Raw genomic sequence first — 115,343 nt, forward strand, 5'->3', positions numbered from 1 at the left:
GCATAAAAGTTCTTCCCCATGGCTTCCAGACCGGACTGGTTGACAAAAGTGGCCAGCTCCAACTGCCCGGCATCCACCGGTTCGGGATTGCCCGGTTCTTTGTAGGACACTGTGCCGTCCGAACCGATAAAGACTTCGGTGGAGTTCAGCGGAATATTGATATTGGGTTCCACCAGATAACCGGAGGAAGTGACCAGATCGCCATTCTGGTTCATCTCAAACGAACCGTCGCGGGTGTAGCGAATATTGCCGTCCTGATCCAATGCCTGAAAAAAACCACGCCCTTCGATCATCACATCCAGCTGATTGTCGGTGACCATGGCATTGCCCTGAGTGTGCAGCTTCTGCACCCCCACGGCTTTCACCCCGGTACCAAGCTGCAAGCCAGACGGCAGCGTATTGTCATCATTCTGCGTGGCGGACGCCCCCGGCTGACGCACATTCTGATACATCAAATCATCAAATTCGGCGCGCCCGGCTTTGTAACCAAAGGTATTGGCGTTCGACAGGTTGTTGGAAATGGTCGCCAGGCGAAAATCCTGGGCCTCCAAACCGGTCTTGGCAACGTAAAGGGCTCTGTTCATGTCAGTCTCCTGGTCTCAATACGCGATTAGGACAGCTTCACAATGCTGTCGGAGCGTTCACTGTGCGTTTTGGCGGTGCTCATCATTTTGACCTGCATCTCATATTTGCGAGAAAGTTCGATCATATTGGTCAAGGCTTCCACTGTGTTGACATTGCTGCCTTCCAACGCACCACTGACCATCCGAACCGGCGCCTGATCCAGCCCGTCTTCACCCATAAAGCGAACATAACCGTCTTCGCCTTTCTGAAGCTGCTGAGTATCGGGCTGCACCAGACGCACCTGATCCAGCAACACCGGCAGATTGTTGGGCGCATCCGCTGGAATAAACGAAATGGTCCCATCATCACCAATGTTCAATGATTTGTGCGGTGGAATGTTGATCGGTGCGCCGCCCTCGTTCAGGATCGGGTTGCCGTTCACATCCACCAAATCGCCGGCGGGAGTGATCTGCATGGAAGCCGAACGGGTCAGGGCCTCGGTGCCGTCCGGCGCCTGAATGGCCATAAACCCGTCTGACTTGGTCATCACATCCAAATCCCGCCCAGTGACTTTGACCGGCCCGGGCGTAAAATCCGTGGCCGGACGCTCATCCAGAGAGTAAGTACGGGTATGCCAGCCCGGTCCATCCATATGCTGCGCACGGAACTGGTTAAAATCTTTCTTAAACCCGTCCGTGTTGGCATTGGCCAGGTTGTTGGAGTTATTGGCCTGAGAAAGCATGGCTTCTTTGGCCCCACTCATCGACACGTATAACATCCGATCCATACCAACTCTCCTTAGTGCACTGTCTTCTCTGAAGGCTTAACCAAAAACGATGCAGTACACCAGCAAATTCGAAAAAAAGAGACTGACAAACATTTAATTTTGCCAGTCACATATATGACACTTTGTATTGATATCGTGTGTCAGATTCCCTTGTGTGTTAGCGGTTATTGCTTTTTGGGCAGGTGTCAAAACTTTGTTGTTTCTTTCCCCCGCTCAACAGTTACTTAGCACCTCCCGTGCCAAAAACGGCAAAAATTAACATTAAAGCCTGAAAAAATTGGCCGATAACCTTATTAGCGGGGATGCAAACAAAAAAAGCCGGTTTGAAAACAAACCGGCTTGATTGAATCGCATGACATGGCTTATCTGATCATCAGGCTTAGAGCTGCAAGATGGTTTGCATCAGAGTCTGTGAAGTCTGTACCACCTGTGCACTGGCCTGATAGGTGCGCTGGGTCTGGATCATATTGACCAGTTCCCCGGCGGTGTCCACATTGGAGTACTCCAAAGCGCCGGCATTGACAGTGCCCATGCCATTGTCCTGAGGTCGACCGATTTCCACCTCACCGGAGGCAAAGGTCTCGGCATAAGTCTGTCCACCCAGTTTCTCCAAAGCGTTTTTGTCATTGAAATCCGCCAGGCCTAACTGTGCCACCGGCACCGAACGGCCATTGGAGTAACGGGCTTCAATCACCCCATCCAATCCCGTGGTCACCCCAACCAAATCGCCAATGGCATACCCGTTTTGTGAGACACCGCGCAGGTTGTAATTGCCCGCAAACTGCGTCATTTCCTGAAAATCCAAATCAATATCAAAAGTGCCTGGAGTGGCGGCAATTTCTCCCCCCAAAGGGTCTGTCGCTCCAGTCAAGGGATCGTCGATCACAAAATGGAGTTTGGGTGCTTGGGTGGTTTTGGTAAAATCAAGTTCTGTGGCAGCTGTCCCTGTCTCATCTGAGTTTGCAGCACCGGTAATAGTACCCCCACCCACTTGGTTGGCATCATAGTTACCTGCACCATCATCTGGCTGATAGGTACCAAGCAGACTACCATTGGTATCAAAGCGCATCTCATAAACCTGCCCGGCAGCAGAAGCACCAGCACCATCGTAGTCTACCAAGTCACCGTTTTCATCAGCCATATGGCCACTGGTTTGCCACTCTCCAGTCTCTTCGTTATAGTCTTCAACGGTATATTGCACTAACCAAGAAGAATACTTAACCGCATCCGCAGCCGCGGCACCGGTATTACCGTCGGCGTCTGTGGTTGAAATTTGATTACCTGCATCATCTTCTTTAGGCACCACGTCTCTTTTGAAATAATTGGCTGTCAAACGGTGTTCGCCACCCAAGCTATCATGAATAATTTTATTGGTTGAAAAGTCGGGAAACCCTGCAAAATCACCATTATCTTCTGGGTTAAATAGACGGTTTAAATTTTCCGTCGACCCGACTGAATCGTCATCTGCAGCGTTACCGCTGTTGGTTCCCTGAGGGTCTAAATTGTTGCCTTCCTCACCATCCAGGTTAATATTAAAGCCCATTTCGTCTGTAGCTTTAGGGGTCTTATTGAGAGCATCCAAATTAATGGAACTCAAAGTGGTGTCAAATTGAGGATTGGCCTCGGTAGACATTTCTTCGTTCAACAAATAACCTTGAAGGCGGTTACCCTCTTGTGCAGTAATAAACCCCTCTTTGTCCAACTTAAAAGAGCCATTTCGGCTATAGACATTGTCGTACTTCCCGGTTTTATCTTCCAGAATAAAGAAACCATCGCCATCGATGGCCATGTCCAGCTCGCGACCGGTGTCATTGATGGTGCCATTGGTGAAGTTCTGAGTGATGTCGGAAACGCGCACCCCGTTGCCTGGCGAGCTTTGCGCGCCATAAAACATGTCGGCAAACTCGGCACGCGACCCCTTGAAGCCAACGGTTTGCGAGTTAGCAAGGTTGTTTGAAATCACACCAAGACTGGTGGAAGCGGCATTAATGCCACTGACGGCGTTCAGGTCGTAAGGAAAGCCCATGACTTATCTCCTTGTGTTATGAATCTGTTTTGTTGTTGAGTCCCATCCAAATGGGTTTGTGTGTGCTGGTCTGGAAACAAGCGTGATCAGGCACTGATTTCTCTGATTTTTTCCATCTTGACGCGCTCGCCGGTGGCCAGGGTCGCGGTCACCGCCCCATCATCGCCAATGGCAATCGAATTAACCTGTGATGGCACCACGGTGTCGATGCTTTGCAACTCGTCTTTGTCATCCATGCCGTAGACAGTCAGCTTGTATTCACCACTGGCCACCGGATTACCGGCTTCATCATTGCCATCCCAGATCGGGTTGGCCTCGCCCGCATTGAGGTCGTCCATAAAAATCTCACGCACCGGCCCGGACTCATCGGAAATCACCACCGTGACGTCCTTGAGCGGCTGATCCAGCTCCATACGGATCTGCGAAGGCTCGCCCTGAGTGTGCGTCATCTGATCGGCATTGACCTGCACGTTTTTACCGATCAGCGAGGCCGACTGCATCACCTGCATGCTTTGCAAGCCTGCGGTCATCGCCTGCATGGAACTGTTCATTTTGTTGGTGCTCTCAAGCTGACTCATCTGAGTCAGATCGGTTACGAAATTGGTCGGATCCATGGGTTTGTTGGGGTCCTGGTTTTGCAGCTGCGTGGTCAGCAAGCGCAGAAAATCCGCCTGGCCCAATTCATCCTTGGGTGCGGCCTTGTTGGTATTGCCCGCCTGCTGCATGGCCTGCATATAATCGGTATTGTCAGAGCTGATCGGGAGAGTTGCCATAGTGTGCTACCTTATTGTCCTTTGCCCATCTGAATCGTTCTTAAAATCAATTGCTTGGAGGTGTTGAGCACCTCCACATTGGTTTCATAACTGCGCTGAGCGCTCATCATATTGGCCATTTCTTCGACCACATTGACATTGGGGCGATAAATGTAGCCCTCGTCATTGGCCATCGGATGGTTGGGGTTGTATTCCATTTTCAGAGGCGCTTCGTTTTCAATAATGTCTTTGACGCGCACACCGCCCTTGGGCTCGCCTGTTTCGTCGTTCAAAATGGTTTCAAACACCGGCTGCTTGCCCCGGTAGGTTTCTTCGGCATTGGAACTGACGCTGTCAACGTTGGCCATATTGGAAGCCACGGTGTTCAAGCGCACTGTCTGGGCGTGCATGCCGGTGGCGGAAATATCAAGCGTTGGAAACATGGACATGGTCTATCTCCTTACTGGCTGCTTAGAGCACCTTTGATGCCCTTAATCTTGCTGTTGATAAACTCCAGTGAGGCTTGGTACTGCATGGAATTTTCCATGAACTGCGCTTTTTCAATGTGCGCTTCCACCGTATTGCCATCCAGCGCCGGTTGCGTGGGCTGGCGGTATTTGACAAAACTGTCGGTCGTCATCTCGGCAAAGCCTGTAATGTGACCGCTGTGGGTGCGCTGCATGTCGGGTTTGCCACTGGGCTTCATGCTCAGTTCATCCGAGGCCTGTTTCATTTGCGCGCGCCAGTCAATGTCACGCGCCTTGAAGTTCGGCGTATCCTGGTTGGCCAGATTGTTGGCCAACAGCTTCTGCCGTGCGGTTCGGACATTTAACGCTTCTTCGTGAACACCAAAGATTGAGTCCATGATCGGGTCCTTTCTTTTTCTGATCTCAAAAGCCCATATACCGGGTTCTGTGAGGTTTATTATTATTGTGAGAATGAATAAGCAACGAGTGTGCCAAAACAGGAAAAAAAAAGCTCAAGCTTTGCAAAAGCGACCGCTATCGGCAGGAGAGGGTTTTTCTTTAGCGCTTTTTAATAAAAAAGCGGCAAAAAATGCATTGCCGCACAAAACACAGGCAAATTTTGCCCTTACTGCTCTACTGGGAAGGCAATACCGTGTCACCCTGAGCGAAGCCGAAGGGTCTTTGGAGACGGAGCAGAGCAGGACGAAAAAGATCCCTCCGCTCCGGTCGGGATGACAAGGGGGGGATGGCCGGGATGACATGAGGGGAATGGTCTGGATGACAAGAAGGGAATGGGCGGGGTGCTTAGTAAAACGGTCAGGATGACCAGACCGTGGTCAACGTGACCAAATTGTCACCCTGAGCGAAGCCGAAGGGTCTTTGGAGACGGAGCAGGGTCGAAAAGATCCCTCCGCTCCGGTCGGGATGACAAGGGGATGGTCTGGATGACAAGAGGGGAATGGTCGAGATGACCGCCTTTGTATGAATATTCACCAGGCCTGGTCAAAAACACCACGCACTGGCTGTCAAAATTCTGTCAGAACTACCAGCTTTTGACCAGATCGCCGATTTCGATGCGCTCGTCTTCACTCACCACCTTGGCAATGGCAAAGCGTGACTGAATGCGCTCGATTTCCAGAAATCCGGCAGGCCGGGTGTCTGTGCCCAGTGCCATTCCCTGGTGACGGACGGGGCGACCGAAAAGACGGTACACCGCCAGTTGATCCCCTGGCTTGGCACCGGACTCTGACGACAGCAACAACACATAATCGTCATCACGAATGTCGATGATGCGTGTGGTCAAGGGTTTGCATTTGACTTCGTGGTACAGGTCGCTCACCTGCTCATGCAGCAGCCGGTGAAACACCATGCCGGTGTCGGTGTTAAAAAATGCACTGGTCCCGAAAGGTTTGTCGCGGCCGACAGTCACATCGCCTTCAATGTTGAAACCATGCCGCTTTTGCCAGACCTGCTTGCGCGCGACCAGATCCACCAAAAACGTTTCCACTTCGATAAAGCGGGCATTGGGGCGGACTTCCAGATTGTAAAACCGTTTGATGTCGTTCCAGACATCGGGATCGTTATTGCTGCGCGAGAGCGAACGTACCACCGTCAGCATCAGATACTGGGCACCCGTGCGTTCACGAATCGGCTCCAGAAGTTCCCGGTCCAGATTGGGACGAACCGTACTGCGCGCGTCAATCACGGAGCCCGTATCCATTTGCAACAGATTCTGATGCCCGGCTTCGCGCAGGCGCCGCATGATTTCCTGCTGGTAACCGGGCAACAGTCGGCGAATATCACGTGCCGCGTATTCATCGGTGGTCACAACGGGGGCCACCGCCAGCTTGGCCTGAAGGTGGTTGCCGGGGGTTTTGTTGCAGGCCTGGGGGTCTTCGGTCAGACAGACCTCCATTTTGACCTGATACAGTTTGAGCTTCTCCACTTCCTTGGGATCGCGAATTTCTTTGCCGTTTTCATCAAACAGATCGTCAAATTTGGGCGGTTCCACCCCTTCTTCCACAATCACATAATCCTGCACTTTGGACTGCGAACTGAAGCGGGTACGGTCATACTGCAATTGATAATTCTCAACACGCTGATCGGACGACACCTTCACATTCGACATCATCGTCGCCTGTCGAAGGGCATCGCGAATCGCCATCTGGCGGGCAAACGCTTCGGGCTTGTCGTCGAGCGTCGCCACGCCTGTGACCACCACGCATTTGGCCTGAACCGTCAGCGAAAGCCCCAGAAGCAAGGCCAAAACAGCCGTCTGACCGACGCGCGCCCACAGACTCATCAGGAAGCCGCCTCTTCCTGGCGTTGCGATTTCACGGTTTCGATCCGGTCAATGATGGTTTGAGCCAACTCTTCCGGGTGCCATTTGGACATGAACTTATTGGCCCCCACTTTTTCGGTGAGCGTTTCATTGAAACCGCCACTGAGCGAGGAACTCAGAATCACATACAGATCGGCCAACCTGGGGTCCTTGCGAATGTTGGTGGTCAGGGTATAGCCATCCATTTCCGGCATTTCAATGTCGGAAATCACCATCAGCACCCGCTCGGATACCGGTGGCGAAATGTCTTTGTCGGCGTCATCGGCCCATTTTTTCAGAAAGTCCAGCGCCATACGGCCATTGGTGACGATTTTGCTGCTGATGCCCAGTTTTTCCAGAGTGGTTTTGACCTGATTTCGCGCCACCACCGAATCGTCTGCGGCCAGCACGAAGAAATTCTGTCCTTCGGTCTTCGTTTGGTTTTCATGCAGAAATTCCTCTGACATTTCCTCCTGATGCCCGGACACTTCGGCCAGCACTTTTTCCACGTCCACAATTTCCACAATCTGTTCCTGGGCGCGGGTAATGCCGGTGAGATAGTTCACGTTCTGAAGGGAATCCGGCGGCGGCAGAATGTCTTCCCAACGCAAATGCACAATGCGGTCCACGTCTTCGACCAGAAATCCCTGCACCGATGAGTTAAACTCGGTCACAATGGTCAGGGAGTCGGCGTGCTTGTCTTCCGGCACCGGGGGCAGATCCAAAGACTTGGCCAAATCGATCATAGGCATGGTCTGGCCCCGGATGTCCGCGACTCCGACCACGCGATGATCGGACTTGGGCACGGGAGAAATGTGAGGCGTACGAATCACCTCTCTCACTTTAAACACATTGATGCCGAACAGCTGATTGCCGTGAATCTTGAACAACAACAGTTCCATGCGGTTCATGCCCGCCAGTGAGGTTCGTTGATCAACGCCTTTCAAAAAACTTGACATGGAAGCCACCTTTTTCAGTCCAGGGTCCGTCGCCGACGGAGTTGGAATCGTTCCGATAGTTCGATAATATAACGCAATTGAGTCGAGACAAAAACGCTTGTCTCCATTTGCTTGCACAAAAGGACACGCATGCTGCGTCTAGGTTCTCGGTCTTTCCCCGTCAATGCTGTCATACCGTTTATGCTGACAGTCGTTATCAGCCTCGTAATCAGCTTTGGGATGTCGATTGCCATCACCCCAAGCAAGGCCTTTGCCAATTCGGACAATCACGAGTCGATTCAGGACTTTTCGCGTATCTACCAAACCATCCGTCAGGACATCGAAAACAAGCTGGACGGGCATTTGCATCAGGCCAAAATCGAAATCAACGAAGTTTCCAGCCGCCTGCAGCTGAAACGCTGTCAGAGTGAGATCACCATCCGCGACCGCCGACCGGAAAAAAAATCCGGGCGGAAAACCTACGAAGTACGATGCGAAGAGCCTCAGTGGCAATTTTACGTCACCGCTCAAATCACAGGCAAATTGCCGGTGGTCAAAACCACCCGCTCCATTCTCGAGCAGGCGGTCATTGGCAAAGAGGACGTCAAGATCGACTACATTCCCTACAACCGGGTACGCCGCAATACCATTGTGGATCTCGAGACCGTGATCGGCATGCGCACCAAACGCGCCATCGGCCCCGACTCAACCTTGACCGCCCGCCAGTTGCAACCGCCCTACCTGGTATTTGAAGACCAACCCGTCAACATCGTGACCGAAATCGGCAACATCCATGTCGAGTCTGCCGGCATGGCTTTGAAAGACGGCACCTTGCACCAACAAGTGCCTGTGCGCAACCTGTCATCCGATACTGTGATAAAAGGCATAGTTATTGCTCCAAACACAGTCAAGGTGCCGTAACCGGCAAAAAAACGAGGAAAAAACTTAAAGTTTGGCGGGAACGGCCGATAAGAATTGTAGAGTTAGCCCCAAAGGCTTAAAATATTGAGAAATTCAGGAGTCGGTCATGGATATTAAAAGTCTCAACCAGAATGTGTTAAGCAACAATCGTCTGGACAACCAGTCGAATGCCGCACGTCAAAGCACAAACAGTGCACAAAATGAATCTTCCACCACAGCCTCCGATAAAGTCACACTGACCGGTGTGTCCACGCAGGTCAAAGAGTTGGAAGGCAAAGTGCAGTCCACCGAAGTCGACAACAGTGAGCGCATCGCCCAACTGAAAGCCGCGATCCAGGAAGGCCGCTATCAGGTTGACGCAGACCAGGTTGCCAGCAAACTGATGGACACCGAATACATGCTCAGCCCACGCTGAGCAGGCCATGACTGTCAATCGATGACCTCTTAACGGTTATAAACGGTAAATTACTATGCAACAGCAGGCCCACCAATTCAGCGCCCAGGACAAGCAGACTCTGACCGACTCTTTGACTGCTCTGACCGCGCAACTTGGGGGCTTTTATGCGTTGTTGCAACAGGAAGCCGATCAACTGAAATCGGATGACCCGGAAGCGCTGGAAAAACTGTCCGCAAAAAAGGCGGACACCTTAACCGCGCTGGAACAGGCCCACCAGACCCTCACCAACCTGCTGACGCCCGATCAGGACAGCAGCCTTCAGACCCTGATCGAGTCGCCAGTTTTCAAGCAACTGCCCACAGCTTTACAGAACCAGTTGAGCAAAGCCGACCGACTGGCACAGAAATGCTACCGGCTCAACCTGAGCAATGGCATGACGATTCAGGCCCTCAACAATCTCAACAGCGGATTGATCTCGGCTCTGGTCGGTCAACCCGGCACGTCCCAAACCTATGACCCGAAAGGCCAGAAGTCTGCCCATTCTCAGGGCAACCACTCTCTGGGCAAAGCCTGATTTGACCAGGCCTGGTCAAAAAACCGTCAAAAGTCCGATCACAACCCGCCATTTGGCTTGGTGATTGCTGTGAATTCCGTCATAATGTCCCCATCGGAAAAATCAGAGAGACTCGCATGAACTCACAAAACAGCCGATCCTTTTATCGAATTGATGTCATGCTGCCCTGCAGCTACCGCATCATTTCGGCCGAATCCGCCGAACAAAACCCCATCCCCGCTCACCCCGATGCCAATTACATAGAGCGGTATTTCCTGGAAGACTTCGGAGAGCTGGAACAGCAAATTCAGGATGTCATCGGTGAAATCGGCCAGAAAAGTGCGCTGGTGGCGACGGCATTGAGCGCGCTCAACAACAAAATCAATTTCATGCTGCAAACCATCGACCAGAAACAGCTGGTGGCGGCCATTCCTCAACGCATGGTCAATCTGAGTGCCGGAGGCATGGCCTTCCAGGTTCAGGATGAGGTGCAGAAAACCGATATGGTGGATCTGCTTTTGCAACCCCTGGCCGATGAAGCGCCGATTCTGGTTCGGGCCAAGATTGTCAAAATCATTCCTGAGAGCAAAAACCCCAGCAGCAAAACCATTGCTCTGGAATACATACACATGACGGAAGAAGACCGGCGCAAACTGGTCTATTTCATCCAGAGCAAGGAAATCGAGTACGCACACAATGATGGCAATACCGGCACCCGCTGACATTGTCGTACCCGAAATACCGGCAGGATTGTCTGAAACAGAAAAAGTGCTTTCACAGCGCTTTTTTTTGTTTCAGGAGCGTTCCATCCGCTCATAAAAGCGGGTTACTTATTTTGAATGGTTTGCAGGTGGCTTGTGAATCAAGGATAGGTATAGCGCAAAGGCGCATTACCGGTGTGCAGACGTTTCGATGCGTCTGGCTCTTCCTCCAGCTTGGCCTGCATTTCTTTTTTCAGTGCCCGCATTTCGTTCAAGCCCTGCTGCATCTGCTGCTGGTACTGCTGGTTTTGTTTCTGCTGACGTTCCAACAACTGGGCATGCTTTTGAACCTTGCTTTCGAGAATCCGAACACGTGTACTGATGCTGGCCGCCTCAGCAATGCTCTGAAAGCCAAACATCGCCGACACGATGGCCACCACCAACGTTTTCTTTTTCATGATCTCTCCTCAAGCTTCATCGTCTGATTCGGAGCGATTTCAGCGCTTGCGACTCAATGCATTGCAGTTGATCTGGTCACACAGTTCTTCTGTGGTCATGCTCAGCTTTTCTTCGTTGCTGCTGTAAACAAACGCTTTTTCAAAGAAGCTGCGATCAATGTAGACTTCCAACACGGTTTCGTAGTTCTGATCGGCCATCGGGGTCACACTGACCACTCGCGCGCCGCGCACCATGGAATTGACTCGGGCGCGAAAATTGTCATTGCGGGCGGTCAAGGTCGCGATGGTGGTGTTGGAATCGATCTTGATCCCATTGAGCTGCTCGGCCAGTGAACGGTAGGCATCCAGCTTGGCGGAACGAATCGCCATCAGACGGCGCTGACCATCGGTAAACCCTTCGTAGGTGCTCTCAGCACCATAGCCCACACCGCTCACCTTGATCAACTCCGGCTCCACCGCGCTTCTTGGCACCTGATACATTTTTTGTTCCGACTCGTCAGACTTGGTCTGCTCGGCCTCAATGGCCTGCATACGCTGGTCTACGGCAGCGTTGATCTGCTGTTGAATTTCACGATCCGAAGGCTGCGCAGAAGCTGGCTGTACCGGCTGCTGGCTGCAACCGATCAACGACAGACTGGCCGCCAGTGTGGTTGCGATCAAAATAGGCTGTTTCATGACGTCTCTCCTGTAAATACTCTGTTTTAAAAACTCACCGGTTCAAACATGTCGTTCACATCTTTTTCAGAACTCAGGCGCTTGCCGGAATTCTGAAAGGATTGCCCGGCCGACGTTGTGTCGCAAGCGCTGGGGGTTTTCTGGCAGCGCATCTGTTCAACGCGATACGTCTCACCTGCGTCGGAAGACTGGCCCAGTTGACTCGTCTGATAATAATCCGGTCGATAATAGGTGGTTTTCTGGTTGTGCTCATGCAATTTATAGGCCCCGACAATGACGGCCGCAGGTAACAGCACATTCGGCTCAGGCGGTGTCAGTGAACACCCCTGCAAACCCAATGCGACCATCAATCCCGTCACAATGCTCAAAAATGAATGCCTCATCAGCGTTTCTCCTGGCTGTCGCCTTAGTTCATGCCGTCAAAATACGGGCTGGTTGGCGCATGATATTCATAGCTTTCCGGCGGCAGATTGGGGTCATTCAGCCCTTTTGGCTTCTGTTTGCTCTTTTTATCGGCCGCTTGTTCCGATTCTTTGGCTTTCACCGCTTTGATTTTTTCCTGAATCTGGTTTTTCTCAATGGTTTTCACCGATTGCATCAATTGTTTGTACTCGCTTTGCAACGATTTGACCCGTCGATTGACTTCGGCAATCCGACGCTGACTGACCACAACCTGAGAGTTGATGCGGTCCACCGACTGGGTCAATTTGGGGGTCAGCTGATCGGTCAATTGATCCAACTGATCCTGATTGAAAGCCACGGATTGTGAACGACCGCCCGCCTTGTCAGAAGAAGCTTGTTTGTCTGATTCCGCTTTGTCTGCTTCCGCACCCAGATCCATGTCCGTATCGCTGCCTTGCGCTGTGATCGGCTGGCCATCAAGGACGTCACGCGTCAATTGTTCTATCTGAAAACTGACCGCGTCGATTTTTTTCTCAAGCCCTTCGATCGTTTCTTTATTGGTATTGCCGGCAATCAGGGTCTCGCCTGCCGCCGTGTGAATGTCTTCGATCTTGCTCTGTGCCTCTTCGCTCAATCCCTGTCCGGAAGACAAAGCGCCCCAGGTGGCAATGCCAATGCCCACCAGCACCAGTACCAGAATGATCGATCCGAAAATTATGATCAGTTTTTTGAGTTCTTCCATCTGGGTCACCGTCAATGTTGAATTGGTCTGCTGTTGCTGCTGTTGTTGTCGGGCCGCCCGGCGATCAAGGAGTTGTTGGGCGGCATCGTCCGAGGCATCGGGATCGGGAATGTCATTGATCACGTCCTCTTCCGGCTCGGGCGGCGGACTTTCCGGTTCTTCTTCGGGCGCGGGTTCTGGTTCTGGTTCTGGCTCAGCGGGGGGTTCCGGTGCCTCTTCCGGGGTTTCCGGCTCAGGCTCGGGTTCCGGTTCGGGCTCAGGCGGCAGATCATCCAACTCCTGTGGTGCAGACTCGGCGTCTTCTTCCGATGCATCCGGACCACTGTTCTCTTCGGCGGTTACCGCATCGAGCTCGGCTTCGTCGAGCAGGGCGTCAATGCTGTCGAGATCATTGGGATCAATGCTGTTGTCTTCTTGCGCCACTCGCCTATCCTTGGGTTCATCAACGTTAGTATGTTCTCAACCCGAACGTCTCATGAATTTGCACCGACCTTGCTTGCCCCTTGATTCCACAAGCAATATTTTCTCAGTCGGTCGTAATCGTTTGATACGACACTTCTTCGAAAATTTCCTTGTGAAAACAAGTTCCAGCGCAATCTCAACACAAATTCATAAGACATTCGGGTTAAGGCGGCAATCAGGGACGAAAGGCTTCGAAAACACCTTTGTCCAGCCAGTACGCTTGGGATTCAAAAGCGTACTGGCCATTCAGATCCCGCTTCAAAGCACCCAATGGCGTCGCAATCAACGCCTGGTTGTGGTGGATGCCCTGCTTAAGTACCGTTACCACGGTTTCACCCAAAGCATAAAAAGTGCCAACTTCGTGTTGATCCACTGCATCAGGCGGCTTTGGCTGCACAGAACGGGCAAAGAAAGGCGGAAGAATGGCCGAAGTGGCCTGCCAGTCGGGAAGGGTTTGTCGAAATTCTGACACGGTCGGCAAGGGCGATGGCAACCAGAAATGGGTCAGGTCGGGACGCCCGAAATAATTCAGAAGCGGAGACACCTGAATCGCATGGTCCGAGTCGCTCACTGTGATCACGGTATCGATGTCTGCACGCGAGCGCGGCTCAAACGCCAGAGAACGGTCAAGGGTACGGGAAAGCCAGCCGGCCCGGCTCTGGGAAAGACGCACATTCAGCGCTTTGACCAGGCTGCGTTGGCTTGAGCGTTCAAACACCTGCTGGGTCAATCGGACACCAAGGACCCTTTCCGGGGTTTCGAGTTGATGTTTTAACCAGGCCTGGTCAAAATGCGTTTTTAACGCCGCGTTAACCGGTTTTTTCTGCCACAGAATCAAGGGATGTTGCGCACCGGTCTCCAGAGTTAATTGCTGCAGTGACCGATGCTTATCTAGGCTCAGAGACAACACTCGGACATGTTCCGGCGGCGAGGACGGCAAACGGTGATCAGTGGAAGGCGTGTTGAGCACCAGCATCGGAATGCGCTGGTTCCACTGCAGGGCCTGATCCACCAGAGAGGCGCGCAAAGGGCCGATGATCAGGGTAGGGTCGCGCATGGATACCCAATCGGTCAGCTGTGCAGGCTGGTCGAACACAGCGGTATCGACCACTTCCAGCTCTCCATTCACGCCCTGCTTTGACCGCGCTGCTACAATGCCGTCATAGACCGCCTGCCCGGCCTGGGCAAAATCGCCACTCATCGGCAACAGCAGCAAAGTCCGGGTGGGGTCATAGACAAAAGTCTGGTCGGAACGAGACGAAACAGGCTCATTCGATTGACGCAATTGTTCCAACCGATGGCGCAACTGCCGGTAACGCTGGGTCATGGACACCGGCAACTGGGTGGCTTTGGCATGATCGCGAAAAGTGGTCAGAGCCTGCGCCATCCGTTCAACCGACTTTTCCTCCCAGGCCAGCTGGGCCTTGAGCAGTGCTATTTCCGCGTCAATGGTCTGCAAGTCATCCGCAGGGGGCTCGACACTTTCTGACACAGCCGTCCCCCACGACAACGCCCAGAGACACAGCATGACCAACCCCTTCAAACAGGCTGGCATAAGCCGGGCTCCCCTAGACGGGCGCAAGCGATTTGGAGACAATTTCATAGACGTCACTGGAAAGCCTTTCCTGTGCCAGAAGGTCTGTCAGAACGCCCTGCATGGCAGTGTTTCTCGGCGGAGCCAAACGCCGCCATTGCGTCAGTGGTGCGGTCAGTCTGGCCGCTATTTGCGGGTTGATACGGTCAAGCTTTTGAATCTGTTCCCCAAGCAGTCGATAGCCACGACCGTCGCTGGCATGAAAGCCAAAAAAGTTCTGCCGGGCGAACACCCCCAGCACACTGCGCACACGGTTGGGCGTCTGATAATGAAAGTCGGGGTGGGCCAGCAAAGCACGCACATTGTCAATGGCATCGCCATGACGGCTGCGTGCCTGCAAGGCAAACCATTTATCCAACACCAGCGGTTCGTGTCGCCAGCGCTCATAAAACGCCTGCATGGGCTGAGCGCGTTGCGGATAGTGGTTCAGTGCCTGCAAAGCCGCCAGCGTGTCGGTCATATTGCCTGCCTGATCGAACAGTTGACTGGCCACATCCGGTCCATCAGGCAGACACGACAGATAATGCAGGCAGACCTGCTTGAGTTTGCGCCGGGCAATGGCCTGGGCGTCATAGGCATAAGGCACGGATTCATCCAACTGGTCAAACAAGGCCCGCCAATCGGATTCAAATCGCTCGGCCAGCCGTTGCTCGACTTTTTGGTAAGCTTGCCAGATCGCATCCACCGGCACCGGGTCATACTGTTCGCACACGTAATCCAGATCCGGCAAGGTCAAAGCCAGCGCCTTGAGCCCCTTGTCCAGCGAAACTTGCGCCAACACCTCCGCTACCCCCTGTTCGTAAGCCGGTTGCAGGATCACAGGCGTGTCATCGGCCTGCACGGCGTCTACCGCTGCCATCAGCGTCTTAAGCGCCAGGGTCTGAATCGACTCCCAGCGCACAAACGGATCGTCGTCAAAACGGGCCAACCGGCTCAACGCCTCATCGGATTGCTCGGTACTCAGGATCACCGGCGCCGAAAAATCGCGCAGCATCGACACCACTGGCTTCTGAGTCAGACCTTCAAACACCAGCGTCTGCTGATGCCGGTCCAGCAAAAACACCGGGCCTTTTTCGGTTTCCAACAGTGCCTCTCGGCATTCGGCCAGCGGTTGCATCGGAGCAGGCTGCCCGTCCGGGTACCAGAGTTTCAACCCGACCGGAATCGGCAAGGGCGGTTGCGAATCGCTTTTGGGATTGGACTGGGTCCAAAACAGGGTCAACTGCTGAGTCTCGGGGTGATAGCGCGTTTCTACCTGTACACGTGGCGTGCCAGCCTGAACGTACCACTGATGCATCGCTGAAAGATCCACATCATTGGCGTCCGCCATGGCCTGACGGAAATCCTGTACCGTCACCGCCTGACCATCAAAACGCTCGAAATACAGGCGCATGCCCTTTTGAAAGCCTTCCTCCCCCAGAAGCGTGTGGTAAAGGCGTACCACCTCGGCCCCTTTTTCATACACGGTCAGGGTGTAAAAGTTGTTCATTTCGATATAGGACTGAGGCTGGATCGGGTGGGCCATGGGCCCGGCGTCTTCGACAAACTGGTGACTGCGCAGACGTTTGACGTCTTCAATGCGTTTGGTCGCCGGAGAGAGCATGTCGGCAGTAAACAACTGATCCCTGAAAACGGTCAGCCCTTCTTTCAGCGTCAGCTGAAACCAGTCGCGGCAAGTCACCCGGTTGCCGGTCCAGTTGTGAAAGTATTCGTGCGCAATCACCGATTCAATGCCTTCAAAATCGGTATCGGTGGCGGTGTCGGGGCGGGCCAGCACAAACTTGGAATTGAAAATGTTCAACCCCTTGTTTTCCATTGCCCCCATATTGAAATCGTCCACCGCCACGATCATATAAGTATCGAGATCATACTCCAGCCCAAAACGGCGCTCGTCCCAGGCCATGGCTTTTTTCAATGAGGCCATGGCATGATCGCACTGGTCTTTGTTTTGTGGCTCCACAAACAAATCCAACGTAATGGTGCGTCCGCTTCGGGTAACAAAAGTGTCGCGAATTCTTTCCAGATACCCCGCCACCAGCGCAAACAGATAACTGGGTTTGGGAAAGGGATCATGCCAAACGGCAAAATGGTGGGTTGCATTGACCTCGCCCTGCTCGACCAGATCGCCATTGGCCAGCAAAAAACGGTTCCCTTCCTTGGGCGCAACAATCCGAGTGGTGTATACCGCCAGCAAGTCCGGTCGATCCGGGAAATAGGTGATACGGCGAAAGCCCTCTGCTTCACACTGGGTGCAATAATTGCCGCCACTGCGATAAAGCCCTTCCAGTTCGGTATTGGCCTGCGGAGCGATTTCGGTGACCACCGTTAACTCAAATACCGGTTTGGGTGCAGTGAACCTCAACCCGGTCTCAGACAGTGCGTAATCGGCCGCTGACAGCGCCACCCCATCCAGAGACAGACTCACCAACGTCAGGTCTTGACCATCCAATGAAATGCTCTGCCCCGCCTGTGCGGATTCAAAGCGCATCACACTGGTCACAATGGTGGCCTCCGGGTCCAGTTCGAAGGTCAGATCAACGGTGGTGATGGCAAAGGGCAAAGGCTGGTAATCGCTCAGAAAGTGCTCAATCGGTTTGGTCATGAAATCATCCTGGTGAGATTTTGGTGGCGGTACAATCAAAAAAGCCTTTTGCCCGGACAGGCAAAAGGCTTGAAGCAAAAACGGTTTAAAACGTTAATGGCTTAATAAGCAAACTCAGCCCGACGATTTTTGGCCCAGGCGTCTTCTGTGGAACGCGGGTCAACTGGGTTTTCTTCACCATAGCTGATGATATTGATGCGGGTTGAGCTGACGCCTTCCGCCATCAAGGCATTCTTGACCGCATTGGCACGACGCTCACCCAGTGCCAGGTTGTATTCACGTGAACCACGCTCATCACAATAACCTTTTACCGTCACGGTTGCGTCTTTGTAATTGGCCAGAAAATCGGCCTGCTGCTTGATCACAGCAAAGTATTCGTTTTTGATTTCTGACTTATCGAAATCAAAGTGCACACGCAAGCCTTCCAATTCGGCTTCTGCATCGGCTTGTGTTTCCTGGGTGGTCGGAGTCGGATCAGCCACCCCAGCCGATTCGTCTTGAACCGAATCCGAAGACGCCGTACCTGTTTCGGTTGCACTGGTGTCAGAAGCTTCATCCGTTTTGGGTGTGCTGCTGCAAGCTGTCAGAAAAGCGCCCATAAAGGCGACCATGAATAATTTTTTGAGTGTCGAAACGGTCATTGTATGTCCTCACTTGATCGATTAAGAAATTAGGGGTTTACACGCCATCAGTCACGAGACAGGACGTTGCCCAGCTTCTGATGAAATAGATAAGACAATTTTATAGTAAAAATCGGGGGAATAAAAGTTTTCGCCCAGCTAATTCACTTGCAGACAATGAGGCAACCATAAAGCTGTCCCGGAAAACAACTGAAATCACATGAAACCGGCCTTGTTTCGCGATCAATTCGACCCGGCCTCATGCGGTTTCGGCTTCAACAAAATCACAAAGCTGCTCCATCTCGTGAATGCGTACTTCGCGTTTTTTCCAGCTCATCCAGCCATAGCGATGAAATTTGCCCAGAATGCGGGAGACGGTCTCAGGGGTTAAGTTGAGATAATTGGCCAGATCGCGATGCAAAATGTTCAGCCGAAACTGCAAATGCTCATATCCCCGTGCCCGATACTTACTCGACATGCTCAGGAAAAATTGGGCAACACGTTGTTCGGCCGTTTTCTGGGTCAACATGCCAGCATGAACCCGACCGGAAAGAATTTCCTGGCTCATCAATCGGATCATCTGATCCATCAGGCCCGGCACCTTTTTCTGCAGATCGCCCAGTTGAGCGTAGGGCAAAGCACAGACGGTGGTGGTGTCCAGGGCCACCGCGTTAAACACGTGTTCGCCGCTGGCGATGGCTTCCAACCCGATAATGTCCCCAGGAAGATAAAAGCCCTGAATCATTTCCTGGCAACGTTCATTGAAGGCATAGACCTTGACCATGCCCGCACGGACCGCATAAAGATGATGGAAGTTGTCGCCCTGTGAAAAAACACTGTCGCCTTTCATAAACGACGGCAAATGGGCGACCACCGGATCAAGCTGGCTGAAGTCGGACTCATACAGACTCGAGGCAAAGCACACCCCCTGCAAAGCGCACTGAGCACAGCTTGCGGAATGATTCGGCATTTGACGAGTCACATGAAGTCTCCATAGGTCATTCCTCCATGATACCAAAATCCAGCGAACGGCTGGCGAAGCCTGGTCGCTCATCCCCCTTGAAAAATTAATCTGCCAATAAGTTTTTTTGAGATACCGCCGTCAACCGGGTCGTTTCATTTTTGAAAATTGGGGTTCTTGCTCAGAATGATTAAAATTTAAGCAATGTATCAAAGCACAACGATATTAAAGGATTTAGCCACGTTTAAAACGGTTCATTCACAGACTTATCCACAGGTTCTGTGGATGACTATTTTATGACATCGAAGGCACAAGCCACCAAACAAAAATCATGTTTAACTAACATTATCAATTACTTAAATAGACTCCCTATAAAACAAGTGAGCAAAAAAATCTAATCGCCCATAATATCCTGTCAAGTGTTTTTTCAACTTATTCACCCCGGCTTTCTCCCTCTGCACTAGCCTTGACAAACGCCAGCTTATGCTAAGATAGGCGCAATTTTTCTGTTTGCATACAAACCTTGAAACAGATATCAAGGTCTCGTACAAGAGGATTCCACCTATGGCAAAAATACTCGGCATTGGTAACTGTGTGCTCGACATTGTTCTGGACACTGAGCACTACCCACAGGAAGATGCGGAAATCCGTGCAAGCACACGGACCTTCAAAGTGGGCGGCAACGTCGCCAACAGTCTTTATGTGCTCGACCAGCTTGGCCATAAAGCCAGCCTGGTGACGTCCGTCGGTGGTGACAACGAAGCCAGACAGCTGAAACAGGGACTGGAAGCGCGACGAATCGATGCGACCCACACCCAACGTTTTCTGCAGGGGGCCACGCCAACCTCATACATTCTGCGAAACCGGGAAACCGGCAGCCGCACGATCACCCATTACCGAGACCTGCCCGAAGTCAGTTTTGATTTTTTTGCCAAAGTTGAAATTGAAAACTGGGACTGGTTGCATTTTGAGGGCCGCAACATGCCCCATCTGCCGGGGATGCTGAACATTGCACGCACATTTTTGACGCATCAACCCATTTCCCTGGAAGTGGAAAAACCGCGTGACGGCATTGAGGCGGTGTTTGAACAGGCGAATCTGGTCATTTTTTCCCACCATTATGCGCAGGCAAAAGGCTACGAAGACGGGGCCGCCCTGTTAACGGCCCTGGCCCCTTCCCTGACACAACAGCATCTGGTTTGCACCTGGGGCAGCCAAGGGGCCTGGTATAAAGCGGCTGGCGAAACCCAAGTCGTTCACCAGCCTGCCAATCCGATTGATCAAATGGTGGACACGCTCGCGGCAGGCGACACGTTCAATGCCGGGCTCATCGATGCCATGATCGGTCAGGCATCTCTGGCCGAAGCCGTCAAAAAGGCTTCGGATCTGGCAGCCCACAAATGCCAGAAAGCCGGTCTGGACGACCTGCTGGCCCCGATTGAATCCCCCAAGCCGCTGGCCAACCGCCACGCAATCAGCCAGGCCAAGGTGACCATTGTTCCGGCCTCCAAACTGGCCCATTCCGTGATTCTGATTGCCGATGGCGATGGGATCAAAGCGTATGAAAACAACTGCCCGCATCAGGATGTGCCCCTGAACGAAGCCTATAAAGTGGACGTCAATCCGTTTGAAAAAACGATGAAGTGTTCGGTGCACGACGCCTTTTTCAAAATTGAAAACGGCGAATGCGTGGACGGCCCCTGCTTGAACGAATCGCTCAAACCTGTGGCCATTCGAGTAGAAGAAAACGGAGACATTTACCTGGCTTGATCGGGGGATCAGGACCGACGCTGGCGAACCGCCTCATACAGGGTCACGCCCGCAGCAACCGAAACATTGAGACTGTCGACCAGGCCCGCCATCGGAATGGCGACCAGAAAGTCGCACTGCTGGCGCACGCCCTGTCGCAATCCTTTGCCTTCGGCCCCGAGCACCAGCCCGGTCGGACCGGTCAAGTCTTGATCGTACAAGGTCTGCTCGGTTTCTCCCGCCAGACCGGTCACCCACAGTCCGATTTTACGGGCCTCACCAATCGCACGCGCCAGGTTGGGCACCACAACCAGATCCACGGTTTCGGCAGCACCACTGGCTACCTTTCGAACGGTGGCATTCAACCCGACCGACTGGTGCTTGGGAATCACCACCGACATCACCCCTGTGGCATCCGCCGTCCTTAAAATGGCCCCCAGATTATGCGGGTCCTGAACCTCATCCAAAAACACCACCAGCGGTGCCTGACCCTGTTCGATGCACTCAGCCAGCTGCTTCATCCACTGTGCAGGCGTGGTGGGCGTTTTCGCGACCACTTCGGCCACAATGCCCTGATGCACCGCATCGCCAGGCAAACGCGACACCTGCTGCTTGAAGCCATTGGCATCACAACGAACCCCTAACGCCTGCGCCTGATCCAACAGCTTTTTGAGGCGGGCATTGGGACGAGGTTGGGCTGACAGGGTAATAATCGACTGAGGCGACTGTTTCAACAGCGTCTCAACCGCATGCAGGCCGTAAAGCAACTGGGAAGCCATTAGGGTCATCCGTTCATAAACAAAACCCTTTGTCAGAAACAAAGGGTTGGATCAAAAATAACCAGGCCTGGTAAAAACCAGGCCTGGAATCGTGGGCTTACAAACAATCGATCAGGCAATCATTCCTTGGGTGCCGGACGTTTTTTGCGACCGCCACGTCCTCCCCGACGTCCGCGTCCACCGCGTTTTTTACGGGGCTTGGCCGGTTTGTTGTCGGTCTCGTCTTCGGACGCAGGTGCCGACTCGGACGGCTCCGGCTCGCTGGCGGTTTCTTCAGCCGCCGGCTTGGCACTTTTGGAAGCGTCTTCCAGTGATGCCAGGAAACGCAAGTCCACTTTGCGATCGTCCAGATTGACCTGAGCGACCTGGACCTTGACCCGGTCACCGATGCGGTAAACCTTGCCGGTACGCTCGCCTTTGAGGCAGTGACGCGAGGCATCGTAATGGAAATAGTCTTCGCCCAGTTCGGTAATGTGAACCAGCCCCTCGACATACAAAGGCAACAGCTCGACAAACAGACCAAAATTGGTGGCCGAGGCGACCACGCCTTCGTATTCTTCGCCCAGTCGGTGCGACAGGAACTCGCACTTAAGGAAGGTTTCGGCTTCACGCGTGGCTTCGTCCGCCCGTCTTTCGGTCATGGAACAGTGCTCGCCCATGCGAGCCATGTCTTCCATGCTGTAACGGAATTCGGACACCGGCTGTTTGGTTTGCACAAAACGGATGGCGCGATGAATCAACAGATCCGGGTAACGTCGGATCGGCGAGGTAAAGTGAGCATAATGCTCGTAATTCAGACCGAAGTGGCCTTTGTTATCAGGCTGATAAACCGCCTGATTCATGCTGCGAAGCATGACCATGCTCACCAGATGCTCGTGCGGCTTGCCTTCAACGGCTTCGGCCACTTTGGCATAATCTTCGGCTGTCGGTTCGTTGCCTCCTTCCAGCGTCAACCCGAAATCGGCCAGGAAAGTGCGCAGATTGTCCAGTCGCTCTTCGGAAGGCGGCTCATGCACCCGGAACAGGATGGGCATTTTGTGCCATTTCAGGTAGCGAGCCGTGGCCACGTTGGCCATCAGCATGCACTCTTCGATCAGTTTGTGTGCGTCGGTGCGCTGCACCGGCACAATCTCTTTGATCTTGCGCTGCTCGTCAAACACCATCTTGGTTTCGGTGGTGTCAAAATCCAGCGCGCCACGGGCTTCACGCGCCTGGCGCATGATCTCGAACAAGCTGTGCAAATCTTCTACCTGCGGCACCACTTCGGCAAACGTCTTGCGCGCTTCAGACTGGGGATCGGTCACAATCTGATGGACCCCATCGTAGGTCAGACGGGCTTTGGAGTTCATGACGGCATCATAAAACTGGGTGCGTTCCAGCTTGCCTTCATCGGAAATGGCCATGTCGCAGACCATACACAAACGGTCCACGGCCGGGTTCAGAGAACAAAGCCCGTTGGACAGTTTTTCCGGCAACATCGGCACCACTTTTTGCGGAAAGTAAACCGAGTTGCCGCGTTCATACGCTTCCTGATCCAAAGGCGTGCCCGGCTTGACGTAATGCGAAACGTCGGCGATGGCCACCACCAGTCGCCAACCGTTTTTGCGTCGCTTGGCAAAGACCGCATCGTCCAAATCCTTGGAATCGGCCCCATCAATGGTCACCAACGGCAGGTTGCGCAAATCTTTGCGGCCTTCAAAGTCCGCCGATTGCACTTCGTCCGGGATTTCCTTCAACTGGTCCAGCACTTCTTGCGACCATTCATCGGGAATATTGTGCGCATGAATGGCGGCATCGATTTCCATGCCCGGTGCCAGGTAATCGCCCACTACCTCAACGATTTTGCCAATGGCGCTGGCCCGCTTGGTCGGCTGATGAATCAGTTCGACTTTGACAATCTGTCCTTCTTTGGCGCCCATCAAGCCATCGTTGGGCACAAACACGTCCTGGGCAATTTTATTGTTGTTGGGCTGAACCCAGGCCAAAGACTCTTCAAAATGCAAGCGACCGAGCAGCACCTGGTTGGTGTGTTCAATCACCTCAACCACCATGCCTTCGCGTCGCCCTCTGCGGTCGGTTCCCACCACGGACGCGATGACCTGATCGCCGTGAAGGACCTTGTGCATCTCACGCTCACCCAGAAACAAATCCGAGCCGCCATCATCCGGATGCACAAACCCGAATCCGTTGGGATGCCCCAGCACCCGCCCCTTGACCAGATCCATTTTTTCGAGCAGGCCAAAGGCACCGCGCCGGTTGCGCAGTAGCTGACCGTCCCGCACCATGGCTTTCAACCGGCGCGACAAAGCTTCCATACGTTCCTCGTCCGCTTCGTCGATCTCGATTTCTGCCGCGATCTGTTTGAGACGCAAAGGTTTCTGTACCGCCTCCAACCGTTCAATGATGTAATCACGACTGGGAATCGGATTGTCGTATTTTTGCGCTTCCTGCGCCAGATTTGGGTCTTGCTGGTGTGTCGTCGCTTCAGTCACTCGAAATAAACGCTCTTGGTTGAAAATTGGAAAATCAAGAATCGATGCTCTTGACAGGGCGGGGTCGGTGTCGTCAATTGGATGATTTTGTCATTGGGTCCAATCACGACACCGCCTCAAATTAAGTGGGAATACAATACAGTATGTAAACAGAGGTGTCAAAATTGTCGGCTCAGCAGCCTGCCGGACTTAAGCCAATCGGCTGCAAAAATCCTGAGCTTGGCCATTTTTTGTCCAATTTTTCGTTAAATAGTGAGGCTATTCGCCTCAAAATTGAACAAAAACTGTCTCAAGTCAGACTTTTTTCGCTTCGATCATTTAAGTCCGACAGGCTGCCACGACAAAACCGCATCGACACCTTAATCAGCCAAATCGGCTCCCCATTCAGGCCGGAATCAGCGCGGCCACTTCTTCGGGCGAATACAGGTTTTTGGCCAGTTCGCTGATCGCGGATTCAATCGCTTCTTCCAATACCGGGTGATAATACGGCATCTTCAACAGATTCAACACCGTCATTTCCTGTGCCACCGCCCAGGTCAGCAAATGGGTAAAATGTTCGGCATGGGGCATGACCAGCTCGCCACCGATCAGTTTTTTGCTCTGTTTGTCGGCATACAGGGAAATCACCCCCTTGTCTTCGCCCATCACGATGGCCCGGCCATTGCTGCGTTCCAGATAAAAGTCCACCACCTCGGTCTGCGCCAGGTCCAGATCGCGATACGACTGGCCGAAAAAGCCCACCTGGGGATCGGTAAAGGCAATCCCCAGCGGGGTCAGACGCTGGTAGGCCTGAATCTGAGGGTAAGCGCGGGCGTTGGTCACGGCGATTTTGCCTTCGTGTCCGGCCTCGTGCAGAATCGGACGATAGGCATTGACGTCTCCGGCGATAAAGACCGGCAAATCCGAAACCTGCATGGTTTGATGATCAAACGGCGGCATTCCGCGCTCGTCCAGTTCCACACCCAAGTTTTCAATTCCGATCTGATCGATGTTCGGCCGACGTCCCAGTGATGCCAGCACCGCGTCCACTTCAAAACTGCCGGACGACACCGTGACCTTCACACCTTTGTCGGTGCTTTCCAGCTCCGCAGGCTCCCCCAGATACACCGGAAATTCCTTGGTCATGTTCTTGACCAATTCCTTGGACGCCGTGGGAGAAGACAGGCCAGCCATGGTATTGGTCATTTCAAACCCATAGACTTCCACCCCCAGACGCGACAAAGCCTGCCCCAATTCCAATCCGATGATGCCCAGACCGACCACCGCGACCCGTTTAGGCAGACGTTCCAACTCGAAAATGTCATCGCTGGTCAACAACTTGTCCCCCAGTGCCTGCCAGGATTCGGGCACCACTGGGCGGGAGCCGGTGGCAATGATAATGCGTTCGCCCTGAATGGTTTCGCCATCGACCTCAACCGTATCCGGACCGGTAAAACGGGCGTACCCTTTGATCAATTGGTCGGGCTTCAGGGTGTCGGTGGAACCCGACTGCACGCCTTTGGTAAAGCGGTCACGAAAGGTGCGCACCCGGCGCATCACCGCTTCGTCGTCCACACTGAGCTGATCGGCACCATGAATACCAAACTCATAAAAGTGTTTGCGGGCATGAAAATGCTCGGCACAATGAATCAGGGCTTTGGAAGGCATACAGCCAACCCTGGCACAGGTGGTGCCGAAATAACCGCCATTGATCAGCACAAAATCGTCGGTTTCGCGCCGAATCTGGCCCATGGCCGTCAAGCCGGACGAACCGGCTCCCAGAATAATGTATTTAACCTTTCTCATGCTGTTCAATCCTTTGAGTGTGCGTTTCCCAGCCAAGCGCAGACGATGGCAGAGACATGTCGTTGAATGCATTCATTATCACGATTTCGCCCCACCGCATCAAGCCGATTTATCGGTATGCCCCTGGCACGCCCTGTGTGGCTGATTATTCTGCCAGATGAGTGTGACAGAGGCGTGACGTCAGACCCGGTCACGCAATCCGACTTGAAACATGGCCCAATCCGCTTAAAATTGAGGACTCTGACATTGTGACGAGACATGAATGCGCCCATTCCGCCGCTTCGCCCCACAACCGCTCGGTCATGGAACGCCGTACCATGGCTTGAAACCGACTTTTTTACCAGGCCTGGTGTTTTTTGTGGTGACGCTGTTCACGGCCTTGGGCTGGTCAGCGCCATCGGCATCCGTGACCGAACAACCCGATCTGTCGGTATCAGAGCGCATTCTCAGCCCTTTCAACGGAGACCTGCCCGATTTGCGCGAACGCCGGATCATCCGGGTTCTGGTCAGCCACACCCGCACCAACTTTTTTCTGACCGAGCGCGGTTTTCGCGGCCTGGAATACGATCTGCTCAAAGCCTATGAAGCGTTTTTGAACCGCGGGCCACGGCGTCAGCGCTACCAGACACACCTGAGCTTTGTGCCTTTGCCGTTCGGCGAGATTCTGCCCAGCCTGCAGAAAGGGCTGGGCGACATTGCCGCCTCGGGACTGACAGTCACCCCGGAGCGTCAGAACCTGGTGGATTTTGCCGACCCTTACATCACCGAAATTCAGGAAGTGCTGGTCAGCCACAAAGATGCCCTGCCGATCGACACCCTGCGCGACTTTTCCGGCAAACAGGTGATTGTGGTGGGCAACAGCAGCTACATCATTCACCTGGAGCAGGTCAATCAGACACTGGGCAGCATGGGTCTGGCCCCGATCGAAATCATTCGCGCCAACCCGCTGCTCGAAGCCGAGGATTTGCTGGAAATGGTCAATGAAGGCCTGCACGACTACACCGTCACCGACAGCCACATTGCCAACATCTGGCAACAGGTATTGCCCGATGTGCGCGTTCAACGCGATCTTGTGCTCTATCACAATGCCAACATTGCCTGGGCGATCCAAAAGAACAAACCCAAGCTCAAGGCGTCGCTCAACCGCTTTGTCCAGCTCCATGCCAAACCCGGCCGTTTTCTGCGCAACAGCGTGTATCAAAAGTACTTTGAAAACGCTTACTGGCTGCGCCAACCACTGACCCACGACCTGTTGCAGAAAGTCGACTGCCTGAAAACCTATTTTCAATATTACGGGGATTTTTACGGGTTTGACTGGCGTTTGCTGGCCGCCCTGGCCTATCAGGAATCCCGGTTCGACCAGAGCAAACGCAGCCACGCCGGAGCCGTGGGCATTATGCAGATCAAGCCCAGCACCGCCCGCGACCGCCATGTGCAGTTGCCGGATGTCTATGATCTGGAAACCAACGTGCACGCTGGCGTACGTTATCTGGCGTTTTTGCGTGATCGTTATTTTTCCAGTCGCCAATACAGTGACGACGACCGCATGCATTTTACCCTGGCCGCCTACAACGCCGGTCCCAGACGCGTTCTGGAATTGCAGAGACAGGCCCAGTCCATCGGCCTGTCACCCAACCAGTGGTTTTATCATGTGGAAACCATTGCCCGCAACGTCATCGGCCATGAAACCGTCAACTACGTCACCCAGATTCTGAAAATGCGTCTGTTTCTGGCGCACTCGGAAACGCTGGAAGCGGAAAAACGGGCTTTGAAATTCCAGCAGCAACCGCCGATCGAAGACCTCCAGCCGCCGAAAGACCTGGTCACGCAGACGGGCGATACACCTTAACCGAAGCTTTTCCGGCATCCTGAAGCAACTGACCGTGCAACTGGCTCATAACGCCCTTGTCGCAATACAACAAATACATGTCGGCCGGGGGCAGGGTGTCAAACCGATGCTGCAACTCGTAAAAGGGCAAGGCCACATCGGCCTCAGGCAACGGCGCTTGCGCCACTTTCTGAGGCGCGCGGATGTCCACCACCAATGCGCCCCTGGGTTTGTCATGCACCACCGGCAATGCGGTGTGCGCGTTCACATCGTCCACCACCTGATCCACATAAATCCGACGTCGGTTGGCCACGGCGTCTTCCAACAGACGATCGTCAAACGCGCTCGCCTCTTTTTCAACCCGCTTGAGAGACGCATTGACCACCGGGTTCTGAGAGATCACACCGCAGTATTCGGGAATGGATTCGGCAAAATGGCGGGTACCAATGCGGTCAGCCAGTCTGATGATGTCGGCCTTATCCATCATCGCCAGCGGCCGCAGAATCAAAGAATCCACCGACTGGTCCAGCACATTCAGATTCTTCAGCGTCTGGCTGGAAACCTGGCCGATGGCTTCGCCGCTGACCAGTACCTCAACATCCAGCTCGGCCGCCACTTTCCGGGCGGCCTGCAACATCAGTCGCTTGAGCATGATGCCCAGATAGCTGGGATGCACCGACTGAAACAGGCCTTCGACCACCCCCTCAAACGGCACCGACACAAACGCCACCCGGTGCGACGCGCCAAAGGTTTCCCACAGATACAGCGCCACCTGCTTGACCCCGATTTCATGGGCCGGACCGCCAAGATTGAAAAACACAAAATGGGTTTTCAGTCCGCGCTTCATACTCAGGAAACTGGCCACAGTGGAATCAAACCCACCGGACATCAGACTGAGCACTTCGCCCTGGGAACCGATCGGGAAACCACCCAGTCCCGGCATCCGCCGCGTCACCACGTTCAAAGTCTGGTCGTGGATTTCCAGAATCACGGTTTCATCCGGGTGCTTCAGGCGCACACCAGCCGGTGCGCCCTGCTCAATCAAATGCGCCCCCAAAAAGCGCTCGATCTGGTTTGAGGTAAACGAATGCGTTCCGGTGCGTTTGACCCGAACCGCAAAGCTTTTTCCCTCAATCCGGTCCAGAACATGAGGGGTCACGCGTTGGGCGATCTCGGCCATGGTCTCACCGGGTTCAACGGCGGTCAAGGTGTACTGTACGGCCTGAGAAAACTGATCCACACCGGGCGTGCTTGCCAGCACCTGCTCCACAGTATTGACCACTTCCGCCTCACAAAAAACTTCAAACTTATCTGGATACCGCTGCAGGGTGACCGCACATTGCCGACGTTGAAACAGGGTCAGAAAATTCTGATACAGTTGATTGACCATGCGCCTTTTTACGCTGGGGCCTTTCACCATGATTTCCGGGAAAAACCGGACGATGTATTTCATCTCACTCTCCAGGTCGCGATCCATCGGGTTATTGTCGCACAAAGTGCCCCTATCCGCACTTAGACGCGATGCACACAGCATGGGGGCACGGAAGAACAAAAATTGAATTTTTGCGGGGTGACTGTTATCCTTAGCGCAATTTTTTCGTACTAAGAGAGAGAATATCCTATGAACCGATTGGATCAAATATTGGCACGGGACAAAGTGCCGGCCGAACTGGAACTGGTAATCGACCACGTGATTCGTGCCTGCAAAGACATTTCCTACCAACTGAAACAAGGCGAAATCGCCGGCATCCTGGGTGCGACCGAAGATGAGAACATTCAGGGCGAAACCCAGAAAAAACTGGACGTCATTTCCAATGACCTGCTCAAGGACATTCTGATCAACAACCCTTACGTGCGCGGTGTGGGTTCGGAAGAAGAAGATTACACCATCGCCGGGGCCGACGACGGCAAATACCTGGTGACGTTTGATCCGCTGGACGGCTCGTCCAACATTGATGTCAACCTGTCGGTCGGCACCATCTTCTCCATTCTGGAAGCCCCCAGCGATGGCCGCAAAGGCGACGACCAGACGACCTTCATGCAGAACGGACGCCAACAGGTAGCCGCCGGTTATGTGTTGTATGGCCCGTCCACCCTGCTGGTGATCACCACGGGCAAAGGTGTGAACTTCTTTACCCTGGACACCACCGTCGGCGAATTTGTTCTGACCAAGTCCAATGTCCGGATTCCGGAAGACACATCTGAATTTGCCATCAACATGTCCAACCAGCGTTTCTGGGAAGCGGAAATGAAGCAGTACATCGATGACTGCCTCAAAGGCGAAGAAGGCCCGCTCGGCAAGCGCTACAACATGCGTTGGGTGGCCTCCATGGTCGCCGAAGTGCACCGAATTCTGGTGCGTGGTGGGATCTTCATGTACCCGTTTGACCACCGCGATCCGTCCAAGGCCGGAAAACTGCGTCTGATGTACGAAGGCAACCCCATGTCCATGCTGGTGGAACAAGCTGGCGGCGCCTCGTCAACCGGTCGCAAAGACATTATGGACGTCGAGCCTCAGGACATTCACGACCGGGTACCGGTGGTACTTGGCTCCAAAAACGAAGTGGCGAAAGTGGTGGCTTACCACAACTCATAACCACGCGTTCTCTGTACGCTTGCTTACCCGCCGGATCAGTGCGCTGACCGCGCGGGTTTTTTGTTTGTCACCAACATTTATCTGAACAAGGAAGAAAACGATGGGTTATTCCGCTGTGCCAGCTGGCAAGGACGTCCCCAACGACGTCAATGTGATCATTGAAATTCCGGCCTTTGCGCCACCGATCAAATACGAAGTGGACAAAGACACCGACCTGGTCTGGGTCGACCGTCTGCAGGGTGCGACCATGCAGTATCCGGCCAACTATGGCTACATCAACGACACCCTGTCCGACGACGGTGATCCGGTGGACGTACTGGTGGTCACCCCGCACCCGCTGATGATCGGCTCGGTCATCCGCTGTCGTCCGATCGGGATTTTTCACATGACCGACGACGGCGGCGAAGACGCCAAAGTGATTGCGGTGCCGGTCGACAAACTGACGCCCATCTACCAGAATGTGCAAAAAGTGGAAGACATTCCATTGCTGAAAGAACAGGTGGAACTGTTTTTCAGTCATTACAAGGACATTGAACCCGGAAAATGGGTCAAGGTGGAAGGCTGGGGCGACATCGAAGCCGCCCGCCGCGAAATCGAAAACGGGGTCAAGCAGTACCAGAACCGAAAATAACGGTTTGATAGAGTCCTTCGCACGAAACAAAAAAGCGCCAAATGGCGCTTTTTTTATGTCTGGCCGACCCGATTTTCACCAGGCCTGGTAAAAACGTTGTTCAGAACAAATCGATCTCGCCTTCGTCCATGGACTGCGACGACACCCGACGCATCCGTTTGGACTCGATTTCCTGACGCTCATCGTGAATGGTCTGACGGAACTCTTCCAGACGGGCTTTGTGTTCCTCCACCGTCTGCACCGGATTGTTTTTGTTTTCTTCAATAAACTGACTGATCTGGTGTGAGAAACCGCTCAAGTTTTCCAGGTGGTTGAGAATCTGCTCAACCAGCTGACGCACGATGTCTTCAAACTGCAAGGAACGCATGGCATTGGAGACACTGACTTCGATTTCGGAAATCACGCCCGACACATCGCCCAGCTTGCCGGAGATGCCGGCATTCATGGCTTCCAGATCCTGCGTCAGATCCGTCACCTTGTCCTGAGAGGTGTGGGCTTCTTCCAGATCCTTTTCCGCGGTGTCACTGACCAGACGACGCACATGATCCACCGTCTGTTTGGCTTTTTCGGCTTTGTTGCGAATCTGGGCGTTGAGCTGATTGGAATTCAGCGACAGTTTGCGCACTTCGTCGGCCACCACCGCAAACCCGCGTCCGGCTTCGCCGGCCCGTGCGGCCTCAATCGCGGCGTTCAATGCCAACAGGTTGGTCTGGTCGGCAATGCCCTTCACATCTTCCAGCAGCACGAAAATGGATTCGATCTGATCGACCATGTCGTCGATTTTTTCCACTGTATCACTGCTGCGCTCACTGGATTTTTTGAGCAGGCCGATCAGGTAACCCAGCACCTCTTTGATTTCTTCCGAAAACTTTTCAATGCTCATGCCTTCGCCGGTGCCGCCCAGGTTGTCCAGAATCGCCACCACCATCTGATACTCTTTGGTGGTCTGCTCGTGCAGCCCGCTGAAGCTGTTGTTGAGCGTGCCAATGGCCTCGGCCACCAGGTCTTTGACCTGAAGCAGTTCGCCGCGCACCACTTCCACTTCTTCGTCCACCACCGAGTCGATGTCGTTCATGATCACTTGCAGGGAATCGTCGATCACGCCGGCGTCAAAGTTGGCCGCTTCTCTGGCCTGAGATGCCACTTCCCGTGCCGGCACCGCTTTGGAAGACGACGCTTTTTCAGGCGACCCGCCTCGGGAAATGGTCGCGGCCACGCGTGCTTCGTGCGCAATGGTGAGTGTCCACACCACAGACACCAGCAATACCGAGATCAACCCAATAAAGGGGATCTGGACAAAGGTAAGGGCCACGGCTACCAGGGTCAGTAACCAGGGGAGCCAGTATTGTTTCAGGATTTTGAACATGGAAAAACCATCCTTGATTCAGAGCATTCGACTTAGCCGGTACAAAGCAGGCATCATGCCATAACCGCACCGGTCTGTTGTTGTAACGGAGGCTTATCCGGCTTTTTTGACCAGCTCGAGAATTTTTTCCGGGATTTTTTCCAGCGGCAGCACAAAATCCGCTGCACCCAAGTGCACAGCTTCGCCCGGCATCCCCCAGACCACAGAAGTTTTTTCGTCCTGTGCGATGGTGGCCACGCCAATCTCATTGAGCTCTTTCAGCCCCATGGCACCGTCCGCGCCCATGCCGGTCAAGAGCACGCCCACGGCGTTTTTGCCCACATTCTGCACAACCGTGCGGAACATCACATCCACCGAGGGTTTGTGCCGATTGACCGGCGGGCCGTCATTCAATCGACACAGATAACGGGCACCACTGCGCTCGACCAGCAGGTGCAGCCCACCCGGCGCAATGTACACATGCCCCGGCAGAATGGTCTGGCCGTCCGTGGCCTGCATCACCCGCATTTCGGAAATGGTGTCCATTCGCTCGGCAAACGGCTGGCTGAACGCCGCCGGAATGTGCTGGGTGATCACAATGGCAGGCGTATTGGCCGGCAAGCGCATCAACAATTCCTTGATCGCTTCGGTGCCTCCGGTGGAAGCGCCCAGCGCAATGACCTTGTCGGTGGTGGCAAAATGTCGGTTGTGTGTCTTTTTAACGATGGCGTCCGTGTCGTATTTTTGGGGTGCCTGCAGTCGCGACTGCGGCAGCACCTTTGGTTTTTCCGCCTTGTTGGCGGCATAGCGGGCGTAATGGCGTTCCAGTTGAAGCTTGGTCACATGCGAGGCGGTTTTGACTTTGCGCCGGATTTCTTCGGCATAATCTTCAAACGTATGGGCCAGATCGATCTTGGGCTTGCTGACAAAATCCACCGCGCCCAGTTCCAGAGCTTCAAAGGTAATGTCTGCTCCTTTTTCCGTCAAGGTCGAGACCATCACCACCGGCATCGGGTGCAGACGCATCAGGTTTTTCAGAAACGTCACCCCATCCATTCGCGGCATTTCCACATCCAGTGTCATCACATCCGGATGCAACTGTTTCACTTTGTCTCTGGCATCATAAGGGTCCGATGCGGTGCCGACGACCTCAAGGGCCGGGTCGGCATTGAGCATTTCGCCCAGCATTTGGCGCACCAGCGCAGAATCATCCACCACCAGGACTTTGATTTTCGACATACAACCTTGGCTCCTTAAATCGTGCGGCAATCCCTAACGGATCTTCCGATAAATGGTCTGGCCCAGCAGTTTGAAACGGTCCGAGACCTTGTAAAGCGATTCGGAATGGCCGACAAACAAATGCCCGTGCGGAGGCAACAGATCGGCGTAACGTTCAAACAGGCGCGCCTGAGTGGTTTTATCAAAATAAATCACCACATTGCGGCAGAAAATCACGTCGATCTGTTCCCGAATCGGCCAGTCGTGCATCAGGTTGATCTGACCGAAATCAATGATTTTCTGCAGTTCTGGCTTGACCTTGACCATCCCTTCGTGGCTGCCACGCCCCTTTAGAAACCAGCGTTTCACACGCTCCTGCGACACCCCTTTGAGTCGGTCCATTTTATACACCCCGCGCTGACCGGTTTCCACCACGCTGGTATCCAGATCCGTGGCCAGCACCCGCGCATCCCAACCCGACGGCACCGCTTCCTTGAGCACAATCGCCAGAGAATAGGGCTCTTCCCCAGTGGAACACCCGGCTGACCAGATGCGAATTTTTTTGCTGCTCTGATTGTCTTCCAGCAACTGGGGAATCACTTCCTCTGCCAGATACTCAAAATGATGGTTTTCGCGAAAAAAGAACGTCAGATTGGTGGTAATGGCATTGATCAGCTGAACAAATTCCACTTCCCCCTGGGCTTCGACAAAATCCAGGTATTGCTTGAACGACTGCTGCTCCAGAAAGCGAATGCGCTTGGCCAGACGGTTATAGACCAGGTTACGCTTGGACTCGTTCAGGTCAATCCCGGCAAAGTCATACACCAACTGTTTTACCCGCATAAAATCTTTATCGGTAAACTCAAATTCTCTCTGGGTCACAGATTACCTCATCCCTTCATGGCGCACCATCGCAATTGGCATAATTATAGTTGCTCTGCTTTTGTCTTGCAGTTTAATATGGTCTAGCAGCCTGTCGGACTTAAGCCAATCGGCTGCAAAAATCCTGAGCCTGACCATTTTTTGCTCAATTTTTCGTTAAATAGCGAAGCTATTCGCCTCAAAATTGAACAAAAACTGTCTCAAATCAGACTTTTTTCGCTTCGATCATTTAAGTCCGACAGGCTGCCAGTCTTTACAAGAAATTCTTCGCGGTCACACTGACGAGGTCCTATGGCTCAAATGCCCACTTCTTTGCCGCCCAATGCCGGTTCGCCGGGTTCGTCCGGCCCGGCGCAGCTCACCGTTCAGCCAGGCAAAGCCCTGCAGGATCTGGCGGGCCTGAAGCTGCAGGTGGGCAAAATCTACCCGGCGCAGATCGAGCGGGTCGAGGGTCAGAAAGTGCAGTTTACCCTCGCGGGCAAAGCCATGACCGCCCAGAGCAACCTGCCACTGCAGGCTGGCACCACCGTGAATGTCAAAGTCGCCCAGACCCAGCCGACCGTGGTCCTGCAAGTGCAGATTCCCAAAGACAATGCCCAACAGCTTGCCGCCCAGAGCGCTTACCGGCAACTTTTGCCGAATCAGACCCCGGTTAACCAGGGGTTGCAGCAACTGATGCAGCTGTCCCAATCCCCCGCCTTGCCAGCCGTGATCCAAACCACCCTGTCGCAATTGCTGGAACAACTGTTCCGACCGAATGCCAACCTGACGGCGCAACAACTCAAACACCAGCTGCAAAACACCGGCCTGTTTCTGGAAAACCGGCTGAGCCAGAGCCGACAGCCCCCCACGGCCGACTTCAAGGCCCGACTGCTGCAACTGGGTCAGCTGTTGCTGGGTCTGAAAGACAAAAACGCCGACATTGAACAACTCAGCAAAACCGTCAACCAAACCCTGAACCGCCTGACCCTGCAACAGTTGAATGCCGCCCAGAATCCGCATTTGATCAACATCGAACTGCCCCTGCACCCAGATTCACGATTGAATCCGATCGAAATCGACATTCGCCGTCAGGGGGCCGCCCATGATCCACTCTGGGAAGTGATGGTCGCTCTGACCCTGCCGGACGGTCAGTTCAAGGCCCGGCTGATCTACCACCGCGAACAACTCAACGCCGGTCTCTGGGCCGATCAGGACGCATTAAAGCAGACCCTGACCGAGCAACTGCCGGCACTGAAAACCCAGTTTCAGGAAGCCGGATTGCCATTGAACCAACTGTTCATCGCCCATCAGGAGCCCTCTCCCGATCAGGGCGCCCAGAAAGTGGCACTGATCGACATTCATATTTGATCTTGCATTGTCGTGTTCCCACACAAAAAGCGCCATAGCGAATAAAAAACGTCCCGCATGCTATAAATAACGCTTTTGACTTGTTAGAATCTGGGGCTTATTATCATTTATTGTCAAAAAATGAAACGGGCCTTCCTGACCCTAAACAAATTCTCAGGGTTCGGAAGTGTGTTTTTAACCAGGCCTGGTGATTTTGGCCTTCGTAAAAGCCAAGCGAAAAGCCGCAGAAAAATAACCCCAAAAAGGGGTCGTGTTTTCGCTGGCGGCTCATGTATAATGATACGAAAGTTTTAAATTGAGAGAGAACCCATGTCAAAAATTCTTGCCGTTGATGATTCCAAGTCCATGCGCCAGATGGTCAGCATGTCTCTGAAATCTGCCGGACACGATGTCACCGAAGCCGAAGATGGCAAGGTCGCACTCGACATTGCCCAGAAAGAAAGTTTTGATCTGGTCGTCACCGACATCAACATGCCCAATATGAACGGCATTGAACTGATCCAGGCCTTGCGCGGCAAACCCAATTACAAATTCACCCCGATTCTGTGTCTGACCACCGAATCGTCCGGTGATATGAAGACCAAAGGCAAGGAAGCCGGTGCCACAGGCTGGATCGTCAAGCCTTTCAGCCCGGAAAAGCTGCTGTCCGTGATCAACCGCGTACTCTGATACGGTCCCATTAAAGGAGCCACCTCATGTCTGACACCACTCTGACACTGCCGGAAAACCTGACCATTCATCAGATCGAGGCGCACTTTGGCGGTTTCAAACTGGCCCTTGATTCGGATGCCGATGTGTTCAAACTGGATGCGGGTGAGGTGGAATCCGTGGACACAGCCGGGCTTCAGTCTCTGCTGGTGCTGATCAAGCAACTTCAGGGCGCGGGCAAACAGGTCGAATGGCTCAATGCCGGCGACGTCGTCACTCAGGCGGCCGAACGCATCGGATTGACCCAGAAGCTGCAACTGGCTTCCTGACCCCTCTCCTTTCCCTGTCTGGTGCCGCCGCGTCAGACAGAACGTTCTAACCAGGCCTGGTTAATTTTATGCCCTCTGAGACGCATCGCCCTTTGGCGGTTTCCCTGCGCTATGAAGGCGAAGGCGCCCCCAAAGTCACCGCCAAAGGTTACGGCACACTGGCCGAACAGATCCTTTCCGTGGCCAGAGAACACGACATTCCCATTCAGGAAGATCCCTATCTGGTTGAGCTGCTGGCGCAGGTCGAACTGGACAATGAAATCCCCGAAGTTCTTTACGAAGCCGTGGTGCAAGTGTTGATTTTCGCCTATCAGATTTCCGGAAAAACCATGCCCAAACCCGACCGCGACGATGCGTCCACACCCTGACACCCGCGTCCAGTGTGTTCAGGCCCCCGACCCGCGCTTTGTGGCCGCCAACCATTTTCTCAAACGCTTCCGCCAGACGCCCGCCCCGCGCAATGCCACGCTCTGGTGCGCGCATACGCCAATGGATGGCTGTGTCGGCGCGGTATGGGTCCAGGTCATGGATCAGACAAGCCTGTGGTTGCGCAGCCTGTATGTTCACCCTGAACATCGGCGTCAGGGTCTGGGGCAGACACTGCTTCGCCAGCTGCTCTCAGAGGTCGCCGTGCCCGACGAAAAAACGTTTGCGCCCTCACAACTGGTGGCGTTTGTGCCCAACCGGCCGCCCCACCTCTCGCCCTTTTATCAGGGACTCGGATTTCGGCCTGCCACCGCAACGACCTTGCCTGACAGCTTGCGTCAGCGCTGGCTGCGTACCCAGGCACAAGGCAAAGACTGGCAGCTTCTGGTTCTCGCCTTGCCCCCGGTTGACTGAAGGAGGTCAGCGCACGCGCATGAGTTCGTCCCAGCGAGTGGTGTAACGCCGGGAACAGCGATTGCGCTTCATTTGCCAGGGCCGCGTCCGCTCCCGCATGCCTGCGGCCGCCAACTGCACCGTGCCCCGCCCCATCTTCCGGTTCAGCGCGTCGAGCGTCTGCATCAGCGCCTCGGACGTGGCTGAATCGCTCTGCTGTGCGTCCGCCAGCAGACAATCATACTGAACAGGCCCATCCACCCGAATCTGAGACAGCGTCACTTGCACCTTATGGTAAGCGCGCCCGGGTTGCCACAGACTTTTCAACCCCTGCTTACCCAGCCTGGTCAGCCAGCGCGTGTCCTGAGTTGGCTGAACCAGTGGGACGGTGGTCTGTGCCTGATAATAATCCGGTGCATGAGGGTTGGTGCGAAGCATCACACTGATCGCCTGGCAGGTGGCGCCCTGTCGGCGCAGTTTTTCGCCTGCCCTTTGGGTGAAGGTGGCCAAGGCCTGAGTCAAATCGTCCCACTGGGTGACGGGCTGCCCAAAGGATCGCGACACCCGGATTTGCTGGTTCGGCCCCTCCGGGTCCAGCGCACTGAGACAGGATTCGCCGCGCAGTTCCCGCACAATTTTTTCTTCCCGAATGGAAAAACGACGCCGGATCTGGTGCGGTTCGCACGCTTTGAAATCGCGCACCGTTTTGATGCCCATGTCTCCCAGATGACTCGACAATCGCTGGCCCACACCCCAGATTCTGGACACGGGGACACTGGCATAAATGGCCTCACAGGCGGCGGGGCTCAACGCGGTCAGATCGAGCACGCCCTCATACCCCCGATTGCGCTTGGCCAGATGATTGGCCAGTTTGGCCAGCGTGTGCGTCGCCCCAATGCCGATGGCCACCGGCAATCCCAGCCCCTGGGCCACGGCGGCCTTTATTTGCTGAGCATAGGCGGTGAAATCGTCACAGCGCACCCCGGACAGATCCAGAAAACACTCATCAATCGAATAAATTTCCTGCCCCGGCGCAAACCTGCCCAGCAAACCGTGCATCCGCGCACTCATGTCGGCATAGAGTTCGTAATTGGAACTGAACACCGCCGCCCCCATTTTTTTCAGATAAGGCGCCACCTTGAAATAAGGCTGATACATCAGACTGTCGGGCATGGCCGCCTTGAACCCGCCTTTTCGTCCCAACTGGATTTTCTGATCGGCCAACCAGGCATCCAGGGCTTTGGCCCGGGCATTGGCCGCGACAATGCAGCCATCGTTGTTCGACAACACCACCACTGGCCGCTGCTTCAGCCAGGGCTGAAAAGCCTCCTCACAGGAGGCATAAAAACTGTTGCCATCCACCAGCGCAATTCTGGCCATCCCTTGCCACCTTTTCAGCTTGATTATTGTTACTGAAAAATCTTATCAGGCCGGGTATAATTTGTGTAACTTTTTTCAAAACAACGAGCCGACCATGTCAGAATCGCACTCTAACAGCCGCCACGGCGGCGCTCGTCCGGGCGCCGGACGCAAAAAAGGCAGCGGCCCTTATGGCGAACCCACCCGGGTGATGCGCGTACCCGAATCCAAAGTGAGCGCCATTCGTCATTGGCTGAAAGCACAGGCCAGTCAGGCGGAATCGGACCCGGATTCGGAGCAGAATTCGGAATCGACCTTCCCCCAAACTCTGAGCCGTCAAGGCCATCAACTGGCGCGCCCCGATTTTGCCAGTTCGGTGTCCCTGCCGCTCTACAGCCACAAGGTCACCGCCGGTTTTCCCAGCCCGGCCGACGACTACATTGAAACCCGTCTGGATTTGAATCAAAAATTGATTCCACACCCCCACACCACCTTTCTGGTCACAGTGGAAGGCGACTCCATGCAGAACGCCGGAATTGAACGGGACGACATACTGGTGGTGGACCGGGGACGCACTCCGCAGAATGGCGACATTGTGATTGCCTCCGTCCACAGCGAAATCACCGTCAAACGGCTGAAGACGGAGGGCGACATTCTATGGTTATTGCCGGAAAACGATCGGTATCCGCCAATACCGGTCAGGGACGACAGTGAGATCACGCTCTGGGGTGTGGTCACCGCTACCATCAAACAATTCAGATAAAGAGATCAAAAGGCCTGTCAGAGCGACAGGCCGGAAGGTTCATTCGAACTCGAGATCGTCCCGGTTCTTTTCCAGTGTTTTCGCGCCAATGCCTTTGACAGCCAGCAGATCTTCGGCCTGTTCGAACTCCCCATTCGCTTCCCGGTAGTCAACAATGCGTTCGGCCTTGACCTGACCGACCCCATTGAGCTGCACCAACTCGGACACGGACGCTTCGTTCACATTGACCGAACCGGCCCAAGCCGCCATCGAAAACAGACTGGCAAAAAGAAAAGTCATCACTTGTTTTAACATTCCATCCTCCTAGAAAAGTGTCATAAACGCGTATCACGCCAACACACTCTATCATACGGATTTTTATGAATCAAAACTTTTTAAGAGGACGCGTTTCTCTGTAAGAACCCGTCCGGCAAACGCATCTCATCGATGAAACACATGGCATGAAACCAACCAACGCTGGGGATGTCTATTTGCGCCCGGATTGAGTATAATGCCCTGCAGTTTTGCAATTGAATGGCAACCCGTGACAGGCGATGGCAGAAACCGAAAGGCCTGTGCACCACAAAAAGAACTTGAGGACCCAGCATGAACTTTGACCAGGCCCGCTTCAATATGGTTGAGCAGCAAATTCGTCCCTGGGACGTGCTAGACCCGCACATTCTGGAATTATTCAGCGAGATCCCGCGGCACCACTTTGTGGCCCCGGAGCAACAAACGCTGGCATACAGTGACTTTGAGCTGCCGATCGGCAAGGGACAAACCATGCTGCCGCCCAGAGTGGAAGCCCGCATATTACAGGGGCTGACCCCTTGCGCAGACGACAAGGCGCTGGAAATCGGAACCGGTTCCGGCTTCACCACCGCCTTGCTGGCGGCCAGCACCGAGTCGGTCACCACGGTCGAGATCCATCCCGAATTACAGGACACGGCCAAAACGCGATTGCAGGATTTTGACAACATTGTCTTTGCACAAGGCGACGCGCACCAGGGCTGGGAAGACGGCCAGCATTACGATGTGATTTTTGTGACCGGTGCCGTGCCCAAAATGGTCGACGCGTTCAAGCAACAGCTGACTCTGGGCGGACGACTGGCGATCACCACCGGACAGGCCCCGGCCATGACCACACAGATTCTGACGCGCGTCAGCGATCAGGAATGGGCAAGCGAACCGCTGTTTGAAACGGTTCTGCCCTACCTGGTGAACGCCGAACCCGGTGAAACCTTTCAATTCTGAAACCGCTGGGCTGCCGTTGATCGGAATGCTGGTCGAAACGGTTCAGGGCAAATCCGGGCGCGCCCGCAAAAACACCGGAAATCGGGGTTTGCCGTGGCGCGTGCGCCCATAATATTTGAACGTAATCCACTCGCCGATTGCAGGGGGATTCCGACGCTGGCGATCACTCAAACCACTGCCAACCGAAAACGGCTGATCAAACCCTGAATCCTCTGCCGGTTGACACCGCAAAGACCCCACCATGCCCTGCAAACGACCTTTTCCCGGGCGATACCCTTGAACCCGGCATTCTGCGTCCTGATGCAACTTCACCTTCAAAGCCTGATCCTGACGACCGGCCACATACGCCTGGTTTGGTGCCCGCACCACGGCGCCTTCCGCCCCTTTTGCCTGCAAGCGTTCAAACAGACGTTTGAAATGGGCTGAATCGCGCAGACGCGTCTGCGTCACCACTGCCACCGACTCGACGTCCCTGGTGCGAAGATAACGTGTCATTTTGGCCAGACGCTGAGACAACCCTCCCTGCGCATCAGGCACATCAAACACCTGATAAGTGATTTGATCCCAGCGCTGATCCGGCACCTGCTGGCGCACGATGGACAGGGTTTCGGCAAAAGCCTGTCTGGCCAGCCACAATTCGCCGTCCAGAGCAAAAGGTGGCAAAGCGTCAATGAACCATTCGGGGGCCTGTATTGGATTGCCCTGACGGCTCCAAAGGCGCTTGCCATCCCAGTAAGCACGCATCCCGTCATACTTCTCACTGAACCACCAGCCGGTCAGGGAAAAATCCGAGACAGGCGTGGTGGTAGACAAGGCTTCGAGTCGCTCGGGGGGATAGATTTCAAGCAGAAAAAGTTTTGGCGGTTCCGCCAGAGAGGGTAGGCAGAGGGCGACCCATAACAGGATCGCTTTTTGGGAGACACGACGAAAAGCCCCCGTCCAGACCCAACAGACGCGTGTTAGGAGACGGGACACCATCGGGCGCAGGGCCGAAAAAGAACGGAATGGAAAAAGTCGTCGGCGCCCGAACATGCGTCAAGCAGCCCCGGGTCAGAACAACTCAAAGGGATCGTCGTCTTCCACCGGCTGGCTCTTCAAACGTTCCCGCATACGGCCTTTCATGACTTCAATGGCCTCATCCACCGGTCGCTCCTGGTCAAAGATCAGCTCAAAAAGCTCTTCTTCTTCCTGCATGCTGGTGCCCTTACGAACGTTCAGTTTGAACGCTTCCCACTGAGCCTGATCCTTGGCATGCATCTCATGCGAAACGATTTCTGCCAGCCCGGAAAGGCCCACAGAAACGTGATTCAGGCGCTGAGACAACTTGTCATAAAACTGAAAGGCAATAATGGCCTGATGCATTTTCTCCGACAGGTCCGATGTCTGCGTCAGCAGAGAGGCGTTGTGCTCGGCCATCCCATCAACCTGATCCGTCATGTCGGCAATTTTCTGACTGGATTGTTCAATCGCCTCCAGATGCTGCGACATGTAGGTAAACGAATCAATCAGCGTATTGACCGAATGATCGCCTTCGTTGATCGACAACTCAATCTGCGCCACCGACAGATTGAGCATCAATATGGTTTCCTGAACTTCTTTCGCGCCTAAAGCAAATGACATAATTTCCCCGGGTTAAGCGGCATTGTTCTGACTGCCAGAACCTTTATGATATGACAGTGTTTCCGAAATATCCAGAATCAGTGACACCGTGCCATCCCCGAGGATGGTGGCCCCGGCAATGCTCTGGATTTTCATGAAATTCTGATCCAGACTCTTGATGACCACCTGCTGCTGCCCCAGCAGGTCGTCAACAAACACCCCGGCACGACGGCCGCCGTCTTCGACCACCACCAGCAAACCTTGCTCAAGGTCGGTGCGGGCATCGCTCACACCCAACAGCTTATGCAGACGGATCACCGGGATGTACTGATCCCGAAGTTTGTAGAGTTCGGTCTGTCCACCAATGCCCTTGACCAACGACTTGTCCACCTGAATCGATTCGACGATGGAGATCAATGGGAAGACGTAATTCTGTGAGCCGACTTTGGCCAGCTGCCCATCGAGAATGGCCAGCGTCAACGGCAGTCGAATGGTAAACACCGACCCTTTGCCCAGCTCGGTTTTGACCTCCACCGTACCGCCCAGACCGCGGATATTACGCCGCACCACATCCATGCCCACGCCACGGCCGGACACGTCTGAGATTTCGTCGGCGGTCGAAAAGCCGGCATTGAAAATCAAATCCACAGCTTCCTGATCACTGAGCTTGTCATCTTCGGAAATCACGCCTTTCTCGATCGCCTTCTGACGCACCTTGTCTGCATTGATGCCGGCCCCATCATCGGTAATCTGAATCAGGATATTGCCACCCTGATGGAAAGCGGCCATTTTGACCATGCCGGTTTCCGGCTTGCCATTTTCCAGACGTTTTTCCGGTGACTCCACGCCATGGTCGATCGAATTGCGCACAATGTGAACCAGCGGATCGGTCAAAGCCTCGAGCATGGTTTTGTCCAGCTCGGTGTTTTCCCCTTCCATGACCAGGTCAATCTTTTTGCCCAGTTTCTGGCTGACGTCGTGCACGATCCGCGGCATGCGATTGAACGCAAAGCTGACCGGCAGCATACGGATGTTCATCACGCTTTCCTGCAGATCACGGGTGTGACGCTCCAAATGAGTCAGCCCTTCTTTGAGCTTGTCCACCCACTCTTCACGGTTGGAAGCCGCCTGACCTTCCTGCGCCTCCTGATCGACCTGCTCGGCCTGTTCGCCAAACTGACTGAGCATGGACTGGGTAATGACCAGTTCGCCAACCAGATTGACCAGTTGATCGATTTTGCTCAGGTCCACCCGGATCGAACCTTCCTGTTTTTTGGCTGGCACGGGTTTGTCGGCCGCTTTTTTGGGCGCGGGCTTGGCAGCGGGCTGGCTGGTGGCTTCCGCCTCGGGTTTTTCCGCACGGGGTTGCGCTTTGGTTTCCGCTGCCGAAGGTTCGGCCTGAGGGGCGGCGGCAGATTCTGCCGGTTTGTCCTGTGCGCTTGCCGGTTCCGGCGCTGTGATTTGAATTTCGGCCCCATCGCCGTCGATCCATTCAAACACCTCACGCACATCGTCTTCCTTGATGCCGTCACCGGAAAGGGTCAGGTGCCAGCGCAGGTACACTTCTTCCGGATTGAACGCCTCCAGTTCAGGCACATTGCTGTCGTCCGCCTCGACGCTCAAATCGCCGAGTGACTCCAGTTCACGGAAAATCCGAATCGGTTCATTGCCGGTCTGTAAAAGCGTGTTCTCGGGAATGACTTCGATTTTCCAGTCGCCCCCGGATGCCGGTGCTTCCACGGCCTGTTCTGCTGCGGCGCTGTCACCGCTGCTGGCTTCGGCCGGCGCATCCCCGCCGTTGAGCAGCTTTTCCATCTGAGCCTGAACTTCGCCGGCCTTGTCGTGATCGATTTCTTCGTGGTTCTGCAGGGCCGTCATCATGTCGCGCAGAATATCGACCGCATGCAACATCACATCGGTGGCTTCCTGAGTCACATCACGGCGTCCGTCCCGCATCTCATCGAGCAGGGTTTCCAGCACATGGGTAAAGTCGATGATGTCGTTGAAGCCGAAGGTCCCACTGCCCCCTTTGATGGAGTGGGCCGCACGGAAGATTTCATTGACTTTTTCGGTGTCCGGTGTGCCAGGTTGAAGATCCAGCAACCCGGTTTCCATAATATCCAGACCTTCAAAACTCTCTTCCAGATAAGTTTGGCGGAACGTTTCCATCATATCCATAATGTTGTTACCTCAGCTCGCTCAGAATAGTTCGACATCGCCCTCGACAGGTTTCGATCCGATGTTGTTGATGTAGCGGCTTTCTTCTGCCACCAGTGATTGATTGTGCATCGCATTCAACCGGCGTACCCGTACGCGGCCTGAATTGGGGTAATAAAGCACCTTGCGCGGATAAATGTCGCCAATGTCCTGCGAGATGATTTTAAACCCTTCCGTATAAATGTAATCAAACGCAAAGCCAATATTGTACCAACCGATGTTGCTGGAGCCGGAATTCATGATCCGCCCCCCGCCAAACAGCTTGAATTCCAGGCGTTCGCGCCTTGCTCCGGAGCTCAACAGGGCGTTGACCAGATTTTCCATCGCATAGTTGCCATAACGATTGGCACCGGACAATTCCGATGCCCCGGTGCTGTTTTTGTCCACTGGCAGCATAAAATGATTCATGCCGCCGACACCGGTCACCGGGTCCCGGGCACATGCGGCGATACAGGACCCCAGGACAGTTTCAATGCGTTCGTTATTTTTGGTGACATAAAATTCACCGGGCAGGATTTTGATGGTATTCAAACCTTCTGCCGGATCCACACTTTTCTGCATAAAGGGTTCGATTTTGATATTTTTTAGAGATTACCGACATTGTACGCATTTTCGTTGGGCAGTGGAATGAATTTCCAGCCATTGAAAACCGGTTTGGGCGACGAAAAAAGGGGGACGGGATTGGGCCGTTCAGCGTCGTTTGGCGCGAAAAAACGCTTTCAACTGATCACTGGCCTGAGACTGACACAGACCGATGTCGGTGGCAATACGATGGTTCAAACAGGGGTGCGCCACCAGATCCATCGCACTGCCGGCCGCGCCGGTGCGTGGGTCGGTTGTGGCAATGACCAGACGGTGGATGCGCGCATGCACCATGGCCGCCGCGCACATCGGACAGGGTTCCAGAGTCACATACAGGGTCAGGTCGGGCAGACGGTAATTCTGCAACACGGAACCGGCCGCGCGCAACGCCACAATTTCGGCGTGCGCGGTCGGATCATTCTGCTGAATCACCCGATTCCAGCCAGCGGCCACCTCGTTTTGCTGCGCATCAACCAGCACCGCGCCTACCGGCACTTCGCCTTCCTGTTCCGCCTGTTCCGCCAGTGTCAGCGCCCGCTGCATCCAATGCCAGTCGGCTTCGCTGGCCCATTCAGGCAGAGAAGGCATCAAGCAGCCTTACTCCCATTCGATCGTGGCGGGCGGTTTGCTGGAAATGTCGTAGGTGACACGGGTAATGCGCGGGATTTCATTGATGATGCGGTTGGACACTTTTTCCAGAAAATCGTACGGCAGATGCGCCCATCTGGCGGTCATGAAATCCACGGTTTCCACGGCCCGCAAAGCGACCACATAGTCATAACGACGGGCATCGCCCACCACACCGACCGACTTGACCGGCAAAAACACCGCAAAGGCCTGGGACGTTTTGTCGTACAGCCCGGCTTCGCGCAGTTCGCTGATGAAAATATGGTCGGCCAGACGCAGAATGTCGGCGTACTCTTTTTTGACTTCGCCCAGAATACGAACGCCCAAACCCGGTCCCGGAAAAGGATGGCGATAGACCATGTCCGAAGGCAACCCCAGGGCCACGCCCAGTTTTCGGACCTCGTCCTTGAACAGTTCGCGCAAAGGCTCCAGCAGTTTCAGGGTCATGTCTTCGGGCAGACCGCCCACATTGTGATGCGACTTGATCACTTTGGCCTTACCGGTTTTGGCCCCGGCCGATTCGATCACATCCGGGTAGATGGTGCCCTGGGCCAGCCAGTTGACCTCGGTCAGTCTGGCGGCTTCGGCATCGAACAATTCAATAAAACTGTGGCCGATGATTTTGCGCTTTTCTTCCGGATCGGACACACCGGCCAGCTTGTCCATAAACGCATCCACCGCGTCCACCCGGATCACCTTGATCCCCATGTGGTCGCCAAACATCGCCATGACCTGATCGCCTTCCTGATAACGCAACAGCCCGTGGTCAACAAACACACAGGTCAGCTGGTCGCCGATGGCCTTGTGCAGCAAAGCCGCCACCACCGAGGAATCAACCCCGCCCGACAGGCCCAGAAGCACTTTGTCTTTGCCCACGGTTTCCCGAATCCGGGCCACACTGTCGTCAATGATGTTGCCGGTGGTCCAGAGCTTTTCACAGCCACAGATACTGACCACAAAGCGTTCCAGAATGCGGGCACCTTGCAGCGTATGCGTCACTTCCGGGTGAAACTGAATGCCATAAAACCGTTTTTGCTCATCGGCCATGCCCGCCACCGGGCAATTCCCGGTGGAAGCCATCAACTTAAACCCGTCTGGCATCTGATCCACGCGATCCCCGTGGGACATCCACACATCCAGCATGCCATAGCCTTCTTCGGTGACATGGTCCTCGATTTTATCCAGCAGTTGGGTATGGCCCCGTGCACGCACCTGCGCGTAGCCGTATTCATGCTCACTGGAATGAATCACCTTGCCGCCCAACTGTTCGGCCATGGTCTGCATGCCATAGCAAATGCCCAACACCGGCACCCCCAGCTCAAAAATCTGTGGGGCCGCAATCGGCGCATCGTCACCGGTCACGGTTTCCGGCCCGCCGGACAGAATCACCCCTCTGGCCCCGAAGTTTTCAATGGTGGTCAGTTCGGTATCCCAAGGTTCGACTTCGCAGTAAACCCCAATCTCACGGATGCGCCGCGCAATCAACTGGGTGTACTGCGAACCGAAATCCAGAATAAGAATGCGGTGATCGTGAATATTGGGCTGGGTCATTGTAAAAGTCTCTTAGTGATTGAACAAACGGAAGAAGTGAACATCAAAAGGGGGTCAGGCGGCATCCAGATGCCCACCTTGACAGGGTCTTTTGACCAGGCCTGGTCAAAAACCAGGCCTTCTGGCATCAGACGCGGTAGTTCGGTGCCTCTTTGGTAATGGTCACGTTGTGAACATGGCTTTCGGTCATGCCCGCCCCGCTCACACGCACAAACTGGGGCTTGGTATTGAATTCACGGATGTCCTTGCAGCCAGTATAGCCCATGCTCGCACGGATACCGCCCACCAACTGGTGCAGAATCGGGGCCAAAGGCCCTTTGTAGGCCACACGTCCTTCAATGCCTTCCGGGACCAGTTTGTCTTCGGCATTGGAAGACTGGAAGTAGCGGTCAGACGATCCCTGTTTCTGAGACATCGCACCCAGCGACCCCATGCCACGATAGGATTTGTAGGCCCGGCCCTGATAGTACTCGACCTCGCCCGGCGACTCCTCGGTGCCGGCAAACATGCTGCCCAGCATCACACAGGACGCACCCGCCACCAGCGCCTTGGCCACGTCACCGGAGAAACGGATGCCACCATCGGCAATCAGAGGCACACCGGTGCCTTCGAGCGCTTCGGCCACGTTCGACACAGCGGTAAGCTGAGGCACGCCCACCCCGGAAACCACCCGAGTGGTACAGATCGAACCCGGGCCGATGCCGACCTTGACCGCGTCCGCTCCGGCCGCGACCAGATCTCTGGCTGCTTCCGCCGTGGCGATGTTGCCGCCGACCACATCCACTTGCGGGTAGTTGTCCTTGACCCATTTCACCCGATCCAGCACGCCCTTGGAATGGCCGTGCGCCGTGTCCACGACCAGCACATCGACACCGGCCTTGACCAGTGCCGCAACGCGATCCTCGGTCTCAGCGCCGGTCCCCACGGCGGCTCCGACACGCAAGCGCCCATTGGAATCTTTGGCCGCAAACGGGTGCTCGGAAGATTTCTCCATGTCTTTGACTGTGATCATGCCTTTGAGGCGGAAGCTGTCATCCACCACCAGCAAGCGCTCCAAACGGTGTTCGTGCAAAAGTTCCAGCACTTCTTCACGCTGAGTCTTTTCCTTGACGGTGATCAACTTGTCTTTGGGCGTCATGATCTGAGAAACAGGCTGAGTTTCGTCCACCAGATAACGCAGATCGCGGCTGGTCACGATCCCAACCAGATCATCACCATCCATCACGGGTGCGGAGGAGACACGATTGGCCTTGGTTTTGGCAAGGACCTGCTCCACCGTGTCCGTCACCTGCACGGTGATCGGCTCCAAAACGACCCCATGTTCATATTTTTTGACCTTGGTGACCACATGCGCCTGCTCTTCGATTGACATGTTTTTGTGCACAATCCCGATGCCGCCTTCCTGAGCCATGGAGATCGCCAGACGGGCTTCCGTCACCGTGTCCATGGCCGAAGAAACAAACGGAATATTAAGCTCAATATTGCGTGACAAGCGGGTTTTCACCGACACATCGTTGGGCAATACCGACGACTTGGCCGGCACCAGCAATACGTCGTCGAATGTCAGGGCTTCTTGCAGAATGCGCATAGTGATTTCCACCTTATAATGATTTTGGATGAGACCTTTTCGCAAAAGCGAGGTCTCCTTATGGGTCGATCAGTATTTTTTAACCAAGTGACAACAAAGGCGGCGCCCCGCCAGCACACCGGACTTTTAAACCTTTTTTCAATGACTTATGCCAATGACAGGCTGACTGACCGTGGCCATAAAGACGTTGGCCTGAAAAATTGCGTTCATTATAAAGATTGACAGCCTCCGGGTAAACTTAATAAGTTATACAGCCATACGATAAATGTAAAAAAACCGCTGTTTGGCGGGTTTCTTACTTTCAATCGTAATTCGTAATGTTTAGAATAAGTCTCGCGAGAGAAAACAAATAAGCTTATTCAAATCCTGGAGGATTCAATGAAGAAACTATTCACAGCCGCAGCCGTTGCCGCTTCCCTGACACTGGGTGCGTGTGCCAACATGCAGTCTAACGATCTGTCTACCTACAATGGTGTTATGGCCGAAGCCGCTGCACAGCACGCCATTGCCAAAGAAAACGGCAATGTCTGGAAACAGAAGAAAATGAAAAAGCCATACGTTGATCACTATATGGCCAAAGCCGAAGAAGCCAAGCAAAAAGGCGACGACGCGGCCGCAATGAAATTCGCCAAAGAAGCGTTGAAATCTGCGCAAGCGGAAGTGCGTCAGACGCAAAACCACGCTTCCACCACACCTGCCTGGCTGAAGTAAATCGCACGATTTGCTCAGGCATGAACACAAAAAAACCGGCTTTTGGCCGGTTTTTTTGTGCCTGTCGAACCCCTGAAATCGGAATAACCAGGCCTGGTCAAAATGGCGGTTCCGCCTTCGTGGTCACTTTCCGTAGCGGTCACTTACCATTCAAATACTGTTCGTCGGTAAAGCAGCTGACCCATTGCGGTTTCATCAGCACCAGCGCCGTCAAGATCAATCCATTAACAAAGCCTTCGGGAATCACCAGCAACGGAATAAACGGCAGAAAGGACTGTTCCAGTTTTTCCGGCGTCTGAGCCCCGCTCAGCCACATGGCCGACGCCGACAGCATCAGGGTCACAAGCACACTGAGGCCGGCCGCAAAAAACCCATTGAGCAGCACAAACACAAAAAAGTTGTGTGCCAGATACACATAGGCCAGACGCGCGATCCACCAAACAAGCAAGATCGGAATCACCCCCATCAGCACCGCATTGACTCCGAACATCAACAGACCGGCGCCACCAGTCAGGGTCACGCCCAGCAATGCCAGAGACGCGGCCATGATCGCAAACTGGGGGCCGAACATCATGGTCACCAACGCGCTCATCAAAAAATGAAAGGTCAAACCACTGCCCACCGAAGCAGCGACTGACCACAGAAAAAACAGCAGAACCGATGTGGCCAGAAACACATGCTGCGCTTCCCGATCTTCAATCTTGTGCCAGGGAGCCGTGCGAAAACTCCAGAACAGCGCCACCAGATACACCACAGCGCCCCCCAACATCCAGCCATGCTCAAAGCCCGTATCGTGCAAATTCATGCGCTCCCCCCTTTTGACACCTCCGCACATCAACCGGATCGCTCTGACACAGTCACCGCGAAACCGGTATAATGCCGGATTATGTTGTTTGAATCATTACCCTCTAGTTTAGCATCATGAGTTTCGCATTATGCCACTGGCGATAAAGATCCTGCTCGCGTTCGCCTACGACCTGATTTTGCTCTGTGCCATCTGGGTGGCGGGCGCCTTCCCGTTTGTGCTCTGGCAAGGCGAAGGCTTTCAGCGCAATCCCTATGCTCTGGTCGGCTTCCAGGCCTACCTGATCGGTCTGACCTACCTGTATCTGACCTATTTCTGGACCCAGAATGGCCAGACACCCGGCTTGCGGGTCTGGCGTCTGGCCCTGGTCAGGGAAGACCACTACCTGATGCCACGCTATCAAGCCAATCTGCGGTTTCTGGCCGGCATTCTGCTTTTCTGGATCGGCTGGCTCGGGCTTTTCACCCCAATGAAACGCACCTTGCAGGACCGCCTGACCGGCACACGCATTCTGCCCTTAACCTCGATCAACCCCGGACATTGAACCTATGCCAACCATCATCCTTCATACCGACACCTTGAAGCAACCGCACCGTGACCTTTTGAGCGAACAATTCGGCACCGAACCCACGGCCAAAGACGGGCACTTCCGCCTGACGGCTTCCGGCACTGTGGACACCCTGAAGCGCAAATGCCAGACGCTGTCTGAAAAATGGGAACTGGACATCAATGTGCTCGCAGACGATTTCGATCCCAAGCGGATCAAACTGCTGATCAGCGACATGGATTCCACTCTGATCGGCATCGAATGTGTGGACGAAATCGCCGACATGATGGGCATCAAACCCCAGGTCGCGGCCATCACCGAAGCCGCCATGCGGGGCGAACTGAATTTTGAAGAGTCCCTGAGCGAACGGGTGGCATTACTCAAAGGGCTGGAGACTCATGCACTGGACCGGGTCATGCAGGAACGGCTGGTGCTGAACCCAGGCGCAGAAAAATGGATTGAAGGCCTCAAGGCGCGTGAGATTGCCTTTGCGCTGGTCTCGGGCGGCTTCACCTATTTCACCGACCGGCTCAAGACCCGACTGAAACTGGATTACACCCAGGCCAACACCCTCGAAATCGATCAGGGGCGCTTGACCGGCCGGGTCCAAGGCGCCATTGTCGGCGCCGAGGCCAAAGCCGATTTTCTGCAGGCACTGTGCCAGCAGCATCAACTCGACTGCACCCAAACCCTGGCCATCGGCGATGGCGCCAACGACCTGAAAATGATGCAGGTCGCCGGACTGAGCATTGCCTATCACGCCAAACCGGCGGTGCAGGCACAGGCCGATGTCAGCCTCAATCACAGCGGTCTTGACAAGGTGCTGGACCTGCTCGCCTGAGCCTTTTACGCCCACAAAAAACCCCGAAATAACCAGGCCTGGTCAATTCGGGGTCGGATCACGCCAGCCTAAACGCTGTCAGATCGGTTAAAACAGGCTCATTTCGTATTCCTGCATGGCCACATTGATAAACGTCCCCAACGTACTCTCATAACCCGGCCACTGACTGGCCACATTTTTCATAAACGGCTCTTCTTGAATGACGGGCTTCATCTCAAAGTCCGACATCCCTTCTTCGTACATTTCACCTACCCGGGTGTAAAGCACTTCCATAAACGTCAAGCCGTCTTCGATCAAGGTCTGATCATCATGGTCGCCATGCATGGGCACAAACGTTGCCAGATTCATGGCTTTCACCTGCTTCAGGGCGTCAATGGTGCCTTGAAAAGAACCGTCTGCCATATTGGCAATGCGGCGCATGACGGTATCGCCCATAATCATGGTTTTGTCTTCTACCACTTCCACCGTCAAATCCGACTTGGTATGCACCGTGCCGAAATAATGAATCTTCAAAGTGGTGTCACCCAGTTCCCACACTTCGCCGCCGTTCAAATCCTTGTCGGGCAAGGTCATCACGGTGCCAGTGATTTTGTTGTCACTGTTGTTCTGCATGAAATTAAACCAGAACTCGTCCTGGCCGTTTTTCAGCGCCTTGCGGCAATTGGGGTGGGAATAAATTTCCACATCCGGATAGGCCTGAACAAAGGCGTGATTGCCCAGCCAGTGATCGCCGTGTTCGTGGGTATTGATGACTTTGATCACCGGCTTGTCGGTCACTTTTTTGATCTGACGCAAAAGCATTTCACCGATCTGAACCGAGCTGCCGGTATCGACCACCACCACGCCTTTTTCGGTCACAATGAAATTCGGGTTGGAGAAAAACGCATAGTTATCCGGGGTCGGAATGGATCCCATCGCCGGCACATAATACACACGTTTGGAAGCCTGGATGGCGTCCACATCCGGAACCGCCGGACCCTTGAATTCACCCAAGTCTTCGGCATACAAAGGATTGAGCGCCGAAGCGCCGACCAGACCGGCCGACAACCCCAAAGCATTACGTAAAAACTGGCGACGACTTTGCGTTGACATAGCATTCTCCCATGATTTATCGCTAAAAAACAAAACCCGAACAGTATAGCCAAACGCCTGACTTTGTACAGACGCACAATGCACAAAAATCAGGGAACACCTGTTCAGCAAGCCCGACTCTGATAAAATGGCGACATCAAAATGGAGCGTCAATATGAACTTTACCCCGCCGGACAAATCGATCGAAGCAGTGCAAGCGGACCTGGTCAAACGCTTTACCCATTTCGACAACTGGAAAGACCGCTACAAATATCTGATTGACATGGGCAAAACCCTGCCGGACCTGGCGGAAGAACGGAAAACCGAGAGCAACCGCATTCACGGCTGCCAATCGCAAGTATGGCTGGCCATACAGGAGCACGATGGGCGACTGTACATGCAGGCCAAAAGCGATGCGGCCATTGTGTCCGGTCTGATCGCCCTGCTTCTCAAGGTCTACAACGGGCGCACACCCCAGGAAATCACAGACGCCCCGCTGGACTTTCTGGGCGAAATCGGCCTGTTGCAACAACTCTCCCCCAATCGCTCCACCGGCCTGTACCACATGATCAAACGGATCAAGGCCGAAGCCCAGGCGCGCCAGTCTGCCTGAGCGCTCACGCCCACAACCGCAAACCCCACGCACAAAAAAAAAGGGCCATCCGGCCCTTTTTTATGTCACATTGTGGCGCGCTTGCGTTACGCCACCTTCAGTTTCTCCTGAGGGGTGTTCTGCAAAGACGCGATGCGGTCTTCCAAAGGCGGATGCGAACGGAACAGATCACCGAATTTTGACGGTGCGGCCGAAATACCAAAGGCCGCCATCTGATCCGGCAACTGCCCGGGCTGCATTGTCTGCAGACGCTGCAGGGCCGCGATCATGTTTTCCTTGCCAGCCAGATAAGCCCCGCCCTTGTCGGCATGAAACTCACGGTAACGCGAGAACCACATGGCAATGACGCTGGCCAGAATGCCCAACAGAATCTGAGCGACAATGTCGACCACGATAAAGGCCAGACTGTGCCCGCCTTCCTCGTTTTTCAGAATCATGCGATCCACAATGAAGGCCGCAATCTTGGCAAAAAAGATCACAAAGGTGTTCAACACCCCTTGCAGCAAGGCCATGGTCACCATGTCGCCATTGGCAATGTGCGCCACCTCGTGCCCAAGCACCGCTTCGACTTCGTTCTGGGTCATGGCGCGCATCAAACCGGTGGAAACCGCCACCATGGATTTGTTTTTGGTCATGCCGGTGGCAAAGGCATTGGGTTCCGGCGCATCATAAATCGCCACTTCCGGTGCTTTGATCCCGGCTTTCTGTGCCTGACGATGCACCGTCTCCAGCAACCAGCGCTCATCCTGCGTACGCGGCTCCTCAATGACCTTGGCGCCAGTGGCCATTTTGGCCATCCACTTGGACATCGCCAGCGAGATAAAGGACCCGGCAAAACCGAACACCAGTGCAAACGCAAACAGGTTGCCCAAATCCAGGCTGGTGCCTTGCATGTAACTGCCGACACCCAACAGGTTCAGGGTAATCATGGCCACCGCCAGAACGGCGATGTTGGTTAATAAAAACAAGCCAATGCGTTTCATGCGTTGAAACCTCCAGGGTAACGTTGATTCAAATGGGCGGACTTCTCCACCCAAGCTTTCCTTAATATAAAGATTTTTTATCTGGATTCAAGTTTTATTGAATGACAGACCTGTTTTTAACCAGGCCTGGTTAAAATCAAGCCTGCGCCAGCCGCGCCTTGAGAACGGCATTGACCTGCGCCGGATTGGCCTGCCCTTTTGACGCCTTCATCACCTGCCCCACAAAAAAGCCCAACATTTTTTCCTGACCGGCCTGATACGCCGCCACCTGATCCGGGTGCTCGGCCAGCACCCGGTCCACCATCTCACCGATGGCGCCTTCGTCCGTGATCTGCTTGAGTCCTTTGGCCTCAATCACATCATCGGCATGGCCTTCGCCGGCCCACATGGCGGCAAAAACCTGCTTGGCCATTTTGCCTGAGATGGTGCCGTCGTCGACGCGCGCCATCAGACCCGCCAGCATTTTGGCGGAGACGGGTGAACGATCGATTGTCAGGCCGTCCTGATTCAACGCCTTGGACAGATCGCCCATCACCCAGTTGGCCGCTTTTTTTGCCTCGCCGGTCAGATCCACCAGGGTTTCAAAGTAATCGGCCATGGCGCGCGAAGCCGTCAACATCTGGGCATCTTCCTGCGACAGACCCCAGTTTTCCTGGTAACGGACCCGTTTCGCGTCCGGCAGTTCCGGCATGGCGCGCGCTTCCTGATCAATGTCCGTCTGCTCAATCACCACCGGTAACAGATCGGGGCACGGAAAATACCGGTAATCATTGGCTTCTTCTTTTTCGCGCATGGACCGGGTTTCATTGCGCTCCGGGTCGTAAAGACGCGTTTCCTGAATCACTTCGCCGCCGGATTCAACAATCTCAATCTGACGTTCGATTTCAAACTCAATCGCCTGTTCGATAAAACGGAAAGAGTTGATGTTTTTCAGTTCGGCCCGGGTGCCAAAAGGGGTGCCCGGTTTGTGAATCGACACATTGGAATCCACCCGAAAAGAGCCTTCCTGCATGTTGCCATCACAGATGTCGAGAAACTGCACCAGCTCATGCATTTTACGGGCATAGGCCACGGCTTCCTGAGCGGAACGCATGTCCGGTTCGGACACGATTTCCAGCAGCGGGGTGCCGGCCCGGTTCAAATCCACCCCGGTCATGCCCGGAAAGGCATCGTGAATGGACTTGCCCGCGTCTTCTTCCAGGTGCGCACGGGTGATGCCGATGCGCCGGGTCTGTCCGTCCACCTCAATGTCCAGACTGCCCCCGTCCTCGACGATGGGGTAGGTAAACTGGGAGGTCTGATAGCCTTTGGGCAAATCCGGATAAAAATAATTTTTGCGGTCAAACACCGAACGCCGTCCGATATTGGCCCCCACCGCCAACCCAAAACGGATCGCTTTGGGAATCACGGCTTTGTTCAACACCGGCAACTGCCCCGGCATGCCCAAATCCAGCAGATTCGCCTGAGAATTCGGCTCCGCCCCATACGCAATGGGAGAGCCGGAAAAAATTTTGGTGTGCGTGGTGAGCTGGGCATGAATCTCCAGACCGATGACCACTTCCCAATCTTGCATTTTTACGTCTCCCTTAACGATAGTCGGTGGCCACCGCATGGTGCCAGTCCGTGACCTGCTGGTACTGGTGCGCCAACTGCAGAATCTTGTGCTCTTCAAAATAAGGGCCGACAATGTGCAGCCCCACCGGACGTCCGCGGGCAAAACCGGCCGGAATCGACATGGCCGGCAGACCGGCCAGATTCACCGGAATGGTATAAAGATCGGCCAGGTACATGCTGACCGGGTCATCGGTTTTTTCGCCGATGTCAAACGCCACCGACGGCGCCACCGGCCCCACAATCAGATCGCACTGCTCAAACGCTTTGACAAAGTCGTCACGTACCAGCCGACGCAGTTTCTGCGCCTTGCGGTAATACGCATCGTAATAGCCTTCGGAAAGCACATAGGTCCCGACCATGATCCGGCGTTTGACTTCGTCGCCAAAGCCTTCCGAACGTGAGCGGGTGTAAAGGTCGTTCAAATCTTTTGGAGCCTCGCAACGATGGCCATAACGCACCCCATCAAACCGTGACAGGTTGGAGGAGGCTTCCGCCGGCGCCAACACATAATAGCTCGATACCGCCAGGTCCTTGTTGGGCAGATGAATGCGGACAATCTCTGCGCCCAGCTTTTCCAGTTCGCCAATGGCCTGCTGAACCGTTTCAGCCACATCGGCCTCCAGCCCTTCGGAAAAATACTCTTCGGGCACGCCGACTTTCATCCCCTGAACGGAACGGGAGAGATCGCGACTGTAATCGGTGCTTGCCAGGGCAACACTGGTGGAATCACGCTCATCCAACCCGGCCATGGCTTCCAGCAACCAGGCCGCGTCTTCGGCGGAGCGGGCCATGGGGCCACCCTGATCAAAACTGGATGCGTACGCGATCATGCCGTAACGGGACACGGCGCCGTAAGTGGGTTTGATCCCGCTGATGCCGCAGAACGCCGCAGGCTGGCGAATGGACCCGCCCGTGTCCGACCCGGTTGCGACGGGTGCCAGACCGGCCGCCACCGCCGCAGCCGAACCGCCGGAAGACCCCCCCGGTACCGCGCGATGATCCCAGGGATTCAGGGTCCGGCCATAGTAACTGCTCTCCGTGGAAGAGCCCATGGCGAACTCATCCATATTGGTTTTGCCCAGCATGGGCATGTCCAGAGATTTCAGTTTTTCGACCACCGCAGCGTCATAGGGCGACAGAAAATTGTTCAACATTTTTGAGCCGCAACTGGTTTTGACATCCAGTGTGCAGAAAATGTCTTTGTGGGCCACCGGTATGCCGGTCAGACGATGCCCTTCGCCCCGATCCAGCTTCGCATCGGCCGCTTGTGCCATTTCCAGCGCCAGCTCCGGCGTGACCGTCACAAACGCATTGAGTTCGCCATCAAACCGGGCAATCCGGTCGAGAAAGTGCTGAGTCAATGCCACACTGGTAAGTTCACGGCTTTGCAACCGCTCACTGAGCGTTTTTAATGATAAATTGTGCATGTGTCTCTCTGGGTTACGTGTGCATTCGTGTTGATTTGGTCAGCAGCCTGTCAGACCTGCTCGATCACCTGTGGCACCAGATACAAACCTTTTTCCGCTGCCGGTGCAATGCGCTGATAACGCTCACGCTGATCCGTTTCCGTGACCCGGTCCTCGCGCAAACGCTGAACCTGATCCAGAGGGTGCGACATCGGTTCGACCTGATCCGTCTCCACCGACTGCATGGTTTCCAGTACATCAAGAATGTGATTGAGCTTGCCCGCCACTTGACCGGCCTCTTCCTCTCCGACCGACAAGGCGGACAAGCGTGCGATGGCGGCGACATCCTGTTTTTCTATGGCCATAATCCTGATCTCTCCGGTAGATTTGCGCTGAAAACAAAACGCCTTTTTCAGAGGCGCTCTGCCCCCAATCTAAAAATCCGATTAAAGTACCACATTTGCCCATTTACCGGAAGCCATGCCCGCCATTTTTCCCGAAATTGGCTGCCAACTCGGACGCTTGTCGAGCCAATATGTGCTTTTTGTGTGAAAAGGATGACTTTTCATTTTGTGTTTGTTATAAAATACCGCAGAATACAGGACAGGAGCTGGCCGCCTGATAGGCATCACGCTTCGGCCAAGGTCACAAAAAGTTGGCATCGACACTGGTTCAAGTCCGTCGACGGTTTCAGAATTGAGCGCCGTGACAGACTGTGCAACCCACTGACGCTGCGGCCACCAAACCATTTCCCGAATGACGACGGTCGCCGCCCCCCGTTACAGATTTACTTATAGGACTCGCTTCAATGCTGCGCAAAATTATCGGACTTTTCTCCAACGACCTATCCATTGATCTGGGAACCGCCAACACCCTGATTTACGTTCGAGGCAAAGGGATGGTGCTCAACGAGCCGTCCGTGGTAGCGATCATGAATAATCGACAGGGCTCGAATTCCCGCTCCATTGTGGCCGTTGGCCAGGGTGCCAAGCAGATGCTGGGCAAGGAAAACCAGAAGATTCAAACGATCCGCCCGATGAAAGACGGCGTGATTGCCGACTTCGAAGTCACCGAAAAAATGCTGCAATCCTTTATCCGCAAGGTGCATGAAGCACGCTTCTTTCAACCCAGCCCAAGAGTGCTGGTTTGTGTGCCCTGTGGCTCTACCCAGGTTGAACGACGCGCGATTCGCGAATCGGCGGCCGGAGCCGGTGCCCGTGAAGTCTACCTGATCGAAGAGCCCATGGCCGCGGCCATCGGTGCCGGCATGCCGGTCAGCGAAGCCACCGGTTCCATGGTGGTTGACATTGGCGGGGGCACCACCGAGGTGGCCACCCTCTCTCTCAACGGCATTGTCTGGTCCGATTCGGTCAAGGTGGGTGGCGACCGCTTTGATGACGCCATCATCAAATACGTTCGCCGTAACTATGGCATGATCATCGGCGAAGCCACCGCCGAAAAAATCAAGAAAGAAATCGGCACCGCCTATCATGAGATTGAGCCGGACACGCTCGAAATTCATGGGGCCAACATCGCCGAATCGGTGCCACGCCGTTTCACCCTCAACAGCAACGAGATCCTTGAAGCCTTGCAGGAGCCTTTGTCGGCCATCGTCAGCGCCGTCAGAACGGCTCTGGAACACACCCCGCCCGAACTCGGTGCCGACATTGCCGAACACGGCATTGTTCTGACCGGTGGCGGTGCCCTGCTACGCAACCTGAACACACTGCTGTCCGAAGAAACCGGCGTGCCAGTGATCATTGCCGACGACCCTTTGACCTGCGTTGCGCGCGGCGGTGGGCGAGCACTCGAACTGATGGACGAAAAAGGCATTGACGTTTTCTCACTGGATTGATTCGTTGACGGACGTAACACTGAGAGAGGTTTGACAGGCATGATCACAGTGCGCTTTCAGCCACAAGGAGGTCTGCAATCAACCTGACAACCTCTTCGCCACAGAAAGAAGCGGCCCAGTTTCTGGCCCTGTTCATTCTCTCGATTGCCTTGATGGTGGCGGATCACTACAGCCAGGCATTGACGCACTTCCGCTCTCTGCTTTTGACCACCATCGATCCGATCGAACGGACCGCGGCACTCCCCGGCGAGTGGTACGACTGGTTTCAACAGGATTATCAGACCCTCAATCAGGTCAAACTTGAAAACCAGCGATTGAAAACCGAAGTGCTGCTGCTCAAAGCGCAACAACAACAGTTGAGCAAACTCAAACTGGACGTCGAACGCCTGAATCGCCTGCTTGGCAAAGCCAGTCAAATGGACGACACCCAGGTCCAGATTGCCTCGGTCAGCTTTTACAGCCAGACCCCCTACAGCCATTTTTACACCCTGAACAAGGGTCAGCTTGATCAGGTGGCCCTCAACCAAACTGTGATTGACGCGAAAGGTGTGGTCGGTCAAATCACCAGCACCACCCCGGTAAGCAGCCGGGTCCGCCTGATTACCGACCCCGAAATTCAGGTGCCTGTGCGGGTGCAGCGCAACGGCCAGAGAGGCATGTTGAGCGGCATGGGCCATGACCGCCTGACCCTGCTGTTCATTCCGGACGGGGCCGCCATTCAGAAAGGCGACCTTCTGGAGACGTCCGGCCTGGGCCTCGTTTACCCGGAAGGCTACCCCATTGCGCGAGTGACCCAGGTGAATCGGATGGAAGGACGGCCTTACTTAGACGTTCAGGCTGAGCCAGTGGCCGAACTGAACCGCTCGCAAAAAGTCCTGATCCTGACCCAATCGGCTCAACCCCGGGAAGCAGAGCATGCCAACTAAAGTCTTTTCACTCAAACTGGCCGACGTCAAATGGCTGTGGTTTTTCAGCTTTGTGATTGGTCTGACCCTTGACATCATGCTGATCATCAGCGCCGGCATCCATCATGCGCCCTCTCTGACCCTGCTGATTCTGATCTTCTGGACCACACAGATTTTTCAGCAAACCCATCTGTTTTCCGCGTTCATACTGGGACTGCTGTTTGATGCCATTCTGGCCAGTCCGCTGGGCGCGCACGGTCTCCTGTTTGTGCTGGTGACCTTCATGATGCTGCGTATCCGCCAAAGCTTCAAAGCCTTCCCGGTCTGGCAGCAAAGCCTGATGATCATCATTTATTACGCGATTTTTCAGGGACTGAGCTGGTTGCTGCTGCAACCGACCCTAAGCGCCTCGGACTGGGTGTTTTTTGCACTGGAACCGCTTTTTGCCGGACTGGTCTGGCCTCTGGTTTCCGCCTCTCTGTCCCGCTTCACCCAAAAACTCCTGTTCCACTGACCGTTCATGCATACGCCCGGCCTCTACCAGACTGACAACGAACGCAAACAGCAGCGACGCCTGTTTCGAAACCGTGTGTATGTGGCCTTCTCACTGGCACTGCTGTTTTTCATTTTGCTTCTGGTCAGAATGACCTATCTGCAATGGGTCAATTACAACCAATACCATTCCCTGGCCGAAGGCAACCGGATTTCGGTGGAAGCCATCCCCCCGGTACGGGGACGAATCTATGATCGCAACCACATTCTCCTGGCAGACAACCGACCGGTTTTCGCGTTAAAGTTTGACAAAACCAAAATTGCGGACATCCAAACCACTCTGTCCGAACTCGGCACGGTTTTGCCTGACCTGCCGGAGAGCCGCCTTGCAAGGTTTGCCGAGCGCTATCAGAAAGCCAGCAAACACCGCCCCATTTTTCTTTCCTATACCTTGAGCGAATCCGAAGCCTCCCAGTTTGCGGTGCACAACTTCCGATTCCCCGGCATCTCGCTGGTATCAAAACTGCAACGGACCTACCCGCATGGCGAGGCCGCGGTTCATGCGCTGGGCTATGTGGGCCGCATCAACCGAAAAGAACTTTCCAGCGTAGAGCCTTCCCGTTATGCCGGTACCGACTCCATTGGCAAACTGGGGATAGAAAAACAGTACGAATCGGTCCTGCACGGCTATCCTGGCGTGCAACAGGTCGAAACCAACGCCAATGGCCGAATCCTTCGAAAACTGGAAACCACCCCACCGATCCAGGGCAAAGATATCCAACTGACACTGGACATTCGCCTGCAACTGTTTATCGAAGAATTGCTGGCCGGACAAAAAGGCTCGGCGGTGGTCACCAACCCCAATAACGGCGAAATTCTGGCCTATGTCAGCTTGCCCGGCTACGATCCCAACCACTTTGTTGACGGGATATCGCAATCGCGCTACCGGGGATTGCTATCGGACCTGAACCGACCCTTGATCAACCGTGTGGTCAATGGCCAATACCCGCCAGGTTCTACCGTCAAGCCGTTTGTGGCACTCGGGGCAATTGAACAAAACATCATCTCGCCGACCAAAAAGATTTTTGATCCGGGTTACATGGAATTCAAGGGCCATCGCTACCGTGACTGGAAACGGGAGGGCCATGGGCTAGTTGACATGCACGATTCGGTGGTACAGTCCTGTGACACCTATTTTTATGAACTCAGTCTCGACATGGGCATTGACGCGATTCACGACCAACTCTACCCGTTTGGATTCGGCCACAAAACCGGCATTGACCTGCCTCAGGAATCGATTGGCATCCTGCCTTCCAAGGCATGGAAACAGGCGGCCAAAGGCGAAAGCTGGTACACAGGGGAAACCGTCATAGCCGTGATTGGTCAGGGCTATTTTCTGGCCACACCGATTCAGATGGCCAAAGCCATCTCCACTCTGGCCAACTATGGCGAAATCGTTCAACCCCATTTGAACATGGCCGCTCCCAATATTGAAAAACAACAGATTCCCATCCAGAAAATCGACAACTGGGATCGCGTGATGGCATCCATGAGAGACGTACTCGCCAGTCCCAGAGGCACAGCCTGGCGTTATGCCCGCGACATTGCCTTTCCTATGGCGGGCAAAACAGGCACATCGCAAGTGTTCAGCCTGGGCAAGGACGAAGAATACATCGAAGAGGAGCTCAGCGTCCATCTGCTGGATCATTCGTTGTTTGTCGGTTTTGCCCCGGTGGACAACCCCGAAATCACCGTCACGGTTGTGATTGAAAACGCCCAAGTCAAAGCGGCGGATGTGGCGGTAAAGATTGCCGATTACTACATGACCGAGTTGCGCGATGAAAATTGATCTGCCCGAAAAAGAAACCGTTTATCGCCAGAACCGGCATGGGTTGGAAGCCTTTCACCTTGACCTGTGGCTGATACTGCTGCTGCTGGCTTTGTCGGCACTGGGCAGTGTCGTAGTTTACAGCGCCTCCGGCGGCGACACGGAAATGCTGATGCGCCATATCATCCGCCTGGGCATTGCGTTTGGGATCATGGTTCTTTTTGCCCAGATCCCACCCAATCAACTTCGCATTCACACCCCCTGGGTGTTTGCGGTGGTCATTGTCATGCTCATTGCCGTTTTTCTGTTCGGCGACATGGGCAAAGGCGCTCAACGCTGGCTCGATCTTGGCGTCATCCGCTTTCAACCTTCCGAAATCATGAAGGTGGCGCTGCCTCTGATGCTGGCCTGGCTGTTTGCGCAGAACTCCTTGCCACCACCGGCCAAACACTTGATTCTGGGTCTGGGGTTGATCGCTCTGACCGCCGGTCTGATCATTCTGCAGCCCGATCTGGGCACCGCCATTCTGATTGCCGCCAGTGGGCTGTTTGTGATCTTTTTTGCCGGCCTTTCCTGGCGCTGGATTTTTTCGACGGTGGTGATTGTGATCGGCAGCCTGCCTGTGATCTGGCATTTCTACATGTACGACTACCAAAAACAGCGCGTCCTGACCTTTCTCAACCCGGAAAGCGATCCGCTGGGCAGTGGCTACCACATCATTCAATCCAAAATCGCCATCGGTTCCGGCGGACTGGAAGGCAAAGGGTTTATGGGCAGTTCTCAGGCCCATTTGGATTTTCTGCCTGAAAGCACCACGGATTTCATTTTTTCCGTGATGGCTGAGGAGTTTGGTCTGATCGGGGTCGCGGTGCTTCTGACCCTTTACCTTCTGGTGATTGCGCGGGGCCTGTACATCGCCGCGCAAGCTCAGGACAACTTCGCCAGACTGACCTCTGCCAGCCTGGTCATGACCTTGTTCATCTATGTGTTCGTCAACATCGGCATGGTCAGCGGCCTGTTGCCGGTGGTCGGTCTGCCCTTGCCCCTGATGAGCTATGGCGGCAGTTCCATGGTCACGCTCATGGTCAGTTTTGGCCTGCTCATGTCCTTTCATACCCACAAGCGCTTACTGTCACCGAATCACTGACCCAAAAACGACCAGGCCTGGTGCCAAATTTATCCAACATCCGGGTCAGAAGCTTTGTATTCCACTGGAATTTCGCTAAAATATCCTGATGTCCCCGGTTCCGATGGCCTCATCGGCACCCCAACCCCAATTACAGGATTGAATTGCCTCATGGTTTTCCCCAGACTGTCTGCTTTTGTCACAACTGTTAGCTTGCTGTTGATCGGTTTCTGGCAACCGGTTATGGCCGAAACGCCCCAACCCAAGCCCACGCCCCATGTGGTGCCTTCGCCGCCGAACACCCAGGGCGATGCGTTTGTGCTGATCGATTTTCACAGCGACCAGATCATTGCCAGCAAAAACCCGGAAAAACAGTTTGAGCCGGCCAGCCTGACCAAAATCATGACCGGTTACATCGTGTTCAATGAACTGGACAAGGGCAACATCTCTCTGGACGACATGGTCACCATTTCTTCCAAAGCCTGGAAGATGCCAGGGTCTAAAATGTTCATCGAGGTAGGCAAACAGGTCAGCGTTCAGGATCTGATAAAAGGCATGGTGATTCAGTCCGGCAACGATGCCAGCGTGGCCCTGGCCGAACACATTGCCGGCAGCGAAGAAGTCTTTGCCGAGTTGATGAACAAATACGCCAAGTCACTGGGCATGGACGGCACCCACTTTATGAACGCCACCGGTCTGCCCCACCCCCAGCATTATTCCAGTGCCCGTGATATGGCGCTTCTGACCAAGGCATTGATCACGGAGTTCCCGGAGCAATACAACTGGTACTCGGAGAAAAAATTCTCCTTCAACGGCATCACCCAATACAACCGCAACAAACTTCTGTGGCAGGACCCCAGCGTGGATGGACTCAAAACCGGCTACACCGAAGCCGCCGGTTACTGCCTGGTCACATCGGCCAACCGCGACCGGATGCGCCTGATCTCGGTCATTCTGGGCACCGACAGTGCCAAAGCCCGGGTCCGGGAAAGCCAGAAACTGCTCAATTACGGTTTCCGCTTTTTTGAAACCCACGCCATGTACGAAGGCGGTCAACGACTGAACGATGCCCGTATCTGGGAAGGCAAACTCGACACCATCGGCCTGGGCATCGAAAAGCCGGTGTATGTCACCGTCCCGCGCGGCCAATACCAAAACCTGCAGATCGAGACCCGCATTGACCAGAATGTGACCGCACCGGTTGAAAAAGGCCAGGAATTGGGCCAGCTGACCATCCAGTTCAATGGCGAACAGATCATTGATCGCCCACTGGTGGCGCTGGCTGCGGTCGAAGAAGGGTCTTTCTTCAAAAAGCTGATGGACCAGATTCAAAAGCTGTTCGCCAGTCTGTTCGCTTGGCTTAACGGCGGCGAGTGATGGCCAAAACAGACGGGCAATTCGCTTACCTCAATGGCGATTTTCTGCCATTGGAAAAATGCCGGATTTCGCCACAAGACCGGGGGTTTCTGTTTGGGGACGGCGTCTATGAAGTCATTCCCGTTTTCAACGGCCAGCCTTTCGAGTTGGACGCGCACCTGGACAGACTGGCACAGAGCCTGGCGCAAAGCGCCATTCTCAACCCTCTGACCAACGAGCAGTGGCAGGCCATGCTGGCCAAACTCATCAGCTACCATCCCTGGTCGCATCAAGTCCTTTACCTGCAGGTAACACGAGGCACACAAATGCGCCGCGACCACCTGCCTGACGAGGATCTGTCGCCCACACTCTACGCCTATGCCAGCGAACTCAAACCTGTGAACCCAGACTGGCTGACAGACGGACTTTCCGCGATCACCCTGCCCGATGACCGCTGGCAACACTGTGACATCAAGGCCATCACCCTGTTGCCGAACATTCGCCTGAAAATGCAGGCCAGAGACCAGGGGGCCGACGATGCCATTCTGTACGATGGTGACGATCGCATTACCGAAGGCACCGCCAGCAATGTGTTTGCCCTGTTCGGCCAGGTACTAAAGACGCCGCCATTGTCCAACCATCTGTTGGCCGGGATCACCCGAACGGTGGTGATGCGTCTGGCCAGAGACTGCGACCTGAGCGTTTGTGAAACGCCCCTGACCCGTCAGGACTTGAAGGAAGCCGATGAAATCTGGTTGACCAGCTCCACCAAAAACGCCTTGCCCATCACCCAACTGGATCATCAGCCGGTCGGTTCCGGTCAACCGGGACCGGCCTGGCATGCATTAAATGCGCGTTTTGAAACCCTGAAACGCACCTGGCCAGAAACCTCAGCTAACCCAACTGACTGAAACCTCAATCGACTGAAAAAACCAAAATTATGACTCGTGACCTGCATACCGAAACCCTGATTGATTTTCCCTGTGACTATCGGCTCAAGGCAATGGGACGCCAATCCGAAACGCTGGTGGAAACGGTCCTGGCGATCACCCAGAAATACGCGCCGGACACGCCACAAGAAAACATTGAGCTGAAGCATTCCAAAAAGAGCCGGTTTGTTTCGGTGAATGTGACCTTTTATGCCACCAGTCTGGAACAGTTGCACAACATTTACGCCGAACTGAAAGACCACCCAGAAATTCTGATGACCCTGTAACCCATGGTTGCCATTCATGTCCGAACGCTGGGCGAACAGCCCTATCTGAACACCTGGCAGGCCATGCAGGCCTTCACCGACAGTCGGGACGACCAGACAGCGGACGAACTCTGGCTGGTGTCGCATCCGCCTGTGTACACCCAGGGACTGAACGGCCGTGATGCCCACATTCTGCCCCAGGCGTATGACAGCGGCATCCCCATTGTGCCGACCGACCGTGGCGGTCAAGTCACATATCACGGACCGGGGCAGATTGTGTGTTACCTGTTGCTGGACCTCAAGCGCCACCAACTCGGGGTTCGGGCACTGGTCGCACTGATGGAACAGACCCTGATCGATTTTCTGGCCGAACTGGGCATTGAAGCGCACACACGCGACCAGGCCCCCGGGGTGTACGTTCGTGAAGCCAAAATCGCCTCACTGGGACTGAAAGTCCGACGTGGCCGAACGTATCACGGCCTGGCCCTGAATTACGACATGGACCTCACCCCTTTTCAGACCATCACCCCCTGCGGTCTGAGCCAAACCCCCGTCACTCAGGTTTGTCAGGAACACTCACATGCAGGCCTGCCCGGATTCAAACAGGCGGCCGAACAACTGGCACAAACGCTCATCCAGAGACTGAAAACCCATCACTCTGATAGCCCCATCTGACAGCCAGGGCTGACAACGATGGGATTCTATGGTTTCCAAAGGCCTTTGCATCCCCTATAATCGATCTTTTAGCGACGATCAGAAAAGCGTTTATGAGTGCATCCAACTATCAGGAAATTTCCCTCGATTCCATCAGCGGTCTCAAAGCCCGCAATCAGGCCATGAGCAAGGGCGAATACAAAACCAAGTCCCTGAGACACAAGCCCGATCCCACTCAGCCCAGACTGAAAAAGCCGAAATGGATCAAGGCCAAACTGCCCTCGGCCCGCCACATTGGCAAAGTCAAAGCCCTCAAAACCATACTGCGCGAACAGAAGCTCAACACCGTCTGCGAAGAAGCTTCGTGCCCCAACCTGGGCGAATGCTTCGGTCACGGCACCGCCACCTTTATGATCATGGGCCAGATCTGCACCCGCAAATGCCCTTTCTGTGATGTGGCGCATGGTCGTCCTCAGCCGCTGGACACCCATGAACCCCAACACCTGGCCGACACCATTCAGGCCATGGGGCTGGAACACGTGGTCATCACCTCCGTTGACCGGGACGATCTCAGAGACGGCGGCGCCAGCCATTTTCAGAACTGCGTTGAAGCCATTCGCCACACCGCCCCCGATGTGACCATTGAAACCCTGGTACCGGACTTTCGCGGTCGCCTGACCGTGGCCCTGAACACCTTGGAACTCGCTCCGCCCGATGTCATGAACCACAATCTGGAAACGGTGCCCAGACTCTATGAAGAGGCCCGTCCCGGCGCGGACTATCAGGCATCACTGAGCCTGCTCAAAGCATTCAAGCAGCGCGTGCCCGACTGCATGACCAAATCCGGCCTGATGGTAGGACTGGGCGAAACCCTGGAAGAACTGTACGAAGTGATGGCCGATTTGCGCCGGCATGACGTGGAAATGCTGACCGTGGGCCAGTACCTGCAACCCTCGGAATTTCACCTGCCCGTGGCCCACTATTGGACACCAGAAGACTTCCAGGCCATTGAAAAAACCGGTTACGAACTGGGCTTTACCCATGTGGCGTCCGGCCCAATGGTCCGTTCTTCCTACCACGCAGATCGCCAGGCACGGGCCGCGCAAAGCGCCTGAAGGCGCACATACCGGCTCTGAAACACGAGGACGTTATCATGGATCAAACCCGCAATTTTCTGTTCACAGACCTCAATATCCGTGGCCAGCATCTGCACGTTGCCCAGGCCTGGCAAGCCATGATCGAAGATCGCCATTACACCCAGCCTTTGCAGACCTTACTGGGAGAGCTGACCGCCGTGGCGATCATGCTGGCCAAAAACATGAAACACCCCGGTCGCTTGACGATTCAGGTACAGGGCAAGGGGCCGGTGCATTTATTGATGGTGGAAGTCACCGATCAACTGCAGGTTCGAGGCGTGGCCAAAACCCGTGAGACTCTCAGCGATGACCAGAGTGGGATGAAAGTGTTGCTGGGCGACGGCCAGATCATGATCACGCTGGAAAACAGCCTCACCGACAAACTGTTCCAGTCGTTTGTGACCCGCCAGGGCGATACGGTGGCCGAGTGCTTTACCCATTACCTGAGCCAGTCCGATCAACTCGCCTCCAGACTCTGGCTGGCCGCCGATGCCCACAACATTGCCGGGCTTCTGATCCAGAAGATGCCTGATACGGATGCGCAGGACGCCGATGGCTGGGAGCGGATTGCCGCCCTGTCTGAGACGGTGGGACCACAAGAGCTGCTGACCCTGCCGGCCGAAACTTTGCTGCACCGTTTGTTTCATGAAGAAACCGTGCGCTTGTATGACCCGTCTCAGGTCGCCTACGAATGCCCGCGAGACCGGGAAAAAGTCAAGGAAATGATCCGTTCACTGGGCGAAACGGAGGCACGACGCATCATTGAACAGGAAGGCGAAATCGTGGTCCACAACGAGGTGTGCAACTTCCACGAACGGTTTGATCTGGGAGACATTGAAGCGATGTTTTCCGGTCAGGACGACCAGACACTGAAACACTGAGGTTGCCACCAGGGCCATTACGCCCCAGTGTCCTGAACCAGTAGAAGGCAAAACTGACCAGGCCTGGTAAAAAAGACCATCGCCTCTTACACGATCTTACTCGACCGCCCCGGCAAACATGCTGTCGACGTCAATCAGAATGATGACGTCGCCCTGATAATGGGCTATGCCCTGCAGATAGCGTGAGGCATTTTCTTTGGTGGAAGACATGGGTTCGAACTGTTTTTCGGGAATGTCTTTGACTTCCATCACACTGTCGACCAGCATGCCGACGATGTTGTCTTCGTCCAGTTCAACAATGATGATCCGCGACAGGTCATCGGGCTGTTTGGTGTTGAGCCCGTAAGTCATGCGGGTGTCAATGACCGACACGATCACGCCGCGCACGTTGATCACGCCCAAAACGGTCGGATCGGCGCCCTGAACCTGACGAATGTGACCCACCCGCAAGACTTCACGGATTTTTTTCACATTGATGCCATAGACTTCGTCGTCCAGCTCAAACAGCACGCAACGGACACTGGGGCCGGAATACTGGCCCTCTTCGTCCAGCATGCCATCCAACGCGAGGTTACTGGTACTGTCGGCCGTAGCGGATTTCGTGGCAACACTCATGCGTGTCCTCCTCTAAAACTGAAAACGTTTCAAGACGCCCGGCAAATCCAGGATCAGGGCAATATTGCCATTGCCGGTAATGGTGGCACCGGCATAGCCTTCCAGATGTTTCATCATCACGCCCAGGGGTTTGATCACCACCTCTTCCTGCCCGTTAACCTGGTCCACCACCAAACCGGCATACTGATTGCCGATCGAAACGATCACCACCTTGTCGCCGGAAAAATCGTCTTTGCTGCAGCCGGGATTCAGCCAGTCCTTCAAATAAAGCAATGGCACACTTTTTTCCCGCAGGCGCACCATCATCTGGCCGTCAATCTTATTGATCTGATTGCCGTCGTAATCAAAAATTTCCTGCACACTGGTCAGCGGAATCGCATAGCTGTCGTCTTCAAACGCCACCATCAGGGTCGGCAAAATGGCCAGGGTCAAGGGCACTCGAATGCTGATGCGCGTGCCTTCGCCCGCGGCGGAATGGATGTCAATGCTGCCATTGAGTTTGGTGATCATGTTCTTGACCACGTCCATGCCCACCCCGCGGCCGGAAATGTCACTGACCTGATCGGCCGTGGAAAAACCGGCGGCCATGATCAGTTCAAACGCCGATTTGTCATCCAGCTGATTGGCGGTGACTTCGTCCATCACCCCTTTCTCCACCGCTTTGGCGCGCAATTTGTCCGGGTCCATGCCTTTGCCGTCATCGGTGATCGACAGCAGAATGTGATCGCCTTCCTGCTCCGCCGCCAGAATGATGGTCCCGTCACGGGATTTGCCCTCGGCCTCACGTTCATCCGGCATTTCAATGCCGTGGTCCACCGAGTTTCGGACCAGATGCACCAACGGATCGGCCAGAGCTTCGACCAGGTTCTTGTCCAGATCCGTGTCTTCGCCTTTCATTTCCAGGTTGATGGCTTTGCCCAGTTTGCGCGACAAATCCCGCACCACCCGTGGAAAACGGCCAAATACCTTCTTGACCGGCTGCATGCGGGTTTTCATCACCGAGGCCTGCAAATCCGTGGTCACATGGTCCAAATTGCCGACGGCTCCGGAAAGTTCTTCCGCGGTTTCGTCATCACTGCCCCGCAGGGTCAGCAAGCGGTTGCGCACCAGCACCAGTTCCCCCACCAGGTTCATAATCTCATCCAGACGTCGGGTGTCCACCCGTACCGTGGATTCGGCCGCCGCCTTATGGGGTTTGTCTTTGCCTGCATCGGCCTTGTTGTCGTCAGGCTTTTTGTCGGGTTTGGCTGATTTCGCCGGAGCCGGCTCAGGCTTCTTCTCGGGTTTTGGGGCAGGGGCGGGTTCCGGTGCCTCGGTTTTCGGGGCCTCGCCCTGGCCTTCGATCGAATCTCGCTGCTCAAGCAGGGCTTCGAATTCGTCATCGGTGATTTCGCCTTCCGGGTCCACACCTTCAGGCAACTGCAATTTTTTGCCGGACTCGTCTTCGCCATCCTGAGGGGCCAACTGATCACGCTGCGCCAGCAAGGCTTCGAATTCGTCATCCGTGATTTCGCCTTCCGGGTCCACGCCTTCCGGCAGCTCCAGTTTGGGCGCGCCCGATTCGGCAGACCCGCCCTGACCGGAGGCGTCTTCGGCGGGTTCTTGCGCCGCATCGTCTGTGTCGCCGGTTCGCAATCGATCCAGTTCGTCGATCAACGTTTTATTGGATTCGTCGTCAAACTCACGTACGCCATCATTGAGCTGGGTAATGAAATCACTGATTTCATCAAACGCGCGCATGATCACATCGGAAGCATGGTGATCGTATTCGAGTTGACCGTTACGGATTTTGTCAAAGACGTTCTCGGCACGGTGGCACAACTCCACCAACGGCTTGATGCCCAGAAAACCGGCACCGCCCTTGATGGTATGAAACCCCCGGAACACAGCGTTCAGCAAATCGGAATCGTCTGGCGAAGACTCCAACTCGGTTAACTGCTCATCCAGTCCTTCAATCAGCTCCGTGGCTTCTACCAGAAAATCTTGTAGTATTTCCTCATCCACTGTGACAACCCTCTTTGATTTCGCGGCCGGCCAGGACGGTCGGACCTCAGTCCGACAAACTCCCAGGCTTGGACAGAATCACTCTGTCAAACTTATGACACGATACGAATTTGCTTTAAGCAAAGATAAGCAAAGCACATGCCATGACACCGTTTTCAATCAAATCCCCAGGTCATCCAGCATGGCGTCCACGTCATCCTGAGAGCCCACCGTGTCTTTTTTGCCGTCACGGGTCACATTGGGGCCCATACCGCGTTCTTGCTGGGCCTTGCGCTCGGCATCAGACTGCGCCGGTTCGGGAATCGCCTCCAGAGACAGACCGGAACGCTCGATCAAATCCTTTAACGACGCTTCCAGGCTGGTCACCAGCATAATCACACGATTCAGCACCTGACCGGTCAAATCCTGGAACGACTGTGCGGTCATGATTTCGGTCATTTCAGCGTGCGCCTGTTTGAGATAGGCGGCAATTTTTTCATCCGAGGTCTGGGATTCGATCGACTCCAGCAAACCGATCATATTCTCGGCGGCGTTCAGGGTTTTGTTACTGGCGTCTTCGGTGGTCTGCATCACGTATTCCAGACGTTCGGTCGCATCCGGCAGCCCATGCTTGGTGTCCTGCAACAGCTGCGAATCCTGACCGAAATTTTCCAGGGTGTCGTGCAGGTTCTGGGCAATTTCCTCGACGCCTTCGATCAAGGATTCGTTGCGTTTGGCCACAATCGCATCCAGCATCTCAGAGGCCTTATCGTAATCCTCTTTTTCCAAGGCTTTGAGCAAGGTTTTGACTTGTTTGGGTTTGATGTTTTTCATGTCCTCTCCCTGAAACCAAAAAAGGGCCTGACCCATTGGGCAGACCCTTTCCACTGTCTATGTATTTATCTGTGATCCTGACCGGGCACTGTCACTTACCCACCTGCCGCCTTTTTGCGTTCGGCGACACGTTCAAAGATTTTTTCGATTTTGCCATTGAGCGTGGCGGCGGTAAAAGGCTTAACAATGTAGCCGTCCACACCCGCCTCGGCCGCTTCCAGAATCTGGGCACGTTTGGCTTCGGCCGTAATCAGCAGAAAGGGCGTGCCTTTCAGCTTTTCATCGGCGCGTACATGGCGCAACAGATCAATACCGGTCATTTCCGGCATGTTCCAATCACTGACAATGAAATCGTATTTGCCGCTTTGAATCATGGGCCATGCGGTCGCGCCATCATCCGCTTCATCGAACTTGCTGAAGCCCAGTTCTTTCAACAGGTTTTTAACGATGCGGCGCATGGTCGAAAAATCGTCCACGACCAGGATATTCATATTGCGATCTATTTGCATGGTGCTTCCTCAAATCGTATTCGACAGACTGAGCCAGTCGCTTCAGCCGCCATTGCGTTTTTAAATCCAATTAAATCCAATTAAATCCAATCTTTCAATCGCGACTGCAGTCGCTTGATGGCCTGGCTGTGAATCTGACTGATGCGGGACTCGCTCACATCCAGTACCTGGCCGATTTCCTTCAAATTCAATTCTTCGTCGTAGTACAACGCCATCACCAATTTTTCTTTTTCCGGCAAGTTGGCAATCTGATCCGACAGGGCCTGATGAAACCCGGCTTCCGAAAGCTCGCCAATTGGCGTTTTATTGTGGTTGACAATGCGCTCTTCGGACAAGTCGTCGTGATCCGGTTCATCAATCGAAAGCAACTGCGCTGAATTGGTGTCCTGGAGCATGCGGTAATAATCGCCCAAAGACACACCCAGTTGCTCGGCCACTTCTTCATCGCGGGCTTCCCGTCCCAGACGCGATTCCACCTGGTTGATCGCTTCGGCCACATCACGCGATTTCCGATGCACGGACCGGGGTGTCCAGTCCCCTTTTCGGATTTCGTCCAGCATCGATCCCCGAATGCGGATGCCCGCATAGGTTTCGAAGGTGGCCCCCTGGTTGGCATCGAATTTCTGGGCCGCTTCCATCAGCCCGATGATGCCGGACTGAATCAAATCCTCCACCATCACACTGTCGGGCAAACGCCCCTTCAGATGGTAGGCAATGCGCTTGACCAGGGGGAGATACGGCTCGATTTCGATGACCGCACGTTCACCGGCGGCCTGTTGTTGAAACTTGGCATAAACCTGGGTGCCTGTCATAAACCCTTCTTCCCCATTACGCGCTGCATACAGAACGCTTCAGTCGGCTTTTGCCTGAAACAAACGTTCAACAAAAAACTGCAAGTAGCCTGTCACCCCTGTCGGAACCGGCCAGCTGCTGATCTTCTGGGCCAGATCCCGGAAGGCCTTGGCCGATTCGCTCATCGGCTTGGCCAGGGTGACGGGCGTCTGTTTCTGAACAGACTCCCGCAAATCGGTATCGAACGGGATGGTGCCCAGATACTGAATGCGCACATCCAGAAACTGTTCACACACCTGCGAAAACTTATCATAAAGCATTTTGCCATGTTTTTCAGACTTGGCCATATTGGCCAGAAGCTGAAAACGGGTCAATTCGTAGTCGCGGCTGAGCACTTTGATCAACGCATAGGCATCGGTCATGGAAGCCGGTTCGTCCGTGACCACCACCACCACTTCCTGCGCGGCCCGACAGAAACTCACCACACTGTCGGCGATGCCGGCTGCGGTATCAATCAACAGAACGTCGAGCAGACCGTCGATTTCATCAAAGGCATTAATTATTCCAGCATTTTCCGCGGGGGTCAATTGCGCCATCCGCTTGACCCCGGAAGCCGCCGGAATCACTTTCAGACCACCCGGGGCATCCACCATGACGTCTTTGAGGGTTTTCTCACCGTCCAGAACGTGCGACAGATTGTACTGAGTCTGCAGTCCGAGCATCACATCCACATTGGCCAGGCTCATGTCGGCATCCATCAACAGCACCCGGTTGCCCATTTTGGACAGCGCCACCCCAAGATTCACCGAGACATTGGTTTTGCCCACACCGCCTTTGCCGCTGGCGACGGCGAGCACTCTGACTGGCTTGTCCTTTTTCACCTTTTTCCCCTTTGGCTGTGTTGCTGCTTGCTGCGGCCCTTCGGCCTGTCTGGCCGAACGCATGGCTCGAAGGCCGGCGGCCTGATCATTGTGCATCGGTGATCTCCCGGCCCAATCCCAGGCGGAACGCATCGTCCGGGTCCATTTGCGTGTTCTGCTGGCCCAGCACAATCGCCTTATCGACCAGATCCCGCACTTTTACCGGTTCCAAATCTTCTGGCACGCGCTGTCCTCCCGACAAATACGACACCGACAACCGGTGTTCGATTAATACCGTTATGATGTGCCCCAACTGCAGGGCCTCATCCACCTTGGTCAGAATGCAGCCATGCAATCCGACCTGACCGAAGGCGCGAACCACATCCTGCATCACGTTCAATTGTGTCGCCGCCGACATCACCAGATAATTGCGAATCGAATTCAAACCCGGCTGCTCTTTGGTGAACTGCTGCGACAGCATGATGTCTTTCTGGCTGATGCCGGCGGTGTCAATCAACACCAGCTTTTTGCCCGCCAGTGAGCTCAAAAGGTTGTAAAGCTCGCCCTGCGAGTTGGCCACATGCACCGGCACACCCAGCAAATCGGCAAAGGTTTTCAATTGCGCCTGAGCGCCAATTTTGTAGCAATCCGTGGTCACCAGCGCCATCTGGCTGGCACTGTTGCGCATCACAAAACGGCTGGCCATTTTGGCAATGGTGGTGGTTTTCCCCACGCCGGTCGGCCCAACCAGTGCGACAATGCCACCTTTTTCAATCACATCCCTTGAGTCCACCGGGATTTCCTGCTCAATCTGAGCCAGCACATTTGACCAGGCCTGGTCAGAATTGCCTGACGCCAGGGCTTCATCGGACAGTCGTTGCGCCAGCTTCCAGCCCAGTCCCAGCTTCACCAGGCGTTTGATCAACGCCACTTTTTCCGGCTCTCGGGTTTCAGACTGGCTCCAGGCCAATCCGGAAAGCTGGTTTTCCAGCATCTGTTTGACCGCTTGCAATTCATCGGCCATTTTCTGAATTTCGGGGCCGCCTGAACTGGACATGGCATTGGCCTGCCCTGCGTACTCGGGCGAATAATAACTGCTGCGCGCCGCCGGTTCTTCCTTGGGCTGCGCATTGTAAGCCTGTGCTTCCGGGTCGATGGCGGCGACCACTTCCACGCCGGAATCGGTTTTGCGGCTGGACATGATCACCGCGTCATCGCCCAATTCGTCTCGCACCAACGCCATTGCCTGACGCATGGTCGGGGCCAGATAGCGTTTGAGTTTCATTTAATCTCCCTGCCCCACATTGGCCACCACACTGATGCGTCGGTTTTCTGGCACCTCCGAATACGCCAGCACCTGCAAATTTGACAGGCTGTATCGAAACAGGCGTGCCAACTGGGCGCGTATCTGCGGCGCCACCAGCAGCACGGCGGTCTGGCCATCCATTTCCAGCTTCTGGGCCTCGTCTTTGAGCGTATTATGCAAACGCTCTGCCAGACCCGGTTCAATCGCCAGCTGCCCTTCCGGGGCACCCTGTGCAGCCTGTAGCAACAACTGTTCCAAGCTTGGCTCCAATGTGATCACCTTGAGTTCATCGGCGGAACCGACAATATTCTGCACGATGGAACGGCCCAATGCCGAACGCACAAACATGGTCAGTTCTGATGGGTCCTGGGTCGCGGACACCTTTTCGGTCAGCGCCTCCAGAATGGTGCGCAGATCGCGAATCGAGACTTTTTCTGCCAGCAGATTCTGCAAGACCTTCACCAGACCGGCCAGAGAAAAGCGATCCGGAATCAACTCCTCAACCAGTTTGGGCGAGACTTCCTTGAGCTTGTCCAGCAACTTCTGGGTTTCGTCGTGACCCAGCAGTTCCGGTGCGAAATCCTGAATCACCTGACTGATGTGAGTGGCGACCACGGTACTGGCATCCACCACTGTGTAACCCAGTGCCTGCGCCTGTTCGCGATCCGCCGGATCGATCCAGACGGCATCCAGTCCAAAGGTTGGGTCCTTGGTGGCCGTGCCTTTGATTTCGCCATACACCTGACCGGGATTGATCGCCAGCTCCCGGTCCGGGAACACCTCACCCTCACCGGAGGCCACCCCCATCAGCATGATTCTATATTCATTGGGTTTCAAATCCAAATTGTCGCGGATGTGCACCGGCGGCACCAGAAAGCCCAGTTCCTGCGACACCTTGCGTCGCACCCCCTTGACCCGTTCCAGCAACTGACCGTTCTGTGATTTGTCCACCATCGGAATCAGACGATAGCCGACTTCCAGCCCGAGAATGTCCACCGACTGCACATCGTCCCAGCTCAACTCCGCTGCCTGATTGTCATCCTCATCCTCCGATTCGCCCAGCAGTTCTTCCGGTGGCGGGGGTTGTTTGGATTGGCGGTGAATCAGATAGGCACCGCCCCCGGCAATGGCGGCAAACGTCAAAAATGCGACATTGGGCATACCCGGGATCATCCCGAACACGGCCACAATGCCAGCCGTGGTGCCCAGCGCCTTGGGATTGGCAAACATCTGCGCCTGCACCTGTTGGCTCATGTCTTTTTTGTCATTGTCGGTGGAAACCCGGGTCACAATGATGGCCGTGGCCGTGGACAGCAGCAAGGACGGGATCTGGGCCACCAGCCCGTCCCCCAGCGTCAACAGCGTATAAACCTCCACCGCCTCACCAAATGCCATAGCATGCTGACCCATGCCGATCGCAAACCCGCCGATCAGGTTGATAAACAGAATCACAATCCCGGCAACGGCGTCCCCGCGCACGAATTTACTGGCACCGTCCATCGAACCGTAGAAATCGGCCTCGGAAGTCACGTCCTGCCGACGCAACTGCGCTTCTTCCTGACTGATAAGACCGGCGTTCAAATCGGCGTCAATCGCCATCTGCTTACCGGGCATCGAATCCAGAGTAAAACGGGCACTGACTTCGGCCACCCGGCCAGCCCCTTTGGTAATGACCACAAAATTGATCACCACCAGAATCGCAAAAATCACCAGGCCCACGGCAAAATTGCCGCCAATGACAAAGGCACCAAAGGCTTCGATCACGTTACCGGCCGCCCCGGCGCCGGTATGGCCTTCCAGTAGAATCACCCGGGTCGAGGCAATATTGAGCGCCAGCCTGAACAGCGTCGCCACCAGAATGATCGTCGGGAACACCGCAAAGTCCAGCGGACGGGCGGCATACAGTGCCACCATCAACACCACCAGCGACAAAGCAATATTGAAAGTGAAAAACACGTCCAGCAAGAACGGCGGCAGCGGGACCACCACCATTGCCAGCAGCGCCATAATGGCCACCGGAACGCCAACGCCCCGTTTAAACCATGCGATCACTTCTTTTAAAATTGCTTGAAAATCCATTTAGGGTCTTTTTACGTCATCCGGTCGGTGTCAGTTGAAGGCGGTGCCGCCGTTTGCATGGCATTGGGAATCGGCAGATTGTCAAAATCCACCGACTGCGTGGGCTTGCCTTCCTTAAGCTGAAAGACATAAGCCAGAATCGTCGCCACGGCTTTAAACAAGTCATAGGGAATCGGACGGTCCACTTCGGCATTATAGTACAAAGCGCGCGCCAGGGGCGGGGCTTCCACAATGGGAATGTCGTTTTCCTGCGCCAGTGTCCGTATCTGCACCGCCATAAAGTCCGAGCCCATGGCCATGACCACCGGCTCGGACATTTCGTCGGCCTCGTATTTCAGTGCCACGGCAAAATGGGTGGGGTTGGTGATCACCACATCCGCCTCCGGTACCTGCTGCATCATCCGCTTTTGAGCGGTCTCGCGCTGCACCTGACGGATTCGGGCCTTGACCTCCGGACTCCCCTCCTGCTGTTTCTGCTCGTCCTTGACTTCCTGCTTGGTCATTTTGAGCTTGGTGATGTGCTGATGCATCTGAAACGGCACATCAATTGCGGCCACCACCAGCAGTGCCAGGGACACAATGATAAAGGCTTCGGTAATCAACTGTCCGGCATGGGCCAACCCCTGTTTGGAGGGTTCGGCACCAAGAGACAGCACCTCCTGATAGGAATACCAGAGCAAAAAGCCCGCGACGATCGACACCAGAGTGAATTTGGCAAAAGCCTTGAGAAACTCCATCAGCGCATTCATTGACACCATGCGCTTGAGCCCGCTGAGCGGATTCATTTTGCTGATTTTCGGAGACATGGCCTGAGTGCTGAAGTTCCACCCGCCCAACAGGGCCGATGAGACAATGGCGATCAACACCATCAACAGCAGAAATGGCGCAATCATCCACAGGGATTCGATCACCATGCCAATGACGCGATTGGAGAGCATGCCGAAATCGTAGGCATGGGCCCGATCAAAACTGAGACCTTTTTTGACAATGCCTTCAAACTTGACCAGCATGTCGCCACCGAACAGATACAGAAACACCGCCGCCCCGAATGTCATCACAAACGTGGTAAGCTCCTTTGAACGGGCGACGTCGCCCTTTTCTCTGGCTTCACGCAGCTTCTTTTCGGTGGGTTCTTCGGTTTTTTCGGTTCCGTCCTGGTTTTCGGCCATCCAGCTTAAAGTCCTGTCAAGGTTGGCTTAAACGTAATTGTGAAAGCACCTGATCACTGGCGTGAATCAGGTGCTGCAAATTCGGCAACAGCAGCGGGGTGATCAGAATCAGCATCACCATACCCGCCATCAAGGTGATCGGAAAACCGACCGCAAAAATGTTCATCGCCGGTGCGGCCCGGGAAATGACCCCGAAGGAAATATTGACCAGCAGCAATGCTGTCACCAGCGGCAGGGCAATCGCCACCCCGTAGGTAAACATTTGCGAGCCGAACTCGTACAACAGCTTGAGGCTGTCCTGATTGAAAAAGGTCGTCCCGATCGGCAGGGTTTCAAAGCTGCTGACCACGGCCTGAAAAACAAACACATGACCATTGAGCAACAGAAACAACAGGGTCGCCATAATCGTGAAATAGCGACCGATGATCGGCGTATTGACACCGGTGGCCGGGTCCACCATCGACGCCATCGCCAGCCCCATGGCCATCGAGGCCAGATGCCCGGCAACGATAAAAGCCTGAAAGACCACTGCAAACACCAGACCAATGGCCACTCCGATGCCGACCTGCTGCACAATCAGCATCACCCCGTGCAGGGTAAACGGACTCACCGGCGGCGGCAGATTCATGGCCGGTGCCACCGCCAGGGTAATAAACACCGCCAGCATCAGCCGAACCCGCACCGGCACGTATTCACCCGAGAACACAGGCACCATCAACAACATACCGGAAATGCGCACAAACGGCCAGAAATACAAGCCCAGCAACTGCAGGAATTCGTCATAGCTGAAAGTCATACGCGCCAATCCCTTTTTGACCAGGCCTGGTAATGTTTGGCCGGCGTCATCGCATCAACCGATGAAGTTGGGGATGTTCAAAAACAGCTCACGGGTAAAAGACACCAGATTGTCCAGCATCCAGGGGCCCAGCAACACCAGCACCACCCCCACTATCGCGACTTTGGGAATAAAACTCAGCGTCATCTCGTTGATTTGCGTGGCCGCCTGAAACATGCCCACCAGCAGCCCCACCAACAGGGCCGGAATCAGCAAGGGACCGGCCAGCATAAAGATGAGCTCCAGCATGCGTTGCCCAATTGAGAGAACGGTTTCCGGTGTCATCTCAGAACCCTCACCTAAATGCCCCCGCCAGACACCACAAAGCTGTTGGCCAGCGTGCCCATGATCAACGCCCAACCATCAATCAACACAAACAGCATGATCTTGAACGGCAACGAGATGATCATGGGCGAGAGCATCATCATCCCCATCGACATCAGCAGCGTCGCCACCACCAGATCAATGATCAGAAACGGAATAAAAATCAAGAACCCGATCTGAAACGCGGTCTTAAGTTCGCTGGTCATGTATGCAGGAATCAGAATCTTGAACGGCACCTCCGACGGCTCGGTCAGAGTCACCTCCGCCATTTCGGCAAACATGCCCAGATCGTCCTGCCGGGTCTGTTGCAGCATAAACTGATGCATCGGCTTGGAAGCAATGTCAATCGCCTCCACGAACTGAATTTCCTCTTCCAGATACGGCGACACCGCCGTCTCGTATATCCGCTCCAGCACCGGGGACATGATAAACAGGGTCAGAAACAGCGCCAGCCCGATCAACACCTGACTGGACGGTGTCTGCTGTGTCCCAAGCGCCAGGCGCAACAACGCCAGCACCACAATGATTCGCAGAAACGCCGTCATCGCAATCAGCACCGCTGGCAACAGAGTCAGCCCCGTCATCAGCAGCAGTATCTGCATGGTCAGGGTATAGTCCTGATTGCCGTCGGCGTCGGTTTCCACCGTAAACGCCGGAATGCCCGGTTCGGCCCAGGCCTGAACCGACCACAACAACATGCTCACCGGCACCAGCGCCAACAGGCCGAACCAGAACAAGCCCCGCGCCCAGCCGGGCAGCGCCATCCGGCGCTTCTGTGCACTGGTCTCTGCACTCATTGGCCGCTCCCTTTGTTTGGTTTGGCCGATGTGCGTTTCAACGCCTCCTGCAACCGATTGGCAAAGGCCCCGCTTGGCAGGCTCGAACGCGTGGCCACCTCAATCGGTGTCTCCAGTTCTTTCAACAAAGTGATTTTGGCTGTGGTCACCCCTACCAGCAACTGCTGATCGCCCACCTGCATCAGCACAATGCGCTCTTTCTGGCCCACACTCATCACGCTCAGCACTTTCATGGCTTCACCGGCCACGCCCTGAACCCGCCCGAAACGTTTCAACAGCCAAGCGCTGGCAAAAATGATCAGCAGAATGAAAATCAGCGACAGGATGATCTGCGAAATGTAACTCGATGGCTCCAGCCCAGCGGTCATGCCGGTTTCAGGCAAGGATGCCTGCGTTTGTGACGATGACGCAACCGGACCGTTTTCGGAATCGGCAGGCGTCTGTGCCCAGCTTTTTTCCCCAAAAAACAGGGAAACGCAGAAAATAAAAAGAATAACAGGTAACAAGGATTTCATGACCTTGAATTGTAATGGATATTCCGGTGCCATGTCAGTAATTATTGGTCTTGCAACCCGCCCCTTACCCCGGACCTGTGACCTCAGGTATAATAACCAAATTCCATACCAAATCAGTCAGAAATTACGACAGAAACAAAGGAACCACTATGCACCCACAATGGCAGACGTTTTTACAGGAACAGGGCGCCACGCTCAACGATCAGGGCGCGGTCACCAGCTGGGGTCAGCCCGAGCTGGAACGAATCATGGTCAAGCACGGCCCGGTGCGTGCCAGTCTGGCCCACAAAGGCCTGATCCGCCTCAGCGGCGAAGAAGCGTTTGACTTTCTGCAGGGACAGCTGACCAACGACCTGACAAACGTGAGCGAAGAACACGCCCAGCTCAGCGGCTACTGCGACCCGCAAGGCCATTTGCTGGCGCTGTTTACCGTCTTCAAAATTGACCAGGCCTGGTATCTGCACTGCGACCCGGACGTCACCGACAACGTGGTCAAACGCCTGAACATGTACAAGCTGCGGGCCAAAGTCGAGATCGAAGACGTCAGTGACCAACTGGTCCAAATTGGCTATGCCGGGGAGTTTGCCGACCTGAACATTCAGCGTCTGCTCGACACCAAAATCAAAGACCTGTATCAGACCCATCCTTTGCATGACCTGCCCGACAGTTACGGCATCAAGGTGCCGGGGCCTTATCACCGCTATCTGTTCGTGGCCCCGCCGGACCATGCACAAACCCTCTGGCAGGCTCTGACCGGCAACGGCGAAGCCACCAATGACGCCGACTGGCAGTTGCTGGATGTGGTCAGCGGCCTGCCGCGTCTGGCCCAAGCCACGACAGGCCAGTTCATCGCCCAGTTTCTCAATCTGGACAAGCTTGATGCCATCAACTTCCGCAAAGGCTGTTTTCCGGGCCAGGAAGTGATCGCCCGCCTGCATTTTCGCGGCAAGGTCACCAAACGCATGGTGCGTCTGCACCTGAAAGACAATCAAGCCGAACTGGCACCCGGCGAGACGTTCAAACTGCTGGACCAGAACGACAAAGCCTACAAATTCACCCTGATCAATGCCGCCGAAGACATTGAAGACGGCAAAGTCTGTCTCGCCATCACCACCCTCAAACCGCTGGAATCGGCCCTGGCCCCGCTCAAAACCGAAGCTGGCCAGCCTGCCACGATCGAACCCCTGCCCTACGACATCCTGTCGGAAGATTGATCCGACAACCGCCAGACGCAAAAAAGCCGCCATGACTTTGTTCGGTCATGGCGGCTTTTTTCATGGCACCGCGACACCGCCATCTTGCGGCTTAAGAAGATACGACACGATACGACGCGGTCGAACCTGATCAGGCTTGGCGCATATGCGGAAACAGCAGCACATCGCGGATGCTGGGCTTGTCGGCGAAGAGCATGACCAGACGGTCGATGCCGATGCCTTCGCCTGCGGCCGGTGGCATACCGTGCTCCAGGGCGACGATGTAATCTTCGTCGTAATGCATGGCCTCTTCGTCGCCCGCGTCCTTGGCATTGGCCTGTTCGCGGAAACGCGCGGCCTGATCTTCGGCGTCGTTCAACTCGTTAAAGCCGTTGGCCAGTTCACGCCCGCCGATGAACAGCTCAAAACGATCGGTGATAAACGGATCGGCGTCATTGCAGCGTGCCAATGGCGACACTTCGGCCGGGTACTCGGTAATGAAAGTCGGATCTTTGAGCTGATGCTCAGCGGTTTCTTCAAAAATCTCGGTCTGAATTTTGCCCAGACCGGCCTCGCCATCCACCTGAATTTTCAGGCGCTCCGCCACGGCTCTGGCCGCGTCCAGCGTGGCCAGATCGGCTTCGGTCAAATCCGGGTTGTATTTCAAAATCGCGTCTTTCAGCGTCATCCGCGCAAACGGTTTGCCGAAATCGTAAATCTCGCCCTGATAATGCACTTGCGACGTGCCCTGGGTCAACTCGGCCAGCTCTTTGAGCAGTTGCTCGGTCGCGTCCATCAATTCGGTGTAATCGGTGTAGGCAGCGTAAAACTCCACCATGGTAAATTCAGGATTGTGGCGTGTGGACAACCCTTCATTGCGGAAACTGCGGTTGATCTCAAACACCCGCTCAAATCCGCCAACCAGCAAACGCTTAAGGTACAGCTCCGGCGCAATCCGCAGATACAGCGGCATGTCCAGCGCATTGTGATGGGTGGCAAACGGCTTGGCCGTGGCCCCGCCCGGAATCACATGCATCATCGGCGTTTCCACTTCCATAAACCCTTCGCGGATCAGGAACTCGCGCACATGCTGAACCACTTTTGAACGCAGCATAAAGGTGTCGCGGCTGTCTTCGTTCACGATCAGGTCAATGTAACGCTGACGGTATTTGACTTCCTGGTCCTGCAGACCGTGGAACTTGTCCGGCAGCGGACGGATCGCCTTGGTGATCAATTCAATGTGGGTGACATGCACCGTCAGTTCACCGGTATTGGTTTTGAACAGCGTGCCTTCCGCGCCCACGATGTCGCCCAGATCCCATTTTTTGAACTGGGTGTTGTAAAAGCCCTCCGGCAACTCATCGCGGGTCACATAAATCTGAATGCGCCCGTGTGTGTCCTGCAAGGTGGCAAAACTGGCCTTGCCCATGATCCGGCGCAGCACCATGCGCCCGGCCACTTTGACCTGAACCGGTTCGGCCTCGGCCAGTGCCTCTTTGCTCAAAGCATCATAGCCTTCATGCAAGTCTACTGACACATCAGTACGGCGAAACGTATTGGGGTAAGCCTGTCCGGCTTTCCGCAGATTCTGCAGCTTGGCGCGTCTTTCCGCGATGATCTGGTTTTCGTCCACTTCGGGTTTCTCGGCCTGATTGTTGTTTGCCATACCTTTTCCTGTCATGTTTTAAAACGTTGGTGTGATGTTTGCGCAGACGCAATGCTTTTTTAACCAGGCCTGGTCAATATCAGACCCCGGCCTGCAGATTGGGCACAATGAATTGATCCAGATCGCCGTCCAGCACCGCTTGGGTATTGCCGGTTTCCACATTGGTACGCAGATCCTTGATCCGCCCGGAATCGAGCACGTAAGAACGAATCTGACTGCCCCAGCCAATGTCGGACTTGTTGTCTTCCATTGCCTGTTTCTCGGCATTGCGGCTGAGCAATTCCTGCTCATACAACTTGGCCCGCAACTGCTTCATCGCCTCGGCCTTGTTCTGGTGCTGGGAGCGCCCCATCTGACACTGGGTCACCGTATTGGTGGGCAAATGGGTGATTCGCACCGCCGATTCGGTCCGGTTGACGTGCTGACCACCGGCCCCGCTGGCGCGGTAAACATCGATCCGCAAATCCGCCGGATTGATGTCGATTTCAAAACTGTCGTCGATCTCAGGCGACACAAACACCGACGCAAACGAGGTATGGCGACGGTTGCCCGAATCAAACGGCGACTTGCGCACCAGACGGTGCACACCGGTTTCGGTGCGCAGCCAGCCAAAGGCATGATCGCCCTGAATGTGAATGGTCGCGCTTTTGATCCCGGCGACGTCCCCGTCCGAAGCCTCCAGCAAATCGGCCTTGAAGCCGTGGCTCTCGGCCCAACGCAAATACATGCGCAACAGCATATTGGCCCAGTCCTGGGCTTCGGTGCCGCCGGAGCCGGACTGAATGTCCAGATAGGCGTTGTTGGCGTCCATTTCGCCCGAGAACATGCGCTGAAATTCCAGCTTCTCCAGCAGGGTTTCCAGCCGACGCATTTCGTCTCGGACCTCGTCGGCCATTTCCTCGTCGTCTTCGGCCTCGACCATCTCCAGCAGTTCTTCCACCGACTGCAGGGATTCGCCCAGATCGGCCAAGACCTCCACCACCGATTCCAGATGGGACTTTTCCTTGCCCAGAGCCTGCGCCTTGTCTGGATTGCTCCAGACATCCGGATCTTCCAGCTCGCGGGCGACTTCCTCTAAGCGTTCCTGCTTCTGGTCAAAGTCAAAGATACCCCCTCAGCGAACTGCCTCGCTCCCGGAAGTCCTTAATCTGTTGATAAATTGGATTGAGCTCCATTGATAACGCCCTTGATTGAACCAAAAAAAGTAAACGAAAATTATAGCACCCCCATGGGTTTTTTGCATGGATGCACTGAAAATGGCAGGACGGCGTCTGCTAATTTCAGCCATGAGCACAAAAAACCAACCAATTTGCTGTGACTTTCGTGTATCTTTAAGGGATGGTGCAATAAATGAGACATGGTGATTTTGGCCGGAGTCTTAACTCATTCATTGTTAAGGGCGCAAGAACAATGAAGCACGCAAGATTTAAACGCTTATGTTGAATGAGCCATAAATCAGAAAGAATCAGCAAGGTTAGATTTGGCAGGTTTATCGCCGTATGGTTTGAGTTCGAAGGACTGCCAGATTGAGAATAAAACCACCTACGTTAAGCATATAAAGGGGTCGTGACAGGTGTTTGCCATATACAACATTCAGGGGCGATCGTTCCGTAACAGTCTTGAAGAACTCCGCCGTATCAAACAGCCGGATGCGACCGAGGCACCCAGCTTTCAGCAGGACGTGGCCAAAGATGAAACCCTGATCATTCAAGGCGTGTCTTCCAACGAAGTTCCTTCGCCCAAAGGACTGCAAGCCTATCGAAACATGATTCACCGCAATGAGCGGGAACCGGTGTTGCATGTAAACCAGGTAATGAGCCACCCTGTGGTCACGCTGCCGATTCACACTTCCATTGAATCCGCTTTTCAATTGTTTCAAAACCATGGCTTTACCCAACTGCCGGTGATCGATGAAAAACATTTTCTGGTCGGGTTGCTGACGCTGGTGGATTTGATGCATGTGATCTCCACCGACGGCACCAACATTTTTAGTTTGCCGGACCGTACCATCGACGATGTGATGATCAAGGATGTGATTAGCGCCGACCCCATTACCGATGTGCGGCGCGTGGCCAAGGTCATGGCTGACTACGGCCTGACAGCCGTCCCAGTTGTCAACGAGCAGGATGCGATTGTGGGCATTGTCACCCGAACCGATCTGATCAAAGCGATTGCAACAGACCCACCGCTGAGCCTATGGACCTGAAAATGTCAAAACGAAACAGAAACAAAAAACATGAAGTGAAAGTGCGAAACCTTCGAGGCCGAGTATAAGCTGACCTTCAGAAAAATATGTAAATTAAAATCGGAAAAATACTCATAGATTAAAATTTAAAGCAGACACCATTTCATAAAAACAGCTGGCTTCACTAAAGAAAATTCGCCAGGCGTCGTTATAGAAAATACAAGGCTCAACAGAAGCCAGCAAAAATAAAAAGAGGCAAAAGACCTCACATAATGATTTTGATCATTCGGCAGCGGAGGCCAGACCGCTGTCGTTACTCACACACGAGGCAAACCATGTCACATCAGGAATTAGGCAAGCTTATTGCCGCTCTGTCCCTGGGGGGCGCCATCAGTTTGATGTCTGGCTGTTCCACCACTCAAACCAGCAAACCGGACGTCAGTCAGGTCAGCCACAACATCTGTTCGATTACGCGTGCCAGCCCAGACTATCAAAAAGCCGCGCTGCTGTCCGAACAGAAATGGGGCACACCGGCCAATATCCTGCTCGCCATCGTACATCAAGAATCACGATTCAAATCAGAAGCCCGTCCACGCATGAAATACGTCGGCGGGGTTCCGGTCGGACACATTTCTTCCGCTTATGGCTACTCTCAGGCGCTGGATGGCACCTGGGAGGAATACAAGCAGAAAACCGGCAACTTCAACGGGCAGCGTAACGACATCTATGACGCCATGGACTTCATCGGCTGGTACAACCACCAGACCTATCACCGTTCCGGCGTGTCCAAAAACGACACCTACAATCTGTATCTGGCTTACCACGAAGGCCAGGGCGGCTTCAACCGCGGCACCTACAACAAAAAACCCTGGCTGAAGCGGGTGGCAAAAAAGGTCAAAAACCAAGCCTACGCTTACGACAATCAGATGGACAATTGCACACTCTATGTCGAAGCCGAAGAGCCCAAGCAAAGCCCGAAACCCGAACAGACAGTGGCCAAACGCAAGGCTCCGACCACAAAACCGGCACGTCCTTCCGCGGATCAGCTGGCCGACAATGGGGGTATCAAGGAACAAAACTTGGCCGATTTGTTTAACAAGGCCTCTTCCAAACGAAGTTATAAAGCCAAATCGGCCGACCTGCCTCCCCCAAGCAGCTGTCGTAACTGGCCTTATTGCTAAACCGTTAACGCCTTTCATCAGGCACCTATCCGGTGCCTGAACCTTATTCGCCTATAGCGGCACTCAAATGTCTCGGTGTAACCTTCGCATTTTTAACAATATTCGGATAACATGTACTTTCTAAATTTCAACACTTCATCAGCGAAACGTTTTTATGAGCTTAGGCCGAAGTATTCGACTATTTTTAGCAGACGGTTCACCTAACGGCTTATTGACCGCAGAGATCATGAATTGGACGGGACACGCCCTCACTGGCCCTCGATCAAAACTACCAGAAATTGTGAAGCGACCGGAATGCTCTCGCACTGGAGTATATTTTCTTATTGGAACTGACCCTGACAATGCAATGCGTCCATTGGTTTACATTGGCGAGTCCGATGACGTGGCGCAAAGACTCAAGCAACATAACCGACCTGAAAACCAAGGGGGAAAGGACTTCTGGGAAAAAGTCTGTTTAATTACCAGCAAAGACCAGAACCTTACCAAATCTCACGTAAAATATCTCGAGAGCCAACTTATTGCACTAGCAAAAAATTCTGGACGTTGCGGCTTAGTGAACGGCACATCTCACGAATACTTAACTCTTCCGGAGTCTGACCGAGCAGACATGTCTTTTTTTATCGACCAGATTCGCATGATCCTACCAGTGCTGGGACTTAACTTTTTACGCGACCAACAGACACTGGCTAATTCAGATCAATCTAACATAGTTGCAACAACACAAGACTCACCCACTTTTGAGATGCGCATTCCCAAATACGGCATCGTGGCAGAAGCACAAGAAGTGGAAGGGGAATTCATTGTTCAAGCTAAAAGCTTGGCTCGAGATCATTGGGCAAGCAACAGTGATTACACAAGTTACAAACCCCTATATCAACAACTAGTGGAAGACAAGATTTTAATTCCAGACCATTCAGGCAATGTACGTTTTATTCAAGATCAAGCATTTAACAGCCCCAGTGCTGCTGCTGCAGTAATTTCTGGCCGACCAGCTAATGGCAGGACAACTTGGAAAGATAAGAAAAGCGGGAAGAGTTATGGTCAATGGCAAAGTGAACTAACTGACAACACTTAACAACATCAGTGACTAATCACTGTATTAAACCAAAACCATGAGAAGAAAAAAGAGCAAGCCCTTTCTTGAAAAATTGGTCGGGACAGTAGGATTTGAACCTACGACCCCCGCCACCCCATGACGGTGCTCTACCAGACTGAGCCATGCCCCGATTATTGAAGTCGCTATTATAGCGACATTGCCAATGGTTTCAAGCGCCATGTCGGGTTAAATGCGACGATGGATGCCGCGCGCCGGTTTCAGCCCCACTTCTGGGCCATGGCACTGGGCGACAATCGCAGATAATGACGCTGAGTCAGCCAGCCCATGACCACCAGAATGACGCTGCCCAGCACCACACTGATCGCCCACAACAACGGACTCAGCTGCGGAGTCATTTCCAGCACAAATTGGCTGATCAGCATGCCGGTGATCTGGGCAAAGGTCGCTGCCAGCAACCCGGCCAGCGCCCCCAGTAACGCAAACTCCATCAGACCGATTTTGAGCACGGTCCGCTGGGACGCGCCAATGGTTCGCAACAGCAACCAGCTTTGAATCCGGCTCTGCTGGCTGGCCATGGTCGCGGTCAGCAACACAATCAGACTCGCCGCAAGGGTAAAGCCATACAGCCCAGACACGGCCCAACTGGCCTGGCGCATAATGGTCTGAATCTGATCCATAATGCGCCCCGCATCGATCACCAGCACGCCCGGGGCTTCGCGGCCCATTGATTGCATCAGTTCTTGCGGCGTGGTCGCACTCTGATCTATGGCAAAGTTGCTCAGATACGAAATCGGAAGCGCCGCCTCAGGCTGCGGTTCGATCACAAAAAAGAAATTCAGCCGAAAACTCTGCCAGGACACTTCGCGCAAACTGTCGATCACATAGGTCTGACGCTGGCCGCTGAAATCAAACGTCAGGGTCTGCCCCAACTGCAGCCCATAGAGTTCGGCAATGCCTTTTTCCACCGACACCTGAGGCAAATCCGATTTTGCCCGTTCTCTGTCCGAACGCTGCGCCAGCATTCGGTTGTAGTCCGGCGGCGTCTCCAGCACCGCAATATTGGCCTCGCGCTGCAACAGACGTTTGCCTCGCTGGGTCTCCTGATCCTCGGCCCGAATCGGCTGATCGTCCACCGCCACCAGACGCCCGCGCGCCATCGGCACCAGCTCGGTGTCGATGCCCTGTTTCTGCAACAGAGTCTGCACGGCGTTTTTCTGGTCCGGCTGCACATTGACCACAAAGGTGTCCGGCGTGTCGGCGGGCAGAGACAGTTGCCAGTTGGTCATCAGGTCGGCGCGGACAAACGTCATCAGCATCAACACAAACAACACCAGACCAATCGACATCAATTGAATTTTGACCAGGCCTGGTGAACGAGTCAGGGCCGCAATCGACAACTTCAGCCAGCCGGAAGCACGACCTTGCCAACGGTTCAGTCCCCAGATCAAAGCTTCCGAGGCCAAATACAACAGACCCGCCATCACCGCCACCGAGCCCAGCACCCACCAGCTGCCGGCACTGATCAACGCCATCACCAGCAGAATCAGCCCCAGACTGCCCAGCCAGTGCCCCACAGGCACCGCATCGGAAATGGATTTCAGCAGCGCCACAGGCGGCGTGGCCACCGCACGGCGAAACGCCTGCCAGGCAAAACTCCACAACACCAGCACACCCATCAGCAAACCATAGGCACTGACCCCAAGCCAGTCGCCCAGCACCAGCGGGTCAAAATACTGTGCCAACAAAGGGGTGATGGCCACAAACAAGGCCTGCCCCAGCAACACCCCCAACAAGGCCGCACCCAGCGCCAGTGCCATCAATTGCACCGCAAACAGGCGGGTAATCCGTGCGCGGGTCGCCCCCAGAGCACGCATCAGCGCAATCATGTTCTGCCAACGCCCCAGGTAAAACCGGCTGGCAATCAGAATCGACAGGCCTGCGACCAGCACCGCCGATAACCCGGCCAGATCCAGAAACTGCCAGGCCGTGTCCAGTGCCTGCCCCAGGTCTTCGGACGGCGATTGCGCCGAACGCACTTCCAAGTTGGGGGATTCGGCTTCGCGCACGGCCCGGGTAAAGGTTTGCACCGCCTCGGCCTCACCGGCCACCGACAGGCTGTAGGTCATCCGGCTGCCTGGGCCTTTGAGCCCGGTGTCTTTCAACCGATCCAGCGCAATGCGCATTTCGTAGGCAAAGGCGCTCATGCCCAGCCCGGCCTGATCCGACGTGTAAGCCTCGGCCAGTTCAAACGTTTTTTCGCCCAGCACAATTCGGCTGGCCGGATCGGTTTGCAGCCCCATCAGCGGCATCAACGCCTGCTCGGCCCACACCTGTGACGACCCGGACGGAATGCGAGGCAAGCCCCCGGTCGCCCGCAAAGGCACCTCCGGCGTGACGCCCTTGAGGCGCACCATCTGGAATTCGCCCGCTTCGTCGTCATGGGCCACCTGCGCCATGGTCACCAGCGTCTGGGATTCGGCCACCGACAGACCCAGTGACTGGGCCTGCTCTCGCCAGCGATCCGCAATCGGACGCGAGCTTTCCAGCACCGTGTCCGCCCCCAGGTTCATTGCGGCCTTGCGCACCATGCTTTCTTTGGCCGTGTCGCCCAGCCGTTCCACAAAGGTCACGGTCGCACTGGCGATCACCACCGCCAGCATCAGCCACAGCCAATCGCCCTTTTTCAGGCCGCGCCAGAGCCAGCGAACCGCGGTGCGCCCATCATTCAGCTTCGTCATCAAGGATCTCCAAACGGCCATGCATCAGTTGATAGGCTTTCTGGCAATGGCGGGCAAACGCTTTGTCGTGGGTGACCAGCACCAGCGTGGTCCGGGTGTGGGCATTCAAATCGAACAACAGTTGTTGAATGTGTCCGGCGGTGGTTTCGTCCAGATTGCCGGTGGGTTCGTCCGCAAACAGAATTTCGGGTTCGGTCACAAACGCCCGTGCCAGCGCCACCCGCTGCTGTTCGCCCCCGGAAAGCTGGGCCGGTCGATGGTGCAGACGCTCCGCCAGCCCCACCTTTTCCAATGCTGCCAACGCCCGTTCCCGGGCATTGGCTTCCTGAAACAGCTCCAATGGCATCAGCACGTTTTCCAGCGCGGTCATGCTTGGCATCAATTGAAAGTTCTGAAACACAAACCCCACCGCTTGGGCTCGGACCGCCGCGCGTTCGTCTTCCTGTAATCGGTTCAGACATTGTCCCAACAAATGCACCTCACCTTCGGTGGGCAAAGCCAGCCCCGCCATCAGCGACAGCAAGGTCGATTTGCCCGACCCGGAACGCCCGATGATCGACACGCTTTCGCCGCGCTGGACACTCAGTGCGCAGCCCTTTAATATACGAAGCGTGCCAGTCGCGTCGGCGGAGGTTTTCTCAGCCTCCAGCCGCTGCTCGGGCACTTCGTAGCCAACCGCGTCCAATCGTAGAACGGGGTTGGCGGTCGCATTCGTGGAATCAGAAGGATCACTCATGGGTTTCTCTCTATGGCTTGCCCCGGCTCAAGGCGGCGCTGGTCGAATCAAACATCGGGCTGACATTCGAACCCAACGCGCAACCTCTTTCTGGTCGGTGCTGTGGCTGAGCCTTGGGTTGTTGATAATAAGTTACTCAAGTGTAACGCAAGCCCAGACAAAACCCAAACCCGCCGCCGCGCCAGCCACCCTGCTGGTGTTCGGCGACAGCCTCAGTGCGGCCTATGGGCTGAACACGGAACAGGGCTGGGTGGCGCTGCTGGCCGAGCGACTCAAACAACGTGAAGACAATGTGAAAGTGGTCAACGCCAGTCTCAGCGGTGAAACCACCTCCGGCGGCAAAAACCGTCTGCCACCGCTGCTGGACAAGCATCAGCCGAACTGGGTGATTCTGGAACTGGGCGCCAATGACGCCCTGCGCGGCCAGAACCTGAACGCCACCCGCGCCAATCTGATCAGCATGGTGGAACGCAGTCAGCAACAAGGGGCCAGCGTTCTGCTGCTGGGCATTCGCATTCCCAGCAATTACGGTCCGGCCTATGACCGAATGCTGCGCCAGACGTTTGAAACCGTCAGCGACCGCACCGGCGCCGCGCTGGTGCCCTTTTTCATCAAGCCGGTGGCACTGAAATCCCGGTTGATGCAAAACGACCGCCTGCACCCCAATGCCGAGGCCCAGCCCAAAATCCTGGACTACCTTTGGCCGGAAATCGAAAAACTGTTGAACGACGCCTGAAACACGGTGTGACCGGTTCCTCGCACTCTCCGTTTAACCTGTTTTGACCAGGCCTGGTGATATTCGGGTGATTTCGGTCAGTGACCGCCCTGACAATCGGGAGACGCAGGCACGCTCTGCTTTTGCGCCCATTCCTGCGGGGTAAAAGTGTGCAGCGCCAGTGCATGAAACTGCGGCATCAGCGTTTGCAGGGCCTGATACACCGCCTGATGACGCTTGACCCGGCTCAGGCCTTCAAAATCCGGCGTGACCAGCGTCAGCTTGAAATGCGATTCGGTCGCCGGTCCGGCATGCTGGTCGGACTCGTTTTCCAGCGTGCAATCATCGATTTGAAAGGCGTTTTGCAAGGTATTTTCAATTTGTTGGGTTAAACTCATAGTCAGCACACTTAAATTTTTATCGATGAAGGGAGGCATTATGCCAAATACTCAATCATGCACGGTTTCATCCAGGCTTTCATCCGGGTTTGCTTCTACCTGTCTGGCCAGCGGTCTCAGTCTCGCACTGTTGCTGGTCCCCATGCAAGGCCAGGCGGCCAGTGAAGCTCAGACCGGTGACGACAACTTTCGCCTGAAACCGGTGCCGGAACTGCAGGACCCGCCGTCCGACCGCTTTCCCGGCGACCCGGCCGAACACCATGCGGTGTACATGTGGAACAAGGACGACCCGGCCTACCACACCAGCATTCTCAACTCGATCAAGGCCATGATCCAGAAATACGGCGACAACGTCGAAATCGCCGTGGTCGCCATCGGCCCCGGCATTCACGCCCTGACCAAAGACCCGCAGAAACCGGTGGAAGAACTGGCGTATGACCGCATCGGCAGCTTTGCCAACGACTACAACGTGCGCTGGATTGCCTGCGGCAATACCATGAACACCCTGCACCTGAGCCATTCCGACATGCGCCCCTTTGCCGAATACTCGGAAGTGGGCGCGGCGGCCCTGATGGAACTGCAGGAAGAAGGCTTCAAACTGCTGGTCTGGTAACGGCCCAGCCGCTCAATCCATCGGCAAAACCACCAGGCCTGGTGGTTTTCCGGTTACGAACCTGGATTCGGCTTTGAGGTTTCGCTGCCCACTTGCTGCTGCGCCAGCAACAAATCCATTTTTCGGTTCAGTGCCTCAATCTGGGCCTGCATCGCATCCTGCTGGGTGCCGTGTTCCGCTTCTTCCAGTGCCTTTTCCGCATCCAGCATTTTCTTGTGTTCTTCGTCCAGCACTTCGACCACAATCCCGATCATCATGTTCAGAAACACGAACGCCGAGAAGAAAATAAACGTCAGGTAATAAATCCAGCTCAGCGCATAGACTTCCATGGTCTCGTACATGACATCGGTCCAGTCTTCGAACGTGGCCACCCGAAACAGGGTCAACAGCGCCGTGCCCAGATCGCCCCACAGGAACGGATTGATTTTGGCAAAGAGCAGAGTGCCGATGACCGCATACAAATAAAAGATGATGAACATCAGCAGGGCCACATAGCCCATGCGCGGCAACGCATTGATCAGAGCCGTCACCAGCACCCGCAACTCAGGGATAAACGAAATCAGACGCATCACCCGGAACAGGCGCAGCATCCGCGCAATCAGCGCATATTCGGCATCGTCCAGTGGAATCAGACTCACCACCACAATGGTGAAATCGAACACATTCCAGCCTTTCTTGAAAAACTCGCGCAGCCGGTCTTCGGCCGCCATGCGGATGATGATTTCGATCAGAAAGAACAGAGTAACCCCGTAATCCATCACCCACAGAAAACTCAAGGCCATCTCGGGCAGCGGATAGGTGCGCACCCCGATCATCAGCGACGACAGAATGATCACCGCGATCACAAACAGCTCAAAAGCCTTGTTGTCGCGAATGCGTTGAAAGTGTGTCTGAAACCCTTGCCAGGTCATGTATGGTGTCCTCTTGAATCGATGCAACGGGCCAATATTTTACGGTAAAATGTTGGCCGGACAATCATTTCAATAAATTTTTTTAATGGGCAACAAAAAGGACGGATGTCATGAGCAAAATTCACGTGGTCGGACAGGGTGAGGCCGATTTTGAGGGGCAGTTTTCATTGCTGGATGCGCTGGACGAAGCCGGGTTTGACATGCCCTACAGCTGCCGCGGCGGCAATTGCGGTGCCTGTGAAGTCAAACTGATCTCAGGCAATGTGGAAGCCATTCAGGACACGGTATACGAGCCGGAAAAAGGCCACATTCTGACCTGCAGTGTGATCCCGCTCAGCGACCTGGAAATCGAACTGGTTTGACATCCTCCCCGCCCTAAAGGACGGGGATTCCTAACAGCTTTAAGCCGTTTAAGAGTGGGCGTGTATCACTACTACCCACAGGTTCCTGCTTCAACGTCGAAACCAACGTTTCAACTCCACAGGCTAACACCCGATGCCCTCGGGCAAGCACATTCAAAGCCCCTACCAAGTCGGCATTGGCTTTAAATCCACATTCTGTACACGCAAAAGCACTTTGGGTTTTGCGATTCGCACGACTGATATTCTGGCATTTTGGACAGGTTTGTGAGGTGTGCCTTGGATCAACTCTCAAAACATCACCGCCAAACCAGTTTTGCTTGTACTCAAGCATCTGAACAAACATGCCCCATCCTTGATCGAGAATGGACTTGTTCAGACCTGACTTGGGCTTGACGTTCTTGCCAGGTTTGTCGATATTGCCTTTGGCGGATTTGGACATATTTCTTACCTTTAAATCCTCAACAACAATCATTGCGTGGTTTTTGCTGATGCTGGTTGAGGTTTTATGAAGGAAATCCAAACGCACATTGGCGATCTTCTCATGCAGACGTGCAATGCGTTGTTTTTGCTTCTTCCAGTTGGAAGAGAACTTGACTTTTTTACTCAGCCTGCGCTGAGCAAAAGCCAACTTCTTTTCCAGTTTCTTGAAGCTGTTTATCGGCTCAATATATGAGCCGTCAGACAAAGTAATGAAGCGTTTTACACCCAAATCAAGACCGATGATTGAATTAGCGCTATGGCGCGGTATCTCCGCTTCATACTCGACTTGAACAGACACATACCAATGTTTTCCACGCCGTGAAACCGTGCAATTTTTCAATTCACCGACAACTTTTCGGCTACTTCGATATTTCACCCAGCCGATTTTAGGTAGGAAAACGCTATTTCCATCCAGTTTAAATCCTTGCGGATAACTGAATGAATCCTTTTGCCCTTTGCGTTTAAATCTTGGTATACGCTTCAGAGGTTGCTTTTTATCAAACCCATTTTTAAACGCTCTCTCCAGTTGTTTTAACGTTTGCTGAAGTGACTGGGAGTGCGCCTGTTTCAGAAAGCCGTATTCATTCGATTTCTTCCAGAGTCCAAGCCAAAAGTTCATTTCCTGATACCAGAGAATCGGCTTTTTATATTCAAGCAAAGTCAGATTCTTTGCCAAGGCCTTGTTCCAAACAAACCGATTCGCACCAGCAAACTCAACCATTTTCTGCGCTTGGTCAGAATTCGGGTTGAGTTTGAATTTAAAAGCTTTGCGAATGACTTGTTTCATACAAAGTATTGTAACACATTTCAAGTTTAAGCGCTTATATCCCCGCCGTGAACGACGGGGTTTTACGCGCTACTTGATAAACACACCTTTTTCACCAGGCCTGGTGAAAACGAATAGGCACAAAAAAAGCCCTCTAAAAGAGGGCTTAAATTTTATCCGGGAGGATAAATCGGTTTAGTTGTTCAGCTTGGCACGGTATTTTTCAACCATGTTGGCTGGCAGAGGAATGTAACCGTCCTTCACCACCGTTTGCTGACCTTGCTGAGACAGAACCAGGTTCATGAACTCACGCGTCATCGGGTCCAGCTTGGCATTTGGCTTTTTGTTGACATACACGTACAACACACGCGCCAGCGGGTAAGTGCCGTTCAGAGCATTGTTCGGGGTTGGCTCAACCAGCTTGCCGCCCTCTTTCTTGGACAGGGGCAAAGCACGCACACCAGCGGTCTTGTAACCGATACCGGAATAACCGATGCCGTTCAAAGACGTGGCCGTGGACTGAACCACAGAGGCCGAACCAGGCTGTTCGTTCACAGACGACTTGTAGTCCCCTTTACACAACGCGATTTTTTTGTAGTAACCGTAGGTACCGGACACCGAGTTACGGCCATAAAGCTGAATGCTCTTGTCTGCCAACTCGCCTTTCACACCGGCTTCACCCCAGGTTTTGATGTCGTCTTTCAGGCCACACTTACGTGTGCTGGAGAAGATCGCGTCCACTTCGGGAATGCTCAGACCTTTGATTGGGTTGTCTTTGTGCACATACACCGCCAGCGCATCGATGGCCACACCGATTGGCGTTGGCTTGTAACCGTGTTCTTTTTCAAACATGGCTTCTTCTTTGGCTTTCATCATACGGCTCATCGGCCCAACGTTTGAGGTGGACTCGGTCAAAGCCGGTGGCGCAGTGGAAGAACCCGCCGCCTGAATCTGAATGTTCACATTCGGATACATGCGCTTGAACTCTTCCGCCCACAACGTCATCAGGTTGGCCAGGGTATCGGACCCGACCGATGAAAAGTTACCAGAGATACCTGAGACTTTCTGATATTCCGGGATGGACGAATCAACCGCTGAGGCCATGGCCGTTGTTGAGGCCATTGAGGCCGCCAGTCCCATTGCAATCAATAATTTGCGCTTCATTACTCTACTCCTGAAAAGTTAAAGGTTCCGCCTCATCCATTGAGTACGAAAGCCTGTACTGCAAAACAGACAAGGTGCATTATCAGCTCAGGGCATAACAGACAGATGAAACAAATTTTACAAATACATGACACAAATCAAGCCAAAGCGCCGCAACCACATTTTTTGCGCAACAAAACTGTCATATTTACCCCAATCACAACGGTTTTTTTTATACAATTCCGCCCATTGATGGCAGGGATGGAAACAAAACCGCATGGAATTCAAAAACGTCAACGATATCGAAGGGGCCACCAAAAAAGGTCGGCGTGAAATGTTTCGCTTAGGCACCGGACTGCTGTTTATTGTCCTGATCATGTTGTTTTCTGCCAACATGCAGGTGGGCAGCGGTCAGGTTCACATTGAGCTTGTCATTGCCGCCATGATCGGCGGCTACATGGCCATGAACATCGGGGCCAATGACGTCGCCAACAATGTCGGTCCTGCGGTCGGTTCCAAAGCCCTGACCCTGACCGGGGCCATCATTCTGGCCGCGATTTTCGAATCCGCCGGGGCCATCATCGCCGGGGGCGATGTGATCAACACCGTCAAAAAAGGCATCATTGACCCGCAGATGATTGCCGACAGCCAGACCTTTATCTGGCTGATGATGGCCGCCCTGCTTTCCGCCGCATTGTGGCTGAACCTGGCCACCGCCATGGGCGCGCCGGTATCGACCACCCACTCCATTGTCGGCGGCGTTCTGGGGGGCGGCATTGCCGCAGGCGGCTGGCACATCGCCAACTGGGACCAGATGGGCGCGATTGCCGCCAGCTGGGTGATTTCCCCGGTCATTGGCGGCCTGATCGCCGCCGGGTTTCTGTACTGGATCAAACGCGGGATCACCTACCAGTCGGACATGAAGGCCGCCGGCAAACGCCTGATACCGATTCTGGTCGCCCTGATGGCCTGGGCCTTCTCCACCTACCTGATCATCAAGGGGATAAAAAAAATCATTGCGGTCGACTTCACCACCGCCGTGATTGTGGGCCTGATCATCGCATTCGGCGTGTATCTTCTGGTCAAACCCATGATTCGACGTCAGGCCGACGGTCTCGACAACGACAAGGCCAGCATCAACACCCTTTTCACCATCCCGCTGATTTTTGCCGCTGCCTTATTGAGTTTTGCCCACGGGGCCAATGACGTGGCCAACGCCGTGGGGCCGCTGGCCGCCATCTCCGATGCCCTGTCCACATCGACCGTGTCCGGCCAGGCCCAGATTCCGTTCTGGGTGTTGCTGATCGGGGCACTCGGGATCAGTCTGGGGCTGTTGCTTTACGGGCCCAAACTGATCAGAACCGTGGGCTCGGAAATCACCGAACTCGACCAGATGCGCGCTTTTTCCATCGCCATGGCCGCCGCCATCACCGTCATTGTGGCCTCCAAACTGGGGCTGCCGGTCAGCTCCACTCACATTGCCGTGGGCGGGATTTTCGGGGTCGGTTTTTTGCGTGAATACCTCAAACGCAACTACGCCAAAACCCTGCAGGAAATCCGCGATGCCCATTCCGGCTACGATCACGCGGAGGTCGAAGCCTTTGTGGAACGCTTTGAAAACGCTGACCTTCAAGACAAGAAAATGATGCTGGCCGAACTCAAACAGCAAAAAGAAACCACCGTGCTGACCAAAAAAGAACGCAAGTCGTTGAACAAGGTGTATCAGAAAGAACTGGTCAAACGTTCGGCCTTTTTGAAAATTGTCGCCACCTGGGTGATTACCGTGCCCGCCGCCGGGATCCTGGCCGCCCTGATCTACTTCACCATCCGCGGGATCATGCTGCCCTGAAGCGGTGATCGGTGCGTCCTGATCGAAGATCAAGGCGCTTTGGGTGCAAACTGAAAAGCGCCCTCCGCACCGCTCAGCCTGACACCGTTTCTGCACCGAAAATCATCAGACAGGGCTTGATCACACCCCAAAATTGACCAGGCCTGGTGGCTTCCAGGTCATTCGTCTTCCGAACGCACGATCCGCCCCGGCACAAAGTCACAGCGGAACACCGAGCCCTTCTGCACCTGACTTTTGATCACCAGTTTGGCGTGATGCCGCTCCAGTATGTGTTTGACAATGGCCAGCCCCAGCCCGGTGCCCCCGGTTTCGCGTGAACGCGCGGTGTCCACCCGATAAAAACGTTCGGTCAGGCGGCCGATGTGTTCCTGAGCAATGCCGATGCCGGTGTCTTCCACTTCGTAATGCGCGCCCTTCTGATCCTGATACCAGCGCACCGTGATCTGTCCACCGGCCGGTGTGTAACGGATCGCATTGGACACCAGATTGGTGAGCACGCTTTTCAGCGGGTCTTCGTAACCGATGATTTTCAGGGACGTATCCACCTCAAAACGCACCGTATGCTCGGTGGTCATCTGATCGATGCTTTCGGCCATCTGTTGCAGAATGTCGCCAATGGCAACCGGGCCTTCGTCGCCGGTAATGGTCTCCGATTCCATCGCCGACAAGGTCAACAGATCGTTGATGATCGCCTGCATCCGGTTGGATTGATGTTCCATGCTCTGCAGGGGTTTTGCCCAGGGCGATGCCGGCTCCACCGAATCGCGCATCACCTCCAGATAACCGCTGAGCACGGTCAAAGGCGTGCGCAGTTCGTGCGAGGCATTGGCGACAAAATCGCGCCGGATTTGCGCCAGATTGTAGAGTTCGTGAATGTCCTTGACGATGAGCAGTTTGTGAATGCGGTGGTAGGGCAGAATTTTGAAGCTGTAGACACGCGGACGCTGATTGACGCCGTTGATGGTCAGCGACTGGCCATAATCGCCTTGCTTGAGATAGGCAATGAAATCGGGATGACGGTACAGGTTTTCGATGCGTCGGCCAATGTCGCTCTGTTTCAGCCCGAACAGTTTGCGGGCCGAGCGGTTGAACCACTCGATCTGATGAAATTCATTCAGGGAAACCAGTGCATCGGGCATCGCCATGGAGGCGGCCAGAAACTGCTCGGATTTGTACAGTTGCAGATTGGCGTGTTTTTCCAGTGAGCGCTGTTTGCGCGAGACCAGATGGCTGATTTCAGCCCAGAAGCCGCTGCCGGGCGGGTAAGAAACCCCGGAATGGCCTTTGATCCATTTTTCGAACTGGAGCACACTGTAAAGCTGGCGGCTCAGATAGACCAGGAAATACGCGCCCAGCACCCAAAGCCACTGATCGCTGACCCAGGCGATGAAAATCGCGATCCAGAGGCTGGTAATGACCCATGTCAGTTCCCGTGCAATCCCTTTCGACAATCAGTTTCTCCCCGACGCCGTCAGCTGCTGACCGAAAACCGGTAGCCTGCACCCCGTACGGTCTGGATGGCGTCGGCCCCGCCGACCGGGTCCAGCAGCTTGCGCAGACGCCGGATGTGCACGTCCACCGTGCGTTCTTCCACCACCACGTTTTCGCCCCAAACCTGATCCAACAACTGCGAGCGGGTATACACCCGGTCCCGGTGCGTCATAAAAAAATGCATCAGTTTGAATTCGGTCGGCCCCAATCGCACTTCTTCACCCTTGACGGTAAAACGGTAACTCGACAGGTCCAGTTTCAGTTCGCCCACACTGACCTGCTCCGCCGCAGACGGGTCGGACGACTGACGGCGCAGAATGGCCTTGACCCGCGCCACCAGGGCGCGGGGCGAAAAAGGCTTGATCACGTAATCGTCGGCACCGGCCTCAAACCCTTCCACCTGATCGTTTTCCTCCCCACGGGCGGTCAACAAGATGATCGGCAGATGCGCCACCTGGTCGTTGTTACGAATACGCTGTGCCAGCGAAACCCCACTGACGCCCGGCAACATCCAGTCCAGCAGAATGCAATCCGGGGGCTGCTCATTCAGCAGACTCCAGGCCTGTTCGGCATTGGGGGCCTGCACCACTTCGTAACCGGCGGCACTGAGGGTAAAGTTCAGCATGTCGCGAATGGCGGCTTCGTCTTCGACCACCAGAATCCGTTGTTGCGTCATCCCTGTTTCCTGTTGTTATCCAGCCATAAGTCGATCATACACCCATCAACTCTGATTTTCCTCTTCCAAAGAAGCTAGAAAAGCGTCCAGTCGTGCCTGATCCATGTTGCGCATGTCCTTGCCCTTAACCAGATACACAATGCTTTCGATCACATTCAGCGCGTGGTCCGAAACCCGCTCGGCCGCACGCAGAGCGATGATCATCTCCATCAGACATTCTACCTCATCCGGACGGGTGCGCAGCTGACCCTTGAGGTCGGCCATGGCTTCAGCAAAGATCACATCGATGCGATCCTCTTCCTGAATCAACTCGCCGGCACCTTCGGTGGACACGCGGGCGAAACTGTCCAATGCGGTTTTCAGCATCTGATTGGAACGGGTGGAAATGTCCATCAGCTCACCGTAACCGGGCATTTCAGAACATTTTAAGTTGTGCTCGGACTGACCGAACATGGCCACCATATTGGCGATTTTGACAATCTCATCGCCCATGCGCTCCAGATCAATGGCAATGCGGATCGCCGCCAGAATCAGTCGCAAATCGGACGCGGTGGGCTGCTGTCGCGCCAGCACACGCGAACACAGCTTGTCGATCTCCATTTCAGACTGATTGACGATCTTGTCAAACGCCACCACTTCCGAGGCTTTGGCGGTGTCGGAACTGCCCAGCGCAACCAGCGCGGCTTCAAACTGGCGTTCGACCAAACCGCCCATTTCCAGAATGTGGTTGAACAGGTCTTCCAGATTCTGATTCATTGACTCTGAGATGTGGCGGCCAAAATTTTCTTTTTCCATGTTTTTCTCCTTGTTGATCGGACAGAACTCAGGTCAGTTTTTTAACCGTAACGTCCGGAAATGTAATCTTCTGTCCGCTTCACACTCGGGTTGGTAAACAGGGTATCGGTGTCCGTGTACTCGATCAGATCCCCCATATACATGAAGGCGGTGTAGTCGGAAACACGCGCCGCCTGTTGCATATTATGGGTCACAATCAGAATTGTGAAGTCCTTTTTCAATTCAAAGATCAATTCTTCGATGGCCAGGGTCGAGATTGGGTCCAGCGCTGACGTGGGTTCATCCAACAACAGTACTTCGGGCTTGATCGCGATGGCGCGGGCAATGCACAAGCGCTGCTGCTGCCCACCGGACAAGCCCAAGGCGTTGGCATCCAACCGGTCCTTGACCTCGTCCCAGAGCCCGGCGCTTTTCAGTGCCCATTCCACAGTCTGATCCAACACCTCTTTGTCATTGATGCCCTGCAGGCGCAACCCGTAACAGACGTTTTCATAAATGGATTTGGGGAAAGGGTTGGGCTTTTGAAACACCATGCCCACCCGACGACGCAGCGCCGCCACATCCATTTCCTTGGCGTACATGTCTTCGCCATGCAACTGCATACTGCCATCGACCTTTACAATGGAAATCAGGTCGTTCATACGGTTGAAACAGCGTAGCAACGTTGACTTACCACAGCCGGAAGGGCCGATAAACGCCGTTACCCGGTTCTCCGGCAACGACATGGTAATGTTGTTCAGGGCCTGATTGCTGCCATAGAACAGGTTCCAGTCCTTGACCTCGATCGCAATCTGTTCTTTGCCAAGGTTCATGCCACGGTGATCGCGATCCATTGCCAAACCCACGTTTTGCTCACTCATAATGCCTTTCCTCTAAATTTTGAATTCCGGTCCCGACTCAGTTGTCCAGGGCTTTGTATTTTTCCCGCAGACTGTTGCGAATGGTGATGGCCCCCAGGTTCAAGCTGACAATGATGATGATCAACAGCAGGGAGGTGGCGTACACCAGCGGTTGTGAGGCCTCGACATTGGGACTTTGAAAGCCGACATCGTAAATGTGGAAGCCCAAGTGCATGAATTTACGATCCAGATGCACAAAAGGCGCATTGAAGTCGACGGGCAGCTCCGGTGCCAGTTTGACCACCCCGACCAGCATCAACGGTGCGACCTCGCCCGCCGCCCGCGCCACCGCCAGAATCAACCCGGTCATGATCGCCGGCATCGACATGGGCAAAACGATCTTCATAATGGTTTCCGACTTGGTCGCGCCCAGCGCCAGACCACCCTCACGCAGCGAGCTGGGAATCCGCGACAGCCCTTCCTGCGTGGACACAATCACCACCGGCAGGGTCAGCAGGGCCATGGTCAACGACGCCCACAACAGCCCCGGCGTGCCAAAGGTCGGACTGGGCTGGGCGTAACTGTAGAAGAGGTCATCGATCGAACCACCGATGATGTAGACGAAAAAGCCCAGACCGAAAATCCCGAAGACAATCGATGGCACCCCCGCGAGGTTATTGATCGAAATCCGCACCAGACGCAGCACCAGACCTTCACGCGCATACTCGCTCATATAGACGGCCGCGATCACCCCCAGCGGGGTCACAAAAATCGCCATCAGCATCACCATGGTGATGGTGCCGACAATGGCCGGGAAAACCCCGCCCTCGGTATTGGCTTCCCGTGGCTCGCCCCCCAGGAAATGGCCGATGGAACTGAAGAAAAACCCGACCTTGTCCGCACTGCTCATATTGTTGGGCTGCCACATGCGCACAATGTGCTTGATCGGAACCTGAATCGATTCCCCGCCCGCCAGTGACAGACGGGCTTCGCCCAGGCCATCGGCCTGTTCGCGCAGAATTTCCAGTTTTTCCTGGTAATCACGGAATTCGGCGTTCAGACGTTCACGTTCGGTTTCGTTGGCCTCTCTGGCCTGATCATCGTACGCGTTTTCGGCTTTCAGGCGCTTTTCTTCCAGACGCAACTGCTCGATCTGATAATTGATGCTGCCGATATCGACACGCTCAATGTGGTTGATTTTGTCGTGCAATGACTGGCCGGTACCGACCAGATCGTCCAGCACATTTTTGACATTGCCGCCCTCAGCCCGGACTTCGCCGTCACGCACGATCGATTGCAATTGCCCATAGACATTGCCCCATTCGTAACGCTCCAGCACGGTCACGTTTTTCGCCAGCCGATCGTCCTGACCGATGATGTTGTCGGTATTGATCCAGCGGAAATCGGTGCCGTAGACGTCCCGGTTGCCGATTTTAATCAGCCACTGAGGCACCTTGCGCACCTCGGCATTCGGGTCATCGGGGGCCGACACCAGCTTGATCTGCGTATCGTGAATTTCACCGACCAGCGTTTCGATGTTGCCCTGGTCGTTTTTGATCTCGATTTCATGCACCGTATGCGGCCAGAAATGCACCAGACCCCGTATCGCAATCATCAGAATCAACCCGACCACCAGAACAAAACTGATGCTGACGGTGGCGGCGCTGAACCAGACCCAGTGTTCGCCTTGTTTGAACCAATCTCTCATGTCTTCGCCTCCTTACAGCGATCCGTATTTACGGCGCATCCGTTCACGCACCACTTCCGCCAGGGTGTTAAAAATAAAGGTAAAGATGAACAGCACCAGCCCGGAGAGGAACAGCACCCGATAGTGGGTGCTGTTGAGCGCCGCTTCCGGCATTTCCACGGCCAGGTTGGCCGCAAGGGTACGCATGCCCTCAAACAGGTTGGCGTCCATCAGCGGCGTGTTGCCCGAGGCCATCAGCACGATCATGGTCTCACCGATCCCGCGGCCGAAGCCGAGCATGATCGCCGAGAAAATCCCCGGACTGGCCGTCGGCAGGACCACGCCGACCATGGTTTGCCAGCCACTGGCGCCCAGAGCCAGCGAACCGTTGACCAGATAACTGGGCACGTTATAGATGGCGTCTTCCGCCACCGAGAAAATGGTCGGAATCAGGGCAAAGCCCATGGCAAAACCGATGACCATGGCATTGCGCTGGTCAAAATCGATGCCCGCCGACTCGGTCAGCCAGTGACGCATGTCGCCTCCGAACAGCAGTGCCTCCAGAGGCCCGCTCAGACTGAGCGCAATAAAAGCAATGATCACCACCACCGGCAGCATCAACACCGCCCGGCCGGAAGTGGGCACCAGCAGCCGCACTGGCTCCGGCAGTCGCGACCACATAAAACCGAACAGCAGTATGCCAATCGGCACCAGAAAGATGATCGAGAAGAACCCGGCCAGATGCGCTTCCATATAAGGCGCCAGCCACAACCCGGCCAGAAAACCGAGGATCACGGTTGGCAAGGCTTCGATCAGCTCAATCGTGGGCTTGATCACCTGACGGGTTTTGGCGTCCATGAAAAAGGCGGTGTAAATCGCCCCCAGCACCGCCAGCGGCACCGCGAACAACATGGAGTAAAGCGCCGCTTTGATGGTGCCGAAGGTCAGAGGCATCAGGGAAAATTTGGGCTCAAAGTCATTGGAAGCCGAAGACGACTGCCAGATGTATTCGGGCTCGTCATAACCTTCGTACCAGACCTGCCCCCAAAGGCTGCTCATGGACACTTCGGGGTGTTCATTGTCGACGTCAAACGTCACCAGCTGGTGACTGGGGGTTTCAATCAGCAATCGATCCCCACGTGGACTGATGTGTACCTGGGACACGTCCTGATCCAGCGAAAAATCGGCAAAATTATTGTGGGCGGTCGAGTTGTACATATTGACCCGGTTGGACGCGTCCAGCACCGCAAAGTTCTTGCGGTTCAACTCCACCTGAATGTGCTTGATCGGCTGATCCGACACATCAAAGGTACGGATTTTCTGCAGAAAGTAATTGTTGTCCTGGTCCCGCACCGGGAACCATTGTGAGACCTTGCCGGCATCATCGCCTAACAGCAGTGAATACTGCCCGATCAAAAACTGCACCGCAGTCAGAGTCTGGCCCGGCTCCAAGGCTTCAACCGTTTCAATCTGCCGGATCTGCTTGGGATCGCGAATATCAAAATAGAAGATCGTGCCGTCTTGCTGCAACCCGTACAGATTGCGCATGCTGGCCCCCATCTTCAGCCAGTCAAACGCCTCTGGTGCCTGGAACGCGCCCTGCTGATACAGCTCCAGGGTGACCTCTTCGCTGAACATGGATTCGATCATGTCATATTGCTTGACACGCAACTGCGAGGAACCGGCTTGCTGATAGGCAAAGGTGATCTGGGAACCGCTTTTGCGCGCAGAAAGGTGGGTAATCGGCTGATCCGCCAGCGACAGCGGCTCTGTACCATAAGGATAGGTCAGCTTGGGGGTAATGGTTTTCACGTCATTGGGATAGGTCACGCTGTACTCATACTGCACCAGCAGCACCGAACCGTCGTCCAGACCAAAGCCCAACAGCTGATCTTCCTGATCAATCGTGGTGTAACTGGTGACAAGCGCATCACCAATCGGCAAGCGCTCATCACGCAGCTTCTCGCCCGTGGTCAGATCAATGCCGTACACCTGCCCATTGTCAGTAATGCGCAGAGCCGAATCGGCATACTCGTCCACACCATAGTAAAGCGTCTTTTCCTGCCCCGACTGCTGCAGATCAAACGTTTTGCTTTTCTCGATGTCCGCAGGCGCAAACAGAGGCGCGACCACATACACCAGAAAGAACATGATCAACAGCACGGCAGCAATCACACCGATGCCACCGACGGTAAAGCCTGACGCCCAACTCAGATCCACCAAGTTACGCCGTTTGATCCGGCGCTGAAACTTCGGCCCTTCGAGCGCTTCATCCAATTTTTTTTGCACTGACTTATCCATGCCGGAACCCCAATTCGATAAAAACGTCGCTTATCCTACTTTGACAATGTGACAACCAGATGAAATCCCCTCGTCTGGACAACGCAGACAACAAAACCAATGGCACCACAAAAAACCTGATTGCACCAAACTAAACCATTCCACAAGAACCGGTTTCCCTGCTTTTTTACCAGGCTTGGTGATTTTCACTGTGGTGACAAGCACTTAGAAAGCCCCCAAATTTTATTGGCAATTTGGCACACTTCCCGCTATCATCTGACCCAGAACAGTCGGCCCTTTGTGGCCGTTTAAACTGGCTTTCGCCTGCAAAATGTCACGCCCAAACGGGCGCCATCAAGCAAAATCTAGCAAAAAGGACACTTTCACTATGTCACAGGAAATATTTGACCTCATTAAAGACAACGACGTTAAATGGGCAGATCTTCGATTCACCGACACGCACGGCAAGGAGCAGCACGTGACGGTGCCCGCCTCCGCACTGGACGAAGATTTTTTCACCGACGGTGAGACGTTTGATGGGTCCTCCATTGCAGGCTGGAAAGGCATTCACGATTCCGACATGCTGCTGATGCCGCAGACAGACGGCCACTTCATGGACCCGTTCACCAACGATCCGACCATCATCATCCGTTGCATGATCGTTGAACCTTCGACCATGGAACCCTACGAAAAAGACCCGCGCGGCATTGCCAAAAAAGCCGAAGCCTATCTGGCGTCCACCGGCATCGCCGACACCGCGTTCTTTGGTCCGGAACCCGAATTCTTTATCTTTGACGACGTGCGCTGGGGCTCGGACATGTCCGGCAGTTTCGTCAAAATCGGTGCGCGTGAAGCGGCCTGGGACTCTGAAAAAGTCTACGAAGACGGCAACATCGGTCACCGCCCCAAAGTCAAAGGCGGCTACTTCCCGGTACCGCCAGTGGATCAGCTGCACGAAGTGCGTGCCGACATCTGCGCCATGGCCGAAGCGATGGGCCTGAAACTGGAAGCCCACCACCACGAAGTCGCCGCCGGCGGCCAGTGCGAATTGGCCGTGGCCGGGAACACCCTGACCGCCAAGGCGGACGAGGTTCAGGTTCTGAAATACGCGGTTCACAACACCTGTCACGCGCTGGGCAAAACCGCCACCTTTATGCCCAAGCCGATTTTCGGCGACAATGGTTCCGGGATGCACATCAACTCCTCCCTGTCCAAAGACGGCAAAAACATTTTCGCCGGCGACGTTTACTCCGGTCTGTCACAGGAAGCGCTGTATTTCATCGGCGGCCTGATGAAGCACGCCCGTGCCCTGAACGCCTTCACCAACCCGGGCACCAACTCTTACAAGCGTCTGGTCCCCGGCTTTGAAGCGCCGATTCTGATTGCCTACTCCGGCAAGAACCGCTCGGCGTCAATCCGGATTCCGTATGCACCGTCCGAAAAAGGCCGTCGTGTGGAACTGCGTTTCCCTGATCCGGTCGCCAACCCTTACCTGGCCTTCTCTGCCACTCTGATGGCTGGCCTGGACGGGATCATGAACCAGATCGACCCGGGCGATCCGGCCGAAAAAGATCTGTACGATCTGCCACCGGAAGAAGAAGCGACTTACAACACCGTGTGTGCGTCACTGGAAGAAGCTTTGGCCGCACTGGACAACGACCGTGACTTCCTGAAAGCCGGTGGCGTGTTCACCGACGAAGCGATTGATTCCTACATCAATCTGAAAATGGAAGAAGTCACACGCATGCGTGCGACCACTCACCCAATCGAGTTCGACATGTATTACTCTTCGTAATCGCGTCAGACACGCCCACAAAAAACCCCGCTTTCGCGGGTTTTTTTGTGTCTGCGTAACCGAAAATGACCAGGCCTGGTCAAAAAGTCCTCAGCCGATCAGGCCTCTGTCAGTGTCCGCCGGGACGATTGGGATCAAAATCCTTCAGCACATACTCGGCCCCGCAGTAAGGGCACTTGGCTTCGCCAGTGTCCTCAATCGGCAACATCACCTTGGGGTGCGAATTCCAATTGGTCTGGCCCCGCATCGGGCAGGACAGAGGCAAATCGTCGTACGTGATTTCGATTTTGGTTTGCTTGCTCATACAGTGTGTCTCCAGATTTTCACAACGACTCTCACACAAACGCCAGCCAGTCCTGGTGCGCTTTGGAACGGCCTTCCACCACATCAAAATACAGCGACTGCAGCTTCTCGGTGACCGGACCACGACAACCCGCCCCGATCTGGCGACCGTCCAACTCGCGGATCGGCGTGACTTCGGCCGCGGTGCCGGTAAAAAAGGCTTCATCGCAAATATAGACTTCGTCACGGGTGATGCGCTTTTCACGCACCTCGATCCCCTGCTCCTGCGCCAGCGTCATAATGGTTTTGCGGGTAATGCCGTCCAGGGCCGAGGTCAGTTCCGGTGTATACAGAATGCCGTCTCTGACCATAAAGAAGTTTTCACCCGAGCCTTCCGACACATAGCCTTCGGTGTCGAGCAGCAGGGCCTCGTCACAGCCATGACGGTTGGCTTCCTGCAACGCCAGCATCGAATTCATGTAAGCGCCGTTGGACTTGGCCTTGGTCATGGTCACATTGACATGGTGACGGGTAAAGGACGAGGTCGCAATCTTGATGCCCTTCTGCAGATTCTCTTCGCCCATGTAGGCCCCCCATTCCCAGGCGGCGACCATCACATGCACACGCAGATTGTCGGCACGCAGGCCCATGCCTTCAGCCCCATAAAACACCATCGGACGGATGTAGGCCGATTTCAGACCGTTCTCCTGCACCGCGGCTTTCTGGGCGGCGTTGAGCTCGTCTTCGGTATAGGGAATGGCCATGTTCATGATTTTGGCCGAATTGAACAGGCGACGGGTGTGCGCATGCAAACGGAAAATCGCCGGACCCTGATCGGTGTGATACGCGCGCACCCCCTCAAACACGCCCATACCATAATGTAACGTGTGAGTGAGTACGTGCACCTTGGCGTCCCGCCAGTTGACCATTTTTCCGTCCAGCCAAATCAGGCCGTCCCGATCGCTCATCGTCTGCATTCCAACCGTCCTTGTATCCTGCGTCGATAAATCCGATTATTCTAGCCCAAAACACCGTTTCAGTCAGTCTTTTTCACCCATCCCCCAACCAAGTGTCTCACGGCTTGATTTTTTACCCATGTCGGGTAAAATTATTTTTTTGTTGTAAAAACCATGCGTCCTTTGCTTGAAATGATTGGCGCACTTTGTTTCATGGAAAAAGCAATCGCAAGGTCGGCTTGCGATTGCTTTTTTGTTTTCATCGGATACGAATGTGAAAGAGATGCCATCCACACAGCCCCTTATGAACACTTACGCCCGCCTGCCGGTGCATTTTGCCTCCGGCAAGGGCGCGACCCTTTACACCGCGGAAGGCGACGCCTATCTGGACGCCCTCAGTGGCATTGCCGTGTGCAATCTGGGCCATGCCCACCCGGAAGTGGCGGACGCCCTCTGTCACCAGAGCCAGCGCCTGATCCACACCTCCAACCTCTATGAAATCGACCAGCAGACAGCGCTGGCCGAACAGTTGCTGGAACAGGCGCAGATGCAGAAAGCGTTTTTCTGCAACTCCGGGGCCGAAGCCAATGAAACCGCGATCAAACTGGCACGCAAATACGGCCACGACCGCAACATCGATTCGCCCAAAATCATTGTGATGGAAAACGCCTTTCATGGCCGCACCATGGCGGCCCTGAGCGCGACCGGAAACCCCAAGGCCCAGGCCGGGTTCGGCCCGATGCTGGAAGGGTTTGTGCGCGTGCCGTTTGACGACGCCGAGGCCGTGGCCGCACACGCACAGGACCCGGACGTGGTGGCGGTGCTGGTGGAGCCGATTCAGGGCGAAGGCGGCGTACGCCTTCCCCGCAATGGCTATCTGACACAATTGCGTGCTCTATGCGACCAGAACGACTGGCTGCTGATGGTGGACGAAATTCAGACCGGCATGGGCCGCACCGGCCAGTGGTTTGCCCACCAGCACGACGGGATCCGTCCCGATGTGATGACCCTGGCCAAAGCCCTCGCCAACGGCGTACCGATTGGCGCCTGCCTGGCGGGCGACAAGGCCGCCGATGTGCTCGAGCTCGGCAATCACGGCACCACCTTTGGCGGCAATCCACTGGCCTGTGCTGCCGGATTGGCCGTGGTCAAAACCCTGCGTTTCTACGATTACCCCAAAAAAATCGCCGAACACGGGCAAACGCTGCTCAGCGCTTTCCAAAGCCAACTCGCGGACCTGGATGGCGTGGTCGAAGTGCGCGGCCGGGGTTACATGATCGGGATCGAACTGGACCGCCCTTGTGGCGAACTGGTCCAGCAGGCGCTGGAAAAACATCTGTTGATCAACGTGACTCAGGGCAACACGGTTCGCCTGTTGCCGCCGTTTGTGCTGGGCACCGAACAATCGCAAACCCTGATCGACACCGTCAGCCAACTGATTCGCGACTTTCTGTCTCGCAAGGCCTAACCTCTACAGGAGCCGGTTATGCAACATTTCCTTACTCTGAACGATCTGTCGTCCGATGTGCTCAAGCAGCTGATGCAGCGCGGCATCGAATTGAAAAACCTGCACCGCCGCGGCGAGGTGTTCGAGCCGCTGAAAAACAAAACCCTGGCGATGATTTTTGAAAAATCTTCCACCCGCACCCGCATTTCGTTTGAAAGCGGCATGGCCCAGCTGGGCGGGCACGCCTTGTTTTTGTCGCCCAAAGACACTCAGCTGGGTCGGGGCGAGCCGATTGAAGATTCGGCGCGGGTGATTTCCAGCATGGTGGATGGCATCATGATCCGCACCTTCGGCCACGACATCGTCGAAAAAATGGCCGAACATGCCTCGGTGCCGGTGATCAATGCACTGACCGACGACTACCACCCCTGCCAACTGCTGGCGGACATGCAGACCTATTACGAACACCGCGGCGACATTGCCGGCAAAACCGTACTCTGGGTAGGCGATGGCAACAACATGTGCCATTCCTACATCAATGCCGCTGCGCAATACAACTTCAAGCTGCGCATCGCCTGCCCGGAAGGCTATGAACCGGACCCGCGCATTGTCAACACCCAGTCCGAACGGGTAGAGATCATCCGCGATCCGATGGTCGCCGCCGAAGGCGTGGACCTGGTGGTGACCGATGTCTGGGCCAGCATGGGACAGGAAGAAGAACAGAAAAAACGCGAACGGGCCTTTGCCGATTATCAGGTCAATGCGGCACTGATGGCACAAGCCAGTGCCGACGCCCTGTTTATGCACTGTCTGCCGGCGCACCGGGGCGAAGAAGTCAGCGCCGAAGTGATCGACGCGCCCGACAGCGTGGTCTGGGACGAAGCCGAAAACCGTCTGCATGCCCAGAAAGCCTTACTGGAATACCTGATGGCGCGCTAATGCCCCGTCAGAAACGGGCGCAGAGAAGGTAAAAGCGGTTCACTCGAAGACTTTGCGCCCCAAAAAGGCCTGCCCCAGCGTGCCACTGTCGATGTACTCCAGCTCTCCACCAAACGGAATGCCCTGCGCCAGACGGGTCACCGAAACGTTCAATCGATCCGCCATCTGTTGAATGTAATGCGCGGTCGCCTCGCCTTCCACCGTCGGATTGGTAGCCAGAATCACCTCCCGCACATCGCCTTCCTGCAAACGTGCCTGAAGCTGGGGCAAACCGATGTCTTCGGGCCCCACGCCGTCAATCGGCGACAGATGCCCCATCAGCACAAAATAAAACCCGTTGAAAATGCCCGACTGCTCGATCACAACGATGTCGGTCGGCGATTCGACCACACACAACTGGGTCGCATCACGGCGGCCATCCTGACAGATTTCACACACAGCCAACTCGGTCAGGGTGCGACAGCGCTGACAGTGCCCCACCTTTTCCAGCGCCTGCTCAATCGCTGCGGACAGCCGCTGGCCGGTCTGAGACGGCTGTTGCAACAGATAATACGCCAACCGCTGGGCCGATTTGGGCCCAATGGTCGGCAACTGCCTCAAAGCGTCCATCAACTCCTGTATCACCGGACTCTGCACACTCGTTCCTTATCTGATTTCCGAGAAAAAGCAAAAACAACCAGGCCTGGTTAAAAAGGCATTTTCATGCCGCCGGGCAGATCCATGCCCTCGGTCAGACCGCCCATGCGCTCTTTGCTCATGTCTTCGACCGCACGTGCCGCAGAATTGACGGCGGCCGCAAACAGGTCTTCCAGCATTTCCTTGTCGTCCATCAGGCTGTCGTCGATTTCGACCTTCACCAACTCGTGCTTGCCGGTCATGGTGACTTTGACCAGACCGCCACCGGCTTCACCCGGCACTTCCATTTTTGCGATTTCTTCCTGCGCTTCCTGCACATTTTTCTGCATTTCCTGGGCCTGTTTCATCAGGTTACCAATGCCGCCTTTTCCACCAAACATGATTGCTCCTTTCTTTCCCGGAAAAATCATAAATTATGCACCATCTCGCTTGCCCCTTGATTCCACAATGCATATTTCTTCAGTCAGCCGTAATCATCGATACGGCATTCCTTTAGAAATTGCCTTGTGAAAACAAGTTCCTGCGCGATCTTGGCGCAAATTCATGAAATTTCCGTCCTTTAAAAAATTTCATTAACCGGGTAGGTCCTTGGGACGCAAAGTGTTCTCCAAAACCGTGACATTCAGGCGCTCTTTCAACAGTGCCACCGTCGGGTCCTGCTCAATGCTTGCCTTGGCCGCCGCCTGGCGATCGACCTTCTGCTGTTTTTTGGCCTTGGCCGGGGTCCAGTGCGCCCCATCATAATTCACAAACGTCAGCTTCAACCCCAGAATGGCCTTGACCTGTTCCTCCAACTGCATCCAAGCCAATTCCGAGCGCGCATGCGGGCTTTCCGGGTCCAGGCTCAGTCGCAGCTCGCGGGCATCCCGCCCCAGGCAAACGCAGTGCCGACCCAATTCGGCCGACAAGCCGTTCAATCCCAGCTGTTGCATCAGCGCTTCCCAGTCCGTCACTGGCCAGGGCTGAGCGTCCGAAACAGGGGCGGAATCGGGTTCTTGCCGAGGCGCGACCGTCGCGGCCGGAGAAGCACTCGCCCTCTGCGGCGCTGGCTCGGGTTGGGGGGGTGGTTTGACCGCTGGCTCAGGCGCAGCGTTTTCAGGTGGCATCGGGTTGGCTGCGGGCGTTGTCCATGTATTCATGGATTCCATTGACTCCATGGCTTCCATGGAATTCATATCAGTCATTGGTGCCATCGAATCCCAGTCGGCCATCTGATCGGCCTGCCAATCCAGGGTATCGTCCTGAGTCGAGGTGCCCTGAGGCGAGGCAGAGGTCAAAGGCGGTTTTTCAGGGGCCGCTTCCGGCAGAGGATGGGGCGTACCCGGATCAGTCGGCTCGACCGGCTCAACCGTTTCGCCCTCCTCCATCAAAGCCAGCAAAGCGGCTTTGTCCGGGCCTGCGGAAACGGTGGTCGCTTGACTGTCGGATGCCGGTTGCGGCTGCCGTTCTGTAGCTGCCGTCTCTGACACTTCGGGTTGGGGGGACGGTGTTGACAATGTTGACGGCGCTGGCGCAACCGCTTCAACGGTCGCGCCCGGTGGCGGTTCCGGGTTTGTCGGTCTTGTCAACCTTGTCTGCTGGGGCGATGAAGGCGAAGGCTCGCCCCGCTCAGGGGCGGACGGCTTTTTTGTCGGGGGGACCTCCTCCTGCGGAGGCAAAGGCATCGAGGGAGCTGAGTGAGCTAAGGGTTCAAACGCCAGCATGCGCAACAAGGCCATTTCAAACCCGATGCGCACATCCGGTGCCAAACGCATGTCCTGTTGTCCCAGCAAAGCAATCTGATACCAGGCCTGCACCTGTTCGGCCGACAGCGCCTGAGCCAGCTCGGTCAGAACCGCTTCGTCCACCACCGGCGACTCATGCACACTCTGCAGCAACTGCAACAGACTGAGCTGATGCAGGGCTTCGATCAGTTGCGCCATCAGGGCTTCGTAATCGATGCCCATCTGTGCCAATTCCTGCATCACCTGTTTGATCT

General features: G+C 54.7%; 113 protein-coding genes and 1 tRNA gene (2 of these 114 only partly in view). 42 read left to right on the forward strand and 72 right to left on the reverse strand.

Going from position 1 to position 115,343, the window contains the following annotated elements; all coding sequences use genetic code 11:
- From flgG to flgB, 6 genes are all read right to left on the reverse strand, one after another.
- Positions 1–584, reverse strand: partial view of a flagellar basal-body rod protein FlgG gene (flgG, locus tag A377_RS0101425; RefSeq protein ID WP_019894313.1) — the 5' portion only. The gene continues 208 nt to the left of window position 1, outside the view; only the first 584 of its 792 coding nucleotides appear in the window; its start codon is at positions 582–584; its stop codon lies off the left edge, out of view.
- A gap of 26 nt (positions 585–610) precedes the next feature.
- Positions 611–1,351, reverse strand: coding sequence for a flagellar basal body rod protein FlgF (locus A377_RS0101430; protein WP_019894314.1), 741 nt, complete (start codon positions 1,349–1,351; stop codon positions 611–613).
- Positions 1,352–1,730: 379 nt separating this feature from the next.
- Positions 1,731–3,377, reverse strand: a complete 1,647-nt coding sequence (locus tag A377_RS0101435; protein WP_019894315.1) for a flagellar hook protein FlgE — start codon at positions 3,375–3,377, stop codon at positions 1,731–1,733.
- Positions 3,378–3,463: 86 nt separating this feature from the next.
- Positions 3,464–4,150 carry a flagellar hook assembly protein FlgD gene (locus tag A377_RS0101440; protein WP_019894316.1) on the reverse strand — a complete coding sequence of 229 codons (687 nt, stop codon included), beginning with the start codon at positions 4,148–4,150 and terminating at the stop codon, positions 3,464–3,466.
- A gap of 11 nt (positions 4,151–4,161) precedes the next feature.
- Positions 4,162–4,578, reverse strand: coding sequence for a flagellar basal body rod protein FlgC (gene flgC / locus A377_RS0101445; protein WP_019894317.1), 417 nt, complete (start codon positions 4,576–4,578; stop codon positions 4,162–4,164).
- An 11-nt stretch (positions 4,579–4,589) separates the two neighbouring features.
- Positions 4,590–4,994, reverse strand: a complete 405-nt coding sequence (gene flgB, locus A377_RS0101450) for a flagellar basal body rod protein FlgB (RefSeq protein WP_019894319.1) — start codon at positions 4,992–4,994, stop codon at positions 4,590–4,592.
- Between flgB and A377_RS0101455 the strand changes: the two genes are divergently transcribed.
- Positions 4,993–5,331, forward strand: a complete 339-nt coding sequence (locus A377_RS0101455) for a hypothetical protein (protein WP_019894321.1) — start codon at positions 4,993–4,995, stop codon at positions 5,329–5,331. The genes flgB and A377_RS0101455 overlap by 2 nt on opposite strands.
- A 307-nt stretch (positions 5,332–5,638) precedes the next feature.
- Here the strand turns inward: A377_RS0101455 and A377_RS0101460 are convergent, their stop codons facing one another.
- Complete coding sequence (locus A377_RS0101460; RefSeq protein ID WP_019894322.1) at positions 5,639–6,898, reverse strand: flagellar assembly protein T N-terminal domain-containing protein; 1,260 nt, start codon at positions 6,896–6,898, stop codon at positions 5,639–5,641.
- Positions 6,898–7,875 (reverse strand): chemotaxis protein, encoded by a 978-nt coding sequence (locus A377_RS0101465; protein ID WP_019894323.1) that lies wholly within the window; start codon positions 7,873–7,875, stop codon positions 6,898–6,900. Before A377_RS0101465 ends, A377_RS0101460 begins: the two co-directional genes overlap by 1 nt.
- Before the next feature lie 219 nt (positions 7,876–8,094).
- Between A377_RS0101465 and flgA the strand changes: the two genes are divergently transcribed.
- The 4 genes from flgA to A377_RS0101485 all read left to right on the forward strand — a co-directional run bounded on the left by flgA (position 8,095) and on the right by A377_RS0101485 (position 10,447).
- Entirely contained in the window at positions 8,095–8,775 is a 681-nt protein-coding gene (flgA, locus tag A377_RS0101470; protein ID WP_019894324.1) for a flagellar basal body P-ring formation chaperone FlgA, read from the forward strand.
- A gap of 106 nt (positions 8,776–8,881) precedes the next feature.
- Positions 8,882–9,190 carry a flagellar biosynthesis anti-sigma factor FlgM gene (flgM, locus tag A377_RS0101475; protein WP_019894325.1) on the forward strand — a complete coding sequence of 103 codons (309 nt, stop codon included), beginning with the start codon at positions 8,882–8,884 and terminating at the stop codon, positions 9,188–9,190.
- Positions 9,191–9,245: 55 nt separating this feature from the next.
- Positions 9,246–9,746, forward strand: coding sequence for a flagella synthesis protein FlgN (locus A377_RS0101480; RefSeq protein ID WP_019894326.1), 501 nt, complete (start codon positions 9,246–9,248; stop codon positions 9,744–9,746).
- A 116-nt stretch (positions 9,747–9,862) separates the two neighbouring features.
- Entirely contained in the window at positions 9,863–10,447 is a 585-nt protein-coding gene (locus A377_RS0101485; protein WP_019894327.1) for a PilZ domain-containing protein, read from the forward strand.
- 140 nt (positions 10,448–10,587) lie between these two features.
- Here A377_RS0101485 and A377_RS0101490 read toward each other — a convergent pair whose 3' ends face one another.
- The 8 genes from A377_RS0101490 to A377_RS0101525 all read right to left on the reverse strand — a co-directional run bounded on the left by A377_RS0101490 (position 10,588) and on the right by A377_RS0101525 (position 18,963).
- A complete protein-coding gene (locus tag A377_RS0101490; protein ID WP_019894328.1) occupies positions 10,588–10,884 on the reverse strand; it encodes a hypothetical protein in 297 nt (98 codons plus the stop codon).
- 39 nt (positions 10,885–10,923) lie between these two features.
- On the reverse strand, positions 10,924–11,559 hold the full coding sequence (locus tag A377_RS0101495) for an LPP20 family lipoprotein (protein ID WP_019894329.1): 636 nt from the start codon (positions 11,557–11,559) through the stop codon (positions 10,924–10,926).
- Positions 11,560–11,585: 26 nt separating this feature from the next.
- The gene (locus A377_RS0101500; RefSeq protein ID WP_019894330.1) at positions 11,586–11,942 is read right to left on the reverse strand and encodes a hypothetical protein; all 357 of its coding nucleotides are present in this window, start codon (positions 11,940–11,942) and stop codon (positions 11,586–11,588) included.
- 23 nt (positions 11,943–11,965) lie between these two features.
- Positions 11,966–13,126, reverse strand: a complete 1,161-nt coding sequence (locus A377_RS13050) for a hypothetical protein (RefSeq protein ID WP_019894331.1) — start codon at positions 13,124–13,126, stop codon at positions 11,966–11,968.
- A gap of 214 nt (positions 13,127–13,340) precedes the next feature.
- Positions 13,341–14,693, reverse strand: a complete 1,353-nt coding sequence (locus A377_RS0101510; RefSeq protein ID WP_157760672.1) for a penicillin-binding protein activator — start codon at positions 14,691–14,693, stop codon at positions 13,341–13,343.
- Positions 14,694–14,733: 40 nt separating this feature from the next.
- The gene (gene pepN, locus A377_RS0101515; protein ID WP_028485169.1) at positions 14,734–17,361 is read right to left on the reverse strand and encodes an aminopeptidase N; all 2,628 of its coding nucleotides are present in this window, start codon (positions 17,359–17,361) and stop codon (positions 14,734–14,736) included.
- A gap of 101 nt (positions 17,362–17,462) precedes the next feature.
- Positions 17,463–18,002, reverse strand: a complete 540-nt coding sequence (gene pal / locus A377_RS0101520; RefSeq protein ID WP_028485170.1) for a peptidoglycan-associated lipoprotein Pal — start codon at positions 18,000–18,002, stop codon at positions 17,463–17,465.
- 238 nt (positions 18,003–18,240) lie between these two features.
- Complete coding sequence (locus A377_RS0101525) at positions 18,241–18,963, reverse strand: helix-turn-helix domain-containing protein (protein WP_245546750.1); 723 nt, start codon at positions 18,961–18,963, stop codon at positions 18,241–18,243.
- 543 nt (positions 18,964–19,506) lie between these two features.
- Here A377_RS0101525 and A377_RS0101530 point away from each other — a divergent pair.
- A complete protein-coding gene (locus tag A377_RS0101530; RefSeq protein ID WP_019894336.1) occupies positions 19,507–20,712 on the forward strand; it encodes a PfkB family carbohydrate kinase in 1,206 nt (401 codons plus the stop codon).
- Between the two features lie 8 nt (positions 20,713–20,720).
- On the opposite strand, the gene rlmB is transcribed toward A377_RS0101530, so the two are convergent.
- The 3 genes from rlmB to A377_RS0101545 form a co-directional block, all read right to left on the reverse strand.
- Positions 20,721–21,470, reverse strand: coding sequence for a 23S rRNA (guanosine(2251)-2'-O)-methyltransferase RlmB (rlmB, locus tag A377_RS0101535; RefSeq protein ID WP_019894337.1), 750 nt, complete (start codon positions 21,468–21,470; stop codon positions 20,721–20,723).
- A 119-nt stretch (positions 21,471–21,589) separates the two neighbouring features.
- Positions 21,590–23,962 (reverse strand): ribonuclease R, encoded by a 2,373-nt coding sequence (rnr, locus tag A377_RS0101540; protein WP_019894338.1) that lies wholly within the window; start codon positions 23,960–23,962, stop codon positions 21,590–21,592.
- Positions 23,963–24,346: 384 nt separating this feature from the next.
- Positions 24,347–25,747 carry a dihydrolipoyl dehydrogenase gene (locus A377_RS0101545; protein ID WP_019894340.1) on the reverse strand — a complete coding sequence of 467 codons (1,401 nt, stop codon included), beginning with the start codon at positions 25,745–25,747 and terminating at the stop codon, positions 24,347–24,349.
- A 322-nt stretch (positions 25,748–26,069) separates the two neighbouring features.
- On the opposite strand from A377_RS0101545, the gene A377_RS0101550 reads away from it, so the two are divergent.
- The gene (locus A377_RS0101550; RefSeq protein WP_019894341.1) at positions 26,070–27,596 is read left to right on the forward strand and encodes an MltF family protein; all 1,527 of its coding nucleotides are present in this window, start codon (positions 26,070–26,072) and stop codon (positions 27,594–27,596) included.
- On the opposite strand, the gene thiI is transcribed toward A377_RS0101550, so the two are convergent.
- On the reverse strand, positions 27,571–29,028 hold the full coding sequence (gene thiI / locus A377_RS0101555; RefSeq protein WP_157760676.1) for a tRNA uracil 4-sulfurtransferase ThiI: 1,458 nt from the start codon (positions 29,026–29,028) through the stop codon (positions 27,571–27,573). The genes A377_RS0101550 and thiI overlap by 26 nt on opposite strands.
- Positions 29,029–29,196: 168 nt before the next feature.
- Between thiI and A377_RS0101560 the strand changes: the two genes are divergently transcribed.
- Complete coding sequence (locus A377_RS0101560) at positions 29,197–30,171, forward strand: class 1 fructose-bisphosphatase (protein WP_019894343.1); 975 nt, start codon at positions 29,197–29,199, stop codon at positions 30,169–30,171.
- A gap of 100 nt (positions 30,172–30,271) precedes the next feature.
- Entirely contained in the window at positions 30,272–30,802 is a 531-nt protein-coding gene (gene ppa / locus A377_RS0101565; RefSeq protein WP_019894344.1) for an inorganic diphosphatase, read from the forward strand.
- 100 nt (positions 30,803–30,902) lie between these two features.
- On the opposite strand, the gene A377_RS13330 is transcribed toward ppa, so the two are convergent.
- The 3 genes from A377_RS13330 to A377_RS0101580 all read right to left on the reverse strand — a co-directional run bounded on the left by A377_RS13330 (position 30,903) and on the right by A377_RS0101580 (position 34,247).
- Entirely contained in the window at positions 30,903–32,168 is a 1,266-nt protein-coding gene (locus A377_RS13330) for a methyl-accepting chemotaxis protein (protein ID WP_019894345.1), read from the reverse strand.
- 93 nt (positions 32,169–32,261) lie between these two features.
- Positions 32,262–33,386: a protein-glutamate methylesterase/protein-glutamine glutaminase gene (locus A377_RS0101575; RefSeq protein ID WP_019894347.1), complete on the reverse strand. Its 1,125-nt coding sequence runs from the start codon at positions 33,384–33,386 to the stop codon at positions 32,262–32,264.
- Positions 33,387–33,419: 33 nt separating this feature from the next.
- Positions 33,420–34,247, reverse strand: coding sequence for a CheR family methyltransferase (locus A377_RS0101580; RefSeq protein ID WP_019894348.1), 828 nt, complete (start codon positions 34,245–34,247; stop codon positions 33,420–33,422).
- 291 nt (positions 34,248–34,538) lie between these two features.
- On the opposite strand from A377_RS0101580, the gene fliK reads away from it, so the two are divergent.
- The 5 genes from fliK to A377_RS0101610 all read left to right on the forward strand — a co-directional run bounded on the left by fliK (position 34,539) and on the right by A377_RS0101610 (position 37,414).
- Positions 34,539–35,597, forward strand: coding sequence for a flagellar hook-length control protein FliK (gene fliK / locus A377_RS0101590; RefSeq protein WP_019894351.1), 1,059 nt, complete (start codon positions 34,539–34,541; stop codon positions 35,595–35,597).
- Positions 35,598–35,906: 309 nt separating this feature from the next.
- Positions 35,907–36,266 carry a response regulator gene (locus A377_RS0101595; RefSeq protein ID WP_019894352.1) on the forward strand — a complete coding sequence of 120 codons (360 nt, stop codon included), beginning with the start codon at positions 35,907–35,909 and terminating at the stop codon, positions 36,264–36,266.
- A 26-nt stretch (positions 36,267–36,292) separates the two neighbouring features.
- On the forward strand, positions 36,293–36,574 hold the full coding sequence (locus tag A377_RS0101600) for an STAS domain-containing protein (RefSeq protein ID WP_019894353.1): 282 nt from the start codon (positions 36,293–36,295) through the stop codon (positions 36,572–36,574).
- Positions 36,575–36,642: 68 nt separating this feature from the next.
- Positions 36,643–36,942 (forward strand): EscU/YscU/HrcU family type III secretion system export apparatus switch protein, encoded by a 300-nt coding sequence (locus A377_RS0101605; protein ID WP_019894354.1) that lies wholly within the window; start codon positions 36,643–36,645, stop codon positions 36,940–36,942.
- Positions 36,926–37,414, forward strand: a complete 489-nt coding sequence (locus tag A377_RS0101610; RefSeq protein WP_019894355.1) for a GNAT family N-acetyltransferase — start codon at positions 36,926–36,928, stop codon at positions 37,412–37,414. The genes A377_RS0101605 and A377_RS0101610 overlap by 17 nt, the downstream gene beginning before the upstream one ends.
- 6 nt (positions 37,415–37,420) lie before the next feature.
- Here the strand turns inward: A377_RS0101610 and A377_RS0101615 are convergent, their stop codons facing one another.
- Positions 37,421–38,773 carry a Y-family DNA polymerase gene (locus A377_RS0101615; protein WP_019894356.1) on the reverse strand — a complete coding sequence of 451 codons (1,353 nt, stop codon included), beginning with the start codon at positions 38,771–38,773 and terminating at the stop codon, positions 37,421–37,423.
- Positions 38,774–38,867: 94 nt separating this feature from the next.
- Here A377_RS0101615 and A377_RS0101620 point away from each other — a divergent pair, with 94 nt between their 5' ends.
- Positions 38,868–39,515 (forward strand): LexA family protein, encoded by a 648-nt coding sequence (locus tag A377_RS0101620; RefSeq protein ID WP_019894357.1) that lies wholly within the window; start codon positions 38,868–38,870, stop codon positions 39,513–39,515.
- A 39-nt stretch (positions 39,516–39,554) separates the two neighbouring features.
- Here A377_RS0101620 and A377_RS0101625 read toward each other — a convergent pair whose 3' ends face one another.
- Positions 39,555–39,809 (reverse strand): ComEA family DNA-binding protein, encoded by a 255-nt coding sequence (locus tag A377_RS0101625; protein ID WP_033422820.1) that lies wholly within the window; start codon positions 39,807–39,809, stop codon positions 39,555–39,557.
- Positions 39,810–40,100: 291 nt separating this feature from the next.
- On the opposite strand from A377_RS0101625, the gene A377_RS0101630 reads away from it, so the two are divergent.
- On the forward strand, positions 40,101–40,748 hold the full coding sequence (locus A377_RS0101630) for a protein-L-isoaspartate O-methyltransferase family protein (protein WP_019894359.1): 648 nt from the start codon (positions 40,101–40,103) through the stop codon (positions 40,746–40,748).
- Between the two features lie 42 nt (positions 40,749–40,790).
- On the opposite strand, the gene A377_RS0101635 is transcribed toward A377_RS0101630, so the two are convergent.
- From A377_RS0101635 to guaB, 7 genes are all read right to left on the reverse strand, one after another.
- On the reverse strand, positions 40,791–41,561 hold the full coding sequence (locus tag A377_RS0101635) for a DNA ligase (RefSeq protein WP_157760678.1): 771 nt from the start codon (positions 41,559–41,561) through the stop codon (positions 40,791–40,793).
- A 237-nt stretch (positions 41,562–41,798) separates the two neighbouring features.
- Positions 41,799–42,368 (reverse strand): hypothetical protein, encoded by a 570-nt coding sequence (locus tag A377_RS0101640; RefSeq protein ID WP_019894363.1) that lies wholly within the window; start codon positions 42,366–42,368, stop codon positions 41,799–41,801.
- Between the two features lie 12 nt (positions 42,369–42,380).
- Positions 42,381–44,525 (reverse strand): chemotaxis protein CheA, encoded by a 2,145-nt coding sequence (locus A377_RS0101645; protein WP_028485173.1) that lies wholly within the window; start codon positions 44,523–44,525, stop codon positions 42,381–42,383.
- A gap of 21 nt (positions 44,526–44,546) precedes the next feature.
- Positions 44,547–45,125, reverse strand: coding sequence for a chemoreceptor glutamine deamidase CheD (gene cheD, locus A377_RS0101650; RefSeq protein ID WP_019894365.1), 579 nt, complete (start codon positions 45,123–45,125; stop codon positions 44,547–44,549).
- Positions 45,126–45,254: 129 nt separating this feature from the next.
- Positions 45,255–45,734, reverse strand: a complete 480-nt coding sequence (gene tadA, locus A377_RS0101655; protein ID WP_019894366.1) for a tRNA adenosine(34) deaminase TadA — start codon at positions 45,732–45,734, stop codon at positions 45,255–45,257.
- A gap of 9 nt (positions 45,735–45,743) precedes the next feature.
- Positions 45,744–47,324: a glutamine-hydrolyzing GMP synthase gene (gene guaA, locus A377_RS0101660; RefSeq protein ID WP_019894367.1), complete on the reverse strand. Its 1,581-nt coding sequence runs from the start codon at positions 47,322–47,324 to the stop codon at positions 45,744–45,746.
- Positions 47,325–47,451: 127 nt separating this feature from the next.
- The gene (guaB, locus tag A377_RS0101670) at positions 47,452–48,912 is read right to left on the reverse strand and encodes an IMP dehydrogenase (RefSeq protein WP_019894369.1); all 1,461 of its coding nucleotides are present in this window, start codon (positions 48,910–48,912) and stop codon (positions 47,452–47,454) included.
- Positions 48,913–49,290: 378 nt separating this feature from the next.
- On the opposite strand from guaB, the gene A377_RS0101675 reads away from it, so the two are divergent.
- Positions 49,291–49,623 carry a hypothetical protein gene (locus tag A377_RS0101675; protein WP_028485174.1) on the forward strand — a complete coding sequence of 111 codons (333 nt, stop codon included), beginning with the start codon at positions 49,291–49,293 and terminating at the stop codon, positions 49,621–49,623.
- A gap of 139 nt (positions 49,624–49,762) precedes the next feature.
- Here the strand turns inward: A377_RS0101675 and A377_RS0101680 are convergent, their stop codons facing one another.
- A complete protein-coding gene (locus A377_RS0101680; RefSeq protein ID WP_019894371.1) occupies positions 49,763–50,428 on the reverse strand; it encodes an energy-coupling factor ABC transporter permease in 666 nt (221 codons plus the stop codon).
- A gap of 130 nt (positions 50,429–50,558) precedes the next feature.
- Here A377_RS0101680 and A377_RS0101685 point away from each other — a divergent pair, with 130 nt between their 5' ends.
- Together A377_RS0101685 and serB are read left to right on the forward strand one after the other, a co-directional pair.
- Positions 50,559–50,972 carry an RDD family protein gene (locus A377_RS0101685; protein WP_019894372.1) on the forward strand — a complete coding sequence of 138 codons (414 nt, stop codon included), beginning with the start codon at positions 50,559–50,561 and terminating at the stop codon, positions 50,970–50,972.
- A gap of 4 nt (positions 50,973–50,976) precedes the next feature.
- A complete protein-coding gene (gene serB, locus A377_RS0101690) occupies positions 50,977–51,816 on the forward strand; it encodes a phosphoserine phosphatase SerB (protein ID WP_019894373.1) in 840 nt (279 codons plus the stop codon).
- An 87-nt stretch (positions 51,817–51,903) separates the two neighbouring features.
- Here the strand turns inward: serB and A377_RS0101695 are convergent, their stop codons facing one another.
- The gene (locus tag A377_RS0101695; protein WP_019894374.1) at positions 51,904–52,908 is read right to left on the reverse strand and encodes an MBL fold metallo-hydrolase; all 1,005 of its coding nucleotides are present in this window, start codon (positions 52,906–52,908) and stop codon (positions 51,904–51,906) included.
- 154 nt (positions 52,909–53,062) lie between these two features.
- Between A377_RS0101695 and A377_RS0101700 the strand changes: the two genes are divergently transcribed.
- Entirely contained in the window at positions 53,063–53,500 is a 438-nt protein-coding gene (locus tag A377_RS0101700; RefSeq protein ID WP_019894376.1) for a SufE family protein, read from the forward strand.
- Positions 53,501–53,586: 86 nt separating this feature from the next.
- Here the strand turns inward: A377_RS0101700 and htpX are convergent, their stop codons facing one another.
- The 4 genes from htpX to gatC form a co-directional block, all read right to left on the reverse strand.
- Positions 53,587–54,483 carry a protease HtpX gene (htpX, locus tag A377_RS0101705; protein WP_019894378.1) on the reverse strand — a complete coding sequence of 299 codons (897 nt, stop codon included), beginning with the start codon at positions 54,481–54,483 and terminating at the stop codon, positions 53,587–53,589.
- Positions 54,484–54,619: 136 nt separating this feature from the next.
- The gene (gene gatB, locus A377_RS0101710) at positions 54,620–56,056 is read right to left on the reverse strand and encodes an Asp-tRNA(Asn)/Glu-tRNA(Gln) amidotransferase subunit GatB (protein ID WP_019894379.1); all 1,437 of its coding nucleotides are present in this window, start codon (positions 56,054–56,056) and stop codon (positions 54,620–54,622) included.
- Positions 56,057–56,069: 13 nt separating this feature from the next.
- Complete coding sequence (gene gatA / locus A377_RS0101715; protein ID WP_019894380.1) at positions 56,070–57,524, reverse strand: Asp-tRNA(Asn)/Glu-tRNA(Gln) amidotransferase subunit GatA; 1,455 nt, start codon at positions 57,522–57,524, stop codon at positions 56,070–56,072.
- A 50-nt stretch (positions 57,525–57,574) separates the two neighbouring features.
- Complete coding sequence (gene gatC, locus A377_RS0101720; protein ID WP_019894381.1) at positions 57,575–57,868, reverse strand: Asp-tRNA(Asn)/Glu-tRNA(Gln) amidotransferase subunit GatC; 294 nt, start codon at positions 57,866–57,868, stop codon at positions 57,575–57,577.
- A gap of 443 nt (positions 57,869–58,311) precedes the next feature.
- On the opposite strand from gatC, the gene A377_RS0101725 reads away from it, so the two are divergent.
- The 11 genes from A377_RS0101725 to hslO all read left to right on the forward strand — a co-directional run bounded on the left by A377_RS0101725 (position 58,312) and on the right by hslO (position 68,931).
- On the forward strand, positions 58,312–59,358 hold the full coding sequence (locus tag A377_RS0101725) for a rod shape-determining protein (protein WP_019894382.1): 1,047 nt from the start codon (positions 58,312–58,314) through the stop codon (positions 59,356–59,358).
- A gap of 134 nt (positions 59,359–59,492) precedes the next feature.
- A complete protein-coding gene (gene mreC / locus A377_RS0101730; protein ID WP_281168811.1) occupies positions 59,493–60,284 on the forward strand; it encodes a rod shape-determining protein MreC in 792 nt (263 codons plus the stop codon).
- Complete coding sequence (gene mreD, locus A377_RS0101735; protein ID WP_019894384.1) at positions 60,274–60,777, forward strand: rod shape-determining protein MreD; 504 nt, start codon at positions 60,274–60,276, stop codon at positions 60,775–60,777. Before mreC ends, mreD begins: the two co-directional genes overlap by 11 nt.
- 6 nt (positions 60,778–60,783) lie before the next feature.
- On the forward strand, positions 60,784–62,604 hold the full coding sequence (mrdA, locus tag A377_RS0101740; RefSeq protein WP_019894386.1) for a penicillin-binding protein 2: 1,821 nt from the start codon (positions 60,784–60,786) through the stop codon (positions 62,602–62,604).
- Positions 62,594–63,730, forward strand: a complete 1,137-nt coding sequence (gene rodA, locus A377_RS0101745; RefSeq protein WP_019894387.1) for a rod shape-determining protein RodA — start codon at positions 62,594–62,596, stop codon at positions 63,728–63,730. Before mrdA ends, rodA begins: the two co-directional genes overlap by 11 nt.
- 222 nt (positions 63,731–63,952) lie before the next feature.
- The gene (locus tag A377_RS0101750) at positions 63,953–65,086 is read left to right on the forward strand and encodes a D-alanyl-D-alanine carboxypeptidase family protein (protein WP_019894388.1); all 1,134 of its coding nucleotides are present in this window, start codon (positions 63,953–63,955) and stop codon (positions 65,084–65,086) included.
- Positions 65,086–65,976: a D-amino acid aminotransferase gene (locus A377_RS0101755; RefSeq protein WP_019894389.1), complete on the forward strand. Its 891-nt coding sequence runs from the start codon at positions 65,086–65,088 to the stop codon at positions 65,974–65,976. The genes A377_RS0101750 and A377_RS0101755 overlap by 1 nt, the downstream gene beginning before the upstream one ends.
- Positions 65,977–66,005: 29 nt before the next feature.
- Entirely contained in the window at positions 66,006–66,281 is a 276-nt protein-coding gene (locus tag A377_RS0101760) for a YbeD family protein (protein WP_019894390.1), read from the forward strand.
- Positions 66,282–66,284: 3 nt separating this feature from the next.
- Positions 66,285–66,935, forward strand: a complete 651-nt coding sequence (gene lipB / locus A377_RS0101765; protein WP_019894391.1) for a lipoyl(octanoyl) transferase LipB — start codon at positions 66,285–66,287, stop codon at positions 66,933–66,935.
- A gap of 92 nt (positions 66,936–67,027) precedes the next feature.
- Complete coding sequence (gene lipA, locus A377_RS0101770) at positions 67,028–68,029, forward strand: lipoyl synthase (RefSeq protein WP_019894392.1); 1,002 nt, start codon at positions 67,028–67,030, stop codon at positions 68,027–68,029.
- Between the two features lie 38 nt (positions 68,030–68,067).
- On the forward strand, positions 68,068–68,931 hold the full coding sequence (gene hslO, locus A377_RS0101775; RefSeq protein ID WP_019894393.1) for an Hsp33 family molecular chaperone HslO: 864 nt from the start codon (positions 68,068–68,070) through the stop codon (positions 68,929–68,931).
- Positions 68,932–69,027: 96 nt separating this feature from the next.
- Here the strand turns inward: hslO and A377_RS0101780 are convergent, their stop codons facing one another.
- The 13 genes from A377_RS0101780 to fliO all read right to left on the reverse strand — a co-directional run bounded on the left by A377_RS0101780 (position 69,028) and on the right by fliO (position 81,549).
- Entirely contained in the window at positions 69,028–69,546 is a 519-nt protein-coding gene (locus tag A377_RS0101780) for a chemotaxis protein CheW (protein ID WP_019894394.1), read from the reverse strand.
- Between the two features lie 12 nt (positions 69,547–69,558).
- Positions 69,559–71,550, reverse strand: a complete 1,992-nt coding sequence (locus A377_RS0101785) for a chemotaxis protein CheA (protein ID WP_019894395.1) — start codon at positions 71,548–71,550, stop codon at positions 69,559–69,561.
- Positions 71,551–71,709: 159 nt separating this feature from the next.
- Positions 71,710–72,363, reverse strand: coding sequence for a protein phosphatase CheZ (locus A377_RS0101790; RefSeq protein ID WP_033422924.1), 654 nt, complete (start codon positions 72,361–72,363; stop codon positions 71,710–71,712).
- A 95-nt stretch (positions 72,364–72,458) separates the two neighbouring features.
- Positions 72,459–72,872, reverse strand: a complete 414-nt coding sequence (locus A377_RS0101795; protein WP_083919060.1) for a chemotaxis response regulator CheY — start codon at positions 72,870–72,872, stop codon at positions 72,459–72,461.
- Positions 72,873–72,952: 80 nt separating this feature from the next.
- Positions 72,953–73,684: an RNA polymerase sigma factor FliA gene (locus A377_RS0101800; protein ID WP_019894399.1), complete on the reverse strand. Its 732-nt coding sequence runs from the start codon at positions 73,682–73,684 to the stop codon at positions 72,953–72,955.
- A gap of 39 nt (positions 73,685–73,723) precedes the next feature.
- Positions 73,724–74,641, reverse strand: a complete 918-nt coding sequence (locus A377_RS0101805) for a MinD/ParA family protein (protein ID WP_028485179.1) — start codon at positions 74,639–74,641, stop codon at positions 73,724–73,726.
- Positions 74,631–75,809, reverse strand: coding sequence for a flagellar biosynthesis protein FlhF (gene flhF / locus A377_RS0101810; protein ID WP_019894401.1), 1,179 nt, complete (start codon positions 75,807–75,809; stop codon positions 74,631–74,633). Before flhF ends, A377_RS0101805 begins: the two co-directional genes overlap by 11 nt.
- Complete coding sequence (flhA, locus tag A377_RS0101815; RefSeq protein ID WP_019894402.1) at positions 75,810–77,909, reverse strand: flagellar biosynthesis protein FlhA; 2,100 nt, start codon at positions 77,907–77,909, stop codon at positions 75,810–75,812.
- Between the two features lie 11 nt (positions 77,910–77,920).
- Positions 77,921–79,078, reverse strand: coding sequence for a flagellar biosynthesis protein FlhB (flhB, locus tag A377_RS0101820; RefSeq protein WP_019894403.1), 1,158 nt, complete (start codon positions 79,076–79,078; stop codon positions 77,921–77,923).
- Positions 79,079–79,094: 16 nt separating this feature from the next.
- Positions 79,095–79,874, reverse strand: a complete 780-nt coding sequence (gene fliR / locus A377_RS0101825) for a flagellar biosynthetic protein FliR (protein WP_019894404.1) — start codon at positions 79,872–79,874, stop codon at positions 79,095–79,097.
- A 54-nt stretch (positions 79,875–79,928) separates the two neighbouring features.
- Positions 79,929–80,198 (reverse strand): flagellar biosynthesis protein FliQ, encoded by a 270-nt coding sequence (fliQ, locus tag A377_RS0101830; RefSeq protein WP_028485180.1) that lies wholly within the window; start codon positions 80,196–80,198, stop codon positions 79,929–79,931.
- Between the two features lie 14 nt (positions 80,199–80,212).
- On the reverse strand, positions 80,213–81,034 hold the full coding sequence (gene fliP, locus A377_RS0101835; protein WP_019894406.1) for a flagellar type III secretion system pore protein FliP: 822 nt from the start codon (positions 81,032–81,034) through the stop codon (positions 80,213–80,215).
- Positions 81,031–81,549, reverse strand: a complete 519-nt coding sequence (fliO, locus tag A377_RS11600) for a flagellar biosynthetic protein FliO (protein WP_245546752.1) — start codon at positions 81,547–81,549, stop codon at positions 81,031–81,033. The genes fliP and fliO overlap by 4 nt, the downstream gene beginning before the upstream one ends.
- Before the next feature lie 149 nt (positions 81,550–81,698).
- Here fliO and ygfZ point away from each other — a divergent pair, with 149 nt between their 5' ends.
- Positions 81,699–82,763, forward strand: coding sequence for a CAF17-like 4Fe-4S cluster assembly/insertion protein YgfZ (gene ygfZ / locus A377_RS0101845; RefSeq protein WP_019894408.1), 1,065 nt, complete (start codon positions 81,699–81,701; stop codon positions 82,761–82,763).
- A gap of 130 nt (positions 82,764–82,893) precedes the next feature.
- On the opposite strand, the gene lysS is transcribed toward ygfZ, so the two are convergent.
- Together lysS and prfB are read right to left on the reverse strand one after the other, a co-directional pair.
- Positions 82,894–84,408 carry a lysine--tRNA ligase gene (lysS, locus tag A377_RS0101850; protein WP_019894409.1) on the reverse strand — a complete coding sequence of 505 codons (1,515 nt, stop codon included), beginning with the start codon at positions 84,406–84,408 and terminating at the stop codon, positions 82,894–82,896.
- Positions 84,409–84,487: 79 nt separating this feature from the next.
- Positions 84,488–85,583 (reverse strand): peptide chain release factor 2 gene (gene prfB / locus A377_RS0101855; protein WP_096777465.1). Its coding sequence is split into 2 segments (ribosomal slippage): positions 84,488–85,510 and positions 85,512–85,583, totalling 1,095 coding nucleotides; the frame shifts between segments, so codons are not numbered across the junction.
- Between the two features lie 398 nt (positions 85,584–85,981).
- Here prfB and A377_RS0101860 point away from each other — a divergent pair.
- From A377_RS0101860 to A377_RS0101870, 3 genes are all read left to right on the forward strand, one after another.
- Positions 85,982–86,614, forward strand: a complete 633-nt coding sequence (locus tag A377_RS0101860; RefSeq protein ID WP_019894412.1) for a CBS domain-containing protein — start codon at positions 85,982–85,984, stop codon at positions 86,612–86,614.
- A gap of 314 nt (positions 86,615–86,928) precedes the next feature.
- Entirely contained in the window at positions 86,929–87,774 is an 846-nt protein-coding gene (locus A377_RS11605; protein ID WP_019894413.1) for a transglycosylase SLT domain-containing protein, read from the forward strand.
- A 226-nt stretch (positions 87,775–88,000) separates the two neighbouring features.
- Positions 88,001–88,849: a GIY-YIG nuclease family protein gene (locus A377_RS0101870; RefSeq protein ID WP_211209279.1), complete on the forward strand. Its 849-nt coding sequence runs from the start codon at positions 88,001–88,003 to the stop codon at positions 88,847–88,849.
- 74 nt (positions 88,850–88,923) lie between these two features.
- On the opposite strand, the gene A377_RS0101875 is transcribed toward A377_RS0101870, so the two are convergent.
- From A377_RS0101875 to A377_RS0101885, 3 genes are all read right to left on the reverse strand, one after another.
- Positions 88,924–89,000, reverse strand: a tRNA-Pro gene (locus A377_RS0101875).
- An 88-nt stretch (positions 89,001–89,088) separates the two neighbouring features.
- A complete protein-coding gene (locus tag A377_RS0101880; RefSeq protein WP_019894416.1) occupies positions 89,089–91,569 on the reverse strand; it encodes an ABC transporter permease in 2,481 nt (826 codons plus the stop codon).
- The gene (locus tag A377_RS0101885) at positions 91,553–92,305 is read right to left on the reverse strand and encodes an ABC transporter ATP-binding protein (RefSeq protein ID WP_019894417.1); all 753 of its coding nucleotides are present in this window, start codon (positions 92,303–92,305) and stop codon (positions 91,553–91,555) included. Before A377_RS0101885 ends, A377_RS0101880 begins: the two co-directional genes overlap by 17 nt.
- On the opposite strand from A377_RS0101885, the gene A377_RS0101890 reads away from it, so the two are divergent.
- Positions 92,304–93,041 (forward strand): arylesterase, encoded by a 738-nt coding sequence (locus tag A377_RS0101890; protein WP_019894418.1) that lies wholly within the window; start codon positions 92,304–92,306, stop codon positions 93,039–93,041. The two genes, A377_RS0101885 and A377_RS0101890, sit on opposite strands and share 2 nt — an antisense overlap.
- A gap of 77 nt (positions 93,042–93,118) precedes the next feature.
- On the opposite strand, the gene A377_RS0101895 is transcribed toward A377_RS0101890, so the two are convergent.
- A complete protein-coding gene (locus A377_RS0101895; RefSeq protein ID WP_019894419.1) occupies positions 93,119–93,418 on the reverse strand; it encodes a BolA family protein in 300 nt (99 codons plus the stop codon).
- A 40-nt stretch (positions 93,419–93,458) separates the two neighbouring features.
- On the opposite strand from A377_RS0101895, the gene A377_RS0101900 reads away from it, so the two are divergent.
- Positions 93,459–94,031, forward strand: coding sequence for a DsrE family protein (locus A377_RS0101900; RefSeq protein WP_245546753.1), 573 nt, complete (start codon positions 93,459–93,461; stop codon positions 94,029–94,031).
- Between the two features lie 53 nt (positions 94,032–94,084).
- Here the strand turns inward: A377_RS0101900 and A377_RS0101905 are convergent, their stop codons facing one another.
- Positions 94,085–94,942 carry an ion transporter gene (locus tag A377_RS0101905; protein ID WP_019894421.1) on the reverse strand — a complete coding sequence of 286 codons (858 nt, stop codon included), beginning with the start codon at positions 94,940–94,942 and terminating at the stop codon, positions 94,085–94,087.
- Positions 94,943–95,052: 110 nt separating this feature from the next.
- On the opposite strand from A377_RS0101905, the gene A377_RS0101910 reads away from it, so the two are divergent.
- On the forward strand, positions 95,053–95,304 hold the full coding sequence (locus A377_RS0101910; RefSeq protein ID WP_019894422.1) for a 2Fe-2S iron-sulfur cluster-binding protein: 252 nt from the start codon (positions 95,053–95,055) through the stop codon (positions 95,302–95,304).
- Positions 95,305–95,317: 13 nt separating this feature from the next.
- Here A377_RS0101910 and A377_RS0101915 read toward each other — a convergent pair whose 3' ends face one another.
- Together A377_RS0101915 and A377_RS0101920 are read right to left on the reverse strand one after the other, a co-directional pair.
- A complete protein-coding gene (locus A377_RS0101915; protein WP_019894424.1) occupies positions 95,318–96,571 on the reverse strand; it encodes an RNA-guided endonuclease InsQ/TnpB family protein in 1,254 nt (417 codons plus the stop codon).
- Between the two features lie 174 nt (positions 96,572–96,745).
- A complete protein-coding gene (locus A377_RS0101920) occupies positions 96,746–97,714 on the reverse strand; it encodes a PstS family phosphate ABC transporter substrate-binding protein (RefSeq protein WP_028485185.1) in 969 nt (322 codons plus the stop codon).
- Between the two features lie 256 nt (positions 97,715–97,970).
- Between A377_RS0101920 and A377_RS0101925 the strand changes: the two genes are divergently transcribed.
- Positions 97,971–99,542 (forward strand): inorganic phosphate transporter, encoded by a 1,572-nt coding sequence (locus tag A377_RS0101925; protein WP_019894427.1) that lies wholly within the window; start codon positions 97,971–97,973, stop codon positions 99,540–99,542.
- 158 nt (positions 99,543–99,700) lie between these two features.
- On the opposite strand, the gene phoR is transcribed toward A377_RS0101925, so the two are convergent.
- Genes phoR through A377_RS0101955 form a run of 6 tightly spaced genes read right to left on the reverse strand, consistent with a single transcriptional unit; the run spans position 99,701 to position 107,319 of the window.
- Complete coding sequence (phoR, locus tag A377_RS0101930; protein WP_019894428.1) at positions 99,701–100,993, reverse strand: phosphate regulon sensor histidine kinase PhoR; 1,293 nt, start codon at positions 100,991–100,993, stop codon at positions 99,701–99,703.
- Positions 100,994–101,013: 20 nt separating this feature from the next.
- The gene (gene phoB / locus A377_RS0101935) at positions 101,014–101,709 is read right to left on the reverse strand and encodes a phosphate regulon transcriptional regulator PhoB (RefSeq protein WP_019894429.1); all 696 of its coding nucleotides are present in this window, start codon (positions 101,707–101,709) and stop codon (positions 101,014–101,016) included.
- 45 nt (positions 101,710–101,754) lie between these two features.
- The gene (phoU, locus tag A377_RS0101940) at positions 101,755–102,504 is read right to left on the reverse strand and encodes a phosphate signaling complex protein PhoU (protein WP_019894430.1); all 750 of its coding nucleotides are present in this window, start codon (positions 102,502–102,504) and stop codon (positions 101,755–101,757) included.
- A gap of 41 nt (positions 102,505–102,545) precedes the next feature.
- Positions 102,546–103,364 (reverse strand): phosphate ABC transporter ATP-binding protein PstB, encoded by an 819-nt coding sequence (gene pstB / locus A377_RS0101945; protein ID WP_028485186.1) that lies wholly within the window; start codon positions 103,362–103,364, stop codon positions 102,546–102,548.
- A 37-nt stretch (positions 103,365–103,401) separates the two neighbouring features.
- Positions 103,402–105,051 carry a phosphate ABC transporter permease PstA gene (gene pstA, locus A377_RS0101950; RefSeq protein ID WP_019894432.1) on the reverse strand — a complete coding sequence of 550 codons (1,650 nt, stop codon included), beginning with the start codon at positions 105,049–105,051 and terminating at the stop codon, positions 103,402–103,404.
- A gap of 12 nt (positions 105,052–105,063) precedes the next feature.
- Positions 105,064–107,319, reverse strand: coding sequence for an ABC transporter permease subunit (locus tag A377_RS0101955; RefSeq protein ID WP_245546755.1), 2,256 nt, complete (start codon positions 107,317–107,319; stop codon positions 105,064–105,066).
- 379 nt (positions 107,320–107,698) lie between these two features.
- On the opposite strand from A377_RS0101955, the gene glnA reads away from it, so the two are divergent.
- Positions 107,699–109,105 (forward strand): type I glutamate--ammonia ligase, encoded by a 1,407-nt coding sequence (glnA, locus tag A377_RS0101960; protein WP_019894434.1) that lies wholly within the window; start codon positions 107,699–107,701, stop codon positions 109,103–109,105.
- 109 nt (positions 109,106–109,214) lie between these two features.
- Here the strand turns inward: glnA and A377_RS0101965 are convergent, their stop codons facing one another.
- The 3 genes from A377_RS0101965 to A377_RS13075 form a co-directional block, all read right to left on the reverse strand.
- Entirely contained in the window at positions 109,215–109,409 is a 195-nt protein-coding gene (locus A377_RS0101965; protein ID WP_019894435.1) for a zinc-finger domain-containing protein, read from the reverse strand.
- 31 nt (positions 109,410–109,440) lie between these two features.
- Positions 109,441–110,364: a branched-chain amino acid transaminase gene (locus tag A377_RS0101970; protein ID WP_019894437.1), complete on the reverse strand. Its 924-nt coding sequence runs from the start codon at positions 110,362–110,364 to the stop codon at positions 109,441–109,443.
- A 63-nt stretch (positions 110,365–110,427) separates the two neighbouring features.
- Positions 110,428–110,637 carry a hypothetical protein gene (locus A377_RS13075; RefSeq protein ID WP_157760682.1) on the reverse strand — a complete coding sequence of 70 codons (210 nt, stop codon included), beginning with the start codon at positions 110,635–110,637 and terminating at the stop codon, positions 110,428–110,430.
- A gap of 10 nt (positions 110,638–110,647) precedes the next feature.
- On the opposite strand from A377_RS13075, the gene A377_RS0101975 reads away from it, so the two are divergent.
- Both A377_RS0101975 and argF read left to right on the forward strand, forming a co-directional pair.
- Positions 110,648–111,811: an aspartate aminotransferase family protein gene (locus tag A377_RS0101975; RefSeq protein ID WP_019894438.1), complete on the forward strand. Its 1,164-nt coding sequence runs from the start codon at positions 110,648–110,650 to the stop codon at positions 111,809–111,811.
- Positions 111,812–111,829: 18 nt separating this feature from the next.
- On the forward strand, positions 111,830–112,729 hold the full coding sequence (gene argF / locus A377_RS0101980) for an ornithine carbamoyltransferase (RefSeq protein ID WP_019894440.1): 900 nt from the start codon (positions 111,830–111,832) through the stop codon (positions 112,727–112,729).
- 39 nt (positions 112,730–112,768) lie between these two features.
- Here argF and recR read toward each other — a convergent pair whose 3' ends face one another.
- The 3 genes from recR to dnaX all read right to left on the reverse strand — a co-directional run.
- Positions 112,769–113,365 carry a recombination mediator RecR gene (gene recR, locus A377_RS0101985; protein ID WP_019894441.1) on the reverse strand — a complete coding sequence of 199 codons (597 nt, stop codon included), beginning with the start codon at positions 113,363–113,365 and terminating at the stop codon, positions 112,769–112,771.
- A 50-nt stretch (positions 113,366–113,415) separates the two neighbouring features.
- Entirely contained in the window at positions 113,416–113,745 is a 330-nt protein-coding gene (locus A377_RS0101990; RefSeq protein WP_019894442.1) for a YbaB/EbfC family nucleoid-associated protein, read from the reverse strand.
- A gap of 192 nt (positions 113,746–113,937) precedes the next feature.
- On the reverse strand, positions 113,938–115,343 hold the 3' portion of the coding sequence (gene dnaX, locus A377_RS0101995; RefSeq protein WP_019894443.1) for a DNA polymerase III subunit gamma/tau. 787 nt of this gene lie beyond the right edge of the window; the window shows 1,406 of its 2,193 coding nt (coding positions 788–2,193); its start codon lies beyond the right edge, outside the window; the stop codon is at positions 113,938–113,940.

Origin of the sequence: Hydrogenovibrio halophilus DSM 15072 (assembly GCF_000384235.1) — a bacterium.
GTDB classification, from domain to species: domain Bacteria; phylum Pseudomonadota; class Gammaproteobacteria; order Thiomicrospirales; family Thiomicrospiraceae; genus Hydrogenovibrio; species Hydrogenovibrio halophilus.

Coding starts and splice junctions, on each gene's coding strand:
- A377_RS0101430 (WP_019894314.1), bottom strand. CDS start 1,351: ATGGATCGGATGTTATACGTGTCGATGAGTGGGGCCAAAGAAGCCATG.
- A377_RS0101435 (WP_019894315.1), bottom strand. CDS start 3,377: ATGGGCTTTCCTTACGACCTGAACGCCGTCAGTGGCATTAATGCCGCT.
- A377_RS0101440 (WP_019894316.1), bottom strand. CDS start 4,150: ATGGCAACTCTCCCGATCAGCTCTGACAATACCGATTATATGCAGGCC.
- flgC (WP_019894317.1), bottom strand. CDS start 4,578: ATGTCCATGTTTCCAACGCTTGATATTTCCGCCACCGGCATGCACGCC.
- A377_RS0101455 (WP_019894321.1), top strand. CDS start 4,993: ATGATCGGGTCCTTTCTTTTTCTGATCTCAAAAGCCCATATACCGGGT.
- flgB (WP_019894319.1), bottom strand. CDS start 4,994: ATGGACTCAATCTTTGGTGTTCACGAAGAAGCGTTAAATGTCCGAACC.
- A377_RS0101460 (WP_019894322.1), bottom strand. CDS start 6,898: ATGAGTCTGTGGGCGCGCGTCGGTCAGACGGCTGTTTTGGCCTTGCTT.
- A377_RS0101465 (WP_019894323.1), bottom strand. CDS start 7,875: ATGTCAAGTTTTTTGAAAGGCGTTGATCAACGAACCTCACTGGCGGGC.
- flgA (WP_019894324.1), top strand. CDS start 8,095: ATGTCGATTGCCATCACCCCAAGCAAGGCCTTTGCCAATTCGGACAAT.
- flgM (WP_019894325.1), top strand. CDS start 8,882: ATGGATATTAAAAGTCTCAACCAGAATGTGTTAAGCAACAATCGTCTG.
- A377_RS0101480 (WP_019894326.1), top strand. CDS start 9,246: ATGCAACAGCAGGCCCACCAATTCAGCGCCCAGGACAAGCAGACTCTG.
- A377_RS0101485 (WP_019894327.1), top strand. CDS start 9,863: ATGAACTCACAAAACAGCCGATCCTTTTATCGAATTGATGTCATGCTG.
- A377_RS0101490 (WP_019894328.1), bottom strand. CDS start 10,884: ATGAAAAAGAAAACGTTGGTGGTGGCCATCGTGTCGGCGATGTTTGGC.
- A377_RS0101495 (WP_019894329.1), bottom strand. CDS start 11,559: ATGAAACAGCCTATTTTGATCGCAACCACACTGGCGGCCAGTCTGTCG.
- A377_RS0101500 (WP_019894330.1), bottom strand. CDS start 11,942: ATGAGGCATTCATTTTTGAGCATTGTGACGGGATTGATGGTCGCATTG.
- A377_RS0101510 (WP_157760672.1), bottom strand. CDS start 14,693: ATGCTGTGTCTCTGGGCGTTGTCGTGGGGGACGGCTGTGTCAGAAAGT.
- pepN (WP_028485169.1), bottom strand. CDS start 17,361: ATGACCAAACCGATTGAGCACTTTCTGAGCGATTACCAGCCTTTGCCC.
- pal (WP_028485170.1), bottom strand. CDS start 18,002: ATGACCGTTTCGACACTCAAAAAATTATTCATGGTCGCCTTTATGGGC.
- A377_RS0101530 (WP_019894336.1), top strand. CDS start 19,507: ATGGCAAAAATACTCGGCATTGGTAACTGTGTGCTCGACATTGTTCTG.
- rlmB (WP_019894337.1), bottom strand. CDS start 21,470: ATGGCTTCCCAGTTGCTTTACGGCCTGCATGCGGTTGAGACGCTGTTG.
- A377_RS0101545 (WP_019894340.1), bottom strand. CDS start 25,747: ATGAGAAAGGTTAAATACATTATTCTGGGAGCCGGTTCGTCCGGCTTG.
- thiI (WP_157760676.1), bottom strand. CDS start 29,028: ATGAAATACATCGTCCGGTTTTTCCCGGAAATCATGGTGAAAGGCCCC.
- A377_RS0101560 (WP_019894343.1), top strand. CDS start 29,197: ATGAACCGATTGGATCAAATATTGGCACGGGACAAAGTGCCGGCCGAA.
- ppa (WP_019894344.1), top strand. CDS start 30,272: ATGGGTTATTCCGCTGTGCCAGCTGGCAAGGACGTCCCCAACGACGTC.
- A377_RS13330 (WP_019894345.1), bottom strand. CDS start 32,168: ATGTTCAAAATCCTGAAACAATACTGGCTCCCCTGGTTACTGACCCTG.
- A377_RS0101575 (WP_019894347.1), bottom strand. CDS start 33,386: ATGTCGAAAATCAAAGTCCTGGTGGTGGATGATTCTGCGCTGGTGCGC.
- fliK (WP_019894351.1), top strand. CDS start 34,539: ATGGCTCAAATGCCCACTTCTTTGCCGCCCAATGCCGGTTCGCCGGGT.
- A377_RS0101595 (WP_019894352.1), top strand. CDS start 35,907: ATGTCAAAAATTCTTGCCGTTGATGATTCCAAGTCCATGCGCCAGATG.
- A377_RS0101600 (WP_019894353.1), top strand. CDS start 36,293: ATGTCTGACACCACTCTGACACTGCCGGAAAACCTGACCATTCATCAG.
- A377_RS0101605 (WP_019894354.1), top strand. CDS start 36,643: ATGCCCTCTGAGACGCATCGCCCTTTGGCGGTTTCCCTGCGCTATGAA.
- A377_RS0101610 (WP_019894355.1), top strand. CDS start 36,926: ATGCGTCCACACCCTGACACCCGCGTCCAGTGTGTTCAGGCCCCCGAC.
- A377_RS0101615 (WP_019894356.1), bottom strand. CDS start 38,773: ATGGCCAGAATTGCGCTGGTGGATGGCAACAGTTTTTATGCCTCCTGT.
- A377_RS0101620 (WP_019894357.1), top strand. CDS start 38,868: ATGTCAGAATCGCACTCTAACAGCCGCCACGGCGGCGCTCGTCCGGGC.
- A377_RS0101625 (WP_033422820.1), bottom strand. CDS start 39,809: ATGTTAAAACAAGTGATGACTTTTCTTTTTGCCAGTCTGTTTTCGATG.
- A377_RS0101630 (WP_019894359.1), top strand. CDS start 40,101: ATGAACTTTGACCAGGCCCGCTTCAATATGGTTGAGCAGCAAATTCGT.
- A377_RS0101640 (WP_019894363.1), bottom strand. CDS start 42,368: ATGTCATTTGCTTTAGGCGCGAAAGAAGTTCAGGAAACCATATTGATG.
- A377_RS0101645 (WP_028485173.1), bottom strand. CDS start 44,525: ATGGATATGATGGAAACGTTCCGCCAAACTTATCTGGAAGAGAGTTTT.
- cheD (WP_019894365.1), bottom strand. CDS start 45,125: ATGCAGAAAAGTGTGGATCCGGCAGAAGGTTTGAATACCATCAAAATC.
- tadA (WP_019894366.1), bottom strand. CDS start 45,734: ATGCCTTCTCTGCCTGAATGGGCCAGCGAAGCCGACTGGCATTGGATG.
- guaA (WP_019894367.1), bottom strand. CDS start 47,324: ATGACCCAGCCCAATATTCACGATCACCGCATTCTTATTCTGGATTTC.
- guaB (WP_019894369.1), bottom strand. CDS start 48,912: ATGCGCATTCTGCAAGAAGCCCTGACATTCGACGACGTATTGCTGGTG.
- A377_RS0101675 (WP_028485174.1), top strand. CDS start 49,291: ATGAAGAAACTATTCACAGCCGCAGCCGTTGCCGCTTCCCTGACACTG.
- A377_RS0101680 (WP_019894371.1), bottom strand. CDS start 50,428: ATGAATTTGCACGATACGGGCTTTGAGCATGGCTGGATGTTGGGGGGC.
- A377_RS0101685 (WP_019894372.1), top strand. CDS start 50,559: ATGCCACTGGCGATAAAGATCCTGCTCGCGTTCGCCTACGACCTGATT.
- serB (WP_019894373.1), top strand. CDS start 50,977: ATGCCAACCATCATCCTTCATACCGACACCTTGAAGCAACCGCACCGT.
- A377_RS0101695 (WP_019894374.1), bottom strand. CDS start 52,908: ATGTCAACGCAAAGTCGTCGCCAGTTTTTACGTAATGCTTTGGGGTTG.
- A377_RS0101700 (WP_019894376.1), top strand. CDS start 53,063: ATGAACTTTACCCCGCCGGACAAATCGATCGAAGCAGTGCAAGCGGAC.
- htpX (WP_019894378.1), bottom strand. CDS start 54,483: ATGAAACGCATTGGCTTGTTTTTATTAACCAACATCGCCGTTCTGGCG.
- gatB (WP_019894379.1), bottom strand. CDS start 56,056: ATGCAAGATTGGGAAGTGGTCATCGGTCTGGAGATTCATGCCCAGCTC.
- gatA (WP_019894380.1), bottom strand. CDS start 57,524: ATGCACAATTTATCATTAAAAACGCTCAGTGAGCGGTTGCAAAGCCGT.
- gatC (WP_019894381.1), bottom strand. CDS start 57,868: ATGGCCATAGAAAAACAGGATGTCGCCGCCATCGCACGCTTGTCCGCC.
- A377_RS0101725 (WP_019894382.1), top strand. CDS start 58,312: ATGCTGCGCAAAATTATCGGACTTTTCTCCAACGACCTATCCATTGAT.
- mreD (WP_019894384.1), top strand. CDS start 60,274: ATGCCAACTAAAGTCTTTTCACTCAAACTGGCCGACGTCAAATGGCTG.
- mrdA (WP_019894386.1), top strand. CDS start 60,784: ATGCATACGCCCGGCCTCTACCAGACTGACAACGAACGCAAACAGCAG.
- rodA (WP_019894387.1), top strand. CDS start 62,594: ATGAAAATTGATCTGCCCGAAAAAGAAACCGTTTATCGCCAGAACCGG.
- A377_RS0101750 (WP_019894388.1), top strand. CDS start 63,953: ATGGCCGAAACGCCCCAACCCAAGCCCACGCCCCATGTGGTGCCTTCG.
- A377_RS0101755 (WP_019894389.1), top strand. CDS start 65,086: ATGGCCAAAACAGACGGGCAATTCGCTTACCTCAATGGCGATTTTCTG.
- A377_RS0101760 (WP_019894390.1), top strand. CDS start 66,006: ATGACTCGTGACCTGCATACCGAAACCCTGATTGATTTTCCCTGTGAC.
- lipB (WP_019894391.1), top strand. CDS start 66,285: ATGGTTGCCATTCATGTCCGAACGCTGGGCGAACAGCCCTATCTGAAC.
- lipA (WP_019894392.1), top strand. CDS start 67,028: ATGAGTGCATCCAACTATCAGGAAATTTCCCTCGATTCCATCAGCGGT.
- hslO (WP_019894393.1), top strand. CDS start 68,068: ATGGATCAAACCCGCAATTTTCTGTTCACAGACCTCAATATCCGTGGC.
- A377_RS0101780 (WP_019894394.1), bottom strand. CDS start 69,546: ATGAGTGTTGCCACGAAATCCGCTACGGCCGACAGTACCAGTAACCTC.
- A377_RS0101790 (WP_033422924.1), bottom strand. CDS start 72,363: ATGAAAAACATCAAACCCAAACAAGTCAAAACCTTGCTCAAAGCCTTG.
- A377_RS0101795 (WP_083919060.1), bottom strand. CDS start 72,872: ATGCAAATAGATCGCAATATGAATATCCTGGTCGTGGACGATTTTTCG.
- A377_RS0101800 (WP_019894399.1), bottom strand. CDS start 73,684: ATGACAGGCACCCAGGTTTATGCCAAGTTTCAACAACAGGCCGCCGGT.
- A377_RS0101805 (WP_028485179.1), bottom strand. CDS start 74,641: ATGCACAATGATCAGGCCGCCGGCCTTCGAGCCATGCGTTCGGCCAGA.
- flhF (WP_019894401.1), bottom strand. CDS start 75,809: ATGAAACTCAAACGCTATCTGGCCCCGACCATGCGTCAGGCAATGGCG.
- flhA (WP_019894402.1), bottom strand. CDS start 77,909: ATGGATTTTCAAGCAATTTTAAAAGAAGTGATCGCATGGTTTAAACGG.
- flhB (WP_019894403.1), bottom strand. CDS start 79,078: ATGGCCGAAAACCAGGACGGAACCGAAAAAACCGAAGAACCCACCGAA.
- fliR (WP_019894404.1), bottom strand. CDS start 79,874: ATGACTTTCAGCTATGACGAATTCCTGCAGTTGCTGGGCTTGTATTTC.
- fliQ (WP_028485180.1), bottom strand. CDS start 80,198: ATGACACCGGAAACCGTTCTCTCAATTGGGCAACGCATGCTGGAGCTC.
- fliP (WP_019894406.1), bottom strand. CDS start 81,034: ATGAGTGCAGAGACCAGTGCACAGAAGCGCCGGATGGCGCTGCCCGGC.
- fliO (WP_245546752.1), bottom strand. CDS start 81,549: ATGAAATCCTTGTTACCTGTTATTCTTTTTATTTTCTGCGTTTCCCTG.
- ygfZ (WP_019894408.1), top strand. CDS start 81,699: ATGCACCCACAATGGCAGACGTTTTTACAGGAACAGGGCGCCACGCTC.
- lysS (WP_019894409.1), bottom strand. CDS start 84,408: ATGGCAAACAACAATCAGGCCGAGAAACCCGAAGTGGACGAAAACCAG.
- A377_RS11605 (WP_019894413.1), top strand. CDS start 86,929: ATGTCACATCAGGAATTAGGCAAGCTTATTGCCGCTCTGTCCCTGGGG.
- A377_RS0101870 (WP_211209279.1), top strand. CDS start 88,001: ATGAATTGGACGGGACACGCCCTCACTGGCCCTCGATCAAAACTACCA.
- A377_RS0101880 (WP_019894416.1), bottom strand. CDS start 91,569: ATGACGAAGCTGAATGATGGGCGCACCGCGGTTCGCTGGCTCTGGCGC.
- A377_RS0101890 (WP_019894418.1), top strand. CDS start 92,304: ATGGGTTTCTCTCTATGGCTTGCCCCGGCTCAAGGCGGCGCTGGTCGA.
- A377_RS0101885 (WP_019894417.1), bottom strand. CDS start 92,305: ATGAGTGATCCTTCTGATTCCACGAATGCGACCGCCAACCCCGTTCTA.
- A377_RS0101895 (WP_019894419.1), bottom strand. CDS start 93,418: ATGAGTTTAACCCAACAAATTGAAAATACCTTGCAAAACGCCTTTCAA.
- A377_RS0101900 (WP_245546753.1), top strand. CDS start 93,459: ATGCCAAATACTCAATCATGCACGGTTTCATCCAGGCTTTCATCCGGG.
- A377_RS0101905 (WP_019894421.1), bottom strand. CDS start 94,942: ATGACCTGGCAAGGGTTTCAGACACACTTTCAACGCATTCGCGACAAC.
- A377_RS0101910 (WP_019894422.1), top strand. CDS start 95,053: ATGAGCAAAATTCACGTGGTCGGACAGGGTGAGGCCGATTTTGAGGGG.
- A377_RS0101915 (WP_019894424.1), bottom strand. CDS start 96,571: ATGAAACAAGTCATTCGCAAAGCTTTTAAATTCAAACTCAACCCGAAT.
- A377_RS0101920 (WP_028485185.1), bottom strand. CDS start 97,714: ATGAAGCGCAAATTATTGATTGCAATGGGACTGGCGGCCTCAATGGCC.
- A377_RS0101925 (WP_019894427.1), top strand. CDS start 97,971: ATGGAATTCAAAAACGTCAACGATATCGAAGGGGCCACCAAAAAAGGT.
- phoB (WP_019894429.1), bottom strand. CDS start 101,709: ATGACGCAACAACGGATTCTGGTGGTCGAAGACGAAGCCGCCATTCGC.
- phoU (WP_019894430.1), bottom strand. CDS start 102,504: ATGGAAAAAGAAAATTTTGGCCGCCACATCTCAGAGTCAATGAATCAG.
- pstB (WP_028485186.1), bottom strand. CDS start 103,364: ATGAGTGAGCAAAACGTGGGTTTGGCAATGGATCGCGATCACCGTGGC.
- pstA (WP_019894432.1), bottom strand. CDS start 105,051: ATGAGAGATTGGTTCAAACAAGGCGAACACTGGGTCTGGTTCAGCGCC.
- glnA (WP_019894434.1), top strand. CDS start 107,699: ATGTCACAGGAAATATTTGACCTCATTAAAGACAACGACGTTAAATGG.
- A377_RS0101965 (WP_019894435.1), bottom strand. CDS start 109,409: ATGAGCAAGCAAACCAAAATCGAAATCACGTACGACGATTTGCCTCTG.
- A377_RS0101970 (WP_019894437.1), bottom strand. CDS start 110,364: ATGCAGACGATGAGCGATCGGGACGGCCTGATTTGGCTGGACGGAAAA.
- A377_RS0101975 (WP_019894438.1), top strand. CDS start 110,648: ATGAACACTTACGCCCGCCTGCCGGTGCATTTTGCCTCCGGCAAGGGC.
- argF (WP_019894440.1), top strand. CDS start 111,830: ATGCAACATTTCCTTACTCTGAACGATCTGTCGTCCGATGTGCTCAAG.
- A377_RS0101990 (WP_019894442.1), bottom strand. CDS start 113,745: ATGTTTGGTGGAAAAGGCGGCATTGGTAACCTGATGAAACAGGCCCAG.